The following is a 102,643-nucleotide window of genomic DNA, read 5'->3' on the forward strand; positions in this document are numbered from 1 at the left end:
CAGCCGCGGTCGTCCGGCCACCGCGAGATCACGTCGGTACCCGATTCCAGCAGCTGCCACAGCTCTTCGGGCGAGTTCGCGCCGCCGGGGAAACGGCAGGCCATGCCGACGATCGCGATCGGCTCGTCCGTGGCGGTCACCGTCGTCTCAACGGCAACCTCGCGCGTCCCGCTCAGCTCGGAGCGCAGGAACGCCGCCAGCGCGATGGCGTTGGGATAGTCGAACACCGCCGTCGTCGGCAGTTTGAGGCCGGTCGCCGCGTTGAGCTTGTTGCGCAGCTCCACGGCGGTCAGCGAGTCGAAGCCCAACTCCTTGAACGCACGCCCGGCCTCCACTTCGGCGGCGCCGTTGTGCCCGAGCACGTTCGCGGCCTGCGACCGTACGAGCTCGACGAGAAGCCGGTCCTGCTCTCCCACCGTGAGCCCGGAAAGCTTTGCCGCCAAAGGAGTCGGGCCAGAGGTCGTAGTCTCCTCGTCACCGGGTTCCAGCGCACGACGGACCTCGGGCAGCTCGTCGAGCAGGGCGCTCGCGCGGTTGACCGTGAACCTCGGCGCGAACAACGCCCAGTCGAACGCGGCGACGGTCAGCGTGGTCTCTCCATCGGACAACGCCTGCCGCAGAGCGGAAAGCGCCATCGCGGCGGGCATCGTGTGGACACCGCGCCGACGCAGGATCTCCTCGGCATCGCCCTGCGCGACCATACCGCCGTCCGCCCACGCGCCCCACGAGATCGCCAGACCGGCGAGCCCCCGCGAACGCCGGTGCTCGACCAGCGCGTCCATGAAGGCGTTGCCCGCCGAGTACGCGCCCTGGCGGCCACTCCCCCAGATGCCCGCGCCCGACGAGAACAGGATGAAGGCGTCCAGCTCCTGATCGCCCAGCAGCTCGTGCAGGTGCACGGCGCCCGCGACCTTCGCAGAGAGCGTGTCCGCGAACTCGTCGAGCGTGGTGTCCTCGATCATCGCGTGGCTGTCGATGCCCGCAGCGTGCACGACAGCGTTCACCGGGTGTGCGGCGAGCACGGCGGCCACGGAATCACGGTCAGTCACGTCGCACGCGGCCACGGTCACGTTGGCGCCCAACGCTTCCAACTCCGAGCTCAGCTCAGCAGCGCCAGGAGCTTCGATGCCACGACGGCTGGTCAGAACGAGGTGCTCAGCGCCCGCCTCTGCCAGCCAGCGCGCGACGTGCCCGCCAAGCGCACCGGTTCCGCCGGTGATCAGCACGGTGCCGCGAGGAGTCCACTGAGGACCGTCCGAAGAGGACTTCGCGCGAACGAGTCGCCGCCCGAACGCACCCGAGGCGCGCACCGCGACCTGGTCCTCATCCGACTGCGAAAGCACGGCCGCCAGACGTCCGGCGATGCGGGCGTCCACGTTCTCCGGGAGGTCGATCATGCCGCCCCACCGGCGCGGGTGCTCCAGCGCGACCACCCGGCCGAAGCCCCAGAGCTGCGACTGGACGGGCTCTTCGACGTGCTCGGAGCGCCCGACCGCGACGGCGTTCCTGGTCGCGCACCACAGCGGCGCGTCGATCTCCGCATCGCCCAGCGCCTGCACGAGCAGCACAGTGGACGCGAGGCCCTGCGACAGATCCTTGTGCTGAGTGGCAACCTCGGCGTCCTCGGCCAGCAGCGACAGGATGCCGTCGACCGGGCCGAGCTCGCGGAGCTGAGCCGCGAGGGCCGCGCGATCGGCGGCGCGGTCGATGATCACCAGGTCGGAGGACAGCGCCGAGCGGGTCGATTCGACCCAAGCGGTTTGTTCGGTGGCCACGACGAGCCACGTGCCGGACAGATCGGCCGGAGCGGTGGTCAGCGGCTTCCAGGTGACGCGGTAGCGCCAACTGTCCACAACGGACTGTTCCCGGCGGGACCTGCGCCAGGCGGACAGGCGCGGCAGGATCGCGCTCAGCGACTCGTCGGCGCCGACGCCCAGGGTCTCCGCGATCGAGTCGAGGTCTTCGCGCTCGACGGACTCCCAGAACCCGGACTCGACCTCGTCGACCGGAGCAGCGGCAACCGTGGCCGAGGCGCGCTCGAACCAGAAGCGCTCGCGCTGGAAGGCGTAGGTCGGCAGCTCGATCCGCGCGCCAGGCAGCAGCGAGGACCAGTCGACGACCACGCCGTGCACGTAAGCCTGGCCGAGCGAGAGCGCGAAACGATCCAATCCGCCCTGGTCACGGCGCAGCGAGGGCACCACGGCGGCGGCCGTGCCGGACGCTTCGATCGTGTCCTCGAGGGCCATGATCATGACGGGGTGCGGGCTGCTCTCCACGAACACGTCGTGCCCGTCGGTGATCGCGGCCTCCACCGCCTCGCGCATGAGCACGGTCTGCCGCAGGTTGCGGTACCAGTACTCCGCGTCGACCTCGCCAGTGTCGATCAGGGCGCCGGTCACCGTGGAGTAGAACGGCACTCCCCCGGAGCGCGGCACGATCGGCGCGAGCACCTCGGCCAGCCGCTCTTCGATGCGCTCGACGTGCGCGGAGTGCGAGGCGTAGTCCACGTTCACCCGGCGCGCACGAACATCGCGCTCCTCGCTGACCACCATCAGCTCGTCCAGCGCGTCGGCGTCGCCGGAAACCACTGTGGTGGCGGGACCGTTGACGGCAGCGATGCCGATCCGACCGTCCCACTGGCTGATCAGCGAGGTGGTGTCCTCAAGCGGCAGCGCAACCGACACCATGCCGCCGAGCCCGGACAGCTCCAGCAAAGCCTTACTGCGCAAGGAAACCACGCGTGCGGCGTCCGAAAGGGACAGTGCGCCGGAGACGGCCGCCGCCGCGATCTCGCCCTGCGAGTGACCGATCACCGCAGCGGGCTCGACACCGAAGGACCGCCACAGTTCGGCCAGCGACACCATCACTGCCCACAGCACCGGCTGAACAACGTCGACGCGGTCGGTTGTCGGAGCGCCTTCACCACCGCACAGGACCTCGGTGAGCGACCAGTCCACGAACGGCGCCAACGCCTGCTCGCACTTGGCGATGCGCTCGCGGAACACCGGTGAGGTCTCCAGCAGCTCCACCGCCATGCCCTGCCACTGCGAACCCTGGCCGGGGAAGACGAAGACGACCTTGCCCTTGGTGCTCGCCGTGCCGGTGACGGCGGTTCCGTCGGCGAGCGCCGTCAAGCCCTCCAGCAGTTGATCACGGTCGCTCCCCACCACCACCGCGCGCTCCTCGAACGCTGCGCGGCCGTCCAGGGAGTACCCGATGTCGATCGGGCTCCAGTCCCGGTCAGCCAGGTGCTCCAGGAGACGGGCCGCCTGCGCGCGCACAGCCTTGGCGCTCTTGGCGGACAGCACCCACGGGACCGGGGCGGTCGGCTCCGGCGTCGTCTTGGGCGCTTCGGTCGGCGGAGCCTGCTCGATGATGGCGTGGGCGTTGGTGCCGCTCGCGCCGAAGGACGAGATGCCCGCGCGGCGCGGCCGGTCGACCTGCCACGGCACGGATTCGGTCAGCAGCCGCACGTTGCCCGCCGACCAGTCCACGTGCGGCGTCGGCTCGTCGGCGTGCAGCGTCTGCGGCAGCACGCCGTTGCGCATCGCCATGACCATCTTGATCACACCGGAGACACCGGCCGCGGCCTGCGTGTGGCCGATGTTGGACTTCAGCGAGCCCACCCACAGCGGCTGGTCACGATCACGCCCGTAGGTCGCGAGCAGCGCCTGCGCCTCGATCGGATCGCCGAGCGTGGTGCCGGTTCCATGCGCCTCAACAGCGTCCACATCGGACGCGTGGAGTCCGGCGGCGGCAAGGGCTTCGCGGATCACACGCTGTTGCGCGGGACCGTTGGGCGCGGTCAGGCCGTTGGAGGCGCCGTCCTGGTTGATGGCGGTACCGCGCACGACGGCGAGCACGGGGTGGCCGAAGCGCTGCGCGTCGGAGAGGCGCTCGACAAGGATCATGCCGACGCCCTCGGACCAGCCGGTCCCGTCCGCGTCGGCCGAGAACGCCCGGCAGCGGCCGTCCGGTGAGAGCCCGCGCTGACGGCTGAACTCCACGAAGACGTTGGGGCTGGCCATGACGCACACGCCACCCGCGAGCGCCATGTCGGATTCACCGCTGCGCAGCGACTGCACGGCGAGGTGCAGCGCGACCAGCGACGAGGAGCACGCGGTGTCGATCGTGACCGCCGGGCCTTCGAGGCCGAAGGTGTAGGCCACGCGGCCGGATGCGACGCTCGACGCGCCACCGGTCAACAGGTGGCCTTCGACGCCGTCCGGCTTGGCGCTGCTCTCGGTGCCGTAGCCCTGGAACGCGAGCCCAGCGTAAACCCCGGTCCGCGTGCCCTTGACCTGCGCGGGGGTCAGCCCGGCGCGCTCGAAGACCTCCCACGAGGCCTCCAGCAGGAGCCGCTGCTGCGGGTCCATGGCCAGGGCCTCACGCGGAGAGATCCCGAAGAAGGCGGCGTCGAAGTCCGTGGCGTCGGCCAGGAACCCACCGTCGCGGGCGTACGTCGTGCCGGTCCGTTCGGGATCGGGGTCGTACAGGGACTCGATGTCCCAGCCTCGGTCACCCGGGAACCCGGAGATCGCGTCGACGCCCTCGGACACCAGCTGCCACAACGCTTCGGGCGAGGCGACACCACCGGGGAGGCGGCAGCTCATCGCCACGATCGCGATCGGCTCGTCCGACGACGCCGTCACCACGCGGGTAGTGGAGCTGGCGGAGCCGAACAGTTCAGCGTGCAGGAACTCCGCCAGCACCAACGGGTTCGGGTAGTCGAAGATCAGCGTGGCGGGCAACGGCAGCCCGGTCGCCGCGCCGACCTTGGTGCGCATCTCGATCGCGGTCAACGAGTCGAAGCCGAGGTCCTTGAACGCCCGGTCGGCCTCGACGGCGTCGGCGCCACGGTGTCCGAGCACGGCCGCGACCTGGCCGCGCACGATGTCCAGCAGCGCGGCGATCTGGTCCTCTGCGGACAGTGATCCGAGTTTCGCCACCAGTGGCGCGGTGTCGTTGTCCTCGCTGGAAACCACTTTGGTGAAGCCGGAGAGCAGTGCGCTCGGCCGGTTGAGGGTGAACGGCGCGAGGAATCGACCCCAGTCCACGTCGGCGACCGCGACCGCAGTCTCACCTGAGTCCAAGGCCCGGCGCAGCGCGCAGACGGCCAGGTCGGGGTGCATCGCGCTCACGCCACGGCGGCTCAGCTGCGCCTCGTCGGAGTCGGTCAGCATGCCGCCCCCACCCCACGGCCCCCACGCCACCGAGGTCGCGGCCAGCCCACGCGCCCGGCGCTGGTACGCGAGTCCGTCCAAGTAGGCGTTCGCGGCGGCGTAGGCGGTCTGCTGCCCGCTGCCCCAGGTGGCGGCGATCGAGGAGTAGAGCACGAACGCGTCGAGCTCCTGGTCCCCCAGCAGCTCGTGCAGGTGCTTGGCACCCGCGACCTTCGCGCCCATCGTGCGCGCGAAGTCCTCGTCGGTCAGCTCGTCGAACGGCGTGAACTGCTCGACGCCCGCCGTGTGGAAGACGGCGGTGAAGCTCTGTCGCGCGAGCAGGCTTTCCACGGCCTCGCGGTCGGCCATGTCGCACGCGAGCACGGTGACCTCGGTGGACGCTTCGAGTTCCGCCTTCAGCTCGGCCGCCCCCGGCGCGTCCAGGCCACGGCGACTGGTCAGCACGAGGTGCTCGGCGCCCGCCTTGGCCAGCCAGCGCGCGAGGTGCCCGGCCAGCGCACCAGTCCCGCCGGTGATCAGGATGGTGCCGCGCGGCGTCCACGGCTCGGTGATCCCGCGCCGCACCCTGTTCAGGCGCGCGGCGAAGACCCCGTTGTCGCGGATGACGACCTGGTCTTCGCGCGACTGGTTGAGCACCGCCGCGAGCAGTCCCACGTCGACGTCCTCGCCCAGGTCGACGAGGCCGCCCCACCGCTGCGGGTGCTCCAGTGCGAAGGCGCGGCCGAAGCCCCACAGCATGCTCTGGTCCGGGTCGAGGTTGTCGTGGACCGCGCCCTCGGTGGCGCACCACAGCGGCGCCTCGATGCCAGCTTCGTCCAGCGCGCGAACCAGCTTGACGGTAGCCGTCAAGGACCCGAACGAGAGCACTCCGTCGGCCTCGGTCACGTCGGCGAGGTCCGTGACCAGTCGAGCGCCGAGCCCCTGAGCGACGGCTGCCGCGCGGTCGTCGCCTTCCTCCGCCACGACGAGCCACTCACCGGTGAGCGTGGCGGTCTTGATCTCGGGAAGCGGCTGCCAGTCGATCTGGTAGGTCCAGTTGTCCACGGTGGACACTTCGTGCCGCTGCCTGCGCCACGCGGACAGCTTCGGCACCACGGCGTCCAGCTCATCGGCGCTCAGCCCGAGCGTGGTGGCCAGCGACGCCACGTCCTCGCGCTCGACGCTCGCCCAGAACTCCGCGTCTGCGGCGTCCACCACCGGCGCGGGCTTGTCCAGCCAGAAACGCTCCTGCTGGAAGGCATAGGTCGGCAGGTCGATCTTGGTACCGCCGAAGACGCTCCAGTCCACGTGCACGCCGTGCGTGTGCAGCTGCGCGAGCGCGGTGACGAACGCCTGCGGCTCGGCCCGATCGGAACGCAGTACCGGCACGGCCACGATGTCATCCAGCACGCCCTGCACCATGGCGCTCAGCACACCACCCGGCCCGACCTCGACGAACCGCGTCGCGCCCTGGTCACGCATCGTCTGCACGCCATCGGCGAAACGCACCGCCTCACGCACATGCCGAACCCAGTACTCAATGGAATAGCGTTCCACCACAGACCCGGTCAACGTCGACACAACCGGAATCTGGGGCTCGTTGAACCTCACCCCGGACAGAGCCGATGCGAACTCCTCCACCATCGGCTCCATCAACGGCGAGTGAAACGCGTGCGACACCTTCAACCGCGACGACTTCCGGTCCGCGAACTGCGCGACCACCGCCAGCACAGCCTCTTCGTCACCGGACAGCACCAGCGAAGACGGCCCGTTGATCGCCGCGATCCCCACACCGGGAGTCAGCAGCGGCAGAACCTCCTCCTCCGAGGCCTGCACCGCCACCATCGCCCCACCCATGGGCAACGCCTGCATGAGCCGAGCACGGGCAGAAACCAACGCCGCCGCATCCTCCAGCGACAACACCCCGGCGACGTGAGCAGCCGCAATCTCACCAATCGAATGCCCAGCTACCACATCCGGCCGGACACCCCACGACTCAAGCAGGCGGAACAGAGCCACTTCGAGGGCGAACAGAGCGGGCTGGGCGTTGCCGGTCTGATCCAGATCGGGTGACTTGACGTCCACCGTCAAGTAGTTGACGGCTTCCGTCCAGGCCGCCGCGAACACCGGATACGTGTCAAACAGTTCCTGCCCCATGCCGAGGCGCTGCGAGCCCTGGCCGGAGAACACGAAGCCAACCTTGCCGGAACGCGCCACGCCCTCCACCGCGAACGTGGACCCCTCGGCCGCAGCGACGGCGCGCAGGCCCTCGGTCAGCTCCTCCACCGACGAGCCCACAACGGCAGCCCGCCGCTCCCAAGCCGACCGCGTGGTGGCCAACGACAGCGCAACGTCCACAGAGGACACCGAAGAGGCCGAAGAGTCCACAAAGGACAGAAGGCGCGAAGCCTGTGCGCGCACAGCAGCGTCGGACTTGCCGGACAGCACCCACGCCACCGGCCCAGCAAGAGGTGCGGGCGCAGGAGAAACCTCAGGAACGACCTGCTCGATGATCACGTGCGCGTTGGTGCCACTCGCCCCGAACGATGAGATGCCCGCACGACGCGGACGGTCCACAGCAGGCCACGGCTCAGCGGAAGTCAGCAGCCTGACGTTGCCCGAAGCCCAGTCCACGTGCGGCGACGGGGAATCCACGTGCAACGTCCGCGGGAGCACCCCGTGCTGGAGCGCCATCACCATCTTGATCACACCGGCCACACCGGCGGCGGCCTGCGAGTGACCGATGTTGGACTTGATCGACCCGAGCCACAGCGGCCGATCAGCGGGGTGCTCCTGGCCGTAGGTCGCGAGCAGCGCGTCAGCCTCGATCGGATCGCCGAGCGCGGTCGCGGTGCCGTGCGCCTCCACGACGTCGACCTGCTCCGGCGTCAACCGCGCGTTGGCCAGCGCTTGACGGATCACGCGCTCCTGCGAAGGACCGTTGGGCGCGGTCAAGCCGTTGGACGCGCCGTCCTGGTTCACCGCCGAACCTCGGATCACCGCGAGCACCGGGTGACCGTTGCGGCGAGCGTCGGACAGGCGCTCCAGCAGGATCACGCCGACGCCCTCGGCCATGCCGGTGCCGTCCGCCGAAGCGGAGAACGCGCGGCAGCGGCCGTCGGAGGACAACCCGCGCTGACGGCTGAACGCGATGAAGGTGTTGGGGGTAGCCATGATCGTAGCACCACCGGCGAGCGCGAGCGTGCACTCCCCCTGGCGCAGCGCGTGCGCGGCGAGGTGCATCGCCACCAGCGACGACGAGCACGCGGTGTCGACGGTGACCGCGGGACCTTCGAGCCCCAGCGCGTAGGCGATGCGGCCGGAGATCACCGCGGCGGTGTTGGCGGTGAGGGCGTGCGCTTCGGTCTCCTCGTCACCGGAGCGCAGCAGGCTGGCGTGGTCCTGCCCATTGGTACCAACGAAAACACCGGCCTGGCCACCGCGAACCGACGCCGGGTCGATGCCCGCGCGCTCGATGGCCTCCCACGAGGTCTGCAACAGCAGCCGCTGCTGCGGGTCCATCGCGAGCGCTTCACGCGGGGAGATGCCGAAGAACGCGGGATCGAACCCGGCCGCGTCGTCGAGGAACCCACCGTGCCGGGTGTAGGTCCTGCCCGCGCGGTCGGGGTCAGGGTCGTAGATCCCCTCGAGGTCCCATCCCCGGTCGGCCGGGAACGGAGACACGGCGTCGCGGCCGGTGGCGACCAGCTCCCACAGCTCCTCCGGGGACGTGACGCCGCCGGGGTAGCGGCAGGCCATGCCGACGATCGCGATGGGCTCGGTGTCCTTGGACTCCAGCTCGTCCAGCTGCCTGCGGGTCTGGCGCAGGTCCACCATGACGCGCTTGAGGTAGTCCCTGAGCTTGTCGTCGTTCGCCATGTCGTCCGTCCTCGGAGAAGCTGATGGGGCTCAGCGCGAGCCGAGCTCGTTGTCGATGAGCTCGAACATCTCGTCATCGCTGATCACGCCGATGTCGTCGTCCGCGTCCAGGGAAGCGGCCTGGGAGGAGTCGGTGTCGGTCCACTTCCACAGCAGTGCCTTCAGCCGCGCGGTGACCGTGTCGCGGACCTTGTCGCCGGGGCCGATCATGGCGAGCGTGGCTTCCAGGCCGTCCAGCTCGTGCAGCACGGCGGGGATCTCCGTGACCGCCTCGATCGCGAGGTTCCCGCGCAGCAGCCGAGCGATCGCGATCGGGCTGGGGTGGTCGAAGACCAGCGTGGCCTTCAGCCGCAGCCCGGTGACCGCGTTGACCCGGTTGCGCAGCTCCACGCCGGTCAGCGAGTCGAAGCCCAGCTCGCGGAACGCGCTGGTCGCCTCGATCGTCGACGCGTCACCGAGCCCGAGCGTCGCGGCGGCCTGCTCGCGCACCACGTCCAGCAGCACCCGCTCCACGTCCGCCTCGTCCAGCCCGGCCAACCGCCGCATCAGCGCCGAGGACTCCTCGGCCGCCTTCGCCGGGACGACCTCGCCGACCACCGCGCGGAACTGCGCGGGCATCGACCCGGCCTTCGCCATCGCCCGCAGCCCGGGGACGTCCAACCGCGCCGGAACGATCACCGGCAGGTCGGTCGCGACCGCGGTGTCGAAGAGCGCCAGGCCCTCCTCGGAGGAGAACGGCACGACACCGGCACGCGCCATGCGGCCACGGTCGGCGTCGGTGATCCGGTCGCCCATGCCGCCGTTGCTCATCCACAGGCCCCACACCAGCGAGGTCGCGGGCAGCCCCTCAGCACGCCGACGCAGGGCCAGCGCGTCCAGGAAAGCGTTGCCGGCGGCGTAGTTCGCCGCGCCCGCGCTGCCCAGGACGCTCGACAGCGACGAGAAGAGGACGAACGCCGCAAGGTCCAGATCGCGGGTCAGCTCGTCCAGGTGCATCGTCCCGTCGACCTTCGGACGGAGCACGGTGTCCATCCGCGCGGCATCCAGCGCGGTGATCACGCCGTCGTCCAGCGCGGCGGCGGCGTGCACAACCGCAGTCAACGGATGCGAAGCGGGGATCGAAGCGAGCAGGTCCTCCACCGCGCTGCGTTCCGCGATGTCGCAGGCCACGACGTCAACGTGCGCGCCGAGGCCGGTCAGCTCGTCGTGCAGCTCGGCCATCCCGTCGGCGTCGAGCCCGCGACGGCTGGTCAGCACCAGGTGCCGAACACCGCGCTCCACCACCAGGTGCCGCGCGAGCACCATGCCCAGCCCACCGGAGGCGCCGGTGAGCAACACGGTTCCAGATGGGTCCCAGTCCCGCGCAGTGCTGTCCGAAGCGGCAAGCCGGCCGAAGCGCGGCGCGTAGAGCCTCCCGTCGCGCACAGCGATCTGCGGCTCCTCCAGCGCGGCAATGGCACCGAGCAGCGGCTCGAAGCCCCCTCCGTCGACCAGCAGGAACCGGTCGGGGTGCTCGGACTGCGCGGACTTCACCACAGCCGCGGCGCAAGCCTGCGCGGGGTCCGGCAGCTCTCCGTCGAGCGCGGCGGCTCCGTTGGTCACCACGACCAAACGACCGTCCCGCTCGTCGGCGATCCATTCCTGGACCTTCGCCAGCGTCTCGTTGACGACTTCGCGAACCGAACCCTCGGAACAGCGGTGAACCACGAAGTCCGGCGAGGCCTCCACCGGGGACACGGGCTGCGAAACCCACTGGACGTCGAACATCCAGTCCTGCCCGGCCGCACGCGCGGCGACGATCTGCTGCGGCGAAACCGGCCGTACCACGAGGGACTCGACGGACGCGACCGGGAAGCCGTGCGTGTCGGTGACCTCGAAGGATGCCGCGCCCTCACCCACCGGGCGAACGCGGACCCGCACGGTACTCGCACCCGGCGAGTGGATCGAAACGCCGTTCCACGCGAACGGCATGCCCATGCCCTCGGAGCCGCCGGAGCCTCCTGCCAAGGTGAGCGTCTGCACAACCGCGTCGAGCAGCACCGGGTGCAGCCCATAGGCGTCGGCGCGGGTGCGCTCGGCGCCGGGCAGCTCGACCTCGGCGAACAGCTCGTCGCCGCGCCGCCACGCCGCGCGCAGCCCCTGGAAGGCCGGGCCGTAGTGGTAGCCCAGCGCGGAGAGGCCGTCGTAGTGACCGTCCACCGCGATCTGCTCGCTGTCGGCGGGCGGCCACGACACCAGGTCGAACTCAGCCTTCGGAGCCTTCGTCGCGAGCACACCGGTCGCGTGGCAAGTCCACTGTGGACTGTCGCCCTCGGTGCCGCGCGCGTGGATGCTCACGTCGCGATGGCCCGTGCCCGTCATCCCGCTGACCTGGACCTGAACCTGCGTCGCGCCCTGCTGAGCGACGAGCGGCGCGTGCAGGGCCAGCTCCTCCAAGTGCTCGCAGCCGACGTGGTTCCCGGCCTTCAGCGCGAGTTCCACCAGCACGCTCACCGGCAGCACCACGACGCCACCGATGGAGTGCTCGGCGATCCACGGCTGAGTCGTCGGAGAGAGTCTGCCGGTCAGCAGAACACCCTCTCCCCCAGCGGTTTCGACCGTCGCGCCGAGCAACGGGTGGTCGGCGGTGCCGAGTCCGGCGGCGGTCACGTCGAGCGCGGAGCCGCCTTCGAGCCAGTAGCGCTGCCGTTGGAAGGCGTAGGACGGCAGGTCGATCCGCCGCGCCTCCGGCCCGAACACCACCGGCCAGTCGACCTTCTGCCCGTAGGTGTGGGCGTGCGCGAGCGAGGTCGCGAAGCGCTCCCATCCGCCCTCGCCACGGCGCAGCGTGCCGACGACCTTGGGCTCCCCGCCTGCGGCCTCAACGCTGTCACCGACGCCCATGACCAGCACGGGATGCGGGCTGACCTCGATGAACAGGTCGTACTCCTGCTCGGTCAGCTCCTGGACCGCCTGCTGGAAGCGCACGGTCTCGCGCAGGTTCTGGTACCAGTACGCGGCATCGACCTCCTGGCCCTCGAGCCATTCGCCGGTGACCGTGGAGAGCATCGGCACCTCGGCCTTGCGCGGCGTGACACCGGAAAGCGCCTCCAGCACCCGCGCCCGGACATCCTCGACGTGCACCGAGTGCGACGCGTAGTCCACCGGCACCCGGCGCGCGCGGATCTCTTCGCCCGCGCAGAAGCTCATCAGCTCGTCCAGCGCATCGGCGTCACCGGAGACGACCGTGCTCTCCGGGCCGTTCACCGCCGCAATGGTGATCTTGCCGTTCCACGGGGCGACCAGCTCCACCGCCCGATCGTGGGGCACCGCGACGGACACCATTCCGCCGCGACCGGACAGGTCGAGCAAAGCCTTGCTGCGCAGAGCAACCACGGTCGCAGCGTCCTCAATGGACAGAGCGCCAGAGACACAAGCGGCAGCGATCTCACCCTGCGAGTGACCGATGACGGCAGCGGGCTGAACACCGCTCGCGCGCCACAGGGCGGCCAGCGAAACCATGATCGCCCACAGCACGGGCTGGACCACGTCCACCCGCTCCTCCATCGCGGGCGCATCGTCAGCGCCGCGCAGCACGGAGATCACCGACCAGCCGACGAGCGGCGCAAGCGCCTTGTCGCACTCCGTGAGCCGGTCGCGGAAGACCTCGCACGTGTCCAGCAGTTCCACGGCCATCCCGGCCCACTGCGAACCCTGACCGGGGAAGACGAAGACCGCCTTGGCGGGGCGGGTCCCGGCGATGCCGTGCACGATGCGCGGACTGGCCTCGCCCTCGCTCAGCGCACGGAGCCCGTCCAGCAGCTCAGCGTGCGAGGCACCGAGCACGGCCGCGCGATGCGACAGCCCGGAACGCGTCGTGGCGAGCGAGAAACCGGCGTCGACCGGGTCCGGCGTCGCGCCCTCCTTCAAGAAGTCCAGCAGCCTGCGAGCCTGCGCGCGCAGCGCCTCCTCACCGCGGCCGGAGATCACCCAAGGCAGCACCGGAGCGTCGGGGCACAGCACGCTTCCCTGCTGCTCAACGGCTTCGGCCTCGGGAGCTTCCTCGATGATCACGTGCGAGTTGGTGCCGCTGACACCGAACGACGAGACACCGGCCCGACGCGGACGCGCACCCGGCTGCCAGGCCGTCGACTCGGTGGCCAGCCGCACCGCGCCCGCGTTCCAGTCCACCCGGCTCGTCGGCTTGTCCACGTGCAGAGTCTTGGGCAGGACGCCCTTGCGCATCGCCAGAACAACTTTGATCACGCCGGCGACACCGGCCGCTGCCTGCGTGTGGCCGATGTTGGACTTGACCGACCCGAGCAGCAGCGGCTCGGCGCGGTCCTGGCCGTAGGTCGCGAGCAGTGCCTGCGCCTCGATCGGATCGCCCAGGTTGGTGCCGGTCCCGTGCGCCTCCACCACGTCGACATCCTCAGTGGACAGTCGCGCGTTGGACAGCGCCTGAAGGATCACGCGCTGCTGCGAAGGACCGTTCGGCGCGGTCAAGCCGTTCGACGCGCCGTCCTGGTTCACCGCCGAGCCCCGCACCACCGCGAGCACCGGGTGACCGTTGCGGCGCGCGTCGGACAGGCGCTCGACGAGCAGCAGGCCAACTCCCTCCGACCACGAGGCGCCGTCGGCGGAGTCCGAGAAAGCCTTGCAGCGACCGTCTTCCGCGAGCCCGCGCTGACGGCTGAACTCCACAAAGGAGGCGGGGCTGGACATGACGCTGACCCCGCCCGCGAGCGCCATCGTGCACTCACCGTTGCGCAGGGCCTGAACCGCCATGTGCAGTGCTACCAACGAGGACGAGCACGCGGTGTCCACGGTGACCGCCGGACCTTCGAGCCCGAAGGTGTAGGCGATGCGCCCGGAGGCGACGCTGCCGGAGTTGCCGGTGCTCAGCAGGCCCTCGACGGACTCGGGCGTGGCGCCCAAGCGCGAGGCGTAGTCGTGGTACATCAACCCCGCGAAAACCCCGGTACGACTGCCTTTCAACGACGTCGGGTCGATGCCCGCGCGCTCGAACAGCTCCCACGAGGACTCCAGCAACAGCCGCTGCTGCGGGTCCATCGCCAGGGCCTCACGCGGGGAGATCCCGAAGAAGCCCGCGTCGAACTCGGGAACGTCGTGCAGGAACCCGCCGTGGCGCGTGTAGACCTTGCCCGAGCGCTCCGGGTCGGGGTCGTAGAGCCCAGCCAGGTCCCAGCCCCGGTCGACCGGGAACTCCGAGATCGCGTCCCCACCGTCGGAGAGCAACCGCCACAGATCCTCCGGCGACCGCACCCCGCCGGGGAAACGGCAGCTCATCGACACGATCGCGATGGGCTCGGTGTCCCGGTTCTCCAGCTCGCGCACGCGCTGCCGCGCCTGACGCAGGTCGGTGGCAGTCCGCTTGAGGTAATCCCGAAGCTTGTCCTCGTTCAACATCTGGCGTCCGCTCCTTCGGCTGCGCGGTCAGGAAATGCCGAGCTCGTCGTCGAGCAGCTCGTAGAGTTCGTCGTCGCTGGCCCCGGCGAAGTCCCGGTCGGCACCCGGTTCCTCCGGGGTCCCGCTCCACCGGGTCAGCAGCGACTGGAGGCGCATGGTGATCTTGATGCGGGTGACCTCGTCGGCCTCGGCGGAGGACAGGGCCGCGCCGAGCCGGTCGATCTCGGCGAACAGGTCCTCGCCGGAGCCGCCGGGCAGGTCCTTGAGCACCTGGCGGGCCAGTGCGCTCGGCGTCGGGTGGTCGAAGACCAGCGTGGCGGGCAGGCGCAGCCCGGTGGCGGTGGCCAACCGGTTGCGCAGCTCCACGGCGGTCAGCGAGTCGAAGCCCATGTCGTCGAAGGCCTGGTCGGGCTGGACGGAGCGGGCTGAGTCGTGGCCGAGCACGGCGGCGACCTCGGCGCGGATCACGTCGAGCACGGCCTTCTCGCGCTCCTCCTCGGCCAGCCCGGACATGCGCCGTGCCAAAGATTCCGTGCTCGCACGCGCCGCCCGGCGGGTCTTGGTCTCCACGAGCCCGCGCAGCAACGGAGCGACCGGTCCGTCCTGGAGCCGCAGCGCCGCGAGGTCCAGTCGCACCGGCACGACCACCGCGCGGTCCAGGCCCAGCGCGGCGTCGAAGAGCCGGATCCCGTCCTCGGTGGACAGCGGGAGGACTCCCCCGCGCGCCAAGCGCTTCCGGTCGGCGTTGTCCATGTCGCCGGTCATCGCGCTGGTCTGCTCCCACAGGCCCCACGGCAGCGAGGTCGTGGGCAGCCCCAGCGCGCGGCGGTGGCTCGCGAAGGCGTCCAGGAAGTGGTTCGCCGCGGCGTAGGCGGCCTGGCCCGGAGTGCCGAAGGTGCCCGCGAGCGAGGAGAACAGCACCAGCGGCACGTCCCCGGCCAGCTCGTGCAGGTTCAGCACCGCGTCCACCTTGGGACGCAGTACCGCGCTCACCCGCTCCGGGGTCAGCGAACCGAGCACGCCGTCGTCGAGCACGCCGGCGGTGTGCACGACCGCGCTGACCGGGGTCCTCGCCAGCGCATCGGCGAGGGCACCCCGGTCAGCCACGTCACAGGCCGCCCACGTCACCTCGGCACCGAGTTCCACCAGCCCGGCACTCAGTTCCGCGGCGCCCTCGGCGGCAGCACCACGACGGCTCATCAGCAGCAGGGACCGCACGCCGTGCTCGGTGACCAGGTGACGCGCGAGCAGCGCTCCCAGAGCACCGGACGCGCCGGTGAGCAGCACGGTCCCCTCGCCGAAGCCCACCTCCGCCGCGTCTTCTGCGACTGAGGCCCGCGTGAGCCTCGGTACCAGCAGCGCACCGTCGCGCACCGCCACCTGCGGTTCTTCCGTGGCCAGCACCGGGGGCACCAGTGGGTCAGCGTCCGCGTTGGAATCGAGTTCCAGCAAAACGATCCGGTCGGGGTTCTCCGACTGCGCCGACCGGAGGAGTCCCCACACCGCCGCGTGCGCCAAGTCCTCCGCGGTCCTCGTGACCACCACGAGCTTGCGCGGGTGATCAGCGGCCAGCCATTCCTGAACGTCTGCCAGCGCCGCGTTGACGACCTCGTGCACGTGCGCGGCGTCATCGCTCCGCGCAGCGGGGATCACGATGACGTCGGCCTCTGCGTCCACAGGGGCCGGCTGAGCGATCGGGGTCCACGTGACCTCGAACAGCGAGTCCTCCGAGCGCTGGCGGAGCTGAGCCTGCGAAACGGCTCGCAGCGTCAGCGACTCCACCGATGCGACCGGAGCGCCCGTGTCATCAGCGATGGCGAGCGAAACCGCGTCGCCGCCCGTCGAGGACAGCTTCACGCGCAGCGCGGAGGCTCCGGTGGCGTGCGAGGCGACGCGAGCCCACACGAAGGGCAGCAACGGCCCATCGGTGTCCTGCACCAGACCGCCCACGCCGAGCGCGTGCAGTGCCGAGTCCAACAGCGCCGGGTGCACGCCGTAGGACTCCGCGTCAGCGTCCTCGCTCAGCGCCAGCTCGGCATAGACGCCGTCGCTGCCGCGCCACGCCGCGCGCAGGCCCTGGAAAAGCGGCCCGTAGCTCAGCCCGATGTCGGCCAGGCGGTCGTAGAAGCCGTCAAGATCGATCCGCTCGGCGTTCATCGGCGGCCAGTCGGTGAGGTCGGCGGTGAGATCGGCGGTGCCCTGGGCGGTCCCGTTCGACACAGCGCCGGTGGCGTGCCTGGTCCACGGGCCCTCGTCGCCGTCGACGCGCGAGTGCACCGACAGCGCGCGCCGGCCGGACTCGTCCTCGGGACCGACCCAGACCTGCACGGCCACGCCCGCGTCCTCGGGCATGATCAGCGGCGCTTCGAGGGTCAGTTCCTCCACCAGGCCGCAGCCGACCTGGTCAGCGGCGGTCGTGGCCAGCTCGACGAATCCGGTACCGGGTACCAGGACGGCACCGAAGACCGCGTGCTCGGCCAGCCACGGGTGCGTGCGCAGCGACAACCGCCCGGTCAGCAGGCGACCACCGGAGTCCGGCAGGTCCACCGCCGCGCCCAGCATCGGGTGCCCGGCAGTACCCAGTCCCGCCGCGCGCACGTCCCCGGCCTGGGCCTGGGACTCCAGCCAGTAGCGCTCGTGCTGGAAGGCGTAGGTCGGCAGGTCGACCACGTTCCCGGCGGGTAGGACCGAGTTCCAGTCCACCGAGGCGCCGTGCGCGAAGACCTGCGCCACGGCCTTGAGGACTTGGCGGCGGCTGCCTTCGTTGCGGCGAAGAGTGGACGCCGCGACGGCGGTGGCTCCACGGTCCTCGATGGTGTCCTGAACGCTGCCCATGAGCACCGGGTGCGGGCTGACCTCGATGAACAGGTCGTGGCCGTCGGCGATCGCGGCCTCGATGGCGTTGTGGAACAGCACGGGCTCGCGGAGGTTGGCGTACCAGTACTCCGGCCCCAGCTCGGTGGTCTCGATCTGCTGCCCGGTGACCGCCGAGTAGAAGCGCGCCGTGCCCTGGAGGGGGTCGACCTCGGTGAAGCTGTGCCGCCCGGCTTCCTCGATGCGGTCGATGTGCGGGGAGTGCGGCGCGTAGTCCACCGCCACCTTCCGCGCCTGGACGCCGTTCTCGGCGCAGTGCGCGAGCAGTTCGACAAGCGCGTCGTTGTCCCCGGCGACCCCCACGCTGGAGGGGCCGTTGACGACAGCGACGCAGATCTTGTCAGACCACGGCGCGATCAGCTCTTCGCCCGCGCCCGCGGAGAGCGGGAGCGACACGATGCCGCCGATGCCGGTGATCGCGGTGACTGCCTTGCTGCGCAAAGCAACCACGCGTGCGGCGTCTTCGAGCGAGAGCGCACCGGAGACCGCCGCCGCAGCGATCTCGCCCTGCGAATGGCCGATCACCGCAGCGGGCTCGACACCGAAAGACCGCCACAGCTCGGCCAGCGACACCATCACCGCCCACAGCACCGGCTGGATCACGTCGATGCGCTCCAGGAGGTCCCCGGCGTCCCCACGCAGGACCTCCGTCAGCGACCAGTCCACAAACGGCTCCAGCGCTCGCCCGCACTCCTCGATGCGCTCGCGGAACACCGGCTCGGAGTCCAGCAGCGCGACGGCCATACCGACCCATTGCGAACCCTGCCCCGGGAACACGAAGACGATCTTCCGACTGGAGGCCGCCGTGCCGGTGACCACGTCAGCCGTCGCGGTGCCGTCCGCGAAGGCCGCGAAGGCGCGGCGCAGCTCGTCGGCGTCGGCACCGACGATCGCCGCGCGGTGCTCGAACGCGACCCGGCTCGTGGCGAGCGACACCGCGATGTCCGACGCAGTGGCGTCCACAGTAGACAGGCTTCGCGCCTGGGACCGAACCGCCGCGTCGGACTTGCCCGAGACGACCCAGACGACGTCCTGGTCCGGCGCGGTCTCGACCTCGGCCGGGGCCTCCGGGGCTTGCTCGATGATCACGTGCGCGTTCGTGCCAGACACCCCGAACGAGGAGATGCCCGCCCGGCGCGGCCGGTCGAACTGCCACTCGACGGCCTCGGTCAGCAGCTCGACCGCTCCGGCCGTCCAGTCCACGTGCGAGGACGGCTCGTCCACGTGCAGCGTCTTGGGCAGCACGCCGTTGCGCATCGCCATGACCATTTTGATCACACCGCCGACACCGGCGGCGGCCTGCGAGTGCCCGATGTTGGACTTCAGCGAACCGAGCCACAGTGGACGGTCGCGATCCTGACCGTAGGTCGCGAGAACCGCCTGCGCTTCAATGGGGTCGCCGAGCCTGGTGCCCGTGCCGTGCGCTTCGACAGCGTCCACATCGGACGGTGCGAGCCCGGCACTGGCCAGTGCCTGGCGGATCACGCGCTGCTGCGAAGGACCGTTCGGCGCGGTCAAACCGTTCGAGGCGCCGTCCTGGTTCACCGCCGAACCGCGTACCACGGCGAGGATGTTGTGGCCGTTGCGCTGCGCGTCGGACAGGCGCTCCACGAGGATCATGCCCACGCCCTCGGACCAGCCCGTGCCGTCGGCCGCCTCCGCGAACGCCTTGCACCGGCCGTCGGTGGAAAGCCCGCGCTGGCGGCTGAACTCGACGAACACCGCCGGGCTGGCCATCACCGTGACACCGCCCGCCAACGCCATGTCGCACTCGCCGTTGCGCAGCGCCTGAACGGCGAGGTGCAGCGTCACCAGCGACGACGAGCACGCGGTGTCCACGGTGACCGCAGGGCCTTCGAGCCCGAAGGAATAGGCGATGCGACCAGAGGCCACACTGCCGGAGCTGCCAGTGGTCAGCAGGCCCTCGATGCCCGGGGGCAGCTCGTGCAAGCCCTGCGCGTAGTCGTGGTACATGAGGCCGGTGAACACGCCGGTCTGGCTGCCGCGCAGCGAGTTCGGGTTGATGCCCGCGCGCTCGAAGGCCTCCCACGAGGTCTCCAGCAACAGGCGCTGCTGCGGGTCCATCGCCAGGGCTTCACGCGGAGAGATGCCGAAGAAACCGGCGTCGAAGTCAGCCGCCTCGTGCAGGAAACCGCCGTCGCGGACGTAGGACTTGCCCGAGCGCTCCGGGTCGGGGTCGTAGAGGTTGTCCACGTCCCAACCGCGATCGCTCGGGAACCGCGAGATCGCGTCACTACCGGAGAACACCAGCTGCCACAGGTCCTCCGGCGACCGCACTCCACCCGGGTAGCGGCAGGCCATGCCCACGATCGCGATCGGCTCGTCCGTCGCGCGAGCGGTGGTGACTCGCGCGGTCGCCGGGGCGGCCCCAACGAGTTCCTCGCCGATGTGGCGAGCGAGCGCAGAGGGCGTCGGGTGGTCGAAAACCAACGTCGCCGGGAGCCGCAGACCCGTCGCGGCAGTCAGCCGGTTGCGCAGCTCCACAGCGGTCAGCGAGTCGAACCCGAGGTCCTGGAAAGCTTGGTGCGCCTCGATCCCCTGCGGCGAGGCGTGCCCGAGCACCGAGGCCACCTCGGCACGCAGGAGGTCCAGCACGGCCTGCTCACGCTCAGCCGGAGCGAGCCCGGCCAGGCGCTCGACGAGCGAGCCAGCGGCCTGAGCCACCCGCCGCGTCGCACTGCGGACGAGCCCGCGCAGGACGGCCGGAACATCACCGCTGAGCGCGGAGGTGTTGAGCCGGACTGGAACCAGCACCGCGTCGTCGAGCCCCAGAGCGGCGTCGAAGAGCCGCATTCCGTCCTCAGTGGACAGTGGAAGCACGCCACCGCGAGCCATGCGGGCCTTGTCCGCGTCGCCGAGGGCTTCGGCCGACTCCCACAGACCCCAGGCGAGCGAGGTCGCGGGCAGACCGAGTCCCACGCGGTACTCCGCGAAGGCGTCCTCGAAAGCGTTGGCAGCGCTGTAGTTCGCCTGGCCGGGATTGCCGAAGATCCCCGCGACGGAGGAGAAGATCACGAACGCGGCGAGGTCACCGGCCAGCTCGTGCAGGTTGAGCACGCCGTCGACCTTGGGCTTCAGAACGGCCTCCAGCCGCTCCGGCGTCAGCGCTTCGAGCAGGCAGTCGTCCAGCAGGCCGGCGGTGTGCACGACCGAGTCGACCGGCGTCGCGGCGAGAACCTCGGCCAGTGCCTCGCGGTCAGCCACGTCGCAGGCCGCCCACGTCACGTTCGCGCCCCACGCCGTCAGGTCCGCGTCCAGCTCCACCGCGCCGGGAGCGTCCGCGCCCCTGCGGCTGATCAGCAGCAGCTCGCGGACACCGCGCTCGGTGACCAGGTGTCGCGCGACGAGCCCGCCCAGCGCACCCGACGCACCGGTCACCAGCACGGTCCCGAGCTCACGCGCGACCTCCTCGCCCTCAGCCCTCACCGTGAGGCGCGGCGCGAAGAGCTGACCTTCGCGCACTGCGACACGCGGCTCACCGGTGGCGATCACGGCCGGCGCCAGCTTCACGGCTTCGGCGACGTCGTCGGCCTCCACCAGCACGAAGCGTCCCGGGTGCTCCGCCTGCGCCGACCGCACCAGACCCGCCGCCGCCGCGTGCGCGAGGTCGTCGGGCCGCGTGGCCAGCACGAACGTGGCACTCGACTCCTGGTCCAGCCACCACCGCACGGCCTGAAGCACGTCCGTGGCGACTTCGCGCACGCACTCCGCCGCGTCGGCCGCCGTGCCGTCCGGGCAGGCCAGAACCGCGATGTCCGCTTCGCTGTGCGCCAGGGAAGCCGTGTCGCGGAAGGACTCCACGGTTCGCAGTTCCACAGGGGACGGAGTCCCAACCGGGACCCAGTCGAGCACATGCATCTCGCGGCGCGCGCGGAGCTGTTCCGGCGAGACCGCGCGCAACGCGAGCGAGTCCACCGAGGCAACCGGCTCACCCCGGCCGTCGGCAACCAGGATCGACACCGCGTCGGTCCCGGCCGAGGTCAGGCGAACGCGCAGCGTCGAAGCTCCGGCCGCGCGCAGGCTCACGCCGGACCACGCGAACGGCAGCAGCGGCCCGTCGGAGGTGACCAGCCCGCCCGCGGCGATCGCGTGCAGCACGGAGTCGAACAGCGCCGGGTGCAACAGGAACTCGGAGCTGCCCTCGGTGGACAGTTCGACCTCGGCGAAGACCTCCTCGCCCGCGCGCCACACCGAGCGCAGCCCCTGGAACACCGGCCCGTACCCGAGGCCGAGCCCAGCGAGCTTGTCGTAGAAGCCTTCCAGGTCAACGGCTTCGCCCTGCGGCGGCCACACGGGCAGCCCCTCGGCGGCGTGGTTCGCCGCGCCGAGGAAGCCGACCGCGTGCCGAACCCACGGCAGCTCGGCCTCGCCCTCGGGCCGGGAGTGCACCGTGACCTCGCGCCGCCCGGAGCCGTCCGCCGAGCCGACCCACACCTGCACGGCAACGCCTTCGCGCTCCGGCAGCACGAGCGGCGTCTCCAGCGTCAGCTCGTCCAGGAGGTCGCAGCCGACCTCATCGCCCGCGCGCACCGCCAGCTCCACGAATGCGGTACCGGGTACCAGAACGGAGCCCAGTACCGAGTGGTCGGCGAGCCAGGGGTGGGTGCGCAGCGAGATCCGCCCGGTCAGCAGCCACTCGTCACCCCCGGCGATCGAGACCGCCGCGCCCAGGAGCGGGTGCCCGGCGGTACCCAGTCCCGCCGCACGCACATCGCCCGCGCCCGCGGACACCGGGTTGATCCAGTAGCGCTCGTGCTGGAAGGCGTAAGTCGGTAGCGCAACCCTGGCGCCGCCGGGCAGGAACGCCGCCCAGTCGACGTCGACGCCGTGCGCGTGCAGCTGCGCGAGCGCCGTGACGACCGCCTGCGGCTCCGCCCGGTCCGCGCGCAGCACCGGCACCGTCACGGCGTCGTCCAGCACGCCCTGCACGAGCGCGCTCAGCACACCACCCGGCCCGACCTCGACGAACCGCGTGACACCGCGCTCGTGCAGCGTCCGCACTCCGTCCGCGAAGCGCACCGCCTCCCGCACATGCCGAACCCAGTACTCAACGGAATAGCGTTCCACCACAGACCCGGTCAACGTCGACACAATCGGGATCTCCGGAGCGTGGAACTCAATCCCAGCAAGAGCCTCAGCGAAGTCCGCGAGCATCGGCTCCATCAGCGGCGAGTGGAAGGCATGCGACACCTTGAGCCGCGAGGTCTTCCGTCCCTCGAGCCGCGCCACAACCGCCAGCACAGCGTCCTCGGAACCAGACAGCACCACCGAGGTCGGCCCGTTGATCGCCGCGATCCCCACACCGGGAGTCAGCAGCGGCAACACCTCAGCCTCGGAGGCCTGGACCGCCACCATCGCCCCACCAGCCGGGAGCGCCTGCATCAACCGAGCCCGAGCAGAAACCAGCGCCGCCGCATCCTCCAGCGACAACACACCAGCAACATGAGCAGCCGCGATCTCACCAATCGAATGCCCAGCCACCACATCCGGCCGAACGCCCCAAGACTCCAAAAGCCGGAACAGCGCCACTTCGAGGGCGAACAGAGCAGGCTGAGCAACCCCCGTCTGATCCAGATCAGGTGACTTGACGTCCACCGTCAAGTACTTGACAGCCTCCGTCCAGGCCGAAGCGAACGCCGGATAAGCCTCGAACAACTCCGCACCCATGCCGAGGCGCTGCGAACCCTGACCGGAGAACAAGAACGCGACCTCGCCACCGAGGTCGGCCCGCCCACGCACAACATCAGCGGCAGACTCGCCAGCGGCCAAGGCGGCCAAGCCCGCACACAGAGCCTCGCGGTCAGCGCCCACGACGGCCGCACGGTGCTCCAGGGCGGCCCGCGCGGTGGCGAGCGAGAACGCGACATCAAGGGGATGCGCTTCGTCCACAGAGGACAGAAGGCGGGAAGCCTGCTCGCGGACCGCGGCCTCGGTCTTGCCGGAGAGCACCCACGGCACGACGGCCTCACCCGACGCCGCACCGGCCTCAGCACCTTGCGGGACACCCGCACCCGGTCGGCCCACGCGCGCGGAAGCAGCGTCGCACGCGTAGTCCTCCACAATCACGTGCGCGTTGGTGCCGGAGATACCAAAAGACGAGATGCCAGCCCTGCGAGCGCTCTCACGCGAAGGCCACTCCTGGTTCGCGGTCAGCAGCGACACGGCGCCCGCGTTCCAGTCCACATGAGACGTCGGCGCGTCCACGTGCAGGGTCCGCGGCAGCACACCGTTGCGCAGCGCCATGACCATCTTGATCACACCGGCCACACCGGCAGCGGCCTGCGTGTGCCCGATGTTCGACTTGATCGACCCCAACCACAACGGCTCCGAGCGCCCCTGCCCGTACGTGGCCAGAAGCGCTTGCGCCTCAATCGGATCGCCGAGACGGGTGCCGGTGCCATGGGCCTCCACGGCGTCCACATCGGACGGTTCGAGACCAGCGGCGGTCAACGCCTGGCGGATCACGCGCTGCTGCGACGGCCCGTTCGGCGCCGTCAGACCGTTCGACGCACCGTCCTGGTTGACCGCCGAACCTCGTACCACGGCAAGGACTTCGTGCCCGTTGCGCAGAGCGTCCGAGAGCCGCTCCACCAACAGCAGGCCGACGCCCTCGCCCCAACCAGTGCCGTCGGCGCCCTCAGCGAATGCCTTGCAGCGGCCGTCGGGAGCCAGGCCGCGCTGGCGGCTGAAGCCCACGAACGTGGCGGCGCCGACCATCGCGGTGACACCGCCCGCGATGGCCAGCGAGCACTCGCCGTTGCGCAGCGCCTGGGCCGCCAAGTGCAGTGCTACCAACGAAGAAGAGCACGCGGTGTCCACGGTGACCGCAGGGCCTTCGAGCCCGAACGCGTAAGCGATGCGCCCGGACGCGACGCTGCCGGAGGTGCCGGTGCCCAGGTAGCCCTCAAGGTCTTCCTCGGCGTTCTGGAGCATGCCCAGGAACTCGTGGTTCATGACCCCGGCGAAGACCCCGGTCTGGCTGCCCTTCAACGACAGCGGGTCGATGCCCGCACGCTCGAAGACCTCCCACGAGGACTCCAGCAGCAACCGCTGCTGCGGGTCCATCGCCAGGGCCTCGCGCGGGGAGATCCCGAACAGCCCGGCGTCGAAGCCCGCCAGGTCCTCCAGGAAGGCGCCGGAGCGGGAGTAGCTGGTACCACGGCGTTCCGGGTCGGGGTCGTAGAGGGCGTCGAGGTCCCAGCCGCGGTCGTCGGGGAAGGTCGACACCGCGTCGCCGCCGGAGACGAGCAGCCGCCACAGGTCCTCGGGCGAGCGCACGCCGCCGGGGTAGCGGCAGCTCATGCCGATGATCGCGATCGGTTCCCCGGCCCGCTCGGTGCACTCGCGGAGGCGGTCGCGGGTCTCCTGGAGATCGGCGGTGACCCGCTTCAGGAAGTACCGGAGCTTCTCCTCATTCGACACCAAGAACCGCCCCTCGCCGTTACGGATACCGACCCGTGCACGGCGAGGAGCGATCCCGGAACGATCAGGAGATCCCGAACTCCTTACCGATCAGATCGAAGACTTCCTCATCCGTCGCTGATTCCAGATCAGCTCGTGCACCACCACTCGCGTCGACTGCCGAAAGAACCGCCTTGAGCCGGGAAGTGATTCGCTCTCTCGCCTCATCCGGAACCTTCGACATCAATTCTTGTTCCACCCGATCGAGATCAGCAAGTAGGGATTCCACTAGCTCTGCCCCGGTACCGGCTCCGACCTGCGCAAGCACGTGATCTGCGAGAACTCCGGGACTCGGATGGTCGAAGACCAGCGTGGCGGGCAGCGTCAGCCCGGTCGCCGCGGTCAGCCTGTTCCGCAGTTCCACCGAGGTCAGCGAGTCGAATCCGAGATCCTGGAAGGCCTGCGAAGGCTGAATGCGACGCGGCGATGAATGCCCGAGCACGCCCGCGACCTCGCCCAGCACCAGCTCCAGGACGACCTTGCGCCGCTCTCCGTCCCGCGCACCCGCGAGCCGGTCCGCGAGCGACACCGCCCTCGGAGCCGCCGCGCGCCTGGTCACCGACTTGGCCAGCCCACGGAGCACCGGCGCGACCGTCCCGCGCAACGCGGAGGGCTCCAGCCGTACCGGCGCGAGAACGGCCTCATCACCGCTGAGCGCCGCATCCAACAGGCGCAGGGCTTCCGTAACCGCCAACGGGAGCACACCGCTTCGGGCCATTCGCGCGAGATCCGCGTCAGCGAGACCATCGGTCATCGCGCCGGTCTGCTCCCAGACACCCCACGCGAGCGAAGTCGCGGGATATCCCTCGGATCGAAGCCGGCGCGCGAACGAATCGAGGAACGAGTTCGCCGCCGAATAGCTCGCCTGCCCCGCACTGCCCACGATTCCCGCGAAGGACGAGAACAACACGAATGCGGATAGACCCATTTCCTTGGTGTTCTTGTGCAGGTGCACCGCCGCGTCGACCTTGGGACGCAGCACGGTTTCCAGGCGCTCCGGCGTCAGGGAGCCGAGCACTCCGTCGTCGAGAACACCGGCCGTGTGCACGACCGCGCTGAGCGCCTTGTCGGCCAGCAGCTCCGCCACCGCGTCGCCGTCGCCGACGTCGCAGGCCGCCCATGTGACCTCGGCTCCCCACGCGGTCAGCTCGGCCTCCAGCTCGACAGCACCGGGCGCTTCCGCTCCGCGCCGGCTCACGAGGAGCAGGTGCCGCACACCGCGTTCGGACACGAGGTGCCGCGCGATCAGCCCGCCGAGCGCCCCGGACGCGCCGGTCACCAGCACGGTTCCGCCGCTGAGATCGGGCTCGTCCTGCGGTGTGACCGCCCGCTTCGCCAAGCGCGGCACCAAGATCTCGCCGTCGCGCAGAGCCGCCTGGTGCTCCCCCGCTTCGATGAGCGCGGGCACGGCTTCGGCCACCGCGTCGAGATCATCGGCTTCGACGAGCAGGATGCGGTCGGGGTTCTCCGACTGCGCAGACCGCAGCAGGCCGAAAGCCGCCGCGTGCGCGAGGTCGCCGTCCTTGCCGACCACGACCAGGCGCGCCGACCGCTCCTCCGCGAGCCACCACTGCGCCAGCGCGAGCGCGTCGGCAACCGCCTGCTGCACCCCGCCACTTCCATCGGGACATGCTGTGACCACCACGTCCCCATGGACAGGCGATGCGGCCAGCTCCGCGAGCCCCGAGCACCGGCGGACGTCGAGGGGCGTCCCCTCGGGCAGGCTGACCGGCTGCCAGTCCAATCCGAGCAGCACGCCTTCGCCCGAGCCCTGGAGCTGCTTCGCCGGAGCTCTGCGCAGGGTCAGCGACTCGACCGTCGCGACGAGCCCGCCCGCGTTGTCCGCGGCAACGAGCTTCACGGAGTCCTCGCCGACGCGGATCATCTTGATGCGCAAGGACGAAGCTCCGGAAGCGCGAACGCTCACGCCAGCCCACGCGAAGGGCAGCAGTGGCGCGTCGCCCACCTCCATCAGCCCACCGGCCGCGATCGCGTGCAACGCGGAGTCCAACAGCGCTGGGTGCACCGCGTAGGCGTCCTCGTGCTCCGAGATCTCCACTTCGGCGTACACCGCGTCGTCGCCGCGCCACACGCTCCGCAGGCCCTGGAAAGCAGGCCCGTACTCCAGCCCACTGCTGGCCAAGCCGTCGTAGAACTCAGTCAGGTCAACGGTTTCCGCGCGCGGCGGCCAAAGCCCGACCTCAGCGTCAGCGGGAGCGGTGTCGCTCAGGAAGCCCGTAGCGTGCCGCGTCCAGGAACCGTTGTCAGCGCTGGAATGCACGGCCAGCTCGCGGCGCCCGTTGACCTCGGCGCCGACCCACACCTGGAGCGCGACGCTGCCGTTCTCCGACAGCACGAGCGGCGCTTCCAGGGTCAGATCGTCGACCAGGGCGCACCCGACCTCATCCCCCGCGCGCACCGCCAGCTCCACGAACGCGGTCCCCGGCAAGATCGCCAGGCCGTTCACGACGTGGTCGGCGAGCCACGGGTGAGTGCGGAGTGAAACCTTGCCCATCAGCATGATCCCGCCGCTGCCCGGCAGTGCGACCGTCGCGCCGAGCAGCGGGTGCTCCGTCGCTTCGAGCCCGAGCCCGGTCGGCTGGCCGTCGTCCGCGTCCAGCCAGTAGCGCTCGTACTGGAAGGCATAGGTCGGCAGGTCGAGCGTGCGCTCGCCGGGGAAGAACGTGCTCCAGTCAACGTCGACGCCGCGCACGTGAGCCTCGCCCAGCGCACCGATGATCGCCTGCGGCTCCGGCCGGTCGGCGCGCAGTACCGGGATCGCCGTCACGTCGTCGAGCACGCCCTGCACGAGCGCGCTCAGCACTCCGCCGGGCCCGACCTCGACGAACGTGCTGACGCCTTCCGCGTGCAGCGTGCGCACCCCGTCGGCGAAACGCACCGCCTCCCGCACGTGCCGAACCCAGTACTCAACGGAATAGCGTTCCACCACAGACCCGGTCAACGTCGACACCACCGGAATCTCCGGCACCCGGAACTCAATCCCAGCCAACGCAGACGCGAACTTCTCCAACATCGGCTCCATCAACGGCGAATGGAACGCATGCGACACTTTGAGCCGGGACGACTTCCGGTCCGAGAACTGAGCAACGACCGCCAGCACGGCCTCTTCAACACCGGACAACACCACCGAGGTCGGCCCGTTGACAGCCGCGATCCCCACACCATCAGTCAGCAGCGGCAGAACCTCCTCCTCAGAGGCCTGCACCGCCACCATCGCCCCACCAGCAGGGAGCGCCTGCATCAACCGAGCCCGAGCAGAAACCAGCGCAGCCGCATCCTCCAGCGACAACACACCAGCCACATGAGCAGCCGCAATCTCACCAATCGAATGCCCAGCAACCACATCCGGACGCACGCCCCACGACTCAAGCAGGCGGAACAGCGCCACTTCCAGAGCGAACAGAGCAGGCTGAGCAACCCCCGTCTGATCCAGATCAGGCGACTTGACGTCCACCGTCAAGTACTTGACAGCCTCCGTCCAGGCCGAAGCAAACACCGGATACGTGTCGAACAACTCCTGCCCCATGCCGAGGCGCTGCGAGCCCTGGCCGGAGAAGACGAAGGCGACCTTGCCGGGGTTCTCCGGCGTGCCGCTCAGCCCAGTTCCCGAAGCGAGCGCCGTCAACGACTCGATCAACTCGGCCGAGGAAGCGCCCGCGACAACGGCCCTGTGCTCCAACGTCGCACGGGTCGTCGCCAAGGACCGGCCGACGTCCACCACGTCCTGATCATCCACAAAGGACAGGAGCCGCCGAGCCTGAGCACGCAGCGCCTCGGCGTCCTTCGCCGACAACACCCACGGCACGGGGCCCGCGACCGAGCCACCAGCAGCTTCGACCGCGGCCGGGGCCTGCTCGATGATCACGTGCGCGTTGGTGCCGGAGATGCCGAACGACGACACACCCGCACGGCGCGGAGCTTCACCCGAAGGCCACTCAACGGCCGAGGTCAGCAGCCGCACCGATCCGGCCGACCAGTCCACGTGCGAAGACGGCTCGTCGACGTGCAGCGTCTGCGGCAACACACCGTTGCGCAGCGCCATCACCATCTTGATCACACCACCGACACCCGCAGCGGCCTGCGAGTGCCCGATGTTCGACTTCAACGACCCCAGCCACAACGGCTGCGCGCGGTCCTTGCCGTAGGTCGCGATCAACGCCTGAGCCTCGATCGGATCACCAAGGCGGGTGCCGGTTCCGTGAGCCTCCACAGCGTCCACATCGGACGGTGAAAGCCCAGCCGAAGCCAACGCCGCACGGATCACCCTCTGCTGCGAAGGACCGTTCGGCGCCGTCAAGCCGTTCGACGCGCCATCGGAGTTGATCGCAGTTCCCCGCACCACAGCGAGGATGTTGTGCCCGTTGCGCTGCGCGTCGGAAAGCCGCTCCACGAGGAGCATGCCCGCGCCCTCCGACCAACCCGTGCCATCCGCGGCCTCGGCGAACGCCTTGCAGCGCCCGTCCATCGACAACCCGCGCTGGCGGCTGAACTCGATGAACGTCGACGGCGTCGCCATGACGGTGACCCCGCCGACGAGCGCCATCGAGCACTCACCGGTCCGCAGCGCCTGCGCCGCCAAGTGCAGTGCCACCAACGAGGACGAGCACGCGGTGTCCACGGTGAGCGCTGGCCCTTCGAAGCCCAGCGTGTACGCGACGCGCCCGGAGGCGATGCTGCCCGCACTACCGCTGCCCAGGTAGGCGTCCATGCCCTCCGGCGACACCTTCACCCGCGAGCCGTAGTCGTGGTACATGACCCCGGCGAACACGCCAACCTGGCTGCCTCGCAACGTACCCGGGTCGATCCCGGCGCGCTCGAGGGCCTCCCACGAGGTCTCCAACAGCAACCGTTGCTGCGGGTCCATCGCCAACGCCTCACGCGGGGAGATCCCGAAGAACCCGGCGTCGAACTCCGCCGCGTCGTGCAGGAACCCGCCCTCGCGCACGTAGGACTTGCCGGAGCGGTCAGGATCGGGGTCGTACAGGTTCTCCACGTCCCAACCACGGTCCTCCGGGAACCCGGAGATCGCGTCGCCACCGGAGAGCACCAAGCGCCACAAGTCTTCCGGCGACCGCACACCACCCGGGTACCGGCACGCCATGCCCACGATCGCGATCGGCTCATCGGTAGCGGCCTTCACCGCCACGGCGGCCTGCTCCTCCGACGCACCAAGCACTTCTTCGATGAGGAACTGCGCGAGCGCACCGGGCGTCGGGTAGTCGAAGACCATCGTCGCGGGCAGCCGCAACCCCGTCGCGGTGTTCAGCCGATTGCGCAGTTCCACCGAGGTCAGCGAGTCGAACCCGAGATCCTGGAACGCATGACCAGCCTGAACGACCTTGGTAGAAGTGTGACCGAGTACCGCCGCGACCTCAGTGCGCACGAGTTCGAGCACGACGCGATCCCGCTCAGCAGCGGGCAGCCCAGCAAGGCGCGTGCCCAAGGAGCCCTTCGGCGCCTGGGCGGCGCGACGCGTCGTGCGCAGAAGTCCGCGCAGCACTGCGGGAACGGCGTCATGGTGCTTCTCGGCGCTGAGCCGCACCGGAGCCACTACCGCGCGGTCCATCCCCAATGCCGCGTCGAAGAGCCGCAGTCCCTCGTCGGCGGAGATCGCGACAAGGCCCATGCGCTTGAGACGGTTCATGTCCACGCTGTCAAGGCGCTCGGCCATGCCGTTGCCCTGCTGCCACAAACCCCACGCCAGCGAGGTCGCGGGCAGCCCCTGCGCGCGGCGGTGCTGCGCGAAGGCGTCCAGGAATGCGTTCGCGGCGGCGTAGGCTCCCTGGCCCGCGCTGCCGAAGATGCCCGACACCGACGAGAACACCACGAACGCGGACAGGTCCTCAGTCAGCTCGTGCAGGTTCAGCACCGCGTCGATCTTCGGCCGGAACACGCCGTCGAGCCGTTCCGGGCTCAGCGAACCGATCACTCCGTCATCGAGCACCCCGGCGGTGTGCACGACAGCGCTGACCCTTTGCCCAGCAAGCACATCAGCCAGCGCATCACGATCCGCGACATCGCACGCCGCCCACGCGACGCTGGCACCAGCCGCTACGAGGTCAGCCTCCAGCTCGGCCGCGCCAGGGACAGCTCCCCCACGACGGCTCACCAGCAGCAGTTCCCGCACGCCGTGCTCAGCGACGAGGTGCCGCGCGATCACTCCGCCCAGCGCGCCGCCAGCTCCGGTCAGCAACACCGTTCCCGTGCCGAAGTCCGGCGTGCCCGCGTCCGCGTCCACCTTCGCCAGGCGCTGGACGAAGACCTCACCGTCGCGCACGGCCGCTTCCGGCTCGCCCGCCGCGATCAAGCCCGGCAGCACGGGAAGCACCTCGGCCGTGTTCTCCGCTTCCACCAACACAAATCGATCCGGGTTCTCCGACTGCGCCGTACGGACGAGCCCGCGCACGGCCGCGTGTGCGAGGTCGCCAGGCCGCGTCACGAGCACCAGCCGCGAGGAGTGCTCCTCACTCAGCCAGGCCTGGAGCGCCGCCAGAACCGCACCCGTGACCTCGCGAACCCCGCCTTCAGCCGGGCACGGCACCACCACCGCGTCCGGCACGGACGCCAGCGAGCCGATCTCCGAAAGGTCCACAATGGACTCAGCTGAAATGTCCTGAGTGGACGATCCGGTGAACGGCGTCCAACGGGGCTCGAACAGCGAATCGGAGCGGGCCCGCAGCTGGTCCGCGCGCACGGCCCGAAGCGTCAGCGACTCGACCGAAGCCACGAGGTCCCCGGCCCCGTCGACGGCGACCAGCGACACCGAATCGGCCCCAGCGCGTGAAAGCTTGACGCGCACAGCGGCGGCTCCGCTCGCGTGGACGGTGACACCCGCCCATGAGAACGGCAACATCGGCCCCTCGTCGAGCGTGATCAGCCCACCAGCGGCGATCGCGTGCAACGCCGCGTCCAGCAACGCCGGGTGGAGCGCGTAGTCCTCCTGGTCGTCGATCTCGACCTCGGCGAAGACGTCCTCGCCATCACGCCACACCGAGCGCAAGCCCTGGAACGCCGCGCCGTACACCAGTCCTCGCGAGGCGAAGTCGTCATAGAACCCTTCCAGGTCAACCACTTCGGCGTTCTCGACGGTGAAGCTCGCATCGACCTGAGCGGCCCGCGAAGTCAGCGCACCGGTCGCGTGACGCACCCACGTGGTGCCCTCAGCCGACGAGTAGATCGCGAGATCACGGCGGCCGTTCTCCTCCGCGCTCACCGAGACCTGGAGCGCCACGCCGTCGTTCTCCGGCAGCACCAGCGGGACTTCGAGCGTCAGGTCCTCCACCGTGCCGCAGCCGACCTCCTCGCCCGCGCGCACCGCCAGCTCGACGAACGCGGTCCCTGGCAGGACGACCACACCGTTGACCGCGTGATCGGCGAGCCACGGGTGCGTGCGCAGCGACACGCGGCCGGTCAGCAGCACGCCCCCGTTGTCGGCTGTGACAGTCGCCGCGCCAAGCATCGGGTGATCGGCCGAGCCCAGACCGGCTTCACGCACGTCACCACGGTCCTGCGGGGCGTCGAGCCAGAACCGCTCACGCTGGAAGGCGTAGGTCGGCAGGTCGATCTTCGCCCCACCGAACGCGCTCCAGTCCACCCGCACTCCGTGTGCGTGCGCCTGCCCGACAGCCGTGGAGATCGCCTCCGGCTCCGGCCGGTCGGCACGCAGTACCGGAATCGCCGCCACATCTTCGAGCACGCCCTGCACCAGCGCACTCAGCACCGCGCCCGGTCCCACCTCGACGAACTTGGTGACACCGCGCCCGCGCATGGTTCGCACACCATCCGCGAACCGCACCGCCTCGCGCACATGCCGAACCCAGTACTCAACGGAATAGCGTTCCACCACAGACCCGGTCAACGTCGACACCACCGGAATCTCCGGCTCGTGGAACTCAATCCCAGCCAGAGCCGCAGCGAACTCCTCCAGCATCGGCTCCATCAACGGCGAATGAAACGCATGCGACACCTTCAACCGCGACGACTTGCGATCCGGGAACTGCGCGACCACCGCCAGCACAGCCTCTTCGTCACCGGACAGCACCACCGAAGACGGCCCGTTGATCGCCGCGATCCCCACACCGTCAGTCAGCAGCGGCAGAACCTCCTCCTCCGAGGCCTGCACCGCCACCATCGCCCCACCCATGGGCAACGCCTGCATGAGCCGAGCACGAGCAGAAACCAGCGCAGCCGCATCCTCCAACGACAGAACACCCGAGACATGAGCAGCAGCGATCTCACCAATGGAGTGGCCCGCGACCACATCCGGCCGCACACCCCACGACTCCAACAACCGGAACAACGCAACTTCAAGAGCGAACAAGGCAGGTTGAGCGTTGCCGGTCTGATCCAGATCAGGTGACTTGACGTCCACCGTCAAGTACTTGACAGCCTCCGTCCAGGCCGCAGCGAACACCGGATACGCCTCGAACAGCTCAGCACCCATACCGACGCGCTGCGAACCCTGGCCAGAGAACACGAAGCCGAGCTTGCCGCCCACCGCAGCGGTCACAGGCGCCGAACCGGACGCCAAAGCCTCCAGTCCACCGCGCACGTCACCGGCGACGACCGCGTGGTGCTCCATCACGGACCGAGTGGTCGCCAACGAGAACCCGACATCGGCCGGATCAGCAGAGTCCACAAAGGACAGCAGCTGACGCGCGCTCTCCCGAACGGCCTCGGCGTCACGAGCGGAGATCACCCACGGCACCGGCCCAGTAGATACAGAAGCCCTTGCCACGACCGGAGCGGCCTGCTCAACGATCACGTGCGCGTTGGTCCCCGACACGCCGAAGGACGACACACCAGCCCGACGCGGACGATCCACCGACGGCCACGGCACGGACTCGGTCAACAGCTGAACATCGCCGGCCGACCAGTCCACGTGCGAAGACGGCTCCTCGATGTGCAGCGTCTGCGGCAACACACCGTGCCGCAGAGCCATCACCATCTTGATCACGCCGCCAACACCGGCCGCCGCCTGCGAATGCCCGATGTTCGACTTCAACGACCCCAACCACAGCGGCTGCGACCGATCCTGACCGTACGTCGCGAGAACCGCCTGCGCCTCAATCGGATCGCCGAGCCGCGTGCCCGTTCCGTGAGCCTCCACAGCGTCCACATCGGACGGAGCAAGCCCAGCCGAAGCCAACGCCGCACGAATTACCCGCTGCTGCGAAGGGCCATTCGGAGCAGTCAAACCGTTCGACGCACCATCCTGGTTGACGGCCGAACCTCGCACCACAGCAAGCACTTCGTGCCCGTTGCGCACAGCGTCGGACAGCCGCTCGACGAGCAGCATGCCCGCACCCTCAGCCCAACCAGTGCCGTCCGCGCCCTCGGAGAACGCCTTGCACCGACCATCGGCCGCGAGCCCGCGCTGACGGCTGAACTCCACGAACACCGCCGGGCTCGCCATCACCGTGACACCACCGACAAGCGCCATCGAGCACTCGCCGTTGCGCAGAGCCTGAGCCGCCAAATGCAGTGCCACCAACGAAGACGAGCACGCAGTGTCCACAGTGACCGCAGGGCCTTCAAGCCCGAACGTGTAAGCCACGCGGCCAGACGCGACACTGCCCGCGCTGCCGTTGATGAGATAGCCCTCAAGGCCCTCCGGCGAGGTCCGCACCCGCCCGCCGTAGTCGTGGTACATCACTCCGGCGAACACTCCGGTTTGGCTTCCCCGCAAGGAAACCGGGTCGATCCCGGCGCGCTCGAACGCCTCCCACGAGGTCTCCAACAGCAGCCGCTGCTGCGGGTCCATCGCCAGCGCTTCACGCGGAGAGATCCCGAAGAAACCCGCGTCGAAGTCCGCCGCGTCGTAGAGGAATCCGCCCTCGCGGGTGTAGCTCTTGCCCCACTGCTCGGGGTCGGGGTCGTAAAGGTTCTCCACGTCCCAACCACGGTCCTCCGGGAATCCCGACACCGCGTCGCGACCGGAGAACACCAAGCGCCACAAGTCTTCCGGCGACCGCACACCACCCGGGTACCGGCACGCCATGCCCACGATCGCGATCGGCTCGTCGGCGGCGGCCTTGACGACCACGGGCTTGTCCGAAACGGCCGTGTCCGCGTCGAGGAACCGCGCGAGCGCACCCGGCGACGGGTGATCGAAAACGAGCGTGGCGGGCAGCCGCATCCCCGTCGCCGCGTTCAGCCGGTTGCGCAGCTCGACCGAGGTCAGCGAGTCGAAACCGATGTCCCGGAACGAATTCTCCGTACCGATGGATGCGGCGTCGGCATGCCCGAGCACTGCGGCGACCTCAGCACGGACCAGCTCCAGGACCGCCTCCGAGCGCTGCTCCGCTGACAGACCCGCCAGTCGTCCAGCGAGCCCGGAAACAGCGGTGGCGGCCTTCGCGGTCCGGCGGGAGACACCGCGCACGACCTTGCGCAGGAGCGGCGGAACCGTTGCGCCACCTTGGAAAACGCTCTTGTCCAAGCGCACAGGAACCACGACGGCGTTCTCGGCGGCAAGTGCGGCGTCGAAGAGCCGCAGGCCCTCCTCTTCCTGGATCGCCGCGATGCCCATCCGTCGGATGCGCGTGATGTCGGCCTGGCCGAGCGTCCCGGCCATCGCGCTCTCCTGCTCCCACAGGCCCCACGCGAGCGAGGTCCCCGGCAGCCCCTCCTCCCTGCGCAGCTCGGCGAGCGCGTCGAGGAAGGAGTTGGCCGCCGCGTAGTTGCCCTGCCCCGGCGTGCCCAGCGTGCCCGCGACGGAGGAGAACATCACGAACGCCGAGAGCCCGCTGGTCAGCTCGTGCAGGTTCAGCGCGGCGTCGATCTTCGGCCGGAACACCCTGGTCAGGCGCTCGGCGGTGAGCGACCCGATCACGCCGTCGTCCAGCACGCCTGCGACGTGCACGACGGCGGACAGCTCGTGCCCCGCCAGCAGCGACGCGAGCGCGTCCCGGTCTCCGACGTCACAGGCCGCCCACGTCACGTCGGCGCCGCGCGCGGTCAGCTCGGCCGCGAGCGTCACCGCGCCGGGAGCTTCGCCACCACGCCTGCTCACCAGCAGCAAGCGCCGAACTCCGTGCTGGGTGACGAGATGCTTCGCGATGAGCGCGCCGAGTCCACCCGACGCGCCGGTCACCAGCACGGTGCCGCTGCCGAAGTCCTGGGGTTGCGCGCCCGGCGTGATCTTGCCGAGCCTCGGCACGCGGACCTCGCCCTCGCGCACGGCCACCTGCTGCTCGCCGGAAGCGATCACCCCGGGCAGCGCGAGCACGGAGTCCACCGCGTCGTCCACGTCGATGAGCAGCACGCGGTCCGGGTTCTCCGTCTGCGCCGAGCGCACCAGTCCCCACACCGCGGCCTGGGCGATGTCGTGCGCGGCGGTGACGATCGCCAGGCGCGCCGGGCGTTCCTCGGACAGCCACCACTGAAGCAACTCCAGCGTTCGCGCCGTCGACTGCCGCACGCGCTCGGCGGTGTTGGAGCTGCTTCCCGCCGGGCAAGCCACGAAGACGACATCGTGGTCGCCCTCTTCGGTGTACGGCACAACGGAAATGCCCGCGTCTGCCAGTATCTCCGCCAGGTGCAGGCTGTCGCTGAGCACCGCCCAGTTCGGCCGTTCGACAGCAGGAGCGACCGTGATCGGCGTCCACTCCACGCCGTACAGCGAGTCCGTCGAAGCCTCACGCAGTCCTTCGGCCGCAAAGGGACGTAGGGTGAGTCCGTCCACAGTGGCCACTGGCTCGCCCACACCGTCGCCGAGCACCAGCGACACGGTGTCCGCGCTTTCGCGAGTCACCTTGACGCGCAAGGTCGTCGCGCCCGCCGCGCTCAGCCGCACACCGCTCCACGCGAACGGCAGCAGCCCGCGCCCGTTCGCGTCCGGCTCGATCGCACCGAGCCACACCGCGTGCAGCGCGGCGTCGAACAGCGCCGGGTGCAGGCCGAAGTCGCCCTGCGAGTCAGGCACCTCGATCTCGGCGTAGTAGGCGTCAGCCGTCCGCCACGCCGCTCGCAGGCCACGGAACGCCGGGCCGTAGTCCAGCCCCATGTCCGCGAGCCGCCCGTAGAAGCCCGACACGTCAATGCTCTCACCCGCAGGCGGCCACTCGGCAAGATCACGCTCGGCGCCGTCCACAGTGGACACCAGGCCGGAGGCGTTGCGCACCCATGGCCGCTCGTCATCGGCCCGGGAGTGCACGGACACCGAGCGGCGACCGTCCGCTTCCTCAGGCCCGACGAGCACCTGCAACGCCACGCTCCCCCGTCGAGGCAGGATGAGCGGAGCTTCCAGGGTCAGCTCGTCCACCGTCGCGCAGCCCACCGCGTCGGCCGCGGTGATCGCGAGTTCCATGATCGCGGTACCGGGTACCACGACCACGCCGCCCACGGTGTGGTCCGCGAGCCACGGGTGCGAGTCGAGGGAAACGCTGCCCGACAGCACGCGTCCGTCGTTGTCCGCCAAGGTCGCCACGGCGCCGAGCAACGCGTGCCCGGTCTCTTGCAGGCCGACCGCGCGCATGTCACCCGCGGCGGAGTTCGTGTTCAGCCAGTAACGCTCGCGCTGGAACGCGTACGTCGGCAGTTCGATCGTCCGCGCTCCGGGGAACACGGCCGACCACTCAGGACGGACGCCGTTCGCGTACAGCTCGCCCAGCGCGGTCGTGATCGCTTGCGGCTCCGGCCGGTCGGCGCGCAGCACCGGCACCGTCACCACATCGTCGAGCACACCCTGCACGAGCGCGCTCAGCACGCCACCCGGCCCGACCTCCACGAAGCGAGTCACGCCACGCTCGTGCAGCGTCCGCACTCCGTCCGCGAAGCGCACCGCCTCCCGCACATGCCGAACCCAGTACCCGACGGAATAGCGTTCCACCACAGACCCGGTCAACGTTGACACCACCGGAATCTCCGGCTCGTGGAAGGTGACCCCCGCCAGCTCAGCCGCGAACTCCTCCAGCATCGGCTCCATCAACGGCGAATGGAACGCGTGCGACACCTTCAACCGCGAGGTCTTGCGTCCCTGCTCCGCAAACGCCGAAGCGATGTCCGCGACCGCGATCTCATCCCCGGAGACCACCACCGACTGCGGCCCGTTGATCGCCGCGATCCCCACCCCGTCGACCAACAGCGGCAGCACCTCCTCCTCCGAGGCCTGCACCGCCACCATCGCCCCACCCGACGGCAACGCCTGCATCAACCGAGCCCTCGCACTGACTAGAGCCGCCGCATCCTTCAACGACAGAACGCCAGCCACATGAGCAGCCGCAATCTCACCAATCGAGTGGCCCGCCACCACGTCCGGCCGCACGCCCCACGACTCAAGCAGGCGGAACAGCGCCACTTCCAGAGCGAACAGAGCAGGCTGAGCAATCCCCGTCTGATCCAGATCGGGTGACTTGACGTCCACCGTCAAGTACTTGACGGCCTCCGTCCAGGCCGAAGCGAACACCGGATAAGCCTCGAACAACTCCGCACCCATGCCGAGCCGCTGCGAGCCCTGGCCGGAGAAGACGAACGCCACCTTGCCCTGGCCACTCCGAACGATCGACCCGGAACCTTCCGCGAGCGCCCGCACACCGGAGATCAGCTCGGCCTGGCTCTCCCCGACGACGGCGGCACGGTAGTCCAACCCGGCACGCGTCGTAGCGAGCGAAAGCCCAACGTCAGCAGGGTGATGACCGTCCACAACGGACAGAAGACGGGCGGCCTGCGAGCGAACCGCCGCCTCGGTCTTGCCCGAGAGAACCCACGGGACGACCGCTTCCCCGGCCGAAGACGGCACCTCCGAAGTAGCGGGCACCCCTTCAACGATCACGTGCGCGTTGGTGCCGGAGATCCCGAACGACGACACACCAGCCCGGCGCGCACCATCACGCGAAGGCCACTCCACTTGCGAAGTCAGCAGCGACATCGCGCCCGACGACCAGTCCACGTGCGACGTCGGGGCGTCCACGTGCAGCGTCGGCGGCAACACGCCATGACGCATGGCCTGCACCATCTTGATCACACCCGCGACACCGGCAGCCGCCTGCGTGTGCCCGATGTTGGACTTGATCGAGCCGAGGAACAACGGCTCCGACCGATCCTGACCGTAGGTGGCCAAGAGCGCTTGCGCCTCAATGGGATCGCCGAGCTTGGTGCCCGTACCGTGCGCCTCCACAGCGTCCACATCGGACGGAGCAAGCCCAGCCGAAGCCAACGCCGCACGAATCACCCGCTGCTGCGAAGGACCATTCGGCGCCGTCAACCCATTCGACGCACCATCCTGATTCACCGCCGAACCTCGCACCACAGCAAGGACTTCGTGCCCGTTGCGCAGAGCGTCCGAGAGCCGCTCCACCAACAGCAGGCCGACGCCCTCGCCCCAACCGGTGCCGTCAGCGCCCTCGGCGAAGGCCTTGCAACGGCCGTTCGGGGACAGTCCGCGCTGCCGGGAGAACTCAACGAACATGTTGGGCGTGGTCATAACGGTGACACCGCCGGCCAACGCCATCGAGCACTCGCCGTTGCGCAGGGCCTGAGCCGCCAAGTGCAGTGCCACCAACGAGGACGAGCACGCGGTGTCCACGGTCAGCGCGGGACCTTCGAGCCCGAAGGCGTAAGAGAGGCGGCCGGACACCACGGACGCGGCCTTGCCGGTCAGCAGGTAGCCCTCGATCTCCTCCGGCGCTCTGCGCATCCCGCTCGCGTAGTCCTGGCCGTTCGTGCCGATGAACACGCCGGTACGGTGCCCGCGAACGGAAGTCGGGTCGATCCCGGCGCGCTCGAACGCCTCCCACGCGGTCTCCAGCAGCAAGCGTTGCTGCGGGTCCATCGCGAGCGCTTCGCGGGGCGAGATCCCGAACAGCGCGGCGTCGAACCGGTCGGCGTTGTCGATGAATCCGCCGTCGCACGAGTAGGTCTTGCCGGAGCGGTCGGGATCCGGGTCGTACAGCGCGGCCGTGTCCCACCCACGGTTCTCGGGGAAGCCGGTCACCGCGTCACGCCCGGAGATCAGCAGCTCCCACAGCTGCTCCGGCGACTCGACACCGCCCGGGAAACGGCAGCTCATCGCGACGATCGCGATCGGCTCGTCGGAGGCGGACACCGTGGCGGCGGACTCCGAGGCGGTGCCTTCGCCCAGCAGCTCCGCGCGCAGGTGGCCGATCAGCGCGGTCGGTGTCGGGTAGTCGAAGACCAGCGTCGCGGACAGCGTCAGACCGGTGGCCACCGCGAGCCGGTTGCGCAGCTCGATCGCGGTCAGCGATTCGAACCCGGCTTCGCGGAACGTTCCTCCGGGGTCAAGGGAAGCGCTGCCGGAGAGGCCGAGCACCGTGACGGCCTGCTCCTCCACCAGGTTCAGCAGCAGGCGCTCCTGCTCAGCCTGCGAAACCCGCGACAACCGCGCGGCCAGCTCCGACACCGGAAGCACAATCGCGGGAGCGCGCCGGTCCAAGATCTCGCGAGCCTCCGGCACGCCGCGCAACAGCGGGCACGGCCGAGTCGTCACGAACGCGGGAACGAACCGCTCCCACTCCACATCGGCCACGACGACCGTCGACTCACCCGCGCTCAGCGCACCGGATAGCGCGGAAAGCGCTGGTGCTGCGGCAATTCCCCGCACACCGCGTCGCAGCAGGTGCTCGCCGACCGCGCCGTCCGCCATGCCGCCGTCGGCCCAAGCACCCCACGCGACGGCCAGTGCGGGCAGCCCGTCGGCGCGCCGCTGCTCCGCCAGCGCGTCCAGGAACGCGTTCGCAGCCGCATAAGCCCCCTGGCCGCCGTTGCCCCAGACGCCGACCATCGACGAGAACAGCACGAACGCATCAAGATCACTGGTCAGCTCGTGCAGGTTGATCGCCGCGTCCACCTTGGGGCGCAGCACGTTCGCCAGGCGCTCCGCCGTCAGCGACTCGACCAGCCCATCGTCGAGAACACCGGCCGCGTGCACGACGGCGTTCACCGGGTGCTCGGCGAGCAGGTCCGAGAGCGCGTCCCGGTCCGCCGCGTCGCAGGCTGCCACGGTGACCGCAACGCCGAGTTCTTCCAGCTCTGCCTTGAGCTCCGCCGCACCGGGCGCGTCCAGCCCACGACGACTGGTCAGCAGCAGGTGTTCGGCGCCATTCCCGGCGAGCCACCGCGAGACGTGCCCGCCGAGGGCTCCCGTACCGCCGGTGATCAGCACTGTTCCGCGCGGCTTCCAGTCCTTTGTGGACACTCCGCTGCGCGGCGCGCGAACGATCCTGCGCCCGAACACGCCGTCAGAGCGGAGCGAGAGCTGGTCTTCCTCGTTCTGCGCCAAAGCCGACGCCAACGCGCTGAAGTCGACGTTGGCCGGGAGGTCGATGAGCCCGCCCCACCGCTCCGGCTGCTCCAGAGCGACGACCCGCCCCAGACCCCACACCTGTGCGGCCTCGGGACTGTTCCCTGTCGTCAAGCACCACAACCGCGCGTCAAATCCCGCATCGCCCATGGCCTGCGTGAGCAGTGCCGTGCGCCAAGTCGAGGCACCCGCGAACACCACGCCCGCGACCGCCCCGGCCTCGGTGAGCTGCGCCGCAAGCTCCTCGCGCGAGCCAGCCGGGACAAGCGACGTCAGGTCGACCCCACGCTCCGCCAGCCCAGCCTGCACCTCATCAGCCCACGAAGTCCCATCGCCGACGAACACCCACTGACCGCCCGGCACAGCCGCAGGAAGCGTCACGGAGTGCCACGAGACCCGGTAACGCCAGTCGTCCACAGCGGACCGCGCGGCACCCGAGCGAGGCGTGTCCAGCCAGAAGCGCTCCTGCTGGAAGGCGTACGTCGGCAGGTCGACCTTGCGAGCGCCCGCGTAGACCTTGCCCCAGTCAACGCCGACGCCGTGCACGTGCAGCTGGCCGAGCGCCGAGGTGATCGCGTGCGACTCCGCCCGCTCGGCGCGCAGCACCGGCACCGCGACCGCGTCGTCCAGCACGCCCTGCACCATCGCGGAGAGCACTCCGCCCGGCCCGACCTCCACGAACCGCGTCACGCCCTGGTCACGCAACGTCCGCACCCCGTCGGCGAAACGCACCGCCTCACGCACATGCCGAACCCAGTACTCAACGGAATAGCGTTCCACCCCAGACCCGGTCAACGTCGACACAACCGGAATCCGCGGCGCTCGGAACTCAATCCCAGCCAGCTCAGCGGCGAACTCCGCCAGCATCGGTTCCATCAACGGCGAGTGGAACGCGTGCGACACCTTCAACCGCGACGACTTCCGGTCCGAGAACTGAGCCACAACCCCCAGCACAGCCTCTTCAACACCCGACAACACCACCGAAGACGGCCCGTTGACAGCCGCGATCCCGACGCCTTCGACCAGCAGCGGCAACACCTCCTCCTCGGAAGCCTGCACCGCTACCATCGCCCCACCAGCCGGGAGCGCCTGCATCAACCGAGCCCGAGCAGAAACCAGCGCCGCCGCATCCTCCAACGACAGAACCCCAGCCACATGAGCAGCAGCAATCTCACCGATCGAGTGGCCCGACACCACGTCCGGACGCACACCCCACGACTCAAGCAGCCGGAACAGAGCCACCTCAAGTGCAAACAACGCAGGCTGAGCAACCCCGGTCTGATCCAGATCGGGTGACTTGACGTCCACCGTCAAGTACTTGACGGCCTCCGTCCAGGCCGAAGCGAACACCGGATAAGCCTCGAACAGCTCAGCACCCATGCCGAGCCGCTGCGAACCCTGACCGGAGAACACGAACGCGGTCTTGCCGGAGCGAACGGACGACACGTCGACGGCACGCAGTCCCTCGATCAGCTCCTCGGCCGACGAGCCGACGACGACCGCACGCCGATCCCAAGCCGACCGCGTCGTCGCCAGCGACAGCGCCACGTCAGCCGGAGACACCGACGAGTCCACGAAGGACGCGAGCCGCGCGGCCTGAGCGCGAACGGCCGCATCGGTCTTGCCGGAGAGCACCCACGCCACCGGCCCGCGCTCCGCGACAGCGGCGGGCTCCGCGACGGGGCCGGCCTCCAAGATCACGTGGGCGTTGGTGCCGGAGATGCCGAACGACGACACGCCAGCTCGACGAGGAGCACCGTGCGCAGGCCACTCCACCTGTGAGGTCAGCAACGACACCGAGCCCGCCGACCAGTCGACGTGCGAAGTCGGCAACTCCACGTGCAGGGTCTGCGGCAGCAAGCCGTGACGCATGGCCTGAACCATCTTGATCACACCGGCGACACCGGCAGCCGCCTGCGTGTGCCCGATGTTCGACTTCAACGACCCCAGCCACAGCGGTTGCCCACGATCACGGCCGTAGGTCGCGATGATCGCCTCGGCCTCGATCGGATCGCCGAGCCGCGTGCCCGTTCCGTGCGCCTCCACAGCGTCCACATCGGACGGACGCAACCCCGCAGACGCCAACGCCTGACGAATCACCCGCTGCTGCGAAGGACCGTTCGGCGCCGTCAAACCGTTCGAAGCACCATCCTGGTTCACCGCCGAACCACGAACGACAGCAAGCACCTCGCGCCCATTGCGGACAGCGTCGGAAAGCCGCTCCACCAGGAGCACCGCGACGCCCTCGGACCACCCCGTGCCATCGGCGTTGTCGGAGAAAGCCTTGCAGCGGCCGTCCGGCGACAACCCGCCCTGGTGGCCGAACTCGACGAACATGCCGGGCGTGGACATCACCATCACGCCACCGGCCAGCGCCAACGAGCACTCACCGCTACGCAGCGACTGCACGGCCAAGTGCAGCGCTACCAACGACGACGAGCACGCCGTGTCCACGGTGACCGCAGGGCCTTCGAGGCCGAGCGTGTACGCGACCCTGCCCGAAATGATGCTCGCCGAGGAGCCGGTGAGCAGGTGCCCTTCGGTGCCTTCGACCGGCTCGTGCAGGCGGGGGCCGTAGTCCTGCGCCGTCGCGCCGATGAACACGCCGGAACGGCTGCCGCGCAACGAGGCCGGGACGATGCCCGCGCGCTCGAACGCCTCCCACGCCGTCTCCAGGACGAGGCGCTGCTGCGGGTCGGTCGCGGTCGCCTCGCGCGGGCTGATGCCGAAGAACGCCGCGTCGAAGTTCGCAGCGTCGTGCAGGAAGCCCCCCTGACCGGGGCCGAGGTCCCATCCCCGGTCGTCGGGGAAGCCGGAGATGGCATCGCCGCCGGAGGCAACGAGCCGCCACAGGTCTTCTGGCGAGCGCACACCACCTGGCAGGCGGCAGCTCATCCCGATGATCGCGATCGGCTCGTCCGGCGCCGCAGCGACGACAGTGTCCACATCGGACTCAAGTCCGCGCGACGAAGCGTGCAGGTGACGCGCCAACGCATCGGGGGTCGGGTGGTCGAACAGCAGTCCGCTCGGCAGGCGCAGTCCGGTGGCCGTGGTCAACCGGTTCCGCAGCTCGACGGCGCTCAGCGAGTCGAAGCCGAGGTCCTTGAACGTCAGCTCGGCGTCGATCTCGCTCGCGTCCGCGTGCCCGAGCACGGCGGCGATGTGCGCGCGCACCAGCTTCTCCGCCGCGGCCTCGTCCTGGACCCGCGACGCGCTCGCCGATGGAGCCGCGTCGCCGGACACACCCCCCAGCCAGTGCCGCCGACGATCGAAGGCGTAGGTCGGCAGCGGAACCCGCCGCGCGCCACGAGCGGCGAACAGGCCGGGCAGATCAACCTCGACACCGTGAACGTGCAGGGCCGCCAACGCGGACAGCGCGGCATGAGCCTCAGGTTGTTTGGCACGCAAAGAAGGCACGAACAACGCTTCGTCGGTGACGCATCCACGCGCGAGCGCGGTCAGCACACCACCCGGACCGAGCTCGACGAAGGTCCGGACGCCGCGCCCGGCCAGCACGGAGACGCCGTCGCTGAACCGAACGGCTCGCCGCACGTGGCGAACCCAGTACTCGGCCGAGTACTCCGAGACGATCTCACCATCCACATTGGACACGATCGGGAGCTGAGGAGCCGTGAAGGTGAGCCCTTCCGCGACGCGCCGGAACTCCTCCAGCATCGGCTCCATGTGCGGCGAGTGAAAGGCGTGCGACACCCGCAACCGCGAGGTCTTGCGGTCCCCGAACTGAGCCACAACCTCAAGAACCGCGTCTTCGGAACCCGAAAGCACCACCGACGAAGGCCCGTTGACCGCCGCGATCCCCACATCGGGAGTCAGCAGCGGCGTCACCTCGGCCTCGGTCGCCTGGACAGCGACCATCGCCCCACCGGAAGGCAGAGCCTGCATGAGCCGACCGCGAGCCGCAACGAGCGCGCACGCGTCAGAAAGCGAAAGCGCCCCCGCGACGTGCGCGGCGGCGATCTCACCGACGGAGTGCCCCATCAGGTAGTCCGGTGCTACGCCCCAGCTCTTCAGCAGCCGGAACAACGCGACCTCGATCGCGAACAGCGAGGTCTGCGTGTAGAGCGTCTGGTCGAGCTGCTCCCCCTCGGCGAACATCACCTCGCGCAACGGCCGCGGCAGCCGGGGATCGAGTTCCGCGCAGACCTCGTCCAGCGCCGAGGCGAACACCGGGAAGGTCTCGTATAGCTCGCGCCCCATGCCCGCGCGCTGAGAACCCTGACCGGAGAACAGGAACGCGACCGGCGCGGCGTCCTGCACGCGCCCGGTGATCAGCCCGGCGTCCGCACCGCCCTCGCTCAGTTCGCGCAGTCCGCGCAGCAGCGACGCACGGTCCGCACCGACCACAACGGCTCGGTGCGGGAAGGCGGTGCGTGTCGTCGCCAACGAGAACGCTAGATCGACTTCACGGAAATCGGCGAGGTGCGAAGCCAGCGCCGCAGCCTGCGCGGGCAGCGCCGAAGCGGTCTTGGCCGACAACGCCAGCGCCACCGGAGCCGGTCCCGGATCGCCGGGCTCATCGGGGGCCGCCACCTGGTGCTCGGCGAGCACCAGGTGGCAGTTCGTGCCGCCCATGCCGAACGAGCTGACGCCGGCGACCCGCGCGCTCTCCCACGCGCCGAACTCCGTGCGAACGCGGAGATTCAGCTCCTCCAACGCAATCTCGGGGTTCGGGGTGCGGAAGTTCAGGCTCGGCGGCAGCGCGCGGTTGCGCAGCGCGAGGGCGACCTTCAGGAAGCCGGTGATGCCCGCCGCGCCTTCGAGGTGGCCGACGTTGGTCTTCACCGAGCCCACGAACAACGGGTCCGCCGGGTCGCGCGCCGCGCCGAGCACCGCGCCCAGCGCAGCCGCCTCGACCGGGTCACCGGCCTTGGTGCCGGTGCCGTGCAGCTCCACGTATCCGACCTCGGCCGGATCGGTCCGCGCGCGCTCGTAGGCCAGCCACAGGACTTCCTCCTGCCCGACCCGCGACGGCACGGTGAGCCCTTCGCCCCCGCCGTCGTTGTTGACCGCGCCGCCGCGCACCACGCAGTAGATGTCGTCGCCGTCTGCGAGCGCGGCCGGGAGCGGCTTGAGCACGACGACGCCGCCGCCCTCGCCGCGCGCGTAGCCGTTCGCGCGCTCGTCGAAGGTGAAGCAGCGCCCGTCCGGGGAGAGCCCGCCGAACTTCACCGACCGTTCGGTGCTCTCCGGCGCGATGATCAGGTTCACGCCACCGGCGAGCGCGACTGTCGATTCCCCCTTGCGCAGGCTCTCGCAGGCCAGGTGCACGGAAACGAGCGAAGAGGATTGTCCGGAATCCACCGTGAAACTGGGACCGGTGAGCCCGAGAAAATAAGAAACGCGATTCGCGAGAATGCTCCTGTGCAGCCCGGTGACGGTGTGCGAGGACACCGCGTCCGGCCCGGAGCGGCCGACGAGGGTGGCGTAGTCGTCCCAGATCGCGCCGACGAAGGCCGCGGTGCGGGTGCCGCGCAGCGATTCCGGCCGCAGGTGCGCGTCCTCCAGCGCCTCCCAGCACAGCTCCAGCACGAGCCGCTGCTGCGGGTCCATCGCGGCGGCTTCCCGAGGTGAGATGCCGAAGAAGCCCGCGTCGAAGGCGTCGATCCGGTCCAGGAAGCCGCCGCGCCCGGCCGGGGCGGAGCCGTCCCAGCGCTCGGCGGGCGGCTCGCTCGTGGCGTCGACTCCGTCCCGGAGCAGGCTCCAGAAGGCGGAGGGCCCGGAAGCCCCCGGCAGGCGACAGGCGAGCCCGATGACGGCGATCTCGTCACCGGAGTCCTGTCGGTCCACGGCCCCGTTGATTCCGGACTCGCCCATAATGCGCTCCACCCAACCACGCGTGAACAACAAAGTAGAAGCGATGCGACACTAACCACCGCTTCCGCAGTTCAGCGCGGCCTCAGAATGGTTCTAGGGGAACCCCTAGCGATACAGAGGCGCTATCCACAATGGAGTGTCAGCCACTCCCGCACCCGCTGTTGGCAGGACGGCCGCTCCGAGGCAGGCACGGACTCCGTGGGCTGCGTCGCGGCGACGGCCTCGGCCGCTGGCACGCGTGCTCCTTCGACGCAGTCCCCGAGAAGCGAATTCCAGCGGTGAAATTGACTCGCCGAACGAAGTGACGCGTGGTTGTGTCGGAGGATGCCTGACGCGATCTTCGCTCACACGCGCCTCGCCCCGATCTACGACGCCTTCGACGGCTCACGCGAGGACCTCACGTCCTACATCGGCATCGCGGACGAGCTGGGGGCTCAGCGCGTGCTCGACATCGGTTGTGGCACAGGGTGTTTCGCGCTCCTGCTCGCCGGGACCGGGCGCACCGTGATGGGCGTGGAGCCCGCCGCCGCTTCACTGGAGGTCGCGTGGGCGAAGGACCCGGAGGGCCGCGTGAGATGGGTGCACGGCGACGCCACCGCGCTGCCGCCCTTCACCGCGGACCTCGCGACCATGACCGCCAACGTGGCTGATGTCTTCCTCACCGACGAGGCCTGGACCGCGACCCTGCGCGGCGTCCACTCCGCACTGCGTCCCGGCGGGTACTTGGTGTACGAGTCGAGGCGGCCCGAGCGCCGCGCCTGGGAGGACTGGGCGGCCGACACCGCACCCACCGTGCTCGACGTCCCCGGTTTCGGACCGGTGGAGCAGCGCCGCGAGGTGACCGACGTGAGCCTGCCGCTCGTGTCTTTCCGCTACACCTACCGCTTCGCCGACGGCGAGGTCGTGGCATCGGACTCGACGTTGCGCTTCCGCACCCGCGAGGAGCAGGAGGCGACGCTGACCGCGCTCGGCTACCGCGTGCGCGACGTCCGGGACGCTCCCGACCGCCCCGGACGGGAGTTCGTCTTCATGGCCAGCCGCGACTGACGAGGCTGAACTCGCCGTCCCCGGTCGCATACCCGGCAGAGCCGCTCATATCGATCATGGGTGCGTGAAGCCCGCTGCTGACGCTCGGCGCACTCGCACTGCCGCGCACGTGCCTTCGTCCCGGCCCCGCTAGACGTTCCGGCCGGGTTGAGGCGTCTTCAAGACCACCAAACCCCCCTGTTGATCATCGCTAACCACCCCAAACCCGTTGCTCCTGTGGGTTTTGCGGGTCTTGAAGACTGGCGAACGCGGTGGCTTGCGGGGCGTGGGTTGCAAGGGGGCGGTCGAGTGGTGCTTGCCGCTCGGGGTGGTCCAGGTGTGGGTGCCGTCGGGCGGGTTGGTTGCAGCCGATCATCGTGCACGTCGGACACCGCGACCGCCACGTGCGCGCAGTGACCCCGTTCTCACATCCCTTCCGAGAAATTCCCGGAGCGCAGGACTCGGCCGAGTAGTTCTCCCGGCTCAAGACCCACCACCTCGTGCGCCCGGTGGGACACCAGGGACGCGATGCCGTGCACGGCGGTCAGCCGCACGAGCGCGTCCGTGCCGGAGTCGGCGGGGTGCCGGGCACACCACGCGTCGCGCCAGCGTGCGACCAGGGGAAGCGTCGTGGACCGCAGGTCGGCCCCGGAAGCTTCGAGGAGGTCGTGCCGCAGCAGAAGGTCGAAGGCGTGCGGTCGCCGCGCCGCGAACGCGACGTAGACCTCCGCCAGCCGCAGCGGGTCGCCGTCGGTCGCGTCGAACTCCTCGGCCAGCTCTCCGGCGACGCGCTTGGCGAGGTGGCCCAGCAGCACCGCCCGTGAGGGGAAGTGCCGTCGCGGCGCGCCGTGCGAGACGCCGCACTGGCGCGCGGTCTCGCGGATCGTCACGGCCTCGATGCCGCTCTCGTCGAGAATCCGCCCCGCCGCGTCGAGCAGCTGGTGCCGCAGTCCGTCCTCCCCCATGCCCGCCCCTCCGTTGTAGACGCCGTCTACCCTAGTCGTGTAGACACTGTCTACGTGATCGCCTTACTCCTGCTGACGGCCGCCGCCGTGTGCCACGCGTCGTGGAACCTCCTCGTGAAGTCCTCGAACCAGAAGGGGCCGGAGTTCGTCTGGCTCTACGCCGTCATCACCACACCTGTGGCACTCGCCCTGGTGGTGTGGTCGCTCGCGAACGGCACGCTCGCCGCGCAGTGGTGGCCCGGCCTGGTGAGCATGGTGCTGCACACCGCCTATGCCGTTGTCCTGCAACGGGCCTACGGCGAGGGCGAGTTCTCCGTGGTGTACGCGGTCAGCCGGGGCATGACCCCCGTGCTCGTCACGCTCGCCGTCATCCCGTGGACCGGCCCGCCCTCACCCCGGGCGTGGTGGGGTGTCGCGGCGGTGCTCGCCGGCGTGCTGATCATGGATCGCGTGCGTCCCGGGCACGGCCTCGCGCGCGGCTCGCTCCTCGGCCTTGCCGTCGCCGCGTGCAGCTGCGCGTACACGTTGTGGGACGGCTACGCGATGGCGTCGCTCGGCGTGCACCCGTTGCCCTACCTCGCCGTCGCGAGCCTCGGCCAGGTCGTCGTGCTCACCGCCGTGCTCGCGCCCCGCCGACGCCTGCGCTCCGTGCTGCCGCAGTGGCAGCGCGCACTGCCGATCGCACTGCTCGCCCCGGCCAGCTACTGCCTCGTCCTCGTCGCCATGGCCATCGAGCCCATCGGCGCCGTCGCCACCGGCCGCACCCTCAACGTCGTGGTCGGAGTCCTGCTCGGCGTCCTCGTCCTCCGCGAACGCCTCACGCTCAGCCGCACCACCGGCCTCACCGCCGTGGTGGCCGGAGTCCTCCTCGTCTCCCTCTAGCTCGCAAGATGGAGCGGTTGAACGAGAATTTGACAATCCGGACGGTGCTGGCCACGTTTGTCGACCGTGAACGCGCCGTCGAACTGGCAGCAGTACCCGTCACCACCGCCGCAATGGCAACCGCACCAGCCGCCGAGGAAGAAGCGCACTGGCCTCATCGTGGGCATCGTGATCGCGGTCCTCGTGCTGGGCGTCGGCGGGTACTTCGGCGTGCTGTACCTCAACTACAGCTCCGGCGAGGACCCCGGCGGCGGTCCGGGCGGGCAGCCGGTGGCGCAGTGCGACATCAGCGCGGGACTGCGGCAGGAGGCCAAGGTCAGCAGCTTCCGCCTCGCCGGTGAACCGCCGAGGGCACGCGGGATGAAGCACAGCAACTGCTTCTGGGAGCAGACCAGGGGCAAGGACGGCAAGGACACCCGCAAGCTCCAGATCCACGTCTACGACTTCCGGGGCGTGAACCGCCTGCCGGAGCGCGACGTCGAGCAGGCCAGGGGCTCCTACAGCGGCGCCGCGAGGGACCCGATCGCACTGGACAGGCCGCTCGCGGGTGCCGACGAGGCCACGTTCGTGGACCCCTCCTCGTTGCAGACGTCGCCGACCGAGGCGAACCTGGTGGCGCGCAAGGGAGCCGTCTACTACCTCATCAAGTACTGGGGTCACGACAAGGGATTCTTCGGCGACTCGGCCTTTCCCGTGGAGACGGCCAAGTCCGTCGTGTTCAAGGTCGCCGAGGAACTGCTGGCGAAGTAGGTCAGCGCCTGCTCGGCGATCCGCAGCAGCTCCTTCCGCCCGCGTCCGGCGGCGGCCTGGACGGCGATCCCGTCGGTGACGGTGTGCACCAGTGCCGCCAGCACGGCCGCGTCAGTGCCGTCGGGCAGATCGCTCGCGCGCTCCAAACGCCTGCGAAGAGCCGTTTCCCCCGCCTTGCGGCGTGCGACGGCGGCCTCTCGTACGGGCGCCGCCTCCGGCCCAGCCGCGTGCACGGCGCGCACGGTCAGGCAGCCCGGGCACTCCGCTGTCAGGTCGACCGCGCCCAGGACCAAGCGCTCGATCACCTCACGCGCGGTGGGCGCGTCGAGCGCGGCGGCGGCGTACGCGCCCGGCCCCTCCACGTAGCGAGCGAGCACGGCGGTGAACAGCTCCTCCTTGTTGCCGAAGGCCGCGTAGAGGCTCGGCTTGGTGATTCCCATGGCGGCGGTCAGCTCCGCCACCGAGGTTCCGTCGTAGCCGTTGCGCCAGAACACCTCCAGCGCGAGGTCGAGCGCGGCGTCGATGTCGAAGGCGCGTGGGCGGCCACCGGGCACGGCATTCCCCTCCCAGTTGTATACCCATCGGTACATTACTATGGTTATATACCGCATGGTACACAACTGGGAGGAACCGGAATGATCAAGGTCGGAGTCGTCGGCGCCAGCGGCTGGGCGGCGGGTTCACACCTGCCCGTGCTCACCGGACTGCCCGAGTTCGAGGTGACCGCAGTAGCCACGACCAGGCAGAACAGCGCGGACGACGTGGCGGCGGCCTTCGGCGTGCGGCACGCGTTCGCCTCCGCGCGCGCACTCACGGCGCACCCCGACGTCGATCTGGTCGTGGTCTCGGTCAAGGTGCCCGAGCACGCCGCGGTGATCAGGGACGCGCTGGCGGCGGGCAAGCACGTGGTCTCCGAGTGGCCGCTCGGCGTGAGCGCCGAGGAGGCCCGCGAGCTGACCGAGGCGGCGACGGAAGCCGGAGTGCTGCACGGGATCGTCCTGCAGGGCTACCACTCCCCCGACGCCGCGTTCGTCGCCGACCTGCTCGCGGCGGGTCGGATCGGCGAGATCGAGTCCGTGTCGGTGGTCGCGGCGGGTGACCCCTTCGGTGGGGGCACGCTGCCAGAGGCCTTGGAGTGGAGCCTCGATCCGGCCGCGGGGAGCTCGATCCTGACGATCATGGCTGGCCACTTCCTCGCGACGGTGGAGCGGATCGCGGGCCGCTGGCGCGAGGTCACCGCGCAACTGCCCCGCCTGCACGAGCAGGTGCGGGTGGCCGGAACCGGACGGACCGTGCCCAACCAGCAGCCCAGCCACGTGCTCGTGCGCGGACGGCTGGAGAGCGGCGCCGAAGCCTCGGTGACCGTGCACGGCGGCGGGCACAGCCCCGAGGGATTCCTGCTCAAGTTCGTTGGCAGCGAGGGGGTGCTGACCGCGACCGCCGCCACACCCGGCATGTACATGCACTGGACGGACTGGGCGGTCGCGGTCGACGGCGAACCGGTGAGCTTCACCCGGCCGCCGGAGCAGGGGCCGAACGTCAGGATCTCCGCACTGTACAAGGAAATCGCGCAGGCCATCGCGGACGGACGGCAGCCCCACCCGAGCTTTGAGACGGCGCTCAGGCACCACCGGTTGCTCGCGTCGATCGAGCTGTCCGCGAGAACCGGTCTGCCTCAAGCCATCCGCTGAAGCTCGGCGACGGCTGCCGCGACGGCGTCGACCTCCTCTTCGGTGTTGTAGTAGTGCGGGGACAGCCGCAACGCCCACTCGACGTCCTTGTCGGCGAAGTCGAACTGCGCGAACTCGCGGAAGCTCAACGCGGAGTTGATGCCGCGCGCGTCCAACGCCTTCTTGAACGGCTTCGCCTGCCAGCCCTTGATCTCGAAGGTGACCAGCGCGGCCGGACGCGCTCCCCCGTCGAGCAGCCGCACCCCGGGCATCTCCGCCAGGCCCGCGCGCAGGCGAGCCGCCAGGCCGGGGGTGCGGCGCGAGATCGCCCCGAGCCCGACCTGGAGCGCGTAGCGAGCGGCGGCAGCACACCCGAGCACGGTGGAGTACGGGAACTCCCACTCCTCGAAGCGCGCCGCCGTGTCGACGGGGCGGTACTCCTCGGGGCTGGCCCACCGCGCGCCGTACATGTCGATGAACAGCGGCTCGTAGCCCTCGCTCAGCACCCGGTCGGAGACGTACAGGAAGCCGGAGCCGCGAGGCCCACGCAGGAACTTCCGGCAGGTCGAGGTGAGCAGGTCGCAGCCGATCTCCTCGACGTCGATCTCGAACTGCCCGACCGACTGGCAGGCGTCGACGAGGTAGAGCAGGCCGAGTTCGCGGCAGTGGCGGCCGATCTCGGCGACCGGTTGGACGAGGCCGGAGTTCGTCGGCACGTGGGTCGCCGCGACCAGCTTCGGCCGGAGTCGGCGCATCAGCGCGGCCATCGCGTCGACGTCGACGCCGGAGCCGTCCGGCAGGTCCGGAGCGTGCACGACCCGCACGCCGAATCGCTTGCGCAGCGCCAAGAACGCGATCTGGTTGGAGATGAAGTCGTTGCGCGTGGTCAAGATGACATCGTCGGGTTGGAACGGGATCGCCGACAGCGCGCGGCTGTAGGCGTGCGTCGCGCTGCCCGCGAAGGCGATGTTGCGCGGCGCGCAGTTGATCAGCTCGGCGAGCGCGGAGTAGAAGTCCTCGACCGCCTCCGCACGCAGCGCCGACGCCTCGTAGCCGCCGATGGACGCCTCCAGCTCCAGGTGCTCGACCATGGCGCGCAGCACCGGCGTGGCGAGCAGGCCGCAGCCCGCGTTGTTGAAGTGGATCACCGACTCGCAGCCGGGGGTGTCCGCACGCAGCGCCGCGACGTCGAGAAGCGGTTCCGGGCTCCGCAGAGAAGCGCTACTCTGATGTCTCATGTCCGAGAGTAGCAGTATCGCGGCGCTGGTCGAAGCCCTGCGCCGCGAGATCGCCCGGCTCGCGGCCGGTGACCGCCTGCCGAGCAGCCGCGATCTGGTGCGTCGCCACGAGGTCAGCCCGGTGACCGTGTCCAGGGCAATCGCGTTGCTCGCGGCGGAGGGCGTGGTCGTCACGCGGCCCGGCAGCGGCACGTTCGTCGCCCGGCGCCGCGCGCGGACCGAGGAGGCCGACACGTCCTGGCAGGCCGTCGCGCTGGCCGGGCGCAGCATCGACACACGCGGAGTCTCCGGCCTGCTCACCTCGCCCCCGCCGGGCACGATCACCATGGCGGGCGGCTACCTGCACGAGTCGCTGCAACCGACGCGCGCACTGGCCTCCGCGCTCGCCCGCGCCGCCCGCCGTCCCGACGCATGGGACCGCGCGCCCACGATCGGCCTGCTGCCGCTGCGCGCGCTGTTCGCCCGGATGGCCGGGGGCGAGCCCGACGACGTGGTGATCACCGGCGGCGGCCAGAACGCGCTTTCCCTTGCGCTGCGCGCTATCGCGGCTCCCGGCAGCCCGTTGCTCGTCGAGTCGCCCACCTACACCGGCGCCCTTGCCGCCGCGCGCGCAGCGGGACTGCGACCCGTGCCCGTCCCCGTCGACGCGGAGGGCATCCGTCCCGACCTGCTCGCCGACGCCTTCGCGATGAGCGGCGCGCGTGCGGTGTACTGCCAGCCCACGTTCCACAACCCGACCGGCGCCGTGCTCAGCGAAGACCGGCGGAGCCAGGTCGTCGACGTCGCCCGTGCCGCCGGGGCGTTCATCGTGGAGGACGACTTCGCGCGCTGTCTCGGGCACGGCGGTCACGTGCCGCGTCCGCTCTTCTCCGACGACCGTGACGGCACCGTGGTGTACCTGACATCGCTGACCAAACCCGCAGCGCCGAGCCTGCGCGTCGGTGCTCTGCTCGCGCGCGGGCCGGTGTTGGAACGGTTGCGCGCGTTGCGGTTCGTCGACGACTTCTTCGTGTCACGGCCGTTGCAGGAGGCGGCCGTCGAGCTGCTCAGCACGCCCGCGTGGGATCGCCACCTGCGCACGCTGTCCTCGGCTCTGCGTGAGCGTTGTGCTTTGCTGGCAAGGGAAATCCCCGGCGTGCGGCTTCCGCTCGGCGGCCTGCACCTGTGGGTCGGCGTGCACGGTTCCGCCGCTGGTCTTGTCGAGGCCGCACGCGCACGCGGCGTGCTGGTGTCTTCCGGTCGCGAGCACTTCGCCGCCGAACCGCCGGGCGAGTACCTCCGCATGAGCTTTGCCGCCGCCGACCTCTCCGATCTCGCCAAGGGCGCGCGCAGGCTCAGCTCGGGCTTGACCTTCGAGTCGACTGGAAGGCTTACCGTCGAGCCATGACGGCGCTCCGCATCTCCCAGCTCGCCGACCGCGTCGGGGTCAAGCCGACGACGCTGCGCTTCTACGAACAGGCCGGACTGCTGCCCGCGCGGCGCTCCGAGTCGGGCTACCGGCTCTACGACGACACCGCCGTCGAGCGCATCGAGTTCATCCAGTCCGGCAAACGCCTCGGCCTGCCGCTGGAGGAGATCCGCGACCTGATGGCCGTGTGGGAGAACGGTTTGTGCGCCGACGTGCGAGCGCGCCTGCGTCCCCTGGTACTCGCCGGGATCGACGAGGCGCAGCGCAGGACCGCCGAGCTGGACGCGTTCAGCGAGCGGTTGCGGCGCGCGCTGAGCGATCTCGACGACCCCGCGCCGGAGGGACGTTGCGGTCCCGGATGCGGCTACCTGCACGAGCCCGCGCCGCCCATCGCGTGCTCGCTCGACGGCGAGGAGCAGTCCTCGCGGATCGCGCGGTGGAAGGAGGTGCTCTCCGACGCCGACCGCTCGCACGTCGACGGCGGAGTGGTCCTGCGCCTGCCCGCATCGCGCAGCGCCGCCCTGGCCGAGCTGGCCGCCGCTGAGCAGGCCTGCTGTCCCTTCTTCGAGTTCACCCTCGTGCTCGCGCGCGGAGTCGTGGAGCTGCGCGTCCGAGCTCCCGAGCACGCCGCGCCCCTGCTGACCGAGATCTTCGGCTGAACCCCGCCCGCCAACGGCCCGTTTGACGCGGTGAGCGCACTGAACGGGTCGTTCAGCGCGCTCAAGTACCTGAACGGGTCGTTCAGGGCTTTCGGGTGCGGATGGGTGGGGGTGGCTCACTACGATGCGTCGGGCCGAAGACCAGTGGAAAGCAGGGACACGATGTCGCAGCCGCTGAGCGATCAGGACCGGGAACGCCGCTACGGCGAGCTGTTGAACCAGGTGGGGGCGTCGCTGCTGGAGGTGGTGCCCCAGGGCTGGCGCCGCCTCGACCTGACCACCAGGATCGTCGTCGGCGCACAGGGCTCCGCGCTCGCGGTGCTCATGCCGGACGGGTCGTCGACGCAGGTCACGCCGCCGCAGGGGGCGACGCGCGCGATGGTCGAGCTGCGCCACCTGATGTACCGGCCGGAGCGCGGCGCGTGGTTGTCGGCGCGCTACGTGGTCAACCCGCCCGGCGAGTTCCGCGTCTTCTTCAACTACGACCACGACCCGCTGTGGTCACCGCCGGTCCCGCCGGGCGTGCACGCGCAGGACCTCGCGACCTACCCGAGACCGGAGGAGCGCGTCCCGGACTGGCTCAGGGCCGTGCTCGGCATGCCGCCCTTGCCGCCGCGCACCGCGCCGTTCGGCATCGAGGCGCAGCGGGAGGCCCAGCGCAGGATCGGCGACCTGCTGGTGATGCACGCGCCCACCGACCGCGATCAGATCCGCGCGGTCTACCGGGCGGTGGGCAACCACGTGGAGCTGGTGGGGCACATCCTCGGCATCGACGGCCAGCTGCGGGACTGGGAACCGCCGCGCCGGCTCGGCGAGCTGTTCGCCCAGCTGCGCAAGGACACCTACCGCGAGGGCGTCGGCACGTGGACGGCGGCCCGGTTGGTCATCGAGTACCCGCTCAAGACCACGATCAACTACGACTTCGAGGAGACGCGCTGGCGGCAGACGCCGCACCGGATGGACGTGCTCAGCGAGCTGGAAACGTTCCCGAGGGCCGCCGAGAAGGTCCCCGCGTGGATGAAGGCGTTGCTGCCCAACGCCGAGCGGGTCGCGGAGGTCGCTCCGCTGTTCAAGCACGCGCGCGTCTTCGACCGCCGCGACGCCGACGGCCGCCCCGTGGTGAACCGCCCGCCGGTGCCCGAGGAAGAGCGGGCGCGGGTGCTCGACTACCTCAACGAGGCGCACGCGCTCGTCGTCGGCCGCGGCTTCTCCCGTGACCTGTTCGCGCCGTCGAGCACTCCGGACGTGCCCGAGGGCTTCCACACCGACGGCCGGTGGATCTGGCCCGCGTCGGTGCCGCACTACCTGGCCAAGCACGGAGTCCCACTTGAGCCGGAGTTCCTCGCGCACATCCGGGAGAACGGCCACGCGCTCCCCCAGCTCGACGCGGAGCAGGCCGGAGCCGCCTACACCGCGCTCACCGGAGAAGTCTCCGTCACGAAGCCGGAATCTCCCGAGCTGACCGAGCGCGACCGCAGGGTTCTCGCGCTCATCGAGGAGCGGCTGAGCGAGCTGGGCGCGATCCCGGAGGCCTATCGCCTGCTCGCCGCAGCGGAGGGCGCGCTGTGCCTGGAACGCGTCGAGGACGCCTGGCGGGTCGCGGACCACGAACGCGGTGAAGCCCGCAACGCCCACCGCTTCGCCTCACTGCGCGACGCGGGCGCCTACCTGCTCGGCATGCTGGCCATGACGCCGTCCAGCCTGCGCGCCGGCGGTCGCGACGTGAACACCACGTGGGCGCTCAACGACTGGCCCGTCCAGCCGCTCGCGGGCGAGCCCCCGCTGACGCTGCTCGCCGGTAAGCGCATCGTGGTTCTGTTGCCCGGCAAGGAGATAGACCGCTACGGAGCGCCGGCGGGCAACCTCACCTTCGCCGCTGGGACCGAGTTCAGCGCGATGTCGCTGCGCCCGGAACGCCTGCACGAAGGACCGCACCGCTACCGGATCGCCCGCGAACTGCGCGTGCTGACCGGGCAGGTCGTGCCGTGGCACGAGCAGCCTGGCGGCGGAACCGCTTATCTGCTCCCGAAATCCATCGAGGCGCACCTGGCCGACGGGAGCCTGACCGCCCTCAGCTAGCGCTGCTGGTGAAGCTCGGGTCGGCCGGGTGCGGGCCCTTCGGCTCCGCCCAGTCCTCGCGGCGCCCGAGCGCGGTGATGTCCAGCAGTCTGTAGGCGTGCATCATCACCTCCACCCCGCGCCCGTACGTGGCGTAGGTGTGGAAGACCTCGTCGCCGTCGCGCAGGAACGCGCTCACCCCGGGCTGTTCGCCGACGTAGTCGACCAGCCACTCCTCTCCCGCCGAGACCAGCTCCTCACCCTCGCGGAAGTTGTAGTTGTTGGGCGTCACCGCCGGGTCGAGCGACACCCGGAAGTCGTAGTTGAAGTCGCTGCCGTGCGCGGAGTACCAGGGGAAGGTCCAGCCCCGGCTTTCCTTGTAGGAGGCCAACTTCGCGTACGGAGCGCGGGAGACCGCGGCGAAGGAGGTGTCCCGCGACGCCAGGTGCGCACGCGCGCCGTCGCTGAGGTCGTCGGCCATCGCGGTGCAGCTGCCGCACCCCGTGTCCCACGCCGGGTCGTACATGAAGTGCTGGAGCACCAACTGCGTCCGCCCCTCGAAGAGGTCGAGCAGGCCGACCTCGCCGTCGGGCCCGGTGAAGCGGTAGTCCTTGCCGACCCGCACCATCGGCAGCCGCCTGCGCTCGGCGCTGAGCCGGTCAAGCGCCCTGGTCAGCTCCTTCTCCCGAGCCAGGTGCTCCCGGCGGGCGGTGAGCCACTCGTGCCTGCTGACGATCACCGGTCGGTCCACGACGTCCTCCGCTCCTCGAACTTGCGTGATGCAAGCAGGCTAGGAGCGCGACTTGCATCACGCAAGTGGAGGGCGGATCATCGAGGCGTGCTGGGTCGGACGTACGAACGCGAGAACTGCTCGGCGGCGCGGGCGCTGGAGCTGATCGGTGAGCGGTGGAGCCTGTTGATCATCCGCAACGCGGTGTTCGCGGACATGCGGCGCTTCTCCGACTTCGAGCGCAGGCTCGGCGTGGCACCGAACATCCTGGCCAAGCGGCTGGACGGGTTCGTGGCCGACGGGCTCATGCGGCGCGGTGGCGACGGCGACTACCTGCTCACCGAGAAGGGCCGCCAGCTCGGCACGGTGATCATCGCGTTGACCGAGTGGGGTGATCGCTGGCTGGCGCCGAAGGGCCCGCCGATCCTGTTCGAGCACGAGGACTGCGGCGGGCCGGTGCACGTGCACGCACGGTGCGAGGACTGCGCTCAGCAGCCCACCGCCCCCGAGGTGGTCGCCGTCGCCGGACCCGGGGCCGACCCGGACCGCCGTCCGCCACGCGATCCCAGCAGGCCGCGCACGAGCTGAGCGCTCAGCCGGACTCCCCCGCGCGCTCGGCAGCCCGGGTCGCGATGTCCTGCAAGGCGCGCACGTGCCCGTCGAGCCGTGCGCAGCCCTCGGCCGTCGCCCTGACCCAGGTCTTCGGCCGGTTGCCCGCGTAGCCCTTGCGCACCTCGATCAGCTCAGCCGTGCGCAACGTGCTGATCTGCTTGGACAGCGCGGAATCGCTCAGCTCGACCGAGTCGCGGACGAAGGCGAACTCGCACCACTCCGACGCCGCCAGCAACGCGACGATCGACAACCGCGTCGGGTCGAGCAGCACCTGGTCGAGCTTGGCGGGAACGTAGGCCATCTACCGCGACTTCCTCGTCATCGCGAGCCAGCGGTAGTAGAAGGCCATCAGGATGAGCGTCGTCATCAACAGCTGGACCGCGGTCCGCGCGAAGCCGTGGATCGGGAAGAACACCAACATGACCACCTGAGGCACGCACATCGCGGTGATGATGCCGGCGGCGCCGAACGCGTTCTCCGAAGGACGGTTGGCACGGTGGATCACCGGTATGCCGAGGCGGGCGGCCAGGTCAGGACGGCGCTGGCGCACCCGCAGCAGCACCAGGGGCAGCGAGATCGCCACTGCCATGACCGCGATGGCGATCGGCAGCGGGAACAGCTCGACCGAGCCTCCGATCAGCAACGTGAACACGTAGAGCCCGGGCCACATCCACCAGCGAACCCTGCTCGCCCGCGCCACCTGCACCCGGCGGCGCTCGACATCGGCCAGTGCGCGCGCCGCGTCCTCCGGATCGATCCGCTCCACCATGTTTCCCCCCAGGCATCTACTTTCCTGAGGGGAAAGTAGCAGGTAGAGCGACGCAGGGGAAGGGCCGTGGGCCGGGAGTCAGCGCGCGAGAGAAACAGATTTCACCCACCCCCTCACTTCCACGAGCTGACTGGCGGCACCTGTCTGTACCGTGGGCCGGTCCGAGGTGCAGTCGAGCAGCCGGAGAGTCGATCCATGCGCATGACGTTCCTTCGCACAGCCGTCGCGGCGGTCCTGGTGCTGAGCACCGCACTGCCCGCGGCAGGCGCGCCACCAGGACAGTCCACTGTGGACTCGTTCAGGTGCCCGAAGCTGTCGTCCTCGTTGGAGTGGTTCGGCGACAACAGGCAGCGGCTCCAGCGCGTCATCGACGAGCGCGGCAGCTGCTCGCACCCGGAACTGCTCAGGGGGCACGGCAAGCGCCCGGTCGCGGCCTTCGACTGGGACAACACGGTCACCAAGAACGACATCACCGACCTCGCGATCGCGTGGGCGCTCAAGCACGACGAGCTGCTGCGCCCGGCGAACTGGGCCGACACCAGCCCGTGGCTCACCGAGAAGGCCGTGCGGCGCCTGACCGAGGCGTGCGGCACCGACGTCCCGGTCGGCAGGCCGCTGCGCACCTCCACGAACCCGGCGTGCACCGACGAGATCTTCTCCATCCGCGAGGGCGCCAAGCTGACCAGCGGCGAGAACGCGTTCTCCGGCGACTGGAACCGGCGGCGCACGGTGCCGCAGTACGCGTGGGTCGCGCAGCTGTTCGCCGGGCACACCGAGGCCGAGGTCAACGCCATCGCGCGCGCTTCCCGCGCCGCCGCGCTCGCCGCTCCGATCGGCGCGACGCAGAAGGTCGGCAGCCACACCATCCACGCCTACGCGCGCTACTACCCGCAGATGCGCGACCTGATCACCACGCTGAAGCGGGCCGGGTTCGACGTGTGGATCGACTCCGCGGGAGCCGCGCCGATCACCGAGCCGTGGGCCGCCGGGGTCGGCATCGGCGGGCACCGCGTGATCGCGATCCGCAACGTGCTCGACCGCAGGGGGCGGATCACCACGACCGTCAAGGGCTGCGGCGGCGAACCCGACGGCGGCGGCGAGGACATCCCGTACGTGGAGGGCAAGCGCTGCTGGCTGAACCAGGAGGCCTTCGGCGTGCGCGGCCCCGCCGCGTGGCAGCGGCAGGACTTCGCGCACCGGCCGGTGATCGTCGGCGGCGACGCCAACACCGACGTGTCGATGGTCGAGGACGCCACGGGCGCGCACGTGGTGCTCAACCGCAACCAGAACGAGGTCCTCTGCAAGGCCTACGACAACGCCGACGGCCGCTGGGTGATCAACCCGATGTTCATCGAACCGTTGCCGCGCAAGGAAGGCAGCTACCCCTGCGCCTCAACGGGATATGTGAACCCGAACGGTTCGCTCGGCCCAGTGCGACGCGATGACGGCACCGTCATCCCCGACCAGCTCGACACCGTCCACGCCCGCTGACCCCACCCCGGCCTCACCAACCCCCAGGCGCGCCGGTCACGGCGTCGCCGAGGGTTGGGGTGTCTTCAAGACCACCAAACCCCGCTGTTGATCATCGTTAACCGCCGCAAACCCTGCGGCCTGGTGGGGTGTGCTGTCGTTGGAGACGGTCGGGGCGGGGCTCGCGGGTGGAGGGGTCAGCGCTGGCGGCCCTGGGCGGCGATCACGCGGAAGGCCGCCTTCTCCGCCTCCGTGGAGAGCTTCCACCTGCCGTCGTTGTTGTGCTGCCAGTACAGGAAGTGGTGCGCGCCGCGCTCCTTGGCCAGCGCCCAGTCGTCGATGAGCATGCTGACGCGCTTCTGCTCACCGTGCTCCTCGGCGATACCCCTTTCGCTGATGCCCCAAGGCTTCCCGCTCGGCACCTTGATCAGGTCCCACCACCGCTTGAAGCCCTTGTCGGCCCGGATCGGGGTGGCGTCGCCCGGTCCGGCGTAGATGTCCAGCGCGACGCCGTCGGCCGCGCGGGCGGCGTCGATCCACCCGTCGGAGCTGCCCACGTTGCCCTTGGAGTTGGTCTCCCACTGGTAGGCCATGGCCGAGTACCAGACGCGCACGCCGGGGTTGGCGGCCTTCACCACGGTGACGGTCTTGCGCATGAGCTTGGCGAAGGTCGCGCCGGACATGTTGTCCTCGGGCTCGTGGTACACGGTGAAGATCGTCCCGGCGGGCAGTGAGCGGGCGAGCGCGCCCAGCTGTTCGTCGTGCTTGCCGTCGATGTAGGCCTGCACGTCCTTGCCGATCGGCTTGGCCGAGTACCAGTGCTTCGACCCGGCGGCGTGCCAGTTCGCCGAGGACGGCTCGGGCAGCGTCTGGTCGAAGGAGCGGCGGTAGCTCAGCTTGCCGCTGCCGATCTCCTCCTGAGCGACTGACCAGGCCTTTCCGTCGGAGCCGGTGCTCGCGCCGACCCAGATCGGCGTGTCCGCGTGGGTGGGCGGCGGCACGCCGATCGCGATGGCGGCGGTGATCAGCAGGGTCGTGGTTCTTCTCGGCACGAGGACTCCTCGGGCTTCTCGACGACAGGGGCAGGGGATGTCGGGCGCATGCCTACCCACCCCCGTCGCCGAGCGCACCGGCACTTCAAGAACGCGAACCCAGAAAGGCAGTCAGGCGGGTTCGGCCGCGCAGGTCGCGTCGCGCGCCGGGAGCTGACCGCCGAGCAGGAACTCGTTCACGGCGTCGTTGCCGCACTTGTTCTTGGCGAACACGTAGACGCCGTGGCCGCCCTGGTCGATGGTCACCAGCCGAGCCCGGTCACCGAAGGCGCGCCGCAGCTTCTGCGCACCGATGAGCGGAGTGCCGGGGTCGCGCTCGTTCTGCACCAGGAGCACGTTCGACGGGCCACGGTCGGTGATGCGCACCTGCGGCTCGACGGGCTCGGAGGGCCAGTACGCGCACGGCCCGATGTTGGCGGCGGCCGCCCCGATCAGGGGGTGGCGAATCCGGTCGACGGCGACGTCGCGCTGGTAGGACTGGACGGACTTGGGCCAGCTGGAGTCGCCGCAGATCACGTGCAGACGGCCGACCTTCCCGTTGTCCGCGGGCGCAGCAGCGGCGGCCGAGCGCGCGGCGGACTGGTCCTTGTCGAGTTCCTTCCAGAGGTCGGCCAGCGCAGGAACGTCCTCGTCGCGGTAGAGGAATCCGAACGTGGCGGCGCGGAAGAGCGTGCCGTCCATGCCGAGCGCGGGCTTCTTGTCCAGTTTCGCGGCGAGGTCGAAGAACTTCGCGCGCACCTCCTGCGGAGTCCTGCCGAGGCCCAGTTCCGGCTTGGCAGCGGCGAACTTCGCGAAGTCCGGGAAGCGGTCCTCCAGCCCGCGACCGAACGCCCGCATGGCGGTGAGGTCGTAGCCGCCTGGGCCGAGGTTGCTGTCAAGCACGACGCGGTCGCCGCGCTGCGGGAACAACGTCGCGTAGACGGCGCCGAGGTAGGTGCCGTACGAGGCTCCGACGAAGGAGATCTTCTTCTCCCCCAAGGCTTCTCGAATGCGGTCCATGTCGCGCGCGGTGTTCGCCGTCGTGATGTGCGGCAGCATCCACGCGGAGCTCGAGCGCCCGCACTGCTCGGCGACGGCCTTCATCTTCTCGGCGTGCTTGGCGACGTCGGCGGAGGTGTTCGCGTACGTCAACGTGGCCTGGGCCTGCTGCTCGGCCGTGAGGTCGCAGGTCACCGGCGAGCTGTGGCCGATGCCGCGCGGGTCGAAGCCGATGATGTCGTAGGCGTCGAGCACCTCCTGCGGCAGGCGCTGGACCCATTTCGGGTCGGCGAGCGTCGCCGGGTAGGTCAGCCCCGCGATGCCGGGGCCGCCCGGGTTGGTCAGCAACACGCCCCGGCGCTTCGCCGGGTTCTTGCTGGCCAGGCGCGAGACCGCGATCGCGATCTCGCGTCCCTTCTCCTGCCGGTAGTCCAGCGGGACCTCCACAGTGGAGCACTCCAGCCCCGGCGCGCTCGCACCCTCCGGGCAGGCGCCCCAGCGCACCGCGCTCGGCTCGGCGGTCGCGGTCGCCCCCGGGATCGCTGCCGCGACCAGGGCGACGGCGACCAGGGTGACGGTTCTGCGCATGGTGTTCCTTCTCAGTCGGTGTTGTTCATCCGGAGCAGGACGTCGATCTGCGCCGGGCTGTAGATGTCGACCACGGCGAGTCCGATCGTGCGCATGGCGAAGTCCTTGCCGCGCGGCGAATCCGCGCACAGGTCCTCCACCTCGGGGAAGGTCTCGCGCATCTTCACCACCTGGGGTGAATCACGCATGCGCTCGGCCAGGTCCTGCCGCGTCGCCTCGTCGGCGTCGGCGGGAAGCCGGTCGAACTCCTGCTGGACGGGGTCGGGACCGGCCTCGGTCAGCGCCCGCGAGTAGGTCTCCAGCACTTCCTGGCCGAGGACCTGGTTCAGCACCGCGGCGAGCGAGCGGTCAGCCGCCGAGACCGCGGCGTCGACCACGGCCCTGCCCATGTGCGGCGGCAGCTCGATCGGCACGGCGTGGCTGCGCACGACGGCCAGGTCCTCGCGCACGCGTTGCAGCCGTTCGATGTTCGCGGCCAGCTCGGCGTCCAGCTCGTCCAGCACCTCGCGCGGGTGCTCGTCGTCCTCGCCCAGCTCGGCGATCTGCGCGAGCGAGAGACCGAGGCCGGTCAAGCGCTTGATCTTCAGCACCCGCACGAGGTGGGCGACGCCGTAGCTCTTGTAGCCGTTGGAACGGCGTTCGGGCTCGGCGAGCAGGCCCACCTCGTGATAGTGCCGGACGGCGCGCAGGGTGGTCCCGGCGAGCTCAGCGAGCTGACTGGTGCTCCACCCCACGACTTCTCCCCTCCGCCGTCATCCAGTGAAAACTATGCCGCTACGGCATGGTCAAGCACCGCAGGTGAGATCGCGCGTCGGGCGCTCGCCCGTGGTCAGGAACTTCGTGACCACGTCGTTGGCGCACGTGTTCTTGCCGATCAGGAACGTGCCGTGGCCGCCCTGATCAGCGGTCACCATGCGCGCCCGATCACCGAGCGCGTGGCGCATCTTCCGCGCGGCGGCCAGCGGCGTCGCCGGGTCGCGGGTGTTCTGCGCGAGCAGCACGTTCGACGGCCCGTTGTCCCCGACCCGCACCGGCGGCTCAGCGGACTCGGTCTGCCAGAACGCGCACGGCCGGATGTTCGCGGCGGCCGCGCCGAACTTCGGGTAGCGCACGCGGTCGACGGCGACGTCGTGCTGGTAGGAGGCCACCGACCTCGACCAGCGGGAGTCGTTGCAGATCACGTAGAGGTGGCTGGCGATCTTGTTCTCCAGGCCGGTCGGGTCCCCGGGGATCGGCGGCAACGGCTGGTCGGTGTCGAGCGCGCGCCAGATCCTGGCCATCAGCTCCAGCTGCCCGTCGCCGTAGCTGAGGCCGAAGCTCATCAGGCGGAAGGTCGCTCCGTCCACGCCCTGCACCGGCGCGCGGTCCAGGCGCGCGGCGAGGTCGAAGTACTTCGCCTCCACCTGCTGAGGCGTGCTGCCCAGGCCGTACTCCGGCTTCGCGGAGGCGAACTTCGCGAAGTCCGGGAACCGGTCCTCGACGCCCCGGCCCATCATGCGCCCGCCCTCGCGGTCCAAGCCCTCCGGGACCAGGTTGCTGTCGAGCACGATGCGGTCGCTGCGCTGCGGGAACAACGTCGTGTAGACCGCGCCGAGGTGCGTGCCGTACGAGTAGCCCAGGAAGGAGATCTTCTTCTCCCCCAAGGCTTCCCGGATGCTGTCCATATCGCGCGCGGTGCTCGCCGTGCTCGTGTGCGGCAGCATGTACGCGGTCTTCGACTCGGCGCACTGCTTCGCGACCGCCTTGGACCTCTCGGCGTGCTTGGCCACGTCGGCCGCGTCGCGCGCGTAGGGCGGGACGTTGCCCCTCAGCTGCTGCTCTTCGGTCAGATCGCACGTCACCGGCGTGCTGCGGCCGACCCCGCGCGGGTCGAAGCCGATGATGTCGTAGCTGTCCAGCACGCTCTGCGGCACCTTGAGCGCGACGAGCGTGGCCGGGAAGTCCAGCCCGAACCCGCCCGGCCCACCGGGGTTGGTCAGCAGCACCCCCCGCCGCTTCGCCGGGTTCGTGCTGGCCAGGCGCGAGACCGCGATCTCAATCTTGCGCCCCTTCGGGTCCTTGTAGTCCAAGGGCACGTCCAGGGTGGTGCACTGCATTCCCGGCGCGGTGGCCCCCGGCTTCGGGCAGTCTCCCCACTTCAGCGCGGTCTGCGGCGGCGCGGCCTGCGCGAGGACGGGCACGGCTGTCGCCATCGCCACGGCGAGGACGATCGGTACGGCTTTCCTCATGGTTCCCCCGATCAACGAGTGCGGGCGCTGAGCCCGCTGGAACCGAGTAGAAACCGTGCCGTCACGGCATGGTCAAGGGAACGCTCCCGAGCCGGGCGACGTCAACCCGACGAGGACGACTCCGAAATCGAGCTGGCCGAGGAGCAGGCGGAGCGCGCCAGGCAGACGATCTAGGCCCTGTCCAGCAAGTCCTCAGGTTCCCCGGTCTTCAAGACCACCCAACCCCCACCCCCACCGTCTCCAACGACAGCAAACCCCTGCAACACCGCAGGGTTTGCGGGGGTTAACGATGATCAGCAGCGGGGTTTGGTGGTCTTGAAGACACCCCAACCCCTCGGCGGGACTGCGACCGGGATGCGCAGCGCGACCACTTGCGGGACAGGCGCTAGGCCCTGTCCAGCGAGCGCAGGACCAGCGAGCGGATCTGGGGCTCGATCTTGGCGGTGGTGTGCGCCATGACCACCACGCCGAGGCCCTCGCTCGGATCGGCCCACCAGGTCGTCCCGCCCGCGCCGGGCCACGTCACCTCGCCGACGGAGCCCGGCGTCGGCGCGCCACCGATCCGCCGCCGCACGGCGAGCCCGATCCCGAAGCCGTGCCCGGGGTTCCACCCGCGCTTCTCCAGCCTGCTGGTGTCGGTGCCGGGCGCGAGCTGGTCGGCGAGCATGTACTCGGCGGTCTTGCGGCCGAGCACGGGATTTCCCTTGTCCAGCAGCATCTTCACGAACTTGAGATAGTCGCCCGCCGTGCTCACCAGCCCCGCTCCGCCGGAGTGGAATCGCGCGCGGGACAGTTCGGGCAGCACGTGTCCGGTCAGCGGGCGGGCGTAGCGGTCGCGCCGGCCGTCGGGCACGCCGAAGGTGGTGTCGGTCATCCCCAGCGGTGCGCAGACCTCCTCGCGCAGGAACTGGCCGAGCGAGCGGCCGGTGAGCGACTCGATGATCAGCCCGGTGAGGTCGAGGCCCCAGCCGTAGTGCCACATCGCGCCGGGCTCGTGCAGCAGCGGCAGCGCGCTCAAGCGCTCGACGAACTCCGCGCCGGTCAGGTCCGTCATGCCGTCACCGACCGCCTCGGCGTAGAGCCGGTGCACCGGCGTGTCGCCGAGGAGCCCCTCTGGCATACCGGCGGTGTGCCGCAGCAGATCGAGCACTGTCGGCTGGACAGCGTTGTCGGCGAACGCGGGCAGGTAGGTGCCGATCGGCTCGTCGAGCACGAGCTGCCCGCGCTCCACCAGCAGCAGCGCGCCGACCGCCGTGATCGGCTTGCTCATCGACGCGATCCAGAACAGGGCGTCCTCCGGCATCGCCACCCCCTGCGCCGGGTCGAGGTGCCCGAACGCCTCGAAGAAGACCGTCTGTCCATTGTGGACGACACCGATCACCGCGCCCGGCACGCGACCGGCTGCGATCTCCGCCTCGATGAACTCAGCAACGCGCTCCATGTGCGCGATCATCGCACTCGCAGCAGCGTTGTGAGGCCGAACGCGATCAGCACGACTCCGCCGATGCGCGCCATGTGCAGAGCGAAAGCACGCAGCGAGCGCAGGACAGTTGCGCACGTGGTCAGCCAGCACGCCATGAGCACCGCGTGCACGAGGGCGAGCACGAGCACGTTCGCGGCCGTGAAAGCGTTGCTGGCCAGGAACTGTGGCGCGAGCGTGAGGTAGACGGCAGCCGCCTTCGGGTTGAGCAGGTTCATCAGGAAGGCCGTGTGGACGCGCACGGGTTCTTCGGACCGAGCCGCAGTTGTGACGCGCCTCCCGCGAAGCAGTGAGGCGACTCCGAGGCCGATCAGGCACAGGGCACCCGCGACCTGCACGAGCCGGTAGAGCTGCGCGGACTCCATGACGATCACGGAGAGCCCGAGTGCCGCGAGCGCCGCGTGGCTCAGGATGCCGAGCGCCGTGCCGAGGACGACCCGCCGCACGACAACGGGAGCAGCCCCGTGTGCCGCGACCAGCGTGAAGCTGGCGCCGGGGGTGAGCACGACCGGCAGGATCGCGAACCCGAATCCGATGATCGCCGCGAGCGGTGGCATCGCTCAGCTCGCGTAGTGGAACGTCGTGGTCACGGCGCCGTCGTCGAAGCGGTGCAGCGCCAAGCCCGGCGCGTGCTCGCGGTTGGTCAACGGCCGGTGATCGGGATCGAGGCGCAGCGCGGAGACGACTCCGGGAGCGACGATCACAGGCACTCCGGCGAAGGACGACACCGTGGGCGTGTGCACATGGCCGCAGAGAACGGCCGTCACGGTGCCGATGCGCTCGATGAGCCGCGCGAGCGCGTCGGGATTGCGCAGGCCCGTCGGATCGGCGTAGGCGTGGCCGATCGCGACCGGCGGTTGGTGCAGCGCGAGAACCACCCGGCGAGCCCCCTGGGCCTGCTCGATCGCTTGCTCGACGACGTCTTCGCGGAGCACGCCGTGGTCCTCGCCGGGAACCGTCGTGTCGAGCCCCACGACGCGAAGATCACCGACGTCGAGCACGCTTCCGCGCAGCTGAGCCGGGTCGTCGTGGTTGCCCGGCACGGCCAGCCACGGCGCGCGCCCCGAGACCAGGCCGTTGAACTGCGCGTACTCGCCGGCTGATCCGGTGTCGGCGATGTCTCCGGTGATCACGATCGCGTCGGGCGTGCGCGAGGGTGGGAGCAGGTCGAGCACGGCTCGGAGCCGGGCCGCCCGCGCCGCCGAGCCGTCCAGGTGGGGGTCGCTCACGTGCAGCAGGGTGGTTGTCATGCTCGCCAACATAACGGATAATCTGATTTAACCGTTAGCGGAGGTGGGGATGTTCGAGCTCGCGGAGGGCTCCGGCGGCGAGACCGCCATGGCACTCGTCAGCACGATCGCGCACGACGGCAACGGCGGTGTCGCCGACGCGTTCGCCGACGACGCGGGCGTCAACTCCTGGTGTGCCGCAAGGTTTTCCGACTTCACGCCACGCTCATCGGCTCAGGCGGAGCGGCTGCGCGCGCTGCGCTTCGCGGCCAGGTCGGCCTTCGCCGCGACCGTCTCACCGCACCCGCCGAGCCGCGTCGAGCGCCAGCAGCGGATGAGCGACGCCGAAGCCGCCTCGGTGCTCCAGGCCGCGATCACGGCGCTGCGCCTGCAACCGACCGTGGCCATCGACGACTCCGGCGTCCGGCGCGGGTTCCAGACCGCCGCGCAAGATCAGAAACTCATCGAAGGCGTGCTCGCGCTGGCCGTCGTCGAGTTCCTCACCGGCCCGCTCGCCGCACGCCTGCGCTCCTGCCAAGCACCGCGCTGCGTCCGGTACTTCGTGCAGGACCACGGGCGCCAGCAGTGGTGCAAGACCTCGTGCGGCAACCGAGCCCGCGCCGCCCGTTTCGCCAGCCAACACCGCCCCGATCCCACCTGACCGGCGTTGAAGACACCCCGACCGATCCCACTTGTCCGTTTCGTACTCTTAGCGGGACTTCCCCGAGCCGCGGAGGACTGATGGACCAACCGAGACCGTTGCCGCCCTTCGCGTTCCGAGGGGTCGGGCTCGTCGCCGTGCTCCAGGCGCTCGTCCTCACCGTGCTGTCCGGGCGGTACGGCTTCCACCGCGACGAGCTGTACTTCCTCGCGGCGGGCAAGCGCCTCGACTGGAGCTACGTCGACCAGCCGCCGATCACGCCACTGCTGGCCAGGATCGGCTCGGCGTTGTTCGGTGACACGCCGAGCGGAGTGCGGGTGATCGCAACGCTGCTCGCCGTCGGGGTCGTGGTGGTGATCGCGTTGGTGGCGCGCGAACTCGGCGGCGACGCCAGGGCGCAGGTCTTCGCGGCGGCGGGGACCTCGCTGTCCACCTATGTGCTCGTGGTGTCGCACATGTTGTCCACCGCGACCGTGGATCTGTTGGTGTGGTCGGTGATCGGCCTGCTGGCGCTGAGGTTGCTGCGCACCGGCGACGGGCGGCTGTGGCTGGCGATCGGCGCGGCGATCGGGGTCGGGCTCGCGAACAAGTGGTTGGTGCTGCTGCTCGTTTCAGCGCTGGGCGCGGCGGTGCTGCTGGTCGGGCCCCGCTCGGTGCTGCGCACGTGGTGGTTGGCCGCCGGGGTCGGCGTGACGGCGCTGCTGGCGGCTCCGTTGGTGATCTGGCAGATCGCGCACGGGTTCCCGCAGCTGACCGTGGCGGCGGGCATCAGCTCGCAGGACGGCGGCGAGAACCGGCTCATGTTCGTTCCGCTGCAACTGGTGTACCTGCTGCCGGTGCTCGTCCCGGTGTGGTTGGCGGGAATGCGGCGGCTGTGGCGCGAACCTGAGCTGCGCTGGGCCCGCGCGCTGCCGGTGAGCTACCTCGTGGTCTGCGTGGAACTGTTGGTGCTGGGCGGAAAGCCGTACTACTCGATGCCGTTGTTGTTGCTGCTGGTTACTGCGGGCGCGGGGTCCGCCTCGGACTGGTTCTCGCGGAGCACACCCCTCTCCGGGCGGCTTCTCAACGGCGCGGGCGCGCTCGTCTCGGTGGTGGCGTCCGTGCTCGTGGCGCTGCCGCTCCTGCCCGCCTCCGCGCTCGGCGGCAGCTTCGTGCTGGCGGTGAACAAGGAGCAGGCCGAGCAGGTCGGCTGGCCCGCGTTCACCGCGACCGTCGCGGGTGTGTGGCAGCAGATCCCGTTGGGGCAGCGAGACAAGGCCGTCATCCTTGCCAGGAACTACGGCCAGGCCGGGGCGATCGACCGCTACGGCCCGGAACACGGCCTGCCCCAAGCCTTTTCGGGGCACATGTCCTACGCCGACTGGGGTCCTCCGCCGGAGTCCAAGAACGGCCCCGTGGTGCTCGTCGGCTTCAAGTCGCACGAGGGCTTCACCGGCTGTCGCGTGATCACGGCGCACGACAACGGCATCGGCCTGGACAACCAGGAGCAGGGCACCCAGATCACCCTCTGCGCCGCCCCGGCCGCCCCCTGGCCACAACTCTGGCCCACCCTCCGCCGCTTCTACACCTAGCCCCCGCCAAGTCATCAGGTTCGCCGGTCTTCAAGACCACCCAACCCCCACCCCAACCGTCTTCAACGACAGCAAACCCCCCGCAAGACCGCGGGGTTTGCGGCGGTTAACGATGATCAACTGAGGGGTTTGCTGGTCTTGAAGACACCCCAACCCCCGGGCGGGACTGCGACTGGGATGCGCAGCGCGACCACTTGCAGGGCTAGCCCTAGTCGAGACAGAACTCGTTGCCCTCGGGGTCGGTCATCACGATGAAGCCCGCGTTCATGGGCGGCTCCGGATCGTCACGGCGCACTCGCGTGGCGCCCAACGCGACCAGCCGCGCGCACTCGGCCTCCAACGCCTCCATGCGCTCCTCGCCGCGCAGACCGGGAGCCGCGCGCACGTCGAGGTGCAGGCGGTTCTTCGCCACCTTGTCCTCCGGGACCTGCTGGAAGAAGATCCGCGGGCCGTGCCCGGAAGGGTCCTCGATCGCCGAGCGCGTGTTGCGCTGGTCCTCCGGCACGCCCACGCTCGCGAGGAAGTCGTCCCAGGCCGCGAGCGGATCGGCGCCCGGAGGCAGCTCGACGCCGGGCGGGGCCGGGTGGACGTAGCCCAGGACCTCGCCCCAGAACGTCGACAGCGCCTTCGGGTCGTGGGCGTCGAAGGTGACCTGGATGTGGCGGCTCATCGCGTAGCTCCGTTCGTGGGTCGGCGAGCGCCACCCTGACACGCGTTGCGGACAGCCGCTGCCCTGGAACCTAAGTTCGACAGACATCGAACTAAGGCGTACCGTCCCCCGTATGGTTCCAGAAAACTCGAACGAAGAGCTGCGGGTCGGCGTGATCGGTGCCTCGGGCTGGGCGAACGTCAGCCACCTGCCCGCGCTGGCCGGGACGGAAGGACTCCGGGTCACCGCCGTCTCCACCAGCCGCGAGGAATCCGCGCGCGAGGTGGCCGAGCGGTGGAACGTCCCTGCTTGGCACACCGGCGCCGCCGAACTGGCCAAGCGCGAGGACGTCGACCTGATCACCGTCTCCGTCAAGGCACCCCTGCACCGCAGCGTCATCGAAGAGGTCGTCGCGGCGGGCAAACCGGTGCTCGTCGAGTGGCCGATGGGCACCTCCGCCGCCGAAGCCGCACTGCTCGCCGAGCTGTTCGAATCCTCAGGGACGCCTGGCTTCGTCGGACTGCAAGCGACCGTTCACCCGGTGCTAGTCGAACTCGGGCGGCGCGTGGCCGCCGGAGAGCTAGGAACCGTTGTCAGCGTTGTCTTTCGCTCCTCGCGCGCGAACAACGAGCCGCTCCCCTCCTCCTGGGCCTACACGCTGCGAGCGGAGAACGGCGCCGGGATGCTGGAGATCCTTGGCGGACACGGGATCTCCGCGTTGCTGACCGCGCTGGGAATCGACCTCGCGAACGCGCCGCTCCCGATCGGTGGCCTCGTGAAGCAGGTGAAGCACGAGTTCCTGGGCGAGGACGGCACCACGATCCACTCCACCAGTCCTGACACCGCCGCCGGAGTGCTCGAACTGGAGTCGGGCGTCGCTTCCCTCAGCTTCGTCACCGGCGACACCGCGCCGAGCACGGAGATCACCATCGTCGGCACCGCCGGGCGTGCGTACGCGAAGACGCTGACCGCGCCGGACCTCCGCTTGAACCAGCCGCAGATGGCGGAGTGGACAGCGGAGATCGCGGGCGAGCGGATCGACTCCCCGGAGAGCCACCTCCCGCTCACCGCGCGCAACCTTTCGAGGCTCTACGAAGCCCTCCGGCGCGGAGATCCCGCAGTTCCCCGCGCAGCGGACGCGGTGGCGCTGCACCGCGTGCTCGACGGGCTGCGAGCGGCTACTTCACGAGCTTGAGCTGCGCGACAAGGGCGTCGCAGCCGGTGTCGATGGCCTTCGCGGCGTCCTTGTTCGTGTCGGTCCAACGGCAGCGGATCGAGACCGGCTTGCCCTGCGGGTCCTTGTTCGGGATGTAGTAGACGCGCTGGTTGACGGTCACGTTCGGGTCGCGCGGCGCCTTCGACGGGCCGATGGTCTGCACGACCGAGTCGCGCCCGTCGACGGCCTTGCGGGAGTACCGCGTCGGCGGGAGGTCCTTCGCGATCACCCTGGGGTTCTTCAGCGAGTGCTCGATGGCGGCGGCGTCGCCCTTGTAGAGCGACTCAGAGCCCACGGTGATGTAGTTCTGGTTGTCCTGCGGGTTGCTCTGCGGCGTCAGCACCGCGTGGTAGCTGCCGCCCCAGCTGACCAGCTTCGTGGCGTTGGTGAGGCCGCTCGGCAGCTCGGCCGTGTAGAACTTGCCCTCCGGGTCCCCGATGCCGTTCGCGGGCAGCGCGGCGCCGGTGGTGGTCGTCGGCGCCGGACGGCTGGTGGTCGTCGGCGCCTGCACCTGCTGCTCACTGGCAGGGCTGGCGGAGCCGACGACGCTGGAACCACAACCGCTGGTCAGCACGGCGGTGAGCACCGCGAGGCCGGAAAAGGACACGACTGAACGCCTCATGGCCGCATCCTCGCACAGACCCATCCGCAGCACCCCTGGTCGCGGGAATGCGCCCCTGTTTCAGGCGTGGGTGAAGCACTCCGCCAACAACCGCATTCCTTCAGTGATCCCCGTCGCAGCGCCATAACCGAACGCGAGGCCGCGCTCCCCGATGCCACCGTCGCAATAGGACGCCAAGCTCTCGACAGCGACCCCGCGCTGCCGCGCCCGCGCGCGCACGGCTTCGACATCGATGTCCGTTCCAGGTCGCAACCGCGCGGCCATGTGCAGGCCCGCCAACGACTCCACGGGATCCAGCCACTCGGCCAGCTCATCGCGCAGGCCGGTCAGGATCAGCTCGCGCCGCGAAGCGTAGACGCGCGTCGCCCTGCGCACGTGCCTGGACAGCTCGCCGCAGTCGACCAGCCCGGCGAGCGCGGCCTGGCTGATGCTCTCGCCGTGCCAGTCGGTGAGCCGCTTCGCGGTCCGCAGCGCGGGCAGCAGCGGCCCGGGCGCGACGAGAAAACCCAGGCGCAGCACGGGGAGCAACGTCTTGGAGAAGGTGCCGACGTAGATCACGCGCCCTGTGCGGTCCAGTCGCTGCACGGGGTCGAGCGGGTGCTCGCCGTAGCGGAACTCGCTGTCGTAGTCGTCCTCGACGATCACCGAGTCGTGCCGCTCCGCCCAGTCGAGCAGTTCCGCCCTGCGCGCCGCAGACATCGGCATCCCCAAGGGAAACTGGTGCGACGGCGTGACGTACACGATCCGCGCCGACGCGGGCAGCGCGGCAACGATCAAGCCCTCGTCGTCCACGGGAACGCCGACGACCTTCGCGCCGAGCGAGCGGAACAGCAGCCGCGCGGCCGGATAACCGGGCTCCTCGACCGCGACGGGATCTCCGGGCTCGATCAGCACCCTGCCGATGAGGTCGAGCGCCTGCTGAGCGCCGTGGGTGAGCACGACGTCGTCGGCGTCGGCGCGCACGGACCTGGACACGCCGACATAGCGCGCGACGGCTTCGCGCAACCCGGCGTGACCAGCGCTGTCGTTGTAGCCGCTGATCGCTCGCACCGTGGAGGCGCGCAGCTCGCTCGCGACCAGGCGGCGCCACGCGGCGTAGGGGAACAGACCCGTGTCGGGGGTGCCGAGGCGGAAGTCGTGCACGGGCGGCGGGCCCGGCTCGTCCTCCACGCGCTCCAGCTCCGTCCACAGTGGACGCGCGCGGACCGCGCTGTCCGAAGACGCGCTCCGGCGGCGAGGGCGGATAGGCGTGTTCTCCACGAACGTGCCCGCGCCGACGCGAGCCGCGACGTAGCCCTCCGCGGCGAGGCGGTCGTAGGCCACGGCGACCGTGCTGCGCGCGACCTGGAGCCTGCGGGCCAGCTCGCGCGTCGGGGGCAGCCGGTCACCGGGGCGCAGGCGCCCGTCCAGGATCGCGTCGAGCAGCTGGCGGTAGATCCGGGACGTGAGATCGCCCGGACCCGCCAGGGAGATGTGCACGTCCACCACCGGACCGTACCCTTCTCCCGCTCAGATTGGCCTGGTCAGATAGCGCGGAATTGGCGCTTCTGCGAACCAATTCCGAGAAGTTGAATCACGGCGTGACAAGCGCTGACCTGTGGTTCGACCCGAAGTGCCCGTGGGTGTGGAACACCTCCCGGTGGTTGCTGGAGGTGGAGCGCGTCCGCGAGGTGCGGGTGCGCTTCCACGTGATGAGCCTGTGGCTGCTCAACGAGGGCCGCGCCGGGCTGGAGCCGTGGTACGAGCGCTGGCTGGCGGACACGCTCGGCCCGGTCCGAGTCCTCATCGCGGCCGAGCAGGAGCACGGCAGCGCGGTGCTGCGCGGGCTGTACACGGCGCTGGGCAACCGCATCCACCACGAGAAGGTGGAGATCGGTCCCCAGCTCTACGCCGAAGCACTCGCCGAGGTCGGGCTGCCGCAGAGGCTGGCCGAGGCCGCTGACGTGTCCAGCCACGACGACGCGCTGCGCGTCAGCCACCACGCCGGGCTCGACCCCGTCGGCGAGAACCTCGGCACTCCGGCTCTGCACATCACCGGCTCGGATGGAACGCGAAGCGCCTTCTTCGGCCCTGTCGTGAGCCCGGTTCCCCGTGGCGAGGCGGCTGGGCGGTTGTGGGACGGTGTCGTGGCGGTCTGCGGTACTCCCGGTTTCTTCGAGCTGAAGCGCGGTCGCACAGAGTCCGCCAGCGTTGAACTTCAGAGGGTTGACTGATGTCTCGTGTCCTGCCGCAGGGGCCACTGCGAGCGCTGGCCATCGCGCAACTGGCGAACTCCGTCGGTGACGGCGCTTTCTACGCGTGTTCGGCGTTGTTCTTCATCCACGTCGCCGGGCTCTCCGCCACCCAGGTCGGGCTCGCGCTGACGATCGGCTGGGCGACGGCGATGGCCGCCGGGACCCCGCTCGGCGCGCTCGCCGACCGTTGGGGACCGCGCCGCACCGCGATCTGGCTGTCCGTGGCCGTCGCCTTCACGCTCGGCGCGGTCCTGCTCGTGCGCTCGTTCCCCTTGGTGCTGCTCGTGATCTGCGGCTACGCGTGCTGTCAGGCAGGCCTCGGCGCCGCGCGGCAGGCACTGCTCGCCGTCCTCGTGCCCCCGGCCGAGCGCACCGCGGCCCGCGCCCACCTCCAGTCCACCCTGAACGTCGGCCTGGCGCTCGGTGCCGGGCTGGGCGCGCTGGCCCTGTGGTCCGGCACGTACACGGCCTACCTGGCGGTGTTCAGCATGGACGCGGTGAGCTTCCTGCTCGCGGCCCTCGTGCTGCGCAAGCTGCCCCCGACGCCGCCCGTCCCGCGCACCACCGAGTCGAAGTCGGGTGTGCTGCGCGATCGGCCGTACGTCGCGGTGACGCTGCTCAACGCGATCATGTGCCTCAACATGCCGTTGCTGAGCCTCGGCCTGCCGATGTGGGTCGCCCAGCGCACAGACGCTCCGGCGCCGGTGGCCGCGATGTTGCTGATGCTCAACATGCTCGGCGTCGTGCTGTTCCAGGTGCGGGTGGCGCGGCAGGTCACCGGCCTGCGCAGCGCCACCCGTGCCACCGGGCGCGCGGGCTGGCTGATGCTCGCGGCATGCGGTGCCTACGCGCTGTCCGGAGTGGACGGTGGAGCCTGGGTCGCCGTCGGGTTGCTGGTGGTCGCCGCGCTCATCCAGGTGTTCGGTGAGATGGCGCACGGCGCGGGCAGCTGGGAGATCGGCTTCGCCCTGGCACCTCCGGAGCGCCAGGGCCAGTACCAGGGCTTCTTCGGGATGGGTCCGCAGATCGCGCGGATGATGGGGCCCCTGCTGCTCACCACGCTGCTGATCGGCTGGGGCACGGTCGGCTGGCTGGTGCTCGGCGGCCTGTTCCTGTTGGCGGGCCTCGCTTTCGGCCCGGTCGTGCGGCGCGCCGAGGCCCGGCTCAGCCCAGCAGCTTTGTGACGTCGGGGGCGAACACCGTCATCCAGTGCGGGTTCAGCCGGTAGTAGACGGTCTCGTTGTCCCAGTCGAAGGCGTGGTCGCCGTAGAAGTCCTTGAGGTAGGCCACCACCTCCGGCCAGTCGTGCGCCGGTTCTTCCTTGTGGGGGTTGAGGATCTCGACCGCACCGTGGGTGAACACGCCGAGGTCCTCGCCCCGCATGTGCGCGACGCTCACGGCGGGCCGCGCGCTCATGTGACGCGCCTTCGCCGCTCCGGGCGCCGTGCCGAAGATCCACTTCCCGCGCAGGAAGTGCCCGTCCGCGCCGCTGATCCTCGGCTCGCTCTTCGCGGTCACGGTCGACAGCGCGAGCGTGCACATGCCCGTCAGCACCTGCGTGAGCTGCTCCGCCGACAGGCTGTTCTCGGTGTTGATGATCGAGCGCAGGTGCGCGGTGGAGCGGGAGAGCGAGGCGTCGAGCAGCTCCTGCAGCCGCGTGAGGTCTTCCGGCGTTTCGCGCATGGCGTTCCTTGTCCTGTCGTCGGTTCCGTGCCGTCCCATCCTCGGGCGGAACACTGACATCTTGTGTCAGCCTTAACGATTCTTCTCGGCTAAACCACTCCGGAGTGGATAGTGGTCCATATCACACCGGCTAAACCTTATCGCGGACGAGCCCGTCTTCCCTGTGTTAGCCCAGCAATTCTTGCCGCCGTGGAAGAAAGGGAGAATCTGTGAACCAGACATTCCTCAAGCGCATGTCGGCCGGTACCGCGATCGCGTTCGCGCTCGGTCTCGCCGGGTCCTCCGCCGCGCTGGCCGCACCTCCGACCGGCGAGGAGCCCGCCATCCCGCCGTGCGCGTCGGGAGATCTCGCGGTCGCACTGGACACCGCCAAGGAGTCCGCGCAGGCGAAGGGCCAGTTCCGGATCGCGGTGACCTTCACGAACATCTCCGACCGCACCTGCGTCACCGAGGGCGTTCCCACCGTCGACCTCGTCGGCCCGGAGGACCCCAATGGCCCGGTCTACACGCTGGCGCACGGCGTGACGGAGGCTCCGGCGAGCTTCCTCACCCCCGACGGGACGGCCACCACCACGGAGATCGTCGTGCTCACGCAGTCGCCGGGTTCGGTCGGCACCTCGGGCTCGACGGCATGGACGCCGACCCACGCCCACATCACGCCCAAGGGCCTGGAGCAGCCGATGATCGCCGAGTGGAACTCGAAGCTGCCGGTGCTCCGCCAGGACGGCGCCACCCGCCCCGGCTCCTTCGTCGAGGGAATCCGCAGCTAGACCGGACGCGCGGCGGGACCGGTCCCGGGCGGGTGGCGTGACAGTGGGGGCATGAGCGAACCAACACAGCGGCCGCGGCGCCCGACGGCGCTGATCGCGGCCTTGGTGATCCTGCCCGTGGCGTCGCTGCTGTTCGCCATGGCCGCCACGCACCTCGGCGGTCCGAGAAATCCCGACACCAGCCCACCGGTCATCGCACTGGTCTTCTCGCTGCTGGCGATCCGTTTCGGCTGGGCGCGCGCGACCTCGCTCGCGTTCCTGGCTTTCCTGACGATTCTGTGGTTGCCGGGTGCCGTCGAACACGGCAATGACTCGGCTTCCACACAACAAGCCGCGATCTACGTGTTCGTCGCCACCGCGCTGTTCATCGCCGGAGCGGTTCTCGCCTATCAACCCGTGTCGTCGGAGTACTACAAGCTGCGTGCTCAGCCGAAATAGGTGAGCGATTGGCGCGGCAGCTCCGGAGAAGCCCGGTGGGAGATCGTGACGAGGGTGCCGGGCCGCGCGGAGAACGAGCGCTCGACGTGGCGTTCGGCGGCGGCGTCGAGGTCGCTGGTCGCCTCGTCGAGCACCACCAAACGCGCCTTGGACACGTAGACCCGGACGAGCGCGATCAGCTGCCGCTCCCCCGCCGACAACGCGGAAGCGTCCACAGTGGACTCGTAGCCGCCGATGCGGTCGACGAGCGCCCGAGCACCTAAGACGTCGACCGCGCGGTCGAGTTCCTCATCGCTGGCTTCAGACAGGTAGCGCAGGTTCTCGCCAAGGGTGCCAACGAAGACGAACGCCTGCTGCGGGATGAGAGCGACCTCCGCGCGGTCGACCTCGGTGATCGGCACACCACCGAGCAGCACACGGCCGGAGTGCGGCTCGTCCACCCCGGCGAGCAGCGACGCGAGCGTGGACTTGCCGATACCGCTCGCCCCGGCGATGGCCAGGTGGCCGCCCGCGCCCACGGTGAGGTCGAGCCCGCGCACGATCGGCTCGGCGGAGACGCCGTAGGAGAACGACAGCTCCTCCGCGACCAGCTCGTTCGACGACGGGTGCGCGGTGCGGGGCGCGGCCGGAGCCGGCGGCTGGGAGGTCTCCTCGATGCGCGTCAGGGTGACGGACAACTGCGTCCAGAAGCCGCTGACCGTGCCCGTGATCATCCGTAGCGCCGGGAGCAGGTGCGCGGAGATGTAGGTCGCGGCGCCGACGAACTCCCCTGGCGTGAGCGTCGCGGAGGCCAGCAGTGCCGGGCCTGCGCCGATCAGGATCACCAACGGCACGTAGCCGCCCGCTGTGGTCAGCAGGACTCGCAGCGCTTCGACACGGCCCTGCGCGACGGTGGCGGCGGCGTGCTCCTCAGCCGCGTCGACGACGGCTCCGGCCGCGCGGTCCTCAACACCGAGGGCAGTGATGTCGCGGCGCCCCAGCAGAACGCGGCCGGTCTCGGCGGCGACGCGCTCATCGGCCAGCACGACCGCGCGGCGTCGCCGGGCCAGCGCGCGGACGGTGAACGGGAAGACGAGGAGCACCACCACCAGCGGCACGCCCATGATCAGCAGCATGACGGGGGCGAGCGCGGCGGCTCCGACGACGGCCACGGCGAGGGTGAGCACGAGCGGGCGGAGTGTCCGCACCAGGGCTCCGGTCAGGCCGCGCGCCTGCTCGACCTGCCCGGTCAGCCTGGAGATCACCGCGGGGTCGGCCGTCGTGCTGTGGCTGCCCCGATGCGCCACGGCGGCGTGAATGGTGCCTTCGACCACGCGCGTGACCAGGTTGTCGCGAAAGGACTCCACGACCTCGGCGAGGTGCGGGAAGACGGCTCGCTCAGCCACCCCGCGCAGCACGTGCAGCAGTGCGAGCACGCCGAGCCAGGCCGTGCCGACCAGGGGTGAGCCCGCCAAGAACCCCGTGTCCAGCGCGGTCGCGATCACGAGCCCGGACGCGAGCGCGGGCCCAGCCTCCACAACGGACCAGCCCGCGATGCGTGTCAGCGCGGCACCGCGCGTGCGCAAGTGGCTCAGCAGCAAGGACTTCACCTCCCGAAGACCGCTCGGTAGTCGGGGTTCGACCACAACTGCCCGTGCGAGCCGACCTCGCGGACCTTGCCGGAGTCCATCCACGCCACCAAGTCGCAGCGCTGCGCGGTCTCGGCGCGGTGCGCGATGATCAAGCGAGTGCGTCCGGCGAGCCGAGCGGTGATCGCCTCGCCGACCTCGGCCTCCGTCATGCTGTCCAGCCCCGACATCGCGTCGTCGAGCACGTAGACCCGGCTCCGCCTGGCCAGCGCCCGCGCCAGGCCGACGCGCTGCAGCTCGCCACCGGACATCGGCGCGTCGGTCAACGGGGTCTCGTAGCCCTGCGGCAGCCGCCGGATGAACGCATCCGCTCGCGCATCCTGTGCCGCCGCGACGACGTTGGACTTCCTTGTGCCGTAACCGATCGCCGCACCGACGGTGTCCCCGAGCAGCACGGGCGCCGCGAAGGCGTAGGTCACCGCGCGGCGCAGCACCGGCCACGGCAGCTCGCCCACCGCGACACCGTCCACCGTGACCCGACCGCTCGACGGATCACTGAGCCTGCCAACAGTTTCGCCGAGCGTTGACTTGCCGGAGCCGCTGTGACCGACCACCGCCATCGCCACACCGGCCGGAACGACAAGATCCACCTCGTCGAGCACGCGGCGCTCGCCCCGAACGAGCGTCACGCCCTCGAAGCGCACTTCGCCCGGGCCGGTCAGGCTGAACACCGATCCGGCGCGGGGCGGTTCTTCGGCGAGCACCTCAGCCAGACGCGCGGCGCCCGCCTTCGCGTACCCGAGTTCGAGCACGCTGTCGATCTGGTCGAAACCCGCACTCGCCAAGGACAGATATCCCACCACAGCAAGGATTTCACCCGCTGACACGACTCCGCCCGCCACACCCCAACCGGCGACCGCGAGCACCAGGATCTCGCTCAGCGCGACCAGCAGGCCCATGCGCCACACCGCTCCGCGCTGCACAGACCACAGAGCCCTGCCGCACGCGGAGAGCATGGGCAGGGGCCGCAACACCCGCGTCGTCTCGCGGTCGGCGGTGCCGGAAGCACGGATCGTGCGGATTCCGGTGAGCGCGTTGAGCAGGCGGTCGGCGATCTGGGACTGAGCCTGGAAGTACTCGCCCTGCGCACTGGTGACGTCACCGAGGAATCGCTTGGCCAGGAACAGGATCAGCGGGATCGCCAGCACGAACGCGACGCCGGAGCGCCAGTCGGTCGTCCACAGCAGCACGAGCCCGCCGACGGAGGTCGCCGCGCCCGCCACCACCTGGACGATCATCAGCGGCGCCTCGGCGGCTTCGGCGCAGGCGTGCACGATGCGGGAAACACCGTCGCCCGCGCTCAGGCTGCCGCGCGGGCCGAGCGCCAGCAGGTGCCGAACAGCGCGAACGCGCTGGGCCGCCGTGCGCGAACCGATCGCGGAGGCGCCGAGCAACGACACGGCGACCTCGCACACCGCTCCGCCGACCAAGACCAGCACGAGCGCGGTGAAACCCCTGGTGCTACCGGAGATCACAGCGTCCACAGTGGACGCGATCAGGGCGGGAGAAGCGAGCAGCGCGATCGCGCGCCCGGCGACCGCGACCCCGTAGCTGATGAGCGGCACGCGCCCCTCCCTCCACAAAAGCCCGTGCGGGCGCCGGAACCGCGGGTGGCTCCGGCGCCCGCCTGGTCACCGCCGGGTCACTCCGGCAGACGGGTGGCGATGCTGGTCCAGCTGCACGTCCAGGTACAGGTGCGACCGCAGGCGCCGAGCTGAGCTTCCTCAGCGGGAAGCTGCTGCAGAGCGTCGAGTTCGAGCTCCATGATGCCCACCTCTTTCGTTGTTCTTCCTGCCCACCGTGGTCGGTGAGTTCGTGGGCCCGGCGGCGAAGGCGACCACCGTCGACATGACGGGGTCGGCGGCGGCGTCGCCGAGCGCGAAGTGCCCGCGATCGGGTACCTCGTAGTAGGTGATGCCGGGGACCCGGTCGGCCAGCGCCCTCGACTGGCCGACCGGGATCGACTCGTCCAATGCCCCGTGGACGAGCAGCACCGGGATCGAGATCGCCGGAGCCGTGGGAATCAGGTCAACGCGGGTGCTCCGCCCACCGAGGCGGTCGATCATCGCCCGCACCGCGTCGGTGGTTTCCGCGTACAACCGCCGTGCCGAAGCGAAGGGAGCCACGGCGACGCAGCGCGACCACGCCTGCGGCCGGACGGCGGCCGCGAGCAGCGCGAGGTGCGCGCCGTAGCTGATTCCGTACAGCACAGGGGGTCGCTGGCCTTCGGCGTTCAAACTCTCCGCGACCGCGAGCACGTCTTGCAGGTCGGGTCCGCCCCAGTCGCCGATGATCGCCTCGGCGTGCGCGGCGCCGTAGCCCGTGCTGCCGCGCTGGTTGATCGCGACAACGCTCGCCCCCGCCGCGACCAGGCTCTGGAAGAACCGGTCGAAGCCGAACCGCCAGCGATCTGCCGGGCCGCCGTGCAGCGCGAGGACCACCGTCTCGCTCTCGCGCCAGTCCGGGCCGTGCACGACCGCTTCGATCGGGCCAGCGGGACCGTTGAACGTCTCGACGCGGCCTCGCGCCCACGCCTCCTCCGGCTGCGACCACCGAACCGTGCTCGGATCGGGGACCCACAGGAAGTCCTCCGGGCGCGAGGGCGTGGACGCGGTGATCCACAACCCGTGCGAGGTCCAGGCCGCGTGTGTGCCGAGCGTGCACGGCGGCACGTCGACCTCGCGCACGGAGCCGTCACGAACGTCCATCAGTACCAAGCCCGATCGCGCGCCACGGTTGACCACGAGCGCCAGGAAGGAGGCCGTCGGATCGAGCGCGACCGGGGTCACCGATCCGCCGAGGTCGCCCGGCTGTGGGAGTGTCCACATTGGAGTCTCGCCGTCGAGCACCGCCAACGACAGCCGGTTTTCCTCCGCCAGCAGGAAGACCTCGCCGGTGGCCAGCACCGCCGCGCACGAACGGCTCTCGGTCGGCAGGACGCTCCGGCCGGAGAGCGGGTCAATCAGCACCGGTGTCCGCTGGCCCGCCTCCATCGCGGTGAACAGCAGGTCCGATCCGGCGACGACCCCACCGATGAGCACTGTCGGGAGCGTGCACACCGCTTCCAGCCACGGCTCCGCGCTGCGGATCAGGTAAAGCGTGGTCTTGCCGTCCTGCGGAGCGCTCACAGCGCATCCCACGATCTGTTCCGAGTTCGGCGGCGCGGGCAGCAAGCGCAGGATCGGTGGCGTGTGCGCACCGAGCTTCATCCAGACACCGTTGTGCAGCAACGCGAAGCTCTGGCCGTCGGAGCGGTGGCTGTAGGTCATGAGCACGCGCCCGTCGTCCAACGGCAGCGCGAGCGTGGTCGTGGCGGGCGTCGTGATCGGCCACCGGCCTTGGCACGTCGGGCCTTGCGCTCCGAGCAGCCACAGCTCCACGTAGACGCTGCCGTCGTCGTCGGTTGCCACACAGGTCGCGTAGTCGCCCTGCGGCGAGAAGCGCACGTTGATGCGGGACACGGTCAGCGAGGTGTTCACGGCAGCTCCCTCTCCGGCATCCACCAGCGCGGGCCGCCGTGGCGCAGGCGCATGAGGAAGCCCACTGCTCCCGCGAGGCCGGTGCCGTAGTCGACGGTGATCGTCAGCCGACTTTCATCAGGCAGGACAAGCACACCGTCGCGTTCGGTCGCACGAACGGAGATGCAGGTCGCGAGGTCCTCGGCGCCCTCTCCGCCCAGGTCCAGCAGGAACTCGCCGTTTCCCGCGAGCCCGTGACAGGCCACTGTGGACGCTGACCACCGGCTTCGCCGCACCGCGACGGCGGCTTCCCTTGCCAGCGCGAGGTATTCCGTGGCACCGGTGGCCCTGCCGAGCCGGAGGAGGAACGTGCCGATGCCAGAGGAGCCGCTGCACCAGTGGTAGCGCATGTCGGTGTCGTTCTCCGCCTGCCGCTGATCGGTCCGCCAGTACGCGCTGGCCGAGCCGTCCTCGCACCTCTGGCGCACAGCAGCGGCAGCGAGCGTGTCGCCGGCAGCGCGAGCGGCTTGGAGGTAGACCTCGCGGCCGGTTTCCTCCGCTGCGGCGAGGAGGAACGCGCCAACTCCCGCGACTCCGTGCCCGAACCCGTAGTGCCGGATGCCCGCGAGGTTGGAATCGAAGTCCTCGGGAACTGGCCAGAACACGCCCTCGTCGGTGGAGATCGCGGCGGCGATCAGGCCGTCGGCGCACTCCTCCACGCGCTCCAGGAACTCCATCCTGCCGGTCTCGTGCCAGAAGTGCAGCTGCGTCATCCCCGACCCCGCAGCACCGTGGCACACATCGGGATTCGGCCACCGCACAGGGATTCTGAGCGCGAGGTCGCTCGCGTTCTCGACAAGATCCGCGTCGCCCAGGTGCAATCCCGCGTCGAGCAAAGCCCACGCCGCACCCGACCGTCCAAAGTGGAGGCCGGGCAGCAGAACCGGAACGTCGTCCCTGCGCTCGTCGATCCACGTCGCGACCGCCGCGACACCATCGCGCAGCGAGGCGGTCCCGAAGATCTCGCTCGCCCTGGTGAGCACGCCGAGCACGCCGGCCGCGCCGTGCTGGACGTTGCAGGGATCGGTCTGCTGACCGAAGTCACCGCTGGGCCACAACCGTGCGCGCCCCGGCGTCATGGTCGCAAGGATGCGCGCCAACCCATCCTGGATGAGGCGATCCGCACGGTCAGGTGCCGCGTCCACAGTGGACGGACGAGAAGGTAGTTCCACCAGGTACATCGCCGCGCGCTCAAGCGACCAACGCGTGCCGGGGTCCACAGTGGTCAGCCCGAGCACAACGGGCGCGAGAACGCGGGCGGCGGTGTTCCGCCCCTCCAGGGCGCGCAGGACCTCGGCGAGGCGTTCCCCGTGCGAGCGTCCTCCCGGCGTGTCGTCGGGGAACACCGGATCAACACCTGTCACCAGGTAGAACAGCGCTGTGCCAAGCGAATACAGGTCCACGCTCAGCTCCGGCGCGGGGCCGTGCTTCGGCCCGTTCACCGCCTCCGGAGCCGCGTAACCCGGCGTGTACGCGAGGTAGGTCCACTCCCCCGGCCGCGCGGCGATCTCCGGGTCGATGAGCTTGAGCGCACCGCTGGGCGTCAGCATCACGTTGCCCGGCGTGAAGTCCCGGAACACGATGTCGCGGGCGTGCACCTCGGCGAGCAGGGCCGTCAACCGGCGCGCCAGCTCCAGTGCGCGCGACAGCTCCAGCCCGCGCCCGTCACCGTCCCTTCCGTGGTTGGCGTACACCCACTCGCCGAGGCTCTGGCCGGGCACGGCGGTCTCGGCCAGGAACACGTGCTCGTCCTGTTCGAACACCTCGACCACATCGGGCCCCAGGCCTTCGAGTTCCCGCAGCAACCGGGCTTCCCTGCGCAGCGCGTCGCGTGCGTCCTGCCCGTTCAGCAGCGCGCCGATGTGCGCCCGCGCCTGCTTGACGATCACCTCGGCACCGGTGTGCTGATCTTCGGCTCGGTACACACCGCCCCGGGCCGAGTGGCGGAGCGCCTCGCGCACGGCGTAGCGATCGTTGAGCAGCACGGGCTTTCCGGCGGGGCGGGGCTTCGGCGGTTCGACCACCCCACCGGCCGGTGTCTCCGCCCAGGCCGGTGGGGCGAACCACGGGAACCGGGAGTCGGCGACCGCGACGCCGTCGGGCCGCTCGATCCTGGCCTCGAACACGCCGTCGTTGGTCAGCGTGGGAATCCCGGTGAACGCGCCGTAGCGGTAGTGCACGACGCTTCCAGTCCTCACAGGACGGTCGGAGAGGATGCGCGGGCCCGGCAGCCCGGCGGTCGCGATGTCCAACCGCTGAGCCAGATCCGCGAACTGCTCGTCGTCACGCGGGTAGGCGGTGATGAACTTCCCGGCCTGCGCGCGGTGGTAGCGGCTCGACGTCAGCTCTTCGACCTTGGCGATGTCGGCGGCGAACTTGAACTCGCACTCGGCCTCCACGAGCACGGTCGCCGCGCGGTGCAGCACCAGCGCCGCCGACAGCGGGGTCGCCGACACGTGCAGCTTCCACCCCTGGACGCGCTCGGTGCGCTTGGCCGGGCCGACGCGGCACCAGAAGCCGGAGTCCGAGACGGTCCAGCCGGTGCGCTTGCGCGAGGTGACGGCCAGTTCGGCCAGTGCCCGCAAGGGAAAGCCGTCGATCGAGCCGCTTCCCTCGGCCTCCGCCAGCGAGCTGGCCTTGATCACGGCGTCGCGCATGGCTGTCCAGCCCCCTCATCGGTCGCGTTGTCACGTCCTCGAAGCGATGGCGAAACTCTGCATCGCCGCGCCCGGCCGGGGCATCGCCGCTGTTTTGGGGTGTTGACCGCACGGCCTTCGCCAGGTAAGTGCCCCTATTTTTCGCGTTGAGGGGTGGGACTTCCCCGTGTGGCGGATATGCTGGACGGGCTGCGTGGGGACGGCGCTCTTCCTTGAGGGACAACGACTTCAGCCACTGGAGAGTGCGGCTTGATCACGGTTTCGGCTGTGGACGACGACCAGATGCTGCTCGACGGCTTCACCGCGTGGCTGGGCTGCGCGCCGGACGTGGGGATGGTGACGACCGCGCGCACGGTGCAGGAGCTGCTGGAGCGCGAACAGAGCCCGGCCGACGTCGTCGTGCTCGACCTGTTCCTGGCCGACGGCTCCGACCCGGTCCGCAACGTGCGCAGACTGGCCGAGCTGGGCAGGAAAGTCCTTGTGGTGAGCGTGGTTCCGCACCGGACGCACGGCATCGACGTGGTCCGCGCGGGCGCGCGGGGCTTCCTCACCAAGGACCACGACCTGCGCGCGCTGACCGACGCCGTCCGCTCGGTCGCGGCCGACGGGCTCGCGCACTCCCCCGAGCTGGCTTTCGCGTGGGCCAACGACACCAGCGACGACCGTCCGCGACTGTCCACACAGGAACGCAAGATCCTGGTGGCCTACGCCTCCGGTATGACGCTCGCGGCGGCGGCGCGGCGGGCCGGTGTGCAGCCCGCGACGGCGAAGAAGTACCTCGACCGCGTCAAGGAGAAGTACTGCCAGGCGGGCAGGGCCACCTACACCAAGATCGACCTGGCCAACCGGGTCCGCGAGGACGAACTGGACCGCTACCCGCGCGGCTGCTCCACCAGCTCGGGCGTGGCCGAGGTGCGCTCGGCGGGGTGAGCGGGCCAGCGCAGTTCGACGCTGGTCCCGTTGCCGGGCATGGAGAACAGCTCCAGCTCACCGCCCACCTCCACCATCCGCTCGCGGATCGACCAGCGCAGCCCGAAGCCGTCGGCGTTGTGCTCCTGGTCGAAGCCCTCGCCCCGGTCGACCACGCGCACCACCAGCACCTCGTCCTCGCGCGCACAGGTCAGCCACACCTGGTCGGCACCGGAGTGCTTGACCACGTTGTTCAACGCTTCCCTCGTGGCACCGACGAAAGCCGCCACCACGCGGCTCGGCAGCTCCTCCGGGACGTCGCCGTTCATGTGGTGCACGCGCAGACCCGCTTCCTCCGCCTCCGCGATGAGCCCGCCCAGTTCGTCGGCGAGGCCGTCCGTGCTCGCGGAGCGGTCCTCCAGGATCAGCCGCCGCACGTACTCCGCGTCCTTGCCGCACCGCTTCCGCACCTGCTCGCGCCGGTGGTCCAAGCCTCCGCGCGCGATCGCGGTCAGCGTCGCCAGCACCGTGTCGTGCAGCTGCCGGTGGTGCGCCATCCGCTCTTCGACCCGCGCGCGTTCGCGCTCCACCGCGACCCGCTGCGCCACCGCCTCGTCCAGCGCCTTGGACTGGCGGCACAGGTAGTTGCGCATGAAGAACAGCAGCAACCCGAACCACACGCAGCTGTTGAGGTGGCCGATCAGCCCGGGGAACAGCCGCGCCTCCGGCCCCACGTGCTCGGTCAGCGCGATCACGTAGCCCGCCATCGGGATCAGCGAGACCACCAGCGCCTGGCGCCCCGCCAGTGCCGCCCCGATGAGCGAGGCCGTGGCCAGCGCCATCTTCGGTGACCAGTTCATCGAGGTCAGCTCGAAGCCCGGCGGGCAGTTCGCCGTCACCACCCACATCAGCGCGCAGGAGAGCGCGATGTCCGCCAAGACCGTCCAGCGCGGGAACCACCCCCGCTGCCAGGCGAAGAGGACGAACACCATCGTCCACACCACCGCCACCGACAGCAGCGTCCCGTTGAGCACCTGGCTGCGGAAGTCCCGCGCGGTCGAGCTCATCGCGTTCACCGCCGCCAGCACCAGGTAGCTCAGCCGCTGGCCGATCAGGATCAGCGCGAGGAAGCGCAGCGCGCGCTGCTTGCCCGGCTGCGCGATGAGGTACGTCGGATCACCCAACGCGCGCAGCCTGCTCAGCGTCCCCCCGGAAAGTCCCACATCCCCGACCGTCGCAGAGCGCGAGCGGATCGCCGCGCGGGAGACCCGTTCGGCGTCCACCAGGTGATGTACCCGCATAAGACAGTCAACGGGCCTTGCGCTTGAGGGACGCCGGACACGGGGCCACTCGGACGAAACCGCCCATGAGGGGCGTTCACCCCGCACCGGTCTCGTGGAACTCCAGCAGCCCTCGGCTGCGCCGAAGTAGGACGCGGTTGACGATGATCGACAGGGGGTTGGGTGGTCTTGAAGACGCCCCAACGTCGGCACCGGGTGCAGGATCAGCGTTCTGAGCCAGAGCGCACGCCGAGTGTGACGGTCCAGGGTCGGTAGGTGTGGCGTCGCTGCGGGAGGTAGCCGAGGCGGCAGCGCCGATCCGGCTGCCGAGGAAGTCCACGGCCTGCTGCACGCCGCGAAGGACGATTTGGACAACGTCCGGCACTCGGCCGAGGTCGCGGTGCCGGAGACAGTGCAGCGGTGGATCACTCAACTCGGAATCGACGCGACCATCGCCTCCACGCAGCAGCAAGCCCCTGTCACCCCGTCGCGCATGTCCCCCGCAGAGCAGCAACAGACCCTTGAACGCCTGCGCAAGCAGCTGCCACCGCCAGTTGAGGCGGGTTCAGGCGTGAAAACACACGGGCGGTGGATGGCCGCCGACGGCGCGGTCAACTCAATCGTCTCCGGCCGCGACGCGGACTCCGACCACGTCGACCGGCTGCTGCTGAAGCGAGGTCTGCCCGCTCGCCGTCGTGCGGCGCGCTCGGCCGATGTCGAGCTCAAGCTGGCTGCCCGGATGGTCGAGACCGGCACGCGACACGTCACGGTGGTGATCAACCACCGTCCCTGCGTCGGACCGTACGGCTGTGACACCCTGGTGCCGATCGTGTTGCCTCCCGAGTACACGTTGACCGTGCTCGGCAGCGACGGCTACCGGGAGACCTTCGAAGGGGGCGCCACGCCATGGTGGTCGCGCTGAACGCCTACTACGACTTCGAACACGGCAAGACCCCGCCTCGCATCACCAGTGAGGAGCAGCTGGCCGCGATGCTCGACGAGGTCTGGCGCACCCGCAAGGCCGCGCTCGTGGAACTGCTGCCCGCCGAGGACCCCGCAGCCGCGACACTGGATGTCGGGTTTGACGGCGACCGCGGCGTGGGCGTGCTCTGGTACTCCGGTCCCGACCACGCGAGCTGCCACAGTTACAACCCCGACCACAACCCCGACGCCTCCGGCAGCACCTCGGAGCCGGTCCTGTACTACTACATGACCTCCGACACCGAATACCCGGTCAGCGCGGAAATCCCCGCCGACAGCGTCATCGCCGCAGCCCTGGAATACATGCGCACCGGCGGTCGTCGCCCCGCGAACATCGCGTGGCAAGAAGCCGACTGACCCCCAACCCCGGCACCGGGTGCAGGATCGGCGTTCACGTGTTCGTCCTCGTGAGAGCATGGGCGCCCCCATTCGCCAGGTGAAGGAGTGCCACTGTGATCACGGCGTCGGTCATGCGCGAACCCCGTGCCCCGATGGAGCTGCGCACGTTCGAGCGCCCCGACGTCGAGCCCGGCGCCGTCCTGCTCAAGACCTTGGGCAGCGAGGTCTGCGGCACGGACGTCCACCTCCAGCAAGGGCATCTGGCCGGTGTCCCCTACCCGATCATCCCGGGGCACGTGGCGGTCGGCGTGGTGGAGGAGATCGGCGACGGCCCGGTGCTCGACGTCTCGGGCGCGCCGCTGGAGGTCGGGCAGGTGGTGACCTACCTGGACGTCTACGGCACGTGCGGTCGCTGCTGGTACTGCACGGTGGCCCACGCGAGCACGCGCTGCCCGAACCGCAAGGTGTACGGCGTGACGATGTCCTCCGACGACGGCCTGTACGGCGGCTGGTCGGAGCACGTCTACCTGCGGCCGGGCGTGCACGTCATCCCGCTGCCGGAAGGCCTCGACTGGCGCGCGTTCCTGGCGGTGGGCTGCGGTATGCCGACGGCGCTGCACGCGGTGACGCTGGCGGATGTGGCCTTCGGTGACACCGTCGTGGTGCAGGGCGCGGGGCCGGTCGGGCTGAGCGCGGCGGCACTGGCGCAGCTGCGCGGGGCGGGCCAGGTGATCGTCGTCGGCGGACCGGACGTGCGGTTGAAGGCGGCGCGGCGCTTCGGCGTGGACGCGGTGATCAGCATCGAGTCGACCACCGAGGCGGAGCGGATCGAGGCGGTCCGCGAGCTCACGGGCGGCCGGGGCGCCGACGTGACGGTCGAGGCCACCGGCGTGCCCGCCGCCGTGCCGGAAGGCATGCGGCTGACCCGCGACGCCGGGCGCTACGTGGTGGTCGGCCAGTACAGCAACGTCGGCGACGCCTCGTTCAACCCGCACCTGGACCTCAACCAGAAGCACCTCGACGTGCGCGGCTGCTGGGGCTCGGACGTGGGGCACGTCTTCCGCTCGGTGCAAGTGGTCGCCAGGTACGGGCACCAGTTCCCGTGGGCGGAGCTGATCAGCGCCGAGTACGACCTCTCGCAGACCCAGCAGGCGCTCGACGACGTCGCGGCGGGGCGGACGGTGAAGGCGCTCATCGTGCCGTGATCCTCCGTGGCCGCTCACGACGACCGTGAGCGGCCACGGCGTTCAGCTGCCGGCGTCGGCGCTCTTGAACAGGTCGTGGGCGACCTTGCCGAGCAGGGACCCGTTGACCCCGAGCGTGGAGTTCGTCGACACCAGGTAGCCGACCCCGCGCTGGTCGTCGAAGCGCGTGTACCAGGGCCCACCGGAGGAGCCCTGCGTCATCTTGCACGGGAAGCTGAAGGTGTTGTTGCGGTTGGCCGTCCAGGTCGGCGACGAGCACGAGCGCATGGTGGAGCCGTCGAAGGCCCCCACTGCGGGGTAGCCCAGCGTGCGGATGCTCTCCGCGGTGGCGTCGAAGGCGATGCCCTGACCGCCGAGCGCCTCGGTGATCTTCTTCCCGCCGAGCGGGCGCATCCGCAGGAACGCGATGTCGTAGCCCCAGCCCTCGCCGATGGAGTTGCCGTCCGAGTTGACCTTGCCCTTTTCCTGGAACTGTCGCGGCGCGTACATGGACTCGGCGGTCCACCGGCCGTACGGGGTCTGGCCGTTGGTGTCGCCGGGGACGTACAGCACGCTGTCCGCCCAGCTCCCCCCGTACTTGCCGGAGAAGTCCCAGATGCAGTGCGCGGCGGTGGCCAGGAGCACGCCCGAGGCGGAGTTCACCACCGACGCCGAGCACGTGAACCCCGAGAGCCCGTTGAAGGCGACGTAGATGCGACCGGACGTGGTCGCGGTCAGTCCGGCCCTCGTCCACACCGCGCCGGAGTCATCGCGCGGCAACGGCTTCGTCGGCCCGACCGGCCCCGAGGTCGGGTGGACCACCGCGGCGACGGGCTCGTCCCTGGGGACGTCGGTGATCTGTCCCGGCTGCGGCTGACGCGGTTTCGCGTTCTTCATCCGCTCGCTGGTCCAGTACTCGTTGACCTCCTGCGGAGTACTGGTGAACACCTTGCGGAGGTCGCTCGGCTTGGTACCGGCGAGCTCCTCCTCGACGTTGCGCGTCGACGGTCCCGCCTTCGGAGTGCCTGGCAGGGCGGTGGTGCACGCGCCGAGCACGATGATCGCCGACATCACCGCCACGGTGACGCGCAGGTACCGCATCGATTTCTCCCACAGTTCTCGTCGTCGGTAGGCGCATGTTAGACGCACTTCCCGCGACGAACTCCCCTTTCACCATCATTGGGGCGAACGAATTCGGCGGCCCCAGGGGTGAGCGCTGAGCGCGAACACCGCGGTCGAATCGCGTCAGAACACCGGTCACGCCGAAGTCCCGGCGCGGCGCGGGGTCGGGCTCCCACGGCGCGCCGGGACTGTCCACTATGGACTCTGCTGGCTCAGGTCACTCAGTGGCCGTGGCCGTGCGAGCCCAGGCCGATGCCGAGACCCAGTCCGAGGTCCAGGTCCAGACCCAGGTCGAGCACGCCGCGCAGCCCGGAGCCGTGGTGACCGTGGTGGCCGTGACCACGGCCGTCGAGGTTCAGCTTCAGCCCGACCTTGACCGTGGTCGAGGCGGTGCCGGAGACGCTGGTCGACGTGTGCGAGGCGGCCGGCCCCGAGGTGTCGGCGAACGCCAGCGCGGGTGCGCCGATCACCAGTGCCAACGCTGCGGGAACCGCGGCGACGACAGCGGTCTTGCGACGAATACCGTGCATGACTTCTCTCCTTCGATCGGGTTCGAGTGCCTTCCGGCGCCTCGTGACCCATTCGACGCCGTCCCGCACCCGGATTGGTGATCGGAGAAATTCAGTTCCGAACGCCGAAAGTGCTTGGGAGAGACAGAAAGGTTGCCCAGTCCATGCGCGCCTAAACCTCTTCGGCACCACGAGCAAGGCTCACCGCGATACGGCTGCCGCCAACATGTCGATCACCGCGCGCGGTCCGTCGACGGCCGCCGCGCGCTGGCGGTCCGCACCGTTGCCCTCACGCAGAACGGCCTTGGTCGTGGTTTCCACGAAGTCTTCGTCCCCCGTGTCCGCCAAGGCATCGCGCACGTGCTTGAACAGGTCCGCGATCATCGAGGCCGCGGGAACTCGACGATGTTCGAAGGGGTGCACGGCGAATCCGGTGACACCGTGACGGGCGGCCGTCCAGAGCGCTGCGGCAGCGACCTGGTCAGGCACGCGCACGGCTTCCCTCCCACTGTCCACTTCGGACAGAGCAGTGCGCACGAGCGCACGCGTCAACGCGGCCTGCAACAACGCTTCCTCCACCGTGGGGACCGCGTCGGCCACGCGGATCTCCACCGTCGGGAAACGCGGCGAGGGCCTTGCCAGCCAGAAGCACATCGCCTCGTCCACGATCGCCCCGCACTCCGCGAGGCGCGCGACCTCCGCGTCGTACTCCGCCGCCGAGCCGAACCACGGGGTCGCTCCGCCGCCGGGGAAGCGGGTCTGCTCCATCGTCCGCCAGCTCGCGTAGCCGGAGTCGCGCCCCGCCGCGAAGACGGAGTTCCCGGAGAGCGCCAGCAGGCTCGGCAACCACGGGCGCACGTGGTTGATCACCGCGATGGCCGTGTCCCGATCCGGCACCCCCACGTGCACGTGACAGCCGCCGACCTGGTAGTTCGCCACGACTCCCGCATACGATCCCATGATCGACTCGAAACGTTCGCCCACCGTGTGCGGTGGTGGTCCGCCGTCGAGCACCGGGGTTCCCGTGGAGAGCAACAGCATTCCGTTCGCCGAGGCCGCCGAGGCCAGCAGCGCACGACCCCGCGAGAGCTGATCTCCCAGCTGTGCAAGGGTTTCGCACACGCCGGTCGCCGACTCCACCTGAGTGCTCAGCAGCTCCCTCTGCAACGAGGTCGGCCCCTGCCCGGCGCACGCCAGCACTGCCGTCGCGCCGGGCGCGGGCAGTCCGGTTTCGGCGTCCACCAGAAGGAACTCCTCCTCGACGCCGAGGGTCGTTCCCGGCGAGGTCACGGGTTGAGGTCCTGTCCGGGTTCGCCCGGAGTGGTGTTGCGGCCCTTCATCTCCGCCTCGGCGACGTGGCGGGCTCCGCCCAGCAGCTCCTCGCGCACCGCGCGCTCCCACCCCCGGAACGCCTCGTAGTAGCCGTCGTCGTACTCCTCGACCAGCTGGAAGGTCCACCGGCCGGTGACCACGTTGCGCCCCACCAACTCCCGCTCAAGGCGGTCGGCGAGCTCCACGTGCCCGGCCTCGTGCAGCAGCTTCGCGGCCTCGCCGAGCTTCGCGTCCGCGCTGCCGGTGAGCTGGTGGAAGTCGTAGAGGCGGCCCCGCGCCCGCTCCGTGGTCTCCAGCGCCTCGGTCAGCGCGCCCACCGCGCGCACCGTCGCGTCGTCCACCCCGTCGGGCCGCCTGCCCTCAGCGCGCTCACTCGTCATAGCAGCCCAGTACCCCGGCGGCGCGGCGCCAATCCCGTGCTCAGGGTTCTCGTCTGGGCAACGGTTTCGTCGCCGGGCCTTCCAGCACCGCGCCGTCGACGTCGAAGCGCGAGCCGTGGCAGGGGCAGTCCCAGCTGCGCTCCGCCCCGTTGAAGCGCACGAGGCACCCCAGATGCGTGCAGCGCAGCGACACCGCGTGCACGACACCGGCTCGGTCGCGATAGACGCCCTTCTTGCCGATCCCGTCGCGCAGTACGCACGCGGTGTCGACCGGAATGGCCTCGACCTCGGTGGAGTCGGCCGGGCTCACCCGGTCACCGACGAGGTTTTTGGCGACCTTGGCGTTCTGCTTCAGCAGCGTCGGTGCGCTGCGCAGGCTGAGCCGGTGCGGTGAGAACAGCTCCGCGTGCGGGTTCTCCGCTCCGGTGACGCGGTCCGCGAGGATCTCCGCCGCGACCGTTCCCATCGCCAGGCCCCACTTCGCGAAGCCGGTCGCCACCCAGAGCCCCGTAGCTCCCGGCAGGTAGGAGCCGACCATCGGCAGCACGTCGTAGGCCTTCGCGTCCTGGGCAGACCACCGATGGGTGATCTCCTCGACGTCGAAGTGCCGCTGGGCGAACTCGGTGAGCGCCGTGTAGCGCGAGAAACTGACGTCGTGCGCGCCCGCCGAGTGCGACTGGCCGCCGACGATGAGCTGGTCCCCGTGGCGGCTGAACGACCACGCGGGGCTACCCGCGCTGATGGCCAGGTCCTGCGGTGGCGTCCCGGAGCGCAGCCGCGCGGCCACGCAGTACGAACGCTCAGTGTCCAGCCGCGCGAAGAACAACCCGCGGTCCAGCATCGGGTAGTGCGTCGCCACGACCACGTGCTCCGCTTCGACGAGCCCCGCAGCAGTGCGCACTTCGTACGGTGCCGACGCGGAGACGCGCGTGACGCGGCTGTTCTCGAAGATCCGCCCGCCTTCTGCGGTGAATGCCGCCGCGAGCCCGCGCAAGTACTTCGCCGGATGCAGGACGACCTGGCCCTCCAAGCGAACCGCGCCGAACGTGGGGAAAGGCAGGTCCAGCTCCTCCGTCCACGTCACCGGCAGTCCCGCTCGTTGAGCCGCCTCGGCCTCCGCTCGCACCGCGTCGCGCTCGTCCTCCGCGTAGGCGAACGTCGCCGCGGGCGCGCTGTGCAAGTCGCAGTCAATACCCTCGGCCAACGTGGAGAGCAGCCGCACTCCCGCCGTGGCCGCCGCCGCGTATCCAGCCGCCGAGGGGGCGCCGTGCCGTCGCTCCACCGTTGAGTACATCGTCGACTGCAACGCCGTGACCTTGGCGGTGTTGTTACCGCTCACGCCGGACGCGACGCGCTCCGCCTCCAGCACCGCGACGTCAACACCGCGCCGCCGCAGCAGCAAAGCCGTCGTCAGCCCCGCGATGCCGCCCCCGATGACGGCGACCTTCACGCGATGCCTACCGCTCAGCGACGGAAATCCGGGTCCTGGGGGCGCGTCCAGCCACAGTGACTGCTCAGCGGTCGTGGTGTCCATGCGGTCCAACTACCCCGCACGAGCCGACCTACGCGCGCCGCCGCTGTTCGCCTTCAGGTGGTGGGGTGGATGCGCGAGAGGAAGTCGCGCATGAGGGTGGAGATCTCCTCAAGGTGGGTTTCCAGGGCCCAGTGACCGGCGTCGAGCAGGTGGAGCTCAGCGTCGGGGAGGTCGCGCAGGTACGCCCGCGCGGCGTCCTCCGGCATGTAGCCGTCGTGCGGCCCCCACACGATCAGCGTCGGAGGGCGGTGCTGCCGGAGGTACTCCTGCTGCCGCGCGAACCACGGCACGGTGTTGCGCTGATCGGCCAGCAGCGTGATCAGGTTCTCGCGGCGCGCGGGCGTCGACATGAGCGCCCAGTGCAGCCGCCACAGGTCGGGCGAGACGCGCTCGACGAGCTGGGAAGGGATCTCGCCGACGAACTCGTCGCGGAAACCCTCCTCGCTGACGGCGTTCCCGAGCTTCGAGCGGCCCTCCGGCGTCGGGTTGTCCCAGTACTCCTTGAGCGGCGCGTACTTGGGGCCGTGCGCGTCCTCGTAGATGTCACCGTTCTGGATGACGAGGCCCGCGACCCGACCGGGGTCGGACATCGCCAGCCGCAGACCGATCTGGGAGCCGTAGTCGTGGAGGTAGATCACGTACCGGTTCAGGTCGAGACACTGCACGAAGCGCTGGAAGAGCTCCGCGTAGGCGTCGAAGGTGTAAGCGAAGTCGACCTGATCAGGTGTGCCGCTGTACCCGAAACCGGGGTAGTCCGGAGCGACGAGCCGCCACTGGTCACCGAGCGCGCCCATGAGGTTGCGGAACTGGTAGGAGGAGCACGGATACCCGTGCGGCAGAACGACAACTGGCGCGTCGGGCGGCCCAGCCTCGCGGTAGAAGATCCGCGTTCCGTCCAACTCCACAGTCCTGTGCGCGACCGGCACCACCACGTTTTCTCCCTTCACACAAGCGATTCGTTGGTGTACCCGGGCTCACCGGCGCGATAACCACTTCAGCTGAGCCTGAACACGCACTTGCAAGTGCGTACTTCCGCGCGGAGAGCTGCTCCTCGAAGGTTTCGGTGTACCCGTTCACACCGCTTTCCGAGGAGCAGCACCATGTCCAGACCCGCTGAGCGCGCACAGGTCCGCGTCGGTCAGACCACCGTCACCTACCTGCCGGACGGGCACGCGTGGCTCAACCCGGCGGTGTTCCTGCCCGCGAGCGTCCCCGAAGGCTGGGCCGCGCACGACGCGTTCCTGGACCGGCGCGGGTGGTTCCCGGTGAGCATCGGGTCGTTCCTGATCCGCACCGCCGATCGCGCCGTCCTGGTCGATCTCGGGCTCGGCGCCGTCGACTTCGCCCTACCTGGCGCCGCCGAGTTCCACGGAGGCGGCCTGCTCACCGCGCTCGCCGAGGAAGGCTTGTCCCCCAACGACATCGACACCGTCATGTACACGCACCTGCACCACGACCACGTGGGCTGGACGACGCGCGACAGCAACCTCACCTTCCCCAACGCGCGGCACCTGGTCAGCGAGGCCGAGTGGGAGCACTGGCACGGCACCGCCGAACTCGTCGGCCCGGACCCGGACGCCGTGCAGAGGCCGCTCTCCGAGGTGATCGGCTTCGTCGGTGACGGCGACACCGTCGCACCAGGTGTCCACGTCCTCGCCACGCCGGGCCACACCCCCGGGCACAGCAGCGTCGAGGTCCGCGATCCCGGCGGAGCCGACCCGCGCCGCGTGCTGATCCTCGGCGACGTCATGCACTGCCAGGTGCAGATCACCGAGAGCCACTGGAGCTTCGCCTTCGACGTGGACCCGGCCCAGGGCGTCGCGACCCGCGAGCACGTGGTGAAGGACGTGGAGGACGAGCGCACGATCCTGGCGGGCGGGCACTTCGCGGGCCAGGTGTTCGGCCGGGTCCTGACCGCGACGCCGCTGCGAACGTGGGCCAGCGGGCTGGGCGTCGGCTAGCGTCCGCGCATGCCCCCGCACAGCCGCCGACCGCGCCCGGGAACGCCCGGACCCGTGCTGACGTGGTTGCCCGACGGCCGCCCGGCCGACGTCTACAGCGCGCCGTGCCCCTCCCGGCAGGTCCTCGACCGGATCGCCGACAAGTGGACCGCGCTGATCGTCGGCTGCCTGTCCACGGGCACCAAGCGCTACGGCGAGCTGCGCGCGGCCATCGACGGGGTGAGCGAGAAGATGCTCACCCAGACGCTGCGCAGCCTGGAGCGCGACGGTCTGCTCACCCGCACCTCGCACCCCACCGTGCCGCCGAAGGTCGAGTACGGGCTGACGCCGCTCGGGCGGACGCTCACCGGACCGCTCGCCGCGATCCGAGACTGGGCGGAGATCCACATCAACGAGGTCACCGACGCGCGGGCGCGCTACGACAGCTAGCAGGAATCGACGCGTCGCGCCCGGACGACGTGGTGCTGCCGCGACCTGACCTCGGCTCCTGGCAGGGTTTTCCCTTCGGTCCCGGTGGATTGATTTCACTCAGCACTGAAGTAATTGTGACTGCCGATTTGTGGACGGACGAGTGCCGTAGGCTCCCGGGTCGTTCTGATGATCACGACCGGGAGCGGGGTTGCGATGACAGCACGGATGAGCGGCGTGGAGGCGTCGGCGCTGGCCGCGATCGACGAGTGCGCGATCGGCCAGAACCTGGTGGAGCTGCTCGCGGTGCCGAGCGTGACGGGCACCGCCGCGGAGTCCGAGCTGCAGCACGTCCTCGCCCGGCAGCTGGGACGCGTCGGCATGGACGTCGACCTCTGGTCCATGGACCTGGACGAGCTGCGCGAGCACCCCGACTTCCCCGGCGGCGAGGCACCGCGTTCGGAGGCGTGGGGCGTGGTCGGCGGCACGCAGCACGGGGGTGACGGCCCGACGCTGATCCTCCAGGGCCACGCCGACGTGGTGCCACCGGGCGACCTCAAGCAGTGGGAGGGCGACCCGTTCCGCCCGAGGATCGTCGGCGACGTGGTGCACGGGCGGGGCGCCTGCGACATGAAGGCCGGGATCGTCGCGATCGTCGCCGCGCTGGACGCGATCCGCCGTGGCGGCGCCCGGCTGCGCGGACAGGTCTCGGCGCACTTCGTGGTCAGCGAGGAAGACGGCGGACTCGGCGCGTTCGGCACGCTTCAGCGCGGTCACACCGGCGACGCCTGCATCATCACGGAGCCGACCAGCGGTGCGTTGATGACCGCGAACGCCGGAGCGCTGACCTTCCGCATCGAGGTCCCCGGCAAGGCCGCGCACGGCAGCACCCGCTACGTCGGGACGAGCGCGATCGACGCCTACCTGCCCGTCCACCACGCGCTCGCCCGACTGGAAGCCCGCCGCAACACCAGCGCGGACCCGCTCATGTCGGAGTACCCCATCCCGTACCCGCTCTCCGTCGGCACCGTGCGGGCGGGCGACTGGGCGAGCAGCGTGCCGGACCTGCTCGTCGCCGAGGGCAGGCTCGGCGTGCAGCTCGGCGAGGACCCGGCGAAGGCGCGCGCCGAGCTGGAGGAGTGCGTGGCCGAAGCCTGCACGGGCGATCCCTGGCTGCGCGCGAACCCGGCCGTGGTGACCTGGCCCGGCGGACAGTTCGCCAGCGGGCGGCTGGACCCCGGGCACCCGCTCGCGGCGCTCGTCGGCGATGCGGTCGCGGACGTCACCGGTGGCGCACGACCGGCCGAGCGCGGCGCTCCTTACGGCAGCGACCTGCGACTGTACTCCGGCGCGGACATCCCGACGTTGCAGTACGGCCCCGGCGACGTGCGCCACGCGCACAGCCCGCAGGAACAGGTCAGCGTCAAGGACATCGTCACCGTGACGCGAGCGCTCGTGCTCGCGACCCTGCGGTCAGTCGGCACTCGGTAGATCAACACGAAGCAGCTCACCTGACGGCCGTCGCTGCTACCGCGAGACCGAGGCACGAGCTGCTGGTGGCCTCCCGATCCCCCGGGAGGCCACCGCGTCAGGTCACTTCGTGTAGCAATGCGGCTGCGATCCCCAGAGGTTCACGCAGAGCGCCACGGACTTGATCTTCACCCACTCACCCGCCTTGAACGGATGCTCGTTGACCTTGAACGAGCGGTCGAAGGTGATCGCGTCGACGTCCTGACCACCACCGAGGACCGGGCTCATCGCGCCCGGCCGCACCGAACGGCTCTCACACCGCCAGTTCCGGTCGAGCACCTTGCCGCCGGTGTCGCGGACGGTGCACGTCGTGCCGCCGCTCTTGACGATCGAGGCGATGCGCAAGGGGAAGGTGGTCTTGTTGAGCGCGTGGCCGCACCCGATGCCGAAGCCGCCGATGTTGATCTTGCATTCCCCCGCCGACGCGCTCGCCCCCGCCAGTCCCGTGAGGAACGTGGTCGCGGCGACGACGACGGCGAACCGGCGTGCCCGTGCTGCCGTGCTGGACATGTGCGTGCCCTTCCCTTCGAGGAGAGGTGGATCAGCTCGGGTTGTGGACCCAGTCCGAGGCCGGGCCCTTGTCCTCGACGACCTTGAACTTCGCGATCCGCACGCTCCAGCAGGTCTGCGGCCCCCAGTGGCCGTCCGCGCCGCTGCCGTCCCACACCGAGAAGTGCACTCCGTTGACGAGGCGGACGTCCACGTAGACGCCGTGGCCGTCGCCCTCGCCGTCGAAGGCCGCCGCGCAGTGCTGGCTGGCCCACCCCCGGTTGCCGCCGGAGCGGGCCTCGGACGCGTTGGCCGTGCCGGTCGCGATCATCGTCAGCGCGGTCGCGAGTGCGACGGTCCCGGTCGCCAGGACGCCGGAGCGCGAAGACTTCTTCATGTCGATCATGCCTTTCGTGAGGGCCCCGACGACTGCCGGTGCCGCCCTTCCTGGCTAACGCCGGGCGCTGTCCCACGAACAGGTGTTGACCTTGGTTGAGACAGTGGGACACGCTGAGACACAGGTCAGCCGGGGTAAGTGGGACCGCGGACGGCTGGACCGACGCACAGGGGGAAGCAGATGCTCGGGCCGGTGAAGCACGAGAACGAGGGCGGCTCGGGAGGAGTTCCACCCGATCCGGCGACGGCGACGGACCTCGCCCAGTACGTCGCGCGACTGGACGAGCTGCGAGCCGTCGCCGGGTGGCCGGACGCGCCGATCGGCTTCAAGAAGCTCGACGACATGGCGCGCGCCAATCCCGCCGTCGGCCACGGAATGCTGTCCAAGGCGACCGCGCACCGGCTGCTGACCGGTCGCAACGACCTGGCGCTCAGCCGCGATCCGCACCGCTTCGTCAGGGCCTACGTCACAACGCTCGGCATGGACCCGGCTCCGTGGCTCGCCGCGCTCGACGTGTTGCTGGCCCAGACGCAGCTCCCGGCGGCCCCGGTTCCTCCGGCCGTCGCTGCTCCGAAGCAGCGGCGGCGGTGGCCGTTGGTGACCGCCGCCGTCGCGGGGCTGGCGGTGATCGCGCTCGTGACGTGGCTCGTCGTGCGGCCGGAACCGCCCGTGGAGCACATCGACCTCGCGAAACCGTCGGTGATCGAAGTCAGCGGGACGGGACTGCGGCTGGCCATCGACCGCGCGACCGACAGCCCCGGCGCGGGCGCTGTGGTGCTCAACGGCGGCTCGGCGCCGGGCGCGGTGTGGGAGTTCACCACGCCCTACCGCGACAATCCCGAATTCGTGCAGATCCGCCCGCAGGGCAAGCTCCTGATGTGCCTGGAGGTCGTGAGCGGCAGGCACGACGACCGCGCTCCCGCGCAGCAGTGGGGGTGCAACGGGGAGAGGCACCAGTACTGGCAGGTGCAGCCCCACGCTCCGGGCGCCGCGCAGATCGCGAACCTCAACAGCGGCCTCTGCCTGAGCATGGCCGGGGCCTCGGCGCACGCCGGGATGAACCTCGCTCAGCGCCCGTGCGAGAAGGGCAAGCGCACGCAGCTGTGGAAGGTCTCCGCTGCTCCTGCCCCGATGACCACGACCAGTGCGGGAACCGCGCGGGTGAGCCAGGGCGGCGTCGTCGGCACCGATGCCGCCGAGTACCCCGGTGGCGGTAAGGACCGCCCTTGCGATGACGGCCGCGCGGTCGTCGATGTCGCCGCCGTCGCATGGGAAGGGCCCCGCGTCTTCATCCGCGACTCGGACGCCGTGCGCGGCCAGGTGAGCATCGGCCCGGGCACTGTCGGCGCCGCTCAGCTCTTCCGCGACTCGCGCATCACCGCCGACGGCGGGCGCGAGGACTTCTACTGGGCCGAGGGCTACGTGAAGTTCAGCCCCGAACGGTTCACCGTCGCTCTCCAGTGGACCGATTCGCGCGTCGAGGGCCGATGGCACACGTGCTCGAAGCCCTTCCTCCGCGAGCACGAGCGCCCTGTCACCGCGGCGGTCATCCGCGACAACGACGGCGACGGCAAGGAAGACACGTGGTTCCGCGCCTGCCTGATCTACCTCCCCGAGCGGTCCACCACGCCCGTCGCCGCCTGCACCAGCCGCTACTAAGCCCTGTCCTGTAAGTCACCGGGTTTGCAGGTCTTCAAGACCACCCAACCCCCACACCAGCCGTCTTCAACGACGGCAAACCCCGCAAGCCGCAGGGTTTGCGGCGGTTAGCGATGATCATCAGAGGGGTTTGCTGGTCTTGAAGACACCCCAACCCCCAGCGACACCGTGACCGGAACGCACAGCGCAACCACTTACAGGACAGGCGCTAGACGAGTAATTCCTAACGGGGTCAGTGGTCGTAGGCGATCAGTGATCGGGTGAGGG

The 102,643-nt window shown here is 70.1% G+C and carries 59 protein-coding genes (1 of these 59 running past the window's edge); 24 read left to right on the top strand and 35 right to left on the bottom strand.

All coding sequences use genetic code 11. The annotated features are described in order from the left end of the window. The 4 genes from ABD798_RS18780 to ABD798_RS18795 all read right to left on the bottom strand — a co-directional run. A protein-coding gene (locus ABD798_RS18780; protein WP_344876526.1) for a type I polyketide synthase crosses the window boundary here: on the bottom strand, nucleotides 1-9,041 show its 5' portion. It extends 8,938 nt beyond the left edge of the window; only the first 9,041 of its 17,979 coding nucleotides appear in the window; it begins with the start codon at nucleotides 9,039-9,041; the stop codon falls past the left edge of the window. A gap of 30 nt (nucleotides 9,042-9,071) precedes the next feature. Continuing rightward, on the bottom strand, nucleotides 9,072-14,450 hold the full coding sequence (locus ABD798_RS18785; RefSeq protein WP_344876528.1) for a type I polyketide synthase: 5,379 nt from the start codon (nucleotides 14,448-14,450) through the stop codon (nucleotides 9,072-9,074). Between the two features lie 27 nt (nucleotides 14,451-14,477). Further along, nucleotides 14,478-24,767, bottom strand: coding sequence for an SDR family NAD(P)-dependent oxidoreductase (locus ABD798_RS18790; RefSeq protein WP_344876642.1), 10,290 nt, complete (start codon nucleotides 24,765-24,767; stop codon nucleotides 14,478-14,480). 64 nt (nucleotides 24,768-24,831) lie between these two features. After that, nucleotides 24,832-46,923, bottom strand: a complete 22,092-nt coding sequence (locus ABD798_RS18795; protein ID WP_344876530.1) for an SDR family NAD(P)-dependent oxidoreductase — start codon at nucleotides 46,921-46,923, stop codon at nucleotides 24,832-24,834. A 324-nt stretch (nucleotides 46,924-47,247) separates the two neighbouring features. On the opposite strand from ABD798_RS18795, the gene ABD798_RS18800 reads away from it, so the two are divergent. Next, a complete protein-coding gene (locus tag ABD798_RS18800; protein WP_344876532.1) occupies nucleotides 47,248-47,970 on the top strand; it encodes a class I SAM-dependent methyltransferase in 723 nt (240 codons plus the stop codon). Between the two features lie 404 nt (nucleotides 47,971-48,374). Here ABD798_RS18800 and ABD798_RS18805 read toward each other — a convergent pair whose 3' ends face one another. Further along, nucleotides 48,375-48,914: a TetR/AcrR family transcriptional regulator gene (locus ABD798_RS18805; RefSeq protein WP_344876534.1), complete on the bottom strand. Its 540-nt coding sequence runs from the start codon at nucleotides 48,912-48,914 to the stop codon at nucleotides 48,375-48,377. Between the two features lie 54 nt (nucleotides 48,915-48,968). Here ABD798_RS18805 and ABD798_RS18810 point away from each other — a divergent pair, with 54 nt between their 5' ends. Together ABD798_RS18810 and ABD798_RS18815 are read left to right on the top strand one after the other, a co-directional pair. After that, nucleotides 48,969-49,796 (top strand): EamA family transporter, encoded by an 828-nt coding sequence (locus tag ABD798_RS18810; protein WP_344876536.1) that lies wholly within the window; start codon nucleotides 48,969-48,971, stop codon nucleotides 49,794-49,796. Between the two features lie 66 nt (nucleotides 49,797-49,862). Then, nucleotides 49,863-50,546 (top strand): hypothetical protein, encoded by a 684-nt coding sequence (locus ABD798_RS18815; RefSeq protein WP_344876538.1) that lies wholly within the window; start codon nucleotides 49,863-49,865, stop codon nucleotides 50,544-50,546. On the opposite strand, the gene ABD798_RS18820 is transcribed toward ABD798_RS18815, so the two are convergent. Continuing rightward, the gene (locus tag ABD798_RS18820; protein WP_344876540.1) at nucleotides 50,453-51,136 is read right to left on the bottom strand and encodes a TetR/AcrR family transcriptional regulator; all 684 of its coding nucleotides are present in this window, start codon (nucleotides 51,134-51,136) and stop codon (nucleotides 50,453-50,455) included. The genes ABD798_RS18815 and ABD798_RS18820 overlap by 94 nt on opposite strands. A 45-nt stretch (nucleotides 51,137-51,181) precedes the next feature. Here ABD798_RS18820 and ABD798_RS18825 point away from each other — a divergent pair, with 45 nt between their 5' ends. After that, a complete protein-coding gene (locus ABD798_RS18825; RefSeq protein WP_344876542.1) occupies nucleotides 51,182-52,237 on the top strand; it encodes a Gfo/Idh/MocA family protein in 1,056 nt (351 codons plus the stop codon). Here the strand turns inward: ABD798_RS18825 and ABD798_RS18830 are convergent. Next, nucleotides 52,222-53,454 carry an aminotransferase class V-fold PLP-dependent enzyme gene (locus tag ABD798_RS18830; protein WP_344876544.1) on the bottom strand — a complete coding sequence of 411 codons (1,233 nt, stop codon included), beginning with the start codon at nucleotides 53,452-53,454 and terminating at the stop codon, nucleotides 52,222-52,224. The two genes, ABD798_RS18825 and ABD798_RS18830, sit on opposite strands and share 16 nt — an antisense overlap. Between ABD798_RS18830 and ABD798_RS18835 the strand changes: the two genes are divergently transcribed. The 3 genes from ABD798_RS18835 to ABD798_RS18845 all read left to right on the top strand — a co-directional run bounded on the left by ABD798_RS18835 (nucleotide 53,453) and on the right by ABD798_RS18845 (nucleotide 57,600). Further along, a complete protein-coding gene (locus ABD798_RS18835) occupies nucleotides 53,453-54,841 on the top strand; it encodes an aminotransferase-like domain-containing protein (protein ID WP_344876546.1) in 1,389 nt (462 codons plus the stop codon). The genes ABD798_RS18830 and ABD798_RS18835 overlap by 2 nt on opposite strands. Continuing rightward, a complete protein-coding gene (locus tag ABD798_RS18840) occupies nucleotides 54,838-55,521 on the top strand; it encodes a MerR family transcriptional regulator (RefSeq protein WP_344876548.1) in 684 nt (227 codons plus the stop codon). The genes ABD798_RS18835 and ABD798_RS18840 overlap by 4 nt, the downstream gene beginning before the upstream one ends. A gap of 162 nt (nucleotides 55,522-55,683) precedes the next feature. Continuing rightward, entirely contained in the window at nucleotides 55,684-57,600 is a 1,917-nt protein-coding gene (locus tag ABD798_RS18845; RefSeq protein WP_344876550.1) for a glycohydrolase toxin TNT-related protein, read from the top strand. Here the strand turns inward: ABD798_RS18845 and ABD798_RS18850 are convergent. Beyond that, a complete protein-coding gene (locus tag ABD798_RS18850) occupies nucleotides 57,593-58,330 on the bottom strand; it encodes a DUF899 domain-containing protein (protein ID WP_344876552.1) in 738 nt (245 codons plus the stop codon). The genes ABD798_RS18845 and ABD798_RS18850 overlap by 8 nt on opposite strands. 87 nt (nucleotides 58,331-58,417) lie before the next feature. Here ABD798_RS18850 and ABD798_RS18855 point away from each other — a divergent pair, with 87 nt between their 5' ends. Then, nucleotides 58,418-58,897: a winged helix-turn-helix transcriptional regulator gene (locus ABD798_RS18855; RefSeq protein ID WP_344876554.1), complete on the top strand. Its 480-nt coding sequence runs from the start codon at nucleotides 58,418-58,420 to the stop codon at nucleotides 58,895-58,897. Nucleotides 58,898-58,901: 4 nt separating this feature from the next. Here ABD798_RS18855 and ABD798_RS18860 read toward each other — a convergent pair whose 3' ends face one another. Then, nucleotides 58,902-59,222: a transcriptional regulator gene (locus ABD798_RS18860; RefSeq protein ID WP_344876556.1), complete on the bottom strand. Its 321-nt coding sequence runs from the start codon at nucleotides 59,220-59,222 to the stop codon at nucleotides 58,902-58,904. Then, nucleotides 59,223-59,690, bottom strand: coding sequence for a hypothetical protein (locus ABD798_RS18865; protein WP_344876558.1), 468 nt, complete (start codon nucleotides 59,688-59,690; stop codon nucleotides 59,223-59,225). It lies immediately after the preceding gene. Between the two features lie 195 nt (nucleotides 59,691-59,885). Here ABD798_RS18865 and ABD798_RS18870 point away from each other — a divergent pair, with 195 nt between their 5' ends. Continuing rightward, nucleotides 59,886-61,181, top strand: a complete 1,296-nt coding sequence (locus ABD798_RS18870) for a haloacid dehalogenase-like hydrolase (RefSeq protein ID WP_344876560.1) — start codon at nucleotides 59,886-59,888, stop codon at nucleotides 61,179-61,181. Between the two features lie 176 nt (nucleotides 61,182-61,357). Here the strand turns inward: ABD798_RS18870 and ABD798_RS18875 are convergent, their stop codons facing one another. From ABD798_RS18875 to ABD798_RS18905, 7 genes are all read right to left on the bottom strand, one after another. Continuing rightward, nucleotides 61,358-62,212: a hypothetical protein gene (locus ABD798_RS18875; RefSeq protein ID WP_344876562.1), complete on the bottom strand. Its 855-nt coding sequence runs from the start codon at nucleotides 62,210-62,212 to the stop codon at nucleotides 61,358-61,360. Nucleotides 62,213-62,323: 111 nt separating this feature from the next. After that, nucleotides 62,324-63,778, bottom strand: a complete 1,455-nt coding sequence (locus ABD798_RS18880) for an alpha/beta hydrolase (RefSeq protein ID WP_344876564.1) — start codon at nucleotides 63,776-63,778, stop codon at nucleotides 62,324-62,326. Nucleotides 63,779-63,789: 11 nt separating this feature from the next. Then, on the bottom strand, nucleotides 63,790-64,512 hold the full coding sequence (locus ABD798_RS18885) for a MerR family transcriptional regulator (RefSeq protein ID WP_344876566.1): 723 nt from the start codon (nucleotides 64,510-64,512) through the stop codon (nucleotides 63,790-63,792). 51 nt (nucleotides 64,513-64,563) lie between these two features. Next, nucleotides 64,564-66,006: an alpha/beta hydrolase gene (locus tag ABD798_RS18890; protein WP_344876568.1), complete on the bottom strand. Its 1,443-nt coding sequence runs from the start codon at nucleotides 66,004-66,006 to the stop codon at nucleotides 64,564-64,566. A 385-nt stretch (nucleotides 66,007-66,391) separates the two neighbouring features. After that, a complete protein-coding gene (locus tag ABD798_RS18895; protein ID WP_344876570.1) occupies nucleotides 66,392-67,447 on the bottom strand; it encodes a serine hydrolase domain-containing protein in 1,056 nt (351 codons plus the stop codon). A gap of 8 nt (nucleotides 67,448-67,455) precedes the next feature. After that, a complete protein-coding gene (locus ABD798_RS18900; RefSeq protein WP_344876572.1) occupies nucleotides 67,456-68,043 on the bottom strand; it encodes a LysE family translocator in 588 nt (195 codons plus the stop codon). A 3-nt stretch (nucleotides 68,044-68,046) separates the two neighbouring features. Beyond that, complete coding sequence (locus ABD798_RS18905; protein ID WP_344876574.1) at nucleotides 68,047-68,736, bottom strand: metallophosphoesterase; 690 nt, start codon at nucleotides 68,734-68,736, stop codon at nucleotides 68,047-68,049. 49 nt (nucleotides 68,737-68,785) lie between these two features. Here ABD798_RS18905 and ABD798_RS18910 point away from each other — a divergent pair, with 49 nt between their 5' ends. Both ABD798_RS18910 and ABD798_RS18915 read left to right on the top strand, forming a co-directional pair. Beyond that, nucleotides 68,786-69,376 (top strand): ABATE domain-containing protein, encoded by a 591-nt coding sequence (locus ABD798_RS18910; protein WP_344876576.1) that lies wholly within the window; start codon nucleotides 68,786-68,788, stop codon nucleotides 69,374-69,376. Nucleotides 69,377-69,456: 80 nt separating this feature from the next. After that, entirely contained in the window at nucleotides 69,457-70,947 is a 1,491-nt protein-coding gene (locus tag ABD798_RS18915) for an ArnT family glycosyltransferase (protein WP_344876578.1), read from the top strand. Nucleotides 70,948-71,155: 208 nt separating this feature from the next. On the opposite strand, the gene ABD798_RS18920 is transcribed toward ABD798_RS18915, so the two are convergent. Next, entirely contained in the window at nucleotides 71,156-71,617 is a 462-nt protein-coding gene (locus tag ABD798_RS18920; protein WP_344876580.1) for a VOC family protein, read from the bottom strand. A gap of 112 nt (nucleotides 71,618-71,729) precedes the next feature. Here ABD798_RS18920 and ABD798_RS18925 point away from each other — a divergent pair, with 112 nt between their 5' ends. Then, nucleotides 71,730-72,791, top strand: a complete 1,062-nt coding sequence (locus ABD798_RS18925) for a Gfo/Idh/MocA family protein (protein ID WP_344876582.1) — start codon at nucleotides 71,730-71,732, stop codon at nucleotides 72,789-72,791. Here ABD798_RS18925 and ABD798_RS18930 read toward each other — a convergent pair. Together ABD798_RS18930 and pdxR are read right to left on the bottom strand one after the other, a co-directional pair. Continuing rightward, on the bottom strand, nucleotides 72,775-73,434 hold the full coding sequence (locus tag ABD798_RS18930) for a hypothetical protein (RefSeq protein ID WP_344876584.1): 660 nt from the start codon (nucleotides 73,432-73,434) through the stop codon (nucleotides 72,775-72,777). The genes ABD798_RS18925 and ABD798_RS18930 overlap by 17 nt on opposite strands. Nucleotides 73,435-73,494: 60 nt before the next feature. Further along, nucleotides 73,495-74,919, bottom strand: a complete 1,425-nt coding sequence (pdxR, locus tag ABD798_RS18935) for a MocR-like pyridoxine biosynthesis transcription factor PdxR (RefSeq protein WP_344876586.1) — start codon at nucleotides 74,917-74,919, stop codon at nucleotides 73,495-73,497. Between the two features lie 95 nt (nucleotides 74,920-75,014). Here pdxR and ABD798_RS18940 point away from each other — a divergent pair, with 95 nt between their 5' ends. Then, on the top strand, nucleotides 75,015-75,647 hold the full coding sequence (locus ABD798_RS18940; RefSeq protein WP_344876588.1) for a mycothiol-dependent nitroreductase Rv2466c family protein: 633 nt from the start codon (nucleotides 75,015-75,017) through the stop codon (nucleotides 75,645-75,647). Further along, entirely contained in the window at nucleotides 75,647-76,852 is a 1,206-nt protein-coding gene (locus tag ABD798_RS18945; protein WP_344876590.1) for an MFS transporter, read from the top strand. Before ABD798_RS18940 ends, ABD798_RS18945 begins: the two co-directional genes overlap by 1 nt. Here ABD798_RS18945 and ABD798_RS18950 read toward each other — a convergent pair. Next, complete coding sequence (locus ABD798_RS18950; RefSeq protein ID WP_344876592.1) at nucleotides 76,833-77,351, bottom strand: pyridoxamine 5'-phosphate oxidase family protein; 519 nt, start codon at nucleotides 77,349-77,351, stop codon at nucleotides 76,833-76,835. The two genes, ABD798_RS18945 and ABD798_RS18950, sit on opposite strands and share 20 nt — an antisense overlap. A gap of 209 nt (nucleotides 77,352-77,560) precedes the next feature. Here ABD798_RS18950 and ABD798_RS18955 point away from each other — a divergent pair, with 209 nt between their 5' ends. Both ABD798_RS18955 and ABD798_RS18960 read left to right on the top strand, forming a co-directional pair. Then, a complete protein-coding gene (locus ABD798_RS18955) occupies nucleotides 77,561-78,121 on the top strand; it encodes a DUF4232 domain-containing protein (protein WP_344876594.1) in 561 nt (186 codons plus the stop codon). A gap of 51 nt (nucleotides 78,122-78,172) precedes the next feature. After that, the gene (locus tag ABD798_RS18960; protein WP_344876596.1) at nucleotides 78,173-78,559 is read left to right on the top strand and encodes a hypothetical protein; all 387 of its coding nucleotides are present in this window, start codon (nucleotides 78,173-78,175) and stop codon (nucleotides 78,557-78,559) included. Here ABD798_RS18960 and ABD798_RS18965 read toward each other — a convergent pair. From ABD798_RS18965 to lanL, 5 genes are all read right to left on the bottom strand, one after another. After that, nucleotides 78,547-80,139: an ATP-binding cassette domain-containing protein gene (locus ABD798_RS18965; protein ID WP_344876598.1), complete on the bottom strand. Its 1,593-nt coding sequence runs from the start codon at nucleotides 80,137-80,139 to the stop codon at nucleotides 78,547-78,549. The genes ABD798_RS18960 and ABD798_RS18965 overlap by 13 nt on opposite strands. Before the next feature lie 5 nt (nucleotides 80,140-80,144). Then, a complete protein-coding gene (locus ABD798_RS18970; protein WP_344876600.1) occupies nucleotides 80,145-81,752 on the bottom strand; it encodes an ABC transporter ATP-binding protein in 1,608 nt (535 codons plus the stop codon). 77 nt (nucleotides 81,753-81,829) lie between these two features. After that, complete coding sequence (locus tag ABD798_RS37220) at nucleotides 81,830-81,952, bottom strand: ALQxL family class IV lanthipeptide (RefSeq protein WP_210408301.1); 123 nt, start codon at nucleotides 81,950-81,952, stop codon at nucleotides 81,830-81,832. After that, on the bottom strand, nucleotides 81,912-83,666 hold the full coding sequence (locus ABD798_RS18975) for an alpha/beta hydrolase family protein (RefSeq protein WP_344876602.1): 1,755 nt from the start codon (nucleotides 83,664-83,666) through the stop codon (nucleotides 81,912-81,914). The genes ABD798_RS37220 and ABD798_RS18975 overlap by 41 nt, the downstream gene beginning before the upstream one ends. Then, the gene (gene lanL / locus ABD798_RS18980) at nucleotides 83,663-86,362 is read right to left on the bottom strand and encodes a class IV lanthionine synthetase LanL (protein ID WP_344876605.1); all 2,700 of its coding nucleotides are present in this window, start codon (nucleotides 86,360-86,362) and stop codon (nucleotides 83,663-83,665) included. Before lanL ends, ABD798_RS18975 begins: the two co-directional genes overlap by 4 nt. Nucleotides 86,363-86,629: 267 nt before the next feature. Between lanL and ABD798_RS18985 the strand changes: the two genes are divergently transcribed. Continuing rightward, nucleotides 86,630-87,292 (top strand): response regulator, encoded by a 663-nt coding sequence (locus ABD798_RS18985; RefSeq protein ID WP_344876607.1) that lies wholly within the window; start codon nucleotides 86,630-86,632, stop codon nucleotides 87,290-87,292. Here ABD798_RS18985 and ABD798_RS18990 read toward each other — a convergent pair. Continuing rightward, complete coding sequence (locus ABD798_RS18990; RefSeq protein ID WP_344876609.1) at nucleotides 87,235-88,494, bottom strand: sensor histidine kinase; 1,260 nt, start codon at nucleotides 88,492-88,494, stop codon at nucleotides 87,235-87,237. The two genes, ABD798_RS18985 and ABD798_RS18990, sit on opposite strands and share 58 nt — an antisense overlap. Nucleotides 88,495-88,918: 424 nt before the next feature. Between ABD798_RS18990 and ABD798_RS18995 the strand changes: the two genes are divergently transcribed. The 3 genes from ABD798_RS18995 (at nucleotide 88,919) to ABD798_RS19005 (ending at nucleotide 91,076) form a co-directional block, all read left to right on the top strand. Beyond that, entirely contained in the window at nucleotides 88,919-89,473 is a 555-nt protein-coding gene (locus tag ABD798_RS18995) for a DddA-like double-stranded DNA deaminase toxin (protein ID WP_344876611.1), read from the top strand. Then, nucleotides 89,458-89,889: an Imm1 family immunity protein gene (locus ABD798_RS19000; RefSeq protein WP_344876613.1), complete on the top strand. Its 432-nt coding sequence runs from the start codon at nucleotides 89,458-89,460 to the stop codon at nucleotides 89,887-89,889. The genes ABD798_RS18995 and ABD798_RS19000 overlap by 16 nt, the downstream gene beginning before the upstream one ends. Before the next feature lie 95 nt (nucleotides 89,890-89,984). Beyond that, on the top strand, nucleotides 89,985-91,076 hold the full coding sequence (locus ABD798_RS19005) for a zinc-binding dehydrogenase (RefSeq protein ID WP_344876615.1): 1,092 nt from the start codon (nucleotides 89,985-89,987) through the stop codon (nucleotides 91,074-91,076). Between the two features lie 42 nt (nucleotides 91,077-91,118). On the opposite strand, the gene ABD798_RS19010 is transcribed toward ABD798_RS19005, so the two are convergent. The 6 genes from ABD798_RS19010 to ABD798_RS19035 all read right to left on the bottom strand — a co-directional run bounded on the left by ABD798_RS19010 (nucleotide 91,119) and on the right by ABD798_RS19035 (nucleotide 96,864). Next, a complete protein-coding gene (locus tag ABD798_RS19010) occupies nucleotides 91,119-92,156 on the bottom strand; it encodes a trypsin-like serine peptidase (RefSeq protein ID WP_344876617.1) in 1,038 nt (345 codons plus the stop codon). Between the two features lie 242 nt (nucleotides 92,157-92,398). After that, nucleotides 92,399-92,707 (bottom strand): hypothetical protein, encoded by a 309-nt coding sequence (locus ABD798_RS19015; RefSeq protein WP_344876618.1) that lies wholly within the window; start codon nucleotides 92,705-92,707, stop codon nucleotides 92,399-92,401. 180 nt (nucleotides 92,708-92,887) lie between these two features. Further along, nucleotides 92,888-93,976: a carboxylate-amine ligase gene (locus tag ABD798_RS19020; RefSeq protein ID WP_344876620.1), complete on the bottom strand. Its 1,089-nt coding sequence runs from the start codon at nucleotides 93,974-93,976 to the stop codon at nucleotides 92,888-92,890. Beyond that, nucleotides 93,973-94,398, bottom strand: a complete 426-nt coding sequence (locus tag ABD798_RS19025) for a hypothetical protein (protein ID WP_344876622.1) — start codon at nucleotides 94,396-94,398, stop codon at nucleotides 93,973-93,975. Before ABD798_RS19025 ends, ABD798_RS19020 begins: the two co-directional genes overlap by 4 nt. A gap of 40 nt (nucleotides 94,399-94,438) precedes the next feature. Continuing rightward, the gene (locus tag ABD798_RS19030) at nucleotides 94,439-95,932 is read right to left on the bottom strand and encodes an FAD-dependent oxidoreductase (protein ID WP_344876624.1); all 1,494 of its coding nucleotides are present in this window, start codon (nucleotides 95,930-95,932) and stop codon (nucleotides 94,439-94,441) included. A gap of 53 nt (nucleotides 95,933-95,985) precedes the next feature. After that, nucleotides 95,986-96,864, bottom strand: a complete 879-nt coding sequence (locus ABD798_RS19035; RefSeq protein WP_344876626.1) for an alpha/beta fold hydrolase — start codon at nucleotides 96,862-96,864, stop codon at nucleotides 95,986-95,988. Between the two features lie 168 nt (nucleotides 96,865-97,032). On the opposite strand from ABD798_RS19035, the gene ABD798_RS19040 reads away from it, so the two are divergent. From ABD798_RS19040 to ABD798_RS19050, 3 genes are all read left to right on the top strand, one after another. Further along, nucleotides 97,033-97,893, top strand: coding sequence for an MBL fold metallo-hydrolase (locus ABD798_RS19040; RefSeq protein ID WP_344876628.1), 861 nt, complete (start codon nucleotides 97,033-97,035; stop codon nucleotides 97,891-97,893). 9 nt (nucleotides 97,894-97,902) lie between these two features. Continuing rightward, nucleotides 97,903-98,322, top strand: a complete 420-nt coding sequence (locus tag ABD798_RS19045) for a winged helix-turn-helix transcriptional regulator (RefSeq protein WP_344876630.1) — start codon at nucleotides 97,903-97,905, stop codon at nucleotides 98,320-98,322. A 195-nt stretch (nucleotides 98,323-98,517) separates the two neighbouring features. Next, the gene (locus ABD798_RS19050) at nucleotides 98,518-99,792 is read left to right on the top strand and encodes an ArgE/DapE family deacylase (RefSeq protein ID WP_344876632.1); all 1,275 of its coding nucleotides are present in this window, start codon (nucleotides 98,518-98,520) and stop codon (nucleotides 99,790-99,792) included. Between the two features lie 102 nt (nucleotides 99,793-99,894). Here ABD798_RS19050 and ABD798_RS19055 read toward each other — a convergent pair whose 3' ends face one another. Together ABD798_RS19055 and ABD798_RS19060 are read right to left on the bottom strand one after the other, a co-directional pair. Further along, complete coding sequence (locus ABD798_RS19055; RefSeq protein ID WP_344876634.1) at nucleotides 99,895-100,341, bottom strand: hypothetical protein; 447 nt, start codon at nucleotides 100,339-100,341, stop codon at nucleotides 99,895-99,897. A 31-nt stretch (nucleotides 100,342-100,372) separates the two neighbouring features. Continuing rightward, nucleotides 100,373-100,717 (bottom strand): hypothetical protein, encoded by a 345-nt coding sequence (locus tag ABD798_RS19060; RefSeq protein WP_344876636.1) that lies wholly within the window; start codon nucleotides 100,715-100,717, stop codon nucleotides 100,373-100,375. 192 nt (nucleotides 100,718-100,909) lie between these two features. Here ABD798_RS19060 and ABD798_RS19065 point away from each other — a divergent pair, with 192 nt between their 5' ends. Then, a complete protein-coding gene (locus ABD798_RS19065) occupies nucleotides 100,910-102,376 on the top strand; it encodes an RICIN domain-containing protein (protein WP_344876638.1) in 1,467 nt (488 codons plus the stop codon). The last annotated feature ends 267 nt before the right edge of the window (nucleotides 102,377-102,643 follow it).

Source organism: Allokutzneria multivorans, assembly GCF_039537405.1.
GTDB lineage: Bacteria > Actinomycetota > Actinomycetes > Mycobacteriales > Pseudonocardiaceae > Allokutzneria > Allokutzneria multivorans.

Excerpts from the sequence above, each read along its gene's own strand:
- ABD798_RS18785 (WP_344876528.1), bottom strand. The coding sequence starts at position 14,450 with ATGTTGAACGAGGACAAGCTTCGGGATTACCTCAAGCGGACTGCCACC.
- ABD798_RS18795 (WP_344876530.1), bottom strand. The coding sequence starts at position 46,923 with ATGGGCGAGTCCGGAATCAACGGGGCCGTGGACCGACAGGACTCCGGT.
- ABD798_RS18800 (WP_344876532.1), top strand. The coding sequence starts at position 47,248 with ATGCCTGACGCGATCTTCGCTCACACGCGCCTCGCCCCGATCTACGAC.
- ABD798_RS18805 (WP_344876534.1), bottom strand. The coding sequence starts at position 48,914 with ATGGGGGAGGACGGACTGCGGCACCAGCTGCTCGACGCGGCGGGGCGG.
- ABD798_RS18820 (WP_344876540.1), bottom strand. The coding sequence starts at position 51,136 with ATGTACCGATGGGTATACAACTGGGAGGGGAATGCCGTGCCCGGTGGC.
- ABD798_RS18825 (WP_344876542.1), top strand. The coding sequence starts at position 51,182 with ATGATCAAGGTCGGAGTCGTCGGCGCCAGCGGCTGGGCGGCGGGTTCA.
- ABD798_RS18835 (WP_344876546.1), top strand. The coding sequence starts at position 53,453 with ATGTCCGAGAGTAGCAGTATCGCGGCGCTGGTCGAAGCCCTGCGCCGC.
- ABD798_RS18830 (WP_344876544.1), bottom strand. The coding sequence starts at position 53,454 with ATGAGACATCAGAGTAGCGCTTCTCTGCGGAGCCCGGAACCGCTTCTC.
- ABD798_RS18840 (WP_344876548.1), top strand. The coding sequence starts at position 54,838 with ATGACGGCGCTCCGCATCTCCCAGCTCGCCGACCGCGTCGGGGTCAAG.
- ABD798_RS18845 (WP_344876550.1), top strand. The coding sequence starts at position 55,684 with ATGTCGCAGCCGCTGAGCGATCAGGACCGGGAACGCCGCTACGGCGAG.
- ABD798_RS18860 (WP_344876556.1), bottom strand. The coding sequence starts at position 59,222 with ATGGCCTACGTTCCCGCCAAGCTCGACCAGGTGCTGCTCGACCCGACG.
- ABD798_RS18865 (WP_344876558.1), bottom strand. The coding sequence starts at position 59,690 with ATGGTGGAGCGGATCGATCCGGAGGACGCGGCGCGCGCACTGGCCGAT.
- ABD798_RS18870 (WP_344876560.1), top strand. The coding sequence starts at position 59,886 with ATGCGCATGACGTTCCTTCGCACAGCCGTCGCGGCGGTCCTGGTGCTG.
- ABD798_RS18880 (WP_344876564.1), bottom strand. The coding sequence starts at position 63,778 with ATGCGCAGAACCGTCACCCTGGTCGCCGTCGCCCTGGTCGCGGCAGCG.
- ABD798_RS18890 (WP_344876568.1), bottom strand. The coding sequence starts at position 66,006 with ATGAGGAAAGCCGTACCGATCGTCCTCGCCGTGGCGATGGCGACAGCC.
- ABD798_RS18895 (WP_344876570.1), bottom strand. The coding sequence starts at position 67,447 with ATGGAGCGCGTTGCTGAGTTCATCGAGGCGGAGATCGCAGCCGGTCGC.
- ABD798_RS18900 (WP_344876572.1), bottom strand. The coding sequence starts at position 68,043 with ATGCCACCGCTCGCGGCGATCATCGGATTCGGGTTCGCGATCCTGCCG.
- ABD798_RS18905 (WP_344876574.1), bottom strand. The coding sequence starts at position 68,736 with ATGACAACCACCCTGCTGCACGTGAGCGACCCCCACCTGGACGGCTCG.
- ABD798_RS18910 (WP_344876576.1), top strand. The coding sequence starts at position 68,786 with ATGTTCGAGCTCGCGGAGGGCTCCGGCGGCGAGACCGCCATGGCACTC.
- ABD798_RS18915 (WP_344876578.1), top strand. The coding sequence starts at position 69,457 with ATGGACCAACCGAGACCGTTGCCGCCCTTCGCGTTCCGAGGGGTCGGG.
- ABD798_RS18920 (WP_344876580.1), bottom strand. The coding sequence starts at position 71,617 with ATGAGCCGCCACATCCAGGTCACCTTCGACGCCCACGACCCGAAGGCG.
- ABD798_RS18925 (WP_344876582.1), top strand. The coding sequence starts at position 71,730 with ATGGTTCCAGAAAACTCGAACGAAGAGCTGCGGGTCGGCGTGATCGGT.
- ABD798_RS18930 (WP_344876584.1), bottom strand. The coding sequence starts at position 73,434 with ATGAGGCGTTCAGTCGTGTCCTTTTCCGGCCTCGCGGTGCTCACCGCC.
- ABD798_RS18945 (WP_344876590.1), top strand. The coding sequence starts at position 75,647 with ATGTCTCGTGTCCTGCCGCAGGGGCCACTGCGAGCGCTGGCCATCGCG.
- ABD798_RS18950 (WP_344876592.1), bottom strand. The coding sequence starts at position 77,351 with ATGCGCGAAACGCCGGAAGACCTCACGCGGCTGCAGGAGCTGCTCGAC.
- ABD798_RS18960 (WP_344876596.1), top strand. The coding sequence starts at position 78,173 with ATGAGCGAACCAACACAGCGGCCGCGGCGCCCGACGGCGCTGATCGCG.
- ABD798_RS37220 (WP_210408301.1), bottom strand. The coding sequence starts at position 81,952 with ATGGAGCTCGAACTCGACGCTCTGCAGCAGCTTCCCGCTGAGGAAGCT.
- lanL (WP_344876605.1), bottom strand. The coding sequence starts at position 86,362 with ATGCGCGACGCCGTGATCAAGGCCAGCTCGCTGGCGGAGGCCGAGGGA.
- ABD798_RS19000 (WP_344876613.1), top strand. The coding sequence starts at position 89,458 with ATGGTGGTCGCGCTGAACGCCTACTACGACTTCGAACACGGCAAGACC.
- ABD798_RS19010 (WP_344876617.1), bottom strand. The coding sequence starts at position 92,156 with ATGCGGTACCTGCGCGTCACCGTGGCGGTGATGTCGGCGATCATCGTG.
- ABD798_RS19015 (WP_344876618.1), bottom strand. The coding sequence starts at position 92,707 with ATGCACGGTATTCGTCGCAAGACCGCTGTCGTCGCCGCGGTTCCCGCA.
- ABD798_RS19025 (WP_344876622.1), bottom strand. The coding sequence starts at position 94,398 with ATGACGAGTGAGCGCGCTGAGGGCAGGCGGCCCGACGGGGTGGACGAC.
- ABD798_RS19030 (WP_344876624.1), bottom strand. The coding sequence starts at position 95,932 with ATGGACACCACGACCGCTGAGCAGTCACTGTGGCTGGACGCGCCCCCA.
- ABD798_RS19040 (WP_344876628.1), top strand. The coding sequence starts at position 97,033 with ATGTCCAGACCCGCTGAGCGCGCACAGGTCCGCGTCGGTCAGACCACC.
- ABD798_RS19045 (WP_344876630.1), top strand. The coding sequence starts at position 97,903 with ATGCCCCCGCACAGCCGCCGACCGCGCCCGGGAACGCCCGGACCCGTG.
- ABD798_RS19050 (WP_344876632.1), top strand. The coding sequence starts at position 98,518 with ATGACAGCACGGATGAGCGGCGTGGAGGCGTCGGCGCTGGCCGCGATC.
- ABD798_RS19055 (WP_344876634.1), bottom strand. The coding sequence starts at position 100,341 with ATGTCCAGCACGGCAGCACGGGCACGCCGGTTCGCCGTCGTCGTCGCC.
- ABD798_RS19060 (WP_344876636.1), bottom strand. The coding sequence starts at position 100,717 with ATGAAGAAGTCTTCGCGCTCCGGCGTCCTGGCGACCGGGACCGTCGCA.